The 115,343-nt window shown below is 37.5% G+C and carries 102 protein-coding genes (1 of these 102 running past the window's edge); 55 read left to right on the forward strand and 47 right to left on the reverse strand.

The genetic code is table 11. From position 1 onward, the window contains the following. On the forward strand, positions 1 to 211 hold a 211-nt coding region (locus FY048_RS11375), incomplete at its 5' end, for an NAD(P)(+) transhydrogenase (Re/Si-specific) subunit beta (RefSeq protein WP_446091189.1). Between the two features lie 422 nt (positions 212 to 633). Here FY048_RS11375 and FY048_RS11380 read toward each other — a convergent pair. Beyond that, entirely contained in the window at positions 634 to 1,905 is a 1,272-nt protein-coding gene (locus tag FY048_RS11380) for a tyrosine-type recombinase/integrase (RefSeq protein ID WP_446091190.1), read from the reverse strand. A 952-nt stretch (positions 1,906 to 2,857) separates the two neighbouring features. Here FY048_RS11380 and FY048_RS11385 point away from each other — a divergent pair. After that, entirely contained in the window at positions 2,858 to 4,606 is a 1,749-nt protein-coding gene (locus tag FY048_RS11385; RefSeq protein WP_446091191.1) for an FAD-dependent oxidoreductase, read from the forward strand. A gap of 384 nt (positions 4,607 to 4,990) precedes the next feature. Beyond that, positions 4,991 to 5,308 carry a hypothetical protein gene (locus FY048_RS11390; RefSeq protein ID WP_446091390.1) on the forward strand — a complete coding sequence of 106 codons (318 nt, stop codon included), beginning with the start codon at positions 4,991 to 4,993 and terminating at the stop codon, positions 5,306 to 5,308. A gap of 154 nt (positions 5,309 to 5,462) precedes the next feature. Here FY048_RS11390 and FY048_RS11395 read toward each other — a convergent pair whose 3' ends face one another. The 5 genes from FY048_RS11395 to FY048_RS11415 form a co-directional block, all read right to left on the reverse strand. Continuing rightward, a complete protein-coding gene (locus FY048_RS11395; RefSeq protein WP_446091192.1) occupies positions 5,463 to 6,554 on the reverse strand; it encodes a M48 family metallopeptidase in 1,092 nt (363 codons plus the stop codon). A 20-nt stretch (positions 6,555 to 6,574) separates the two neighbouring features. Beyond that, positions 6,575 to 7,663 carry a YjgN family protein gene (locus tag FY048_RS11400; RefSeq protein WP_446091193.1) on the reverse strand — a complete coding sequence of 363 codons (1,089 nt, stop codon included), beginning with the start codon at positions 7,661 to 7,663 and terminating at the stop codon, positions 6,575 to 6,577. Positions 7,664 to 7,849: 186 nt separating this feature from the next. Further along, entirely contained in the window at positions 7,850 to 8,347 is a 498-nt protein-coding gene (locus FY048_RS11405) for a hypothetical protein (RefSeq protein WP_446091194.1), read from the reverse strand. A gap of 335 nt (positions 8,348 to 8,682) precedes the next feature. Beyond that, on the reverse strand, positions 8,683 to 9,552 hold the full coding sequence (locus tag FY048_RS11410) for an IS3 family transposase (RefSeq protein ID WP_446091391.1): 870 nt from the start codon (positions 9,550 to 9,552) through the stop codon (positions 8,683 to 8,685). Between the two features lie 5 nt (positions 9,553 to 9,557). Next, a complete protein-coding gene (locus FY048_RS11415) occupies positions 9,558 to 10,067 on the reverse strand; it encodes a transposase (protein ID WP_446091195.1) in 510 nt (169 codons plus the stop codon). Between the two features lie 426 nt (positions 10,068 to 10,493). On the opposite strand from FY048_RS11415, the gene FY048_RS11420 reads away from it, so the two are divergent. Then, a complete protein-coding gene (locus FY048_RS11420; protein WP_446091196.1) occupies positions 10,494 to 11,048 on the forward strand; it encodes a TetR/AcrR family transcriptional regulator in 555 nt (184 codons plus the stop codon). Between the two features lie 369 nt (positions 11,049 to 11,417). On the opposite strand, the gene FY048_RS11425 is transcribed toward FY048_RS11420, so the two are convergent. Next, complete coding sequence (locus FY048_RS11425; protein ID WP_446091197.1) at positions 11,418 to 11,708, reverse strand: hypothetical protein; 291 nt, start codon at positions 11,706 to 11,708, stop codon at positions 11,418 to 11,420. Positions 11,709 to 11,806: 98 nt separating this feature from the next. Between FY048_RS11425 and FY048_RS11430 the strand changes: the two genes are divergently transcribed. The 8 genes from FY048_RS11430 to FY048_RS11465 all read left to right on the forward strand — a co-directional run bounded on the left by FY048_RS11430 (position 11,807) and on the right by FY048_RS11465 (position 20,488). After that, positions 11,807 to 16,408, forward strand: coding sequence for an RHS repeat domain-containing protein (locus FY048_RS11430; RefSeq protein WP_446091198.1), 4,602 nt, complete (start codon positions 11,807 to 11,809; stop codon positions 16,406 to 16,408). Then, positions 16,409 to 16,708 carry a hypothetical protein gene (locus FY048_RS11435; RefSeq protein ID WP_446091199.1) on the forward strand — a complete coding sequence of 100 codons (300 nt, stop codon included), beginning with the start codon at positions 16,409 to 16,411 and terminating at the stop codon, positions 16,706 to 16,708. A 381-nt stretch (positions 16,709 to 17,089) separates the two neighbouring features. Beyond that, complete coding sequence (locus FY048_RS11440; protein WP_446091200.1) at positions 17,090 to 17,584, forward strand: hypothetical protein; 495 nt, start codon at positions 17,090 to 17,092, stop codon at positions 17,582 to 17,584. A 703-nt stretch (positions 17,585 to 18,287) separates the two neighbouring features. Then, positions 18,288 to 18,536 carry a hypothetical protein gene (locus FY048_RS11445; RefSeq protein WP_446091201.1) on the forward strand — a complete coding sequence of 83 codons (249 nt, stop codon included), beginning with the start codon at positions 18,288 to 18,290 and terminating at the stop codon, positions 18,534 to 18,536. A 49-nt stretch (positions 18,537 to 18,585) separates the two neighbouring features. After that, the gene (locus tag FY048_RS11450; protein ID WP_446091202.1) at positions 18,586 to 19,029 is read left to right on the forward strand and encodes a hypothetical protein; all 444 of its coding nucleotides are present in this window, start codon (positions 18,586 to 18,588) and stop codon (positions 19,027 to 19,029) included. A 193-nt stretch (positions 19,030 to 19,222) separates the two neighbouring features. After that, complete coding sequence (locus tag FY048_RS11455) at positions 19,223 to 19,510, forward strand: RHS repeat-associated core domain-containing protein (RefSeq protein ID WP_446091203.1); 288 nt, start codon at positions 19,223 to 19,225, stop codon at positions 19,508 to 19,510. Positions 19,511 to 19,571: 61 nt separating this feature from the next. Continuing rightward, on the forward strand, positions 19,572 to 19,955 hold the full coding sequence (locus FY048_RS11460) for a hypothetical protein (protein WP_446091204.1): 384 nt from the start codon (positions 19,572 to 19,574) through the stop codon (positions 19,953 to 19,955). 47 nt (positions 19,956 to 20,002) lie between these two features. After that, positions 20,003 to 20,488 carry a hypothetical protein gene (locus FY048_RS11465; protein ID WP_446091205.1) on the forward strand — a complete coding sequence of 162 codons (486 nt, stop codon included), beginning with the start codon at positions 20,003 to 20,005 and terminating at the stop codon, positions 20,486 to 20,488. A 361-nt stretch (positions 20,489 to 20,849) separates the two neighbouring features. On the opposite strand, the gene FY048_RS11470 is transcribed toward FY048_RS11465, so the two are convergent. The 9 genes from FY048_RS11470 to FY048_RS11510 form a co-directional block, all read right to left on the reverse strand. Then, positions 20,850 to 21,209: a hypothetical protein gene (locus FY048_RS11470; protein ID WP_016141827.1), complete on the reverse strand. Its 360-nt coding sequence runs from the start codon at positions 21,207 to 21,209 to the stop codon at positions 20,850 to 20,852. Between the two features lie 377 nt (positions 21,210 to 21,586). Further along, on the reverse strand, positions 21,587 to 22,945 hold the full coding sequence (locus tag FY048_RS11475) for an amino acid permease (RefSeq protein WP_205469650.1): 1,359 nt from the start codon (positions 22,943 to 22,945) through the stop codon (positions 21,587 to 21,589). Between the two features lie 147 nt (positions 22,946 to 23,092). After that, complete coding sequence (locus FY048_RS11480; RefSeq protein WP_446091206.1) at positions 23,093 to 24,538, reverse strand: NAD(P)/FAD-dependent oxidoreductase; 1,446 nt, start codon at positions 24,536 to 24,538, stop codon at positions 23,093 to 23,095. 18 nt (positions 24,539 to 24,556) lie between these two features. Continuing rightward, positions 24,557 to 25,888, reverse strand: a complete 1,332-nt coding sequence (locus FY048_RS11485) for an APC family permease (RefSeq protein WP_446091207.1) — start codon at positions 25,886 to 25,888, stop codon at positions 24,557 to 24,559. A gap of 197 nt (positions 25,889 to 26,085) precedes the next feature. Then, positions 26,086 to 26,793 (reverse strand): cache domain-containing protein, encoded by a 708-nt coding sequence (locus tag FY048_RS11490; RefSeq protein ID WP_335976674.1) that lies wholly within the window; start codon positions 26,791 to 26,793, stop codon positions 26,086 to 26,088. 65 nt (positions 26,794 to 26,858) lie between these two features. Next, complete coding sequence (locus tag FY048_RS11495; RefSeq protein ID WP_004641942.1) at positions 26,859 to 27,578, reverse strand: FadR/GntR family transcriptional regulator; 720 nt, start codon at positions 27,576 to 27,578, stop codon at positions 26,859 to 26,861. 55 nt (positions 27,579 to 27,633) lie between these two features. Then, on the reverse strand, positions 27,634 to 28,404 hold the full coding sequence (locus FY048_RS11500; RefSeq protein ID WP_446091208.1) for a nuclear transport factor 2 family protein: 771 nt from the start codon (positions 28,402 to 28,404) through the stop codon (positions 27,634 to 27,636). Between the two features lie 28 nt (positions 28,405 to 28,432). Next, the gene (locus FY048_RS11505; RefSeq protein ID WP_446091209.1) at positions 28,433 to 29,863 is read right to left on the reverse strand and encodes a gamma-aminobutyraldehyde dehydrogenase; all 1,431 of its coding nucleotides are present in this window, start codon (positions 29,861 to 29,863) and stop codon (positions 28,433 to 28,435) included. A 329-nt stretch (positions 29,864 to 30,192) separates the two neighbouring features. Further along, a complete protein-coding gene (locus FY048_RS11510; RefSeq protein WP_042897997.1) occupies positions 30,193 to 30,615 on the reverse strand; it encodes an Lrp/AsnC family transcriptional regulator in 423 nt (140 codons plus the stop codon). 135 nt (positions 30,616 to 30,750) lie between these two features. Between FY048_RS11510 and FY048_RS11515 the strand changes: the two genes are divergently transcribed. The 4 genes from FY048_RS11515 (at position 30,751) to FY048_RS11530 (ending at position 35,551) form a co-directional block, all read left to right on the forward strand. Beyond that, a complete protein-coding gene (locus FY048_RS11515) occupies positions 30,751 to 31,986 on the forward strand; it encodes a bifunctional succinylornithine transaminase/acetylornithine transaminase (RefSeq protein WP_446091210.1) in 1,236 nt (411 codons plus the stop codon). Next, the gene (gene astA, locus FY048_RS11520; RefSeq protein WP_446091211.1) at positions 31,983 to 33,077 is read left to right on the forward strand and encodes an arginine N-succinyltransferase; all 1,095 of its coding nucleotides are present in this window, start codon (positions 31,983 to 31,985) and stop codon (positions 33,075 to 33,077) included. The genes FY048_RS11515 and astA overlap by 4 nt, the downstream gene beginning before the upstream one ends. Positions 33,078 to 33,477: 400 nt before the next feature. Next, on the forward strand, positions 33,478 to 34,941 hold the full coding sequence (locus FY048_RS11525) for an amino acid permease (protein ID WP_446091212.1): 1,464 nt from the start codon (positions 33,478 to 33,480) through the stop codon (positions 34,939 to 34,941). Between the two features lie 244 nt (positions 34,942 to 35,185). Next, positions 35,186 to 35,551 (forward strand): hypothetical protein, encoded by a 366-nt coding sequence (locus tag FY048_RS11530; protein ID WP_446091213.1) that lies wholly within the window; start codon positions 35,186 to 35,188, stop codon positions 35,549 to 35,551. A gap of 34 nt (positions 35,552 to 35,585) precedes the next feature. On the opposite strand, the gene FY048_RS11535 is transcribed toward FY048_RS11530, so the two are convergent. Then, positions 35,586 to 37,046 (reverse strand): coniferyl aldehyde dehydrogenase, encoded by a 1,461-nt coding sequence (locus tag FY048_RS11535; RefSeq protein WP_446091214.1) that lies wholly within the window; start codon positions 37,044 to 37,046, stop codon positions 35,586 to 35,588. Positions 37,047 to 37,175: 129 nt separating this feature from the next. Here FY048_RS11535 and FY048_RS11540 point away from each other — a divergent pair, with 129 nt between their 5' ends. The 17 genes from FY048_RS11540 (at position 37,176) to FY048_RS11620 (ending at position 56,738) form a co-directional block, all read left to right on the forward strand. Next, the gene (locus FY048_RS11540; RefSeq protein WP_446091215.1) at positions 37,176 to 38,264 is read left to right on the forward strand and encodes an AraC family transcriptional regulator; all 1,089 of its coding nucleotides are present in this window, start codon (positions 37,176 to 37,178) and stop codon (positions 38,262 to 38,264) included. A 36-nt stretch (positions 38,265 to 38,300) separates the two neighbouring features. Beyond that, positions 38,301 to 38,753, forward strand: coding sequence for a hypothetical protein (locus FY048_RS11545; protein WP_017388810.1), 453 nt, complete (start codon positions 38,301 to 38,303; stop codon positions 38,751 to 38,753). 168 nt (positions 38,754 to 38,921) lie between these two features. Further along, the gene (locus tag FY048_RS11550; RefSeq protein ID WP_446091216.1) at positions 38,922 to 45,719 is read left to right on the forward strand and encodes an RHS repeat-associated core domain-containing protein; all 6,798 of its coding nucleotides are present in this window, start codon (positions 38,922 to 38,924) and stop codon (positions 45,717 to 45,719) included. Beyond that, the gene (locus FY048_RS11555) at positions 45,719 to 46,228 is read left to right on the forward strand and encodes a hypothetical protein (protein ID WP_446091217.1); all 510 of its coding nucleotides are present in this window, start codon (positions 45,719 to 45,721) and stop codon (positions 46,226 to 46,228) included. Before FY048_RS11550 ends, FY048_RS11555 begins: the two co-directional genes overlap by 1 nt. A 245-nt stretch (positions 46,229 to 46,473) precedes the next feature. Continuing rightward, a complete protein-coding gene (gene gspG / locus FY048_RS11560) occupies positions 46,474 to 46,902 on the forward strand; it encodes a type II secretion system major pseudopilin GspG (protein WP_446091218.1) in 429 nt (142 codons plus the stop codon). A 4-nt stretch (positions 46,903 to 46,906) separates the two neighbouring features. After that, a complete protein-coding gene (locus FY048_RS11565) occupies positions 46,907 to 48,100 on the forward strand; it encodes a type II secretion system F family protein (protein WP_446091219.1) in 1,194 nt (397 codons plus the stop codon). Further along, positions 48,097 to 49,608, forward strand: a complete 1,512-nt coding sequence (locus tag FY048_RS11570; protein ID WP_446091220.1) for a GspE/PulE family protein — start codon at positions 48,097 to 48,099, stop codon at positions 49,606 to 49,608. The genes FY048_RS11565 and FY048_RS11570 overlap by 4 nt, the downstream gene beginning before the upstream one ends. Next, positions 49,586 to 50,317, forward strand: coding sequence for a hypothetical protein (locus FY048_RS11575; RefSeq protein ID WP_446091221.1), 732 nt, complete (start codon positions 49,586 to 49,588; stop codon positions 50,315 to 50,317). The genes FY048_RS11570 and FY048_RS11575 overlap by 23 nt, the downstream gene beginning before the upstream one ends. Next, positions 50,310 to 50,765, forward strand: coding sequence for a hypothetical protein (locus FY048_RS11580; RefSeq protein ID WP_446091222.1), 456 nt, complete (start codon positions 50,310 to 50,312; stop codon positions 50,763 to 50,765). Before FY048_RS11575 ends, FY048_RS11580 begins: the two co-directional genes overlap by 8 nt. After that, positions 50,762 to 51,265 (forward strand): hypothetical protein, encoded by a 504-nt coding sequence (locus FY048_RS11585; protein ID WP_446091223.1) that lies wholly within the window; start codon positions 50,762 to 50,764, stop codon positions 51,263 to 51,265. Before FY048_RS11580 ends, FY048_RS11585 begins: the two co-directional genes overlap by 4 nt. Next, the gene (locus FY048_RS11590; RefSeq protein WP_446091224.1) at positions 51,262 to 51,825 is read left to right on the forward strand and encodes a hypothetical protein; all 564 of its coding nucleotides are present in this window, start codon (positions 51,262 to 51,264) and stop codon (positions 51,823 to 51,825) included. Before FY048_RS11585 ends, FY048_RS11590 begins: the two co-directional genes overlap by 4 nt. A 14-nt stretch (positions 51,826 to 51,839) precedes the next feature. Further along, the gene (locus FY048_RS11595; protein ID WP_446091225.1) at positions 51,840 to 54,098 is read left to right on the forward strand and encodes a secretin and TonB N-terminal domain-containing protein; all 2,259 of its coding nucleotides are present in this window, start codon (positions 51,840 to 51,842) and stop codon (positions 54,096 to 54,098) included. Then, positions 54,095 to 54,568, forward strand: coding sequence for a prepilin-type N-terminal cleavage/methylation domain-containing protein (locus FY048_RS11600; protein ID WP_446091226.1), 474 nt, complete (start codon positions 54,095 to 54,097; stop codon positions 54,566 to 54,568). The genes FY048_RS11595 and FY048_RS11600 overlap by 4 nt, the downstream gene beginning before the upstream one ends. After that, positions 54,558 to 54,941: a type II secretion system protein gene (locus tag FY048_RS11605; protein WP_446091227.1), complete on the forward strand. Its 384-nt coding sequence runs from the start codon at positions 54,558 to 54,560 to the stop codon at positions 54,939 to 54,941. Before FY048_RS11600 ends, FY048_RS11605 begins: the two co-directional genes overlap by 11 nt. After that, a complete protein-coding gene (locus FY048_RS11610) occupies positions 54,935 to 55,411 on the forward strand; it encodes a type II secretion system protein (RefSeq protein ID WP_446091228.1) in 477 nt (158 codons plus the stop codon). Before FY048_RS11605 ends, FY048_RS11610 begins: the two co-directional genes overlap by 7 nt. A gap of 169 nt (positions 55,412 to 55,580) precedes the next feature. After that, positions 55,581 to 55,853 carry a hypothetical protein gene (locus FY048_RS11615; RefSeq protein ID WP_446091229.1) on the forward strand — a complete coding sequence of 91 codons (273 nt, stop codon included), beginning with the start codon at positions 55,581 to 55,583 and terminating at the stop codon, positions 55,851 to 55,853. 540 nt (positions 55,854 to 56,393) lie between these two features. Continuing rightward, complete coding sequence (locus FY048_RS11620; RefSeq protein WP_446091230.1) at positions 56,394 to 56,738, forward strand: immunity protein Imm33 domain-containing protein; 345 nt, start codon at positions 56,394 to 56,396, stop codon at positions 56,736 to 56,738. Between the two features lie 273 nt (positions 56,739 to 57,011). Here FY048_RS11620 and FY048_RS11625 read toward each other — a convergent pair whose 3' ends face one another. The 9 genes from FY048_RS11625 to FY048_RS11665 form a co-directional block, all read right to left on the reverse strand. Continuing rightward, entirely contained in the window at positions 57,012 to 57,908 is an 897-nt protein-coding gene (locus FY048_RS11625; protein WP_446091231.1) for a DMT family transporter, read from the reverse strand. A 144-nt stretch (positions 57,909 to 58,052) separates the two neighbouring features. Further along, the gene (locus tag FY048_RS11630) at positions 58,053 to 59,804 is read right to left on the reverse strand and encodes a tannase/feruloyl esterase family alpha/beta hydrolase (protein WP_446091232.1); all 1,752 of its coding nucleotides are present in this window, start codon (positions 59,802 to 59,804) and stop codon (positions 58,053 to 58,055) included. Positions 59,805 to 59,837: 33 nt separating this feature from the next. After that, positions 59,838 to 60,227 (reverse strand): PaaI family thioesterase, encoded by a 390-nt coding sequence (locus FY048_RS11635; RefSeq protein WP_446091233.1) that lies wholly within the window; start codon positions 60,225 to 60,227, stop codon positions 59,838 to 59,840. A gap of 40 nt (positions 60,228 to 60,267) precedes the next feature. Then, positions 60,268 to 60,804 carry a DUF3237 domain-containing protein gene (locus FY048_RS11640; RefSeq protein WP_446091234.1) on the reverse strand — a complete coding sequence of 179 codons (537 nt, stop codon included), beginning with the start codon at positions 60,802 to 60,804 and terminating at the stop codon, positions 60,268 to 60,270. A gap of 57 nt (positions 60,805 to 60,861) precedes the next feature. After that, entirely contained in the window at positions 60,862 to 62,112 is a 1,251-nt protein-coding gene (locus FY048_RS11645; protein ID WP_013198532.1) for an OprD family porin, read from the reverse strand. An 81-nt stretch (positions 62,113 to 62,193) separates the two neighbouring features. Next, positions 62,194 to 63,333 carry an acyl-CoA dehydrogenase family protein gene (locus tag FY048_RS11650; protein WP_446091235.1) on the reverse strand — a complete coding sequence of 380 codons (1,140 nt, stop codon included), beginning with the start codon at positions 63,331 to 63,333 and terminating at the stop codon, positions 62,194 to 62,196. Between the two features lie 75 nt (positions 63,334 to 63,408). Continuing rightward, the gene (locus tag FY048_RS11655) at positions 63,409 to 65,295 is read right to left on the reverse strand and encodes a feruloyl-CoA synthase (RefSeq protein ID WP_446091236.1); all 1,887 of its coding nucleotides are present in this window, start codon (positions 65,293 to 65,295) and stop codon (positions 63,409 to 63,411) included. An 82-nt stretch (positions 65,296 to 65,377) separates the two neighbouring features. Further along, positions 65,378 to 66,829 carry an aldehyde dehydrogenase gene (locus FY048_RS11660; protein WP_446091237.1) on the reverse strand — a complete coding sequence of 484 codons (1,452 nt, stop codon included), beginning with the start codon at positions 66,827 to 66,829 and terminating at the stop codon, positions 65,378 to 65,380. A gap of 37 nt (positions 66,830 to 66,866) precedes the next feature. After that, positions 66,867 to 67,706 carry a p-hydroxycinnamoyl CoA hydratase/lyase gene (locus tag FY048_RS11665; RefSeq protein WP_446091238.1) on the reverse strand — a complete coding sequence of 280 codons (840 nt, stop codon included), beginning with the start codon at positions 67,704 to 67,706 and terminating at the stop codon, positions 66,867 to 66,869. A gap of 248 nt (positions 67,707 to 67,954) precedes the next feature. On the opposite strand from FY048_RS11665, the gene mhpT reads away from it, so the two are divergent. The 3 genes from mhpT (at position 67,955) to FY048_RS11680 (ending at position 70,529) form a co-directional block, all read left to right on the forward strand. After that, positions 67,955 to 69,187 (forward strand): 3-(3-hydroxy-phenyl)propionate transporter MhpT, encoded by a 1,233-nt coding sequence (gene mhpT / locus FY048_RS11670; RefSeq protein WP_016138820.1) that lies wholly within the window; start codon positions 67,955 to 67,957, stop codon positions 69,185 to 69,187. A gap of 70 nt (positions 69,188 to 69,257) precedes the next feature. Next, positions 69,258 to 69,713, forward strand: a complete 456-nt coding sequence (locus tag FY048_RS11675; RefSeq protein ID WP_252609387.1) for a MarR family winged helix-turn-helix transcriptional regulator — start codon at positions 69,258 to 69,260, stop codon at positions 69,711 to 69,713. 123 nt (positions 69,714 to 69,836) lie between these two features. Further along, positions 69,837 to 70,529: a GntR family transcriptional regulator gene (locus FY048_RS11680; protein WP_446091239.1), complete on the forward strand. Its 693-nt coding sequence runs from the start codon at positions 69,837 to 69,839 to the stop codon at positions 70,527 to 70,529. A 44-nt stretch (positions 70,530 to 70,573) separates the two neighbouring features. Here FY048_RS11680 and FY048_RS11685 read toward each other — a convergent pair whose 3' ends face one another. Continuing rightward, on the reverse strand, positions 70,574 to 71,518 hold the full coding sequence (locus FY048_RS11685; RefSeq protein ID WP_446091240.1) for a PDR/VanB family oxidoreductase: 945 nt from the start codon (positions 71,516 to 71,518) through the stop codon (positions 70,574 to 70,576). A 12-nt stretch (positions 71,519 to 71,530) separates the two neighbouring features. Then, positions 71,531 to 72,607, reverse strand: coding sequence for an aromatic ring-hydroxylating dioxygenase subunit alpha (locus tag FY048_RS11690; protein ID WP_446091241.1), 1,077 nt, complete (start codon positions 72,605 to 72,607; stop codon positions 71,531 to 71,533). A 517-nt stretch (positions 72,608 to 73,124) separates the two neighbouring features. Between FY048_RS11690 and FY048_RS11695 the strand changes: the two genes are divergently transcribed. The 3 genes from FY048_RS11695 (at position 73,125) to FY048_RS11705 (ending at position 78,234) form a co-directional block, all read left to right on the forward strand. Beyond that, entirely contained in the window at positions 73,125 to 74,471 is a 1,347-nt protein-coding gene (locus tag FY048_RS11695; protein WP_446091242.1) for an MFS transporter, read from the forward strand. 31 nt (positions 74,472 to 74,502) lie between these two features. Next, positions 74,503 to 75,783 carry an OprD family outer membrane porin gene (locus FY048_RS11700; RefSeq protein ID WP_446091243.1) on the forward strand — a complete coding sequence of 427 codons (1,281 nt, stop codon included), beginning with the start codon at positions 74,503 to 74,505 and terminating at the stop codon, positions 75,781 to 75,783. A gap of 252 nt (positions 75,784 to 76,035) precedes the next feature. Beyond that, positions 76,036 to 78,234: an OsmC domain/YcaO domain-containing protein gene (locus tag FY048_RS11705; protein ID WP_446091244.1), complete on the forward strand. Its 2,199-nt coding sequence runs from the start codon at positions 76,036 to 76,038 to the stop codon at positions 78,232 to 78,234. A 66-nt stretch (positions 78,235 to 78,300) separates the two neighbouring features. On the opposite strand, the gene FY048_RS11710 is transcribed toward FY048_RS11705, so the two are convergent. The 4 genes from FY048_RS11710 to FY048_RS11725 form a co-directional block, all read right to left on the reverse strand. Further along, a complete protein-coding gene (locus tag FY048_RS11710; protein WP_348951630.1) occupies positions 78,301 to 79,971 on the reverse strand; it encodes a GMC family oxidoreductase in 1,671 nt (556 codons plus the stop codon). Between the two features lie 28 nt (positions 79,972 to 79,999). Further along, positions 80,000 to 80,893 carry an alpha/beta hydrolase gene (locus FY048_RS11715; RefSeq protein WP_348951632.1) on the reverse strand — a complete coding sequence of 298 codons (894 nt, stop codon included), beginning with the start codon at positions 80,891 to 80,893 and terminating at the stop codon, positions 80,000 to 80,002. 75 nt (positions 80,894 to 80,968) lie between these two features. Further along, positions 80,969 to 81,823, reverse strand: coding sequence for an SDR family NAD(P)-dependent oxidoreductase (locus FY048_RS11720; RefSeq protein WP_446091245.1), 855 nt, complete (start codon positions 81,821 to 81,823; stop codon positions 80,969 to 80,971). 44 nt (positions 81,824 to 81,867) lie between these two features. Continuing rightward, positions 81,868 to 83,355 (reverse strand): flavin-containing monooxygenase, encoded by a 1,488-nt coding sequence (locus FY048_RS11725; protein WP_446091246.1) that lies wholly within the window; start codon positions 83,353 to 83,355, stop codon positions 81,868 to 81,870. A gap of 135 nt (positions 83,356 to 83,490) precedes the next feature. On the opposite strand from FY048_RS11725, the gene FY048_RS11730 reads away from it, so the two are divergent. Then, positions 83,491 to 84,504, forward strand: coding sequence for an AraC family transcriptional regulator (locus FY048_RS11730; RefSeq protein ID WP_446091247.1), 1,014 nt, complete (start codon positions 83,491 to 83,493; stop codon positions 84,502 to 84,504). 43 nt (positions 84,505 to 84,547) lie between these two features. On the opposite strand, the gene ttdB is transcribed toward FY048_RS11730, so the two are convergent. The 3 genes from ttdB to FY048_RS11745 are packed head-to-tail and all read right to left on the reverse strand — an operon-like array spanning position 84,548 to position 87,400. Further along, entirely contained in the window at positions 84,548 to 85,156 is a 609-nt protein-coding gene (gene ttdB / locus FY048_RS11735; RefSeq protein WP_446091248.1) for a L(+)-tartrate dehydratase subunit beta, read from the reverse strand. Next, positions 85,153 to 86,052 (reverse strand): L(+)-tartrate dehydratase subunit alpha, encoded by a 900-nt coding sequence (ttdA, locus tag FY048_RS11740; protein WP_446091249.1) that lies wholly within the window; start codon positions 86,050 to 86,052, stop codon positions 85,153 to 85,155. Before ttdA ends, ttdB begins: the two co-directional genes overlap by 4 nt. 49 nt (positions 86,053 to 86,101) lie before the next feature. Then, positions 86,102 to 87,400, reverse strand: a complete 1,299-nt coding sequence (locus tag FY048_RS11745; protein ID WP_446091250.1) for an MFS transporter — start codon at positions 87,398 to 87,400, stop codon at positions 86,102 to 86,104. 238 nt (positions 87,401 to 87,638) lie between these two features. Between FY048_RS11745 and FY048_RS11750 the strand changes: the two genes are divergently transcribed. Next, on the forward strand, positions 87,639 to 88,559 hold the full coding sequence (locus FY048_RS11750; RefSeq protein ID WP_000990662.1) for a LysR family transcriptional regulator: 921 nt from the start codon (positions 87,639 to 87,641) through the stop codon (positions 88,557 to 88,559). Between the two features lie 59 nt (positions 88,560 to 88,618). Here FY048_RS11750 and FY048_RS11755 read toward each other — a convergent pair whose 3' ends face one another. The 4 genes from FY048_RS11755 to FY048_RS11770 all read right to left on the reverse strand — a co-directional run bounded on the left by FY048_RS11755 (position 88,619) and on the right by FY048_RS11770 (position 93,015). Next, complete coding sequence (locus tag FY048_RS11755) at positions 88,619 to 89,497, reverse strand: class I SAM-dependent methyltransferase (RefSeq protein ID WP_446091251.1); 879 nt, start codon at positions 89,495 to 89,497, stop codon at positions 88,619 to 88,621. A 113-nt stretch (positions 89,498 to 89,610) separates the two neighbouring features. Beyond that, positions 89,611 to 91,134, reverse strand: a complete 1,524-nt coding sequence (locus FY048_RS11760) for a flavin-containing monooxygenase (protein ID WP_446091252.1) — start codon at positions 91,132 to 91,134, stop codon at positions 89,611 to 89,613. Between the two features lie 22 nt (positions 91,135 to 91,156). Then, positions 91,157 to 91,990 carry an SDR family NAD(P)-dependent oxidoreductase gene (locus FY048_RS11765; protein WP_446091253.1) on the reverse strand — a complete coding sequence of 278 codons (834 nt, stop codon included), beginning with the start codon at positions 91,988 to 91,990 and terminating at the stop codon, positions 91,157 to 91,159. A gap of 65 nt (positions 91,991 to 92,055) precedes the next feature. Continuing rightward, positions 92,056 to 93,015: a metal-dependent hydrolase gene (locus tag FY048_RS11770; RefSeq protein WP_252609357.1), complete on the reverse strand. Its 960-nt coding sequence runs from the start codon at positions 93,013 to 93,015 to the stop codon at positions 92,056 to 92,058. Positions 93,016 to 93,535: 520 nt separating this feature from the next. On the opposite strand from FY048_RS11770, the gene FY048_RS11775 reads away from it, so the two are divergent. After that, positions 93,536 to 94,156, forward strand: a complete 621-nt coding sequence (locus FY048_RS11775) for a TetR/AcrR family transcriptional regulator (protein ID WP_016138803.1) — start codon at positions 93,536 to 93,538, stop codon at positions 94,154 to 94,156. A 77-nt stretch (positions 94,157 to 94,233) separates the two neighbouring features. On the opposite strand, the gene FY048_RS11780 is transcribed toward FY048_RS11775, so the two are convergent. Then, positions 94,234 to 94,956, reverse strand: a complete 723-nt coding sequence (locus tag FY048_RS11780) for a pirin family protein (RefSeq protein ID WP_446091254.1) — start codon at positions 94,954 to 94,956, stop codon at positions 94,234 to 94,236. Positions 94,957 to 95,529: 573 nt separating this feature from the next. Here FY048_RS11780 and FY048_RS11785 point away from each other — a divergent pair. From FY048_RS11785 to FY048_RS11795, 3 genes are all read left to right on the forward strand, one after another. Beyond that, positions 95,530 to 95,757, forward strand: coding sequence for a hypothetical protein (locus FY048_RS11785; protein ID WP_009387797.1), 228 nt, complete (start codon positions 95,530 to 95,532; stop codon positions 95,755 to 95,757). A 320-nt stretch (positions 95,758 to 96,077) separates the two neighbouring features. Beyond that, positions 96,078 to 97,397, forward strand: a complete 1,320-nt coding sequence (locus FY048_RS11790; protein WP_446091255.1) for an NCS2 family permease — start codon at positions 96,078 to 96,080, stop codon at positions 97,395 to 97,397. A gap of 117 nt (positions 97,398 to 97,514) precedes the next feature. Beyond that, positions 97,515 to 98,513, forward strand: a complete 999-nt coding sequence (locus FY048_RS11795; RefSeq protein WP_446091256.1) for an adenosine deaminase — start codon at positions 97,515 to 97,517, stop codon at positions 98,511 to 98,513. Positions 98,514 to 98,556: 43 nt separating this feature from the next. Here FY048_RS11795 and FY048_RS11800 read toward each other — a convergent pair whose 3' ends face one another. Beyond that, positions 98,557 to 99,114 carry a cytochrome b gene (locus FY048_RS11800; protein WP_446091257.1) on the reverse strand — a complete coding sequence of 186 codons (558 nt, stop codon included), beginning with the start codon at positions 99,112 to 99,114 and terminating at the stop codon, positions 98,557 to 98,559. Positions 99,115 to 99,351: 237 nt separating this feature from the next. Between FY048_RS11800 and FY048_RS11805 the strand changes: the two genes are divergently transcribed. Next, positions 99,352 to 99,741, forward strand: coding sequence for a hypothetical protein (locus FY048_RS11805; protein WP_446091258.1), 390 nt, complete (start codon positions 99,352 to 99,354; stop codon positions 99,739 to 99,741). Between the two features lie 70 nt (positions 99,742 to 99,811). After that, complete coding sequence (gene rnhB, locus FY048_RS11810; RefSeq protein ID WP_004793774.1) at positions 99,812 to 100,378, forward strand: ribonuclease HII; 567 nt, start codon at positions 99,812 to 99,814, stop codon at positions 100,376 to 100,378. Positions 100,379 to 100,445: 67 nt separating this feature from the next. On the opposite strand, the gene csrA is transcribed toward rnhB, so the two are convergent. The 3 genes from csrA to alaS form a co-directional block, all read right to left on the reverse strand. Next, positions 100,446 to 100,700: a carbon storage regulator CsrA gene (gene csrA / locus FY048_RS11815; protein WP_016138795.1), complete on the reverse strand. Its 255-nt coding sequence runs from the start codon at positions 100,698 to 100,700 to the stop codon at positions 100,446 to 100,448. 245 nt (positions 100,701 to 100,945) lie between these two features. Next, on the reverse strand, positions 100,946 to 102,226 hold the full coding sequence (locus tag FY048_RS11820; RefSeq protein ID WP_016138794.1) for an aspartate kinase: 1,281 nt from the start codon (positions 102,224 to 102,226) through the stop codon (positions 100,946 to 100,948). A gap of 65 nt (positions 102,227 to 102,291) precedes the next feature. Further along, entirely contained in the window at positions 102,292 to 104,928 is a 2,637-nt protein-coding gene (gene alaS / locus FY048_RS11825) for an alanine--tRNA ligase (protein ID WP_446091392.1), read from the reverse strand. 273 nt (positions 104,929 to 105,201) lie between these two features. Between alaS and gap the strand changes: the two genes are divergently transcribed. The 6 genes from gap to FY048_RS11855 all read left to right on the forward strand — a co-directional run bounded on the left by gap (position 105,202) and on the right by FY048_RS11855 (position 111,554). Beyond that, positions 105,202 to 106,221 carry a type I glyceraldehyde-3-phosphate dehydrogenase gene (gene gap, locus FY048_RS11830; protein WP_446091259.1) on the forward strand — a complete coding sequence of 340 codons (1,020 nt, stop codon included), beginning with the start codon at positions 105,202 to 105,204 and terminating at the stop codon, positions 106,219 to 106,221. A 166-nt stretch (positions 106,222 to 106,387) separates the two neighbouring features. Further along, the gene (locus FY048_RS11835) at positions 106,388 to 107,476 is read left to right on the forward strand and encodes a hypothetical protein (RefSeq protein WP_446091260.1); all 1,089 of its coding nucleotides are present in this window, start codon (positions 106,388 to 106,390) and stop codon (positions 107,474 to 107,476) included. 192 nt (positions 107,477 to 107,668) lie between these two features. Next, a complete protein-coding gene (locus FY048_RS11840) occupies positions 107,669 to 108,835 on the forward strand; it encodes an ATP phosphoribosyltransferase regulatory subunit (protein ID WP_446091261.1) in 1,167 nt (388 codons plus the stop codon). A 62-nt stretch (positions 108,836 to 108,897) separates the two neighbouring features. Further along, positions 108,898 to 110,217 carry an adenylosuccinate synthase gene (locus FY048_RS11845; protein ID WP_016138789.1) on the forward strand — a complete coding sequence of 440 codons (1,320 nt, stop codon included), beginning with the start codon at positions 108,898 to 108,900 and terminating at the stop codon, positions 110,215 to 110,217. Between the two features lie 121 nt (positions 110,218 to 110,338). Continuing rightward, on the forward strand, positions 110,339 to 110,656 hold the full coding sequence (locus FY048_RS11850) for a hypothetical protein (protein ID WP_446091262.1): 318 nt from the start codon (positions 110,339 to 110,341) through the stop codon (positions 110,654 to 110,656). A 115-nt stretch (positions 110,657 to 110,771) separates the two neighbouring features. Then, positions 110,772 to 111,554, forward strand: coding sequence for a M48 family metallopeptidase (locus tag FY048_RS11855; protein ID WP_446091263.1), 783 nt, complete (start codon positions 110,772 to 110,774; stop codon positions 111,552 to 111,554). A 54-nt stretch (positions 111,555 to 111,608) separates the two neighbouring features. On the opposite strand, the gene FY048_RS11860 is transcribed toward FY048_RS11855, so the two are convergent. Together FY048_RS11860 and crp are read right to left on the reverse strand one after the other, a co-directional pair. Further along, the gene (locus tag FY048_RS11860) at positions 111,609 to 112,658 is read right to left on the reverse strand and encodes an NADP(H)-dependent aldo-keto reductase (protein WP_446091264.1); all 1,050 of its coding nucleotides are present in this window, start codon (positions 112,656 to 112,658) and stop codon (positions 111,609 to 111,611) included. A 159-nt stretch (positions 112,659 to 112,817) separates the two neighbouring features. Next, positions 112,818 to 113,525 (reverse strand): cAMP-activated global transcriptional regulator CRP, encoded by a 708-nt coding sequence (gene crp / locus FY048_RS11865; protein ID WP_446091265.1) that lies wholly within the window; start codon positions 113,523 to 113,525, stop codon positions 112,818 to 112,820. Positions 113,526 to 113,967: 442 nt separating this feature from the next. Between crp and FY048_RS11870 the strand changes: the two genes are divergently transcribed. Both FY048_RS11870 and FY048_RS11875 read left to right on the forward strand, forming a co-directional pair. Continuing rightward, positions 113,968 to 114,390 (forward strand): OsmC family protein, encoded by a 423-nt coding sequence (locus FY048_RS11870; protein WP_446091266.1) that lies wholly within the window; start codon positions 113,968 to 113,970, stop codon positions 114,388 to 114,390. Between the two features lie 92 nt (positions 114,391 to 114,482). Further along, entirely contained in the window at positions 114,483 to 114,908 is a 426-nt protein-coding gene (locus FY048_RS11875; RefSeq protein WP_446091267.1) for a GNAT family N-acetyltransferase, read from the forward strand. Here FY048_RS11875 and FY048_RS11880 read toward each other — a convergent pair. Further along, a protein-coding gene (locus FY048_RS11880; RefSeq protein ID WP_446091268.1) for a peptidoglycan DD-metalloendopeptidase family protein crosses the window boundary here: on the reverse strand, positions 114,905 to 115,343 show its 3' portion. The gene runs 371 nt beyond the window's last position; only the last 439 of its 810 coding nucleotides appear in the window; its start codon lies beyond the right edge, outside the window — the gene reads right to left on this strand; the stop codon is at positions 114,905 to 114,907. The genes FY048_RS11875 and FY048_RS11880 overlap by 4 nt on opposite strands.

Consider the following 115,343-nt stretch of genomic DNA (forward strand, 5'->3'; position numbering starts at 1 on the left):
GAAAGATGATCCAACTTCACCAATTTATGGCATGCCGATTCTTGAAGCACATAAAGCGCGTACGATCATGGTGATTAAGCGTTCTATGGCAACAGGTTATGCAGGTCTGGACAACGATTTGTTCTATAACGAAAAAACAATGATGATCTTTGGTGATGCGAAGAAAGTTGTGGAAGATATGACTAAAGCAATCAATGGTGGCGGTCATTAAGGGGCTTAATAAAGTTAGTTTTGTAAATTGTGTCCTAGATAGTTAGGTATTCTAGTTTAGTTTTAGGAATGCTATTTTACTTTAAGTCCTTAATTTAAAAAATTTTATGTTGTTTATATTAAGGCACTAAGGCGCATTTAAGAAAAAGCAAGCTTCTTTAGTAAGTCTTTTCTACGCTAACGATAGTTATTCTGATGTTCACGTTGTATTTTGATGAGTGTTCTGCTGATTTATGAATTAACTAATCAGATAACTGAGAAAGATTTATCTTCTATTTAGGAAGTTAGTCAGGTAGAGAATTGCTCTCTGCCTGGTGACAGATCTATTTAAAGTATCAACTATATTTTAAATTGTTTATCGCATAACATTAATAGGACTCCCACCTAATAAGGCAGGAGTCTGAGATTATGTAGTTTAATCTGCTAAGCATTACAGAAATTAGCCCAATCCTCCATTAATCCTTTACGTTTTTCAAGATAAGTTCCACGTAAATATGCGGCTTCTACTTCGTCAGGTAGCTTATGTGCTAATACATGCTCACAGACCTCACGCGGGTAATCTGTTTTATCTGCTGACCAATCACGGAAAGTTGAACGGAAGCCATGTGTCGTGATCACTCGATTTTGCTTAGGATCAATATAGCCAATACCATCTTCTTTTAATTTCTTGTCATGCATTCGTTTAATTAAGGTTGTTAAAGACATATCGGATAGCATCCCGCCGCGTGGAGCAGGGAAAATAAAGTCATCTGGTTGAGGATGATTTTCTTGATAAAGTAGTTCAAGCAATCTAATTGCTGCTTGTGATAAAGGAACTCGATGTTCTTTATCTGCTTTCATTCGTTCTTTAGGAATAATCCAGATTTTATTTTTAAAGTCGATTTCTTTCCATAATGCACCAAATACCTCACCTGAGCGACAAGCCGTTAATATGGCAAATTCTAATGCTTTGGGAGAAATTCCAATTCGATGTCTCAAGTCATGAATGAAAGCAGCCACTTGCATATACGGTAATGAAGGATGAGGTCTGGACTCTTGTTTTAGATTACCAAGAATGGGTTCTAAATTACCTTTCCATGCTGCAGGATTATCACCAACAAAATACTCCATAGCCTTAGCATAATCGAAAATAGTTTCTATTCGACCACGAACCCGTTTTGCAGTTTCATGTATTTCTATCCAGATAGGCTCAAGTGCTGCAACAATATCCGTTTTAGTAATAGAGCCAATCACCCGATCACCAATAACAGGATAGATATAGGTTTCTAGAGTAGATGACCACTGTGCAATATGTTTTTCATTTTTCAGCTCACGTGTTTTCTTCTCAATTACAATCTTGGCGCATTCACGGAAAGTTTTTTCACGCTGCTCTTTAAGAAGTAAAGCCTCGCGTTGTTCCTGTTTATGCCGAATAGGATCTACTCCATTTCGGATTTGTAATCTTAATTCAGTAGCTTTTGCTCGTGCTTCAGCTAAAGAAACTTCAGGGTAGGGACCAAGACCAATATCATGGCGATGTGGTTTTAGCTTTCCATTTTCACCAAAGTGCTTTCCAAAAGTAGCGCGTAGAATCCATACACGAGAATTACCTTCAACATTCAAACATAAGCCATCAACACCCCCTACAGAATGTCGTCCAGTCTCTTTAATTTTTGATACACTGAGTGCTGAAAGCTCTTTAGATTTTTTTGGCATCTAACCTGTTACCCCACAACCTACCCCTCAAAGAATATTGGAAAGAGCTAGATTTTGCAATACTGTATTGGATTGGTTTTGTTTTAATATATTGAATTATATAATTATTATTTATTTTATTGGACTGTATAAGACTGTTGTTAGACGGACACCGCTTCCGCCAAATTCGAAAAGCCCCTGTTAATAGCAGGGGCTTTTTTTATGTCTATATTTTCAATATTGATTAAATATAAATTGGTCAATATAAAACTTGAATATGACTCTCTTCAGCAAATAGTTCTCTTTAATGAATCTGTAATTGTTAGAAGAAAGATTGAAAGAAAAACTTCGTTCTACTTATGAGTGATTCACTAGATTATTTTGAACAATGAAATTATCTATATGTAGTTAATGTAAGGGAAGAATGGCTAATGATGGATTAATGAATAATCGGATGATTTGTAATCTTTGTATTGTTAAAAAATTAATATTATAAGTAACTGCATTCATCATGTTTTTAGCAGAATTTTTTAGTTTTATTTAATGATTGTGTGATTTTAAGTCTATTAGTATCGAAAGAAATTTTAAAGAATTGATAATATGAATTTTATTTATTAGCAAAGAGTTTATAAAAGTTAGGTAAATTTTATTTTTCCGAATTATAAAATATGCAGAGATTTGCCAATGCAACCAATAAATCTCAAATGTTATATTTGTTTTACACTCTAGATTATTGGTTTATTTAAACTTTGTCATATTTATTAAAAGATAGAACTATGTTGATGTAAAAAGACTTGATTAAAAATCTGCTTTATAACTTTTATAGACTTATTTAATCCTTAATGTTGTGAAGTTTTTACCTCCATGATCTAAAAGAGTTTTTAGAAGCAATATTATATTCAAAATGGTTATTTGCTTTAAATGTATGTAGTAACTATTTAGCTGTCAAAAATATGTAAGTAATAGGATAAAAATGTTAGAAACTGATGTTTTAATTGTTGGAAGTGGTCCAGCTGGTTCTTCTGCTGCACTTATGTTAAGTAGTTATGGAATTAGAAATATCATAATAACTAAATATAGATGGCTGGCAAACAGTCCTCGTGCTCATTATATCAGTCAAAGAACTATGGAAATTGTTCGAGATTTAGGGATCTCTGATGAAGTAATCGCAAAAGCAGCACCAAAAGAAGTTATGGGAGATGTTGTTTATTGCACATCTTTAACGGGTGATGAAATTGGACGCTTTCCTTATGGAATGAATCATCCAGAAAGAATGTCAGAATATGCTAAAGCGAGTCCCTGTGAACAGTGTGATCTTCCTCAACACCTATTTGAACCTATTTTATTTTCAAATGCAGCATCACGAGGGAGTCATCCAAGATTTGATACGGAATACTTATCTCATGTACAAGACGAGGATGGTGTAACAGTCACTGTTTTAGATAGATTAACTAAACAAACATACTTAATTCGTTGTAAGTATTTAATCGGAGCTGATGGGTCGAGCAGCAAAGTTGTAAAAGATTTAGATTTACCTATGGCAGGTAAAATGGGGAAAAATGGCAGTATCAGTATTATTTTTAAAGCCGATTTAACCAAATACGTCTCGCATCGACCTGGATACCTGTGGTGGATTATACAACCTGGAGCAAACATTGGCGGGATTGGGCTAGGGTTGCTGCGTATGGTTAGACCTTGGAATGAGTGGCAGATTGTTTGGGGATACGATATTGAAAAGGAAGAACCCTCTCTTACTGATGATGAAGCGATTGCAATTTGCAAACAGCTTATTGGCGATAACGACATTGAAATAAGCATAAGTAGCAAGTCGTTATGGACAGTAAATGAAATGTATGCAGAGCAATATTCGAAAGGTCGAGTTTTCTGCATTGGTGATGCTGTCCATCGTCATCCACCTTCGAATGGACTAGGTTCAAACTCATCTATACAAGACGCTTATAACTTATGTTGGAAATTAGCATTTGTATTAAATGACAAAGCGGGTAGTGGTTTATTAGACAGTTTTAATGATGAAAGAGCACCTGTTGGTGAGCGAATTGTTAAACGAGCAAATCAAAGTGTTAGAGAGTTCTCTACAATATTTTCTGCTTTAGAATTAGATGGAAAGTACAGTACAGAGACGATGCAAGGAAGCATAAATGCCTTAAGCGAAGGTAATGAAAAAGGTGCTGTTAAACGCCGTGATTTAAGATCTGCAATTGAATATAAAGCTTATGAATTTGCTGCCTTAGGCGTAGAAACTAACGTACGGTATCATTCATCTGCAATTATTGGAGCAGAGTCTGCTATTGAAAATAGAATAGATTCTAGTAGAGATGAAGATCTTCATTATTATCCCTCATTTACCTCTGGTCATAAACTCCCTCATACATGGCTAGTCAAAAATCATAAAAAAATATCAACTTTAGACTTAATCGGAAATGGAAAGTTTACGCTGTTCTGTTGGTTACAAGGCGATAAATGGAAACTTGCTGTAGACAACCTGAATAAACAGCTTAACTTGGATATTAACGTTATACAGGTAGGTCCAAAAAGAGACGTTGAAGACTCTTATGGAGAACTTTCTCGCTCTTGGGGTAATGATGAAAATGCTTGCATAATGATCAGACCAGACGGCTATATTGCTTGGCAAAGCAATAAAGTTGAATCGGCGGACAATGAATTGCACAAAGCCATGTCATCAATACTTAGTTTGAATTAGGATTTCACTGCTTCAGCCAAATTCGAAAAGCCCCTGTTAAAAGCAGGGGCTTTTTTTATGTGAATGTTTTTAGTGCTTAGCAACTCATATGGAAATTTGGATTGAGTTAGGCAGATTTTGATTTCAGTTTAATTCTATATTTTGTAGTTAATTGCATCTTCATAATGGTCAATATCTTGTCATTGTTTGAAGAATTCTTTCGGGTCAACTATTGCTGCTATATGTATAATTATGGGTAAAATGGCTCCTTATAATATAAACCCCTTTGCATCACTAAATTGCAAAGTAAAATCGCCTGTTATGTGCCAAATTTAAATTAAGAGATATGGATAATTCATGAATTTAATAAATCACAGTAGTAAGTTCTTTCTTGCAATTTTTCTTATGATAAATCTTTCAAATACATATGCAGCAAAAATACAGGTTGTAGATGCTGACGTACAGGAGAGTGCTGTAGATGTAATGGAAGCTGCTGGAGCAGAAGCTGTAGGTGGTCAAGAGGATATATGCCGTGTTGACGAGGCATGTGATGTTGCATCTGCTGTTTCTGAGGATGAAATGTACGGTGGCATTCAACAAGAATATGTCGTAAAAGGCTGTAAGGTAACAATCTACAACGACGGGCCTGTGAAAATGGTCAATGTAAAGACGGATCAACCATGTGATGCTCCACTTCCTAAAGACCATAAATTTTCTAGATAGACTCTATGAGCCTATAAATTATTTTGAGCGCTTTTAAAAAAGTTTTAGTACTTAGTAACTCATATGGAAATTTGGATTGAGTTAAGCAGATTGAGATTTCAGCTTAACTTTATATTTCATAGTATCTTGGGACTGACTCCTCGTTTTCTACTATTTAATCTTTAGCATGTTGTTTTTTCTCAAAATCATGAACCATTCGAATACGCTCTTCAGTTGCAGGATGAGAGGATAAAGTATCAAGCACAGCTGTAGATAGTTTATTAGCTGAAGATTCTTCTTGAGAGTTTGGTGAGTTGGACTGATTTTTTTTATCGATACCTTCTTCTGTTGTATCGCTTAAACGTTGTAAGAAATTTGCGAGGTGCGAGACTTCTATATGCTTCCTATCCATCAGCTGTAAAGCATATAGATCGGCTTCTGACTCAAATTTACGTGAGTAATTTGCACCTATCATAGCGGCAGGTAAGGACGTAAATAAGTCTGAATTATCTCCTGTCATTGCAATGTATAATATACTTAGGCCTAAACTAGTTAACCCTTGTTGCAAACTATGGCGATAAACCAAATGGCCTTGTTCATGGGCTAATACGCCTAAGATTTCCTGATTAGTATGTGCCATTTTGATCAGTTCATCTGTGATGATAATCGTATTATTAGGTAGCGCTACAGCATTTGCTCCTAAATGATCGCCTTTACGGAAGACTAATTTGGCTGGTCTGTTTTCGGCAATAATATTCAAATATTGTTTAGTAATTTGGTCTTTTTGAGTTTGTGCTAATTGGCTGGGTGCAGTCCAATTATTTAATACATAATTCTCGGCTTCATCACCTAGTTTCGTTAAAGTATTCTCAGGTAATTGAAAAGCAAGATAATGGGATGTGGCTGGAACACCCCATTTCACTAGACTGATCGCGAAAGTAATCACAAAAATTACACTAAAAAGAATAAGACTCGGAGAGCGTTCAAGTTTCCAGATCGAATGTTGAACCTTTTTAGTTGTGTAATTAAACCATTCAGGTAATGCACTATGAAATTCAATCCGTGCATCATCAGATAATTCAATCACTGGGTGTAATTGTCCCAGCGCACCAATCAATTTCATATCAGTATATTGATAATGACGTTGTTGTTCTAATTGCTCACCATACCGAATTAGAACTTCAGATTTAGATTGAGCTGAAATCTGAGCACGGTGAGGTTTAGACACTATGCCATCATAGAAAATGATATCTACTGCTTGGGACATAAATTATTAAACTCAAATTATTATAAAGAGATGTCAATATCAAAAATATCACTGATTTCTTCAGCTAAAGCACTTTGTTCTTGCTGAGCGAGATTCATCATTTGATCTGGATCATCTAATAAAATTAAACTCATCGATTCAATCTGATATTTGTGAATACGAACTGCAGCCCAAGCAGACATTAAGCCTATGGTTAAGATTTTTACAATCCAGTTTGAAGCTACAATCCATGCAAAACGCCATTGATTACAGTCTGTTTTAAATTGACTATTTCCAACTGTCGTATTGTTCCATGTCGTAATAAAAAGACGTGCAGCAATTAATGGATAAATAAATAATCCAATAAATGCATATACCATAACCATTCCGAAGACTACAGCGTTCGGTGAGAACCCAGAAACTGTTCCTGCAATAGCAAAGTAAATGATTGAAAAAATAGCAATTATACCAATTGCAATAAAAACTGGTATATAAACTGCAGCCATATATGCAGACCATTTCGCGTTTAATTTAAAATTTAATTGTCCAGCATATAAGTTGTTTAGATAATATTTTTTATATAGCCAAATAGCTACAGGTGTAAAGATTCCTAATGTGAAAATATATACCAATATACTCAAAAGAAAGACTTTATAAGATTCTTTTATCGTTCCACCAAAATAAAAACGTGCGTTGCCGAACTTACTATTTCTTGCAGTAAAACGCAAAGTAGCGCGAATTAGCCAAGGTATTGCTGTATATAATGCAACTAACCCAACCACAGTCGCAACTATTGAATACTGTGATGAAATTGCAAATACGGTATAAATTCCTAATGCAATTAAACGTCCAATCAAAATCTTGGTTGGAATCCCTGTAAAATCAAAGCGGCGTTCAAAAAATTCTGTATTGCCATAGAAATAGCGTAAGCGACGAACTTTAGCCCATGGTGCATATAAGCTTAAAGTAATAATAGTCAAAAGAATATTAACGATCCAGATTCCAAAATATTCTGAAGCTTTACCATGAAACTTAAAATGATAAATTCCTGATTGAGAAATTGGTGGGGACGTAATATTTTGATCCTCATTCAAATTTTGAGGAGATGAGGGTAAAGCATGTTCTTGCATTTTATTCTCTTTATTGAAACTAAATGATCTTGATTGAATGTAATAGATAATTAGAAAGCTATTGAGAACATTATATATTTTTTATAAATGGAAGGAAATAGAATGAAAAGCAAACAACAATACCACTTGTGTCCATCTGCAGTGGAAGGGGAGGAAAACACCTTTTATTTTATATAAAGCCTCTTATTATTTTAGTTGAGAATAATATTGTTTTCGCCAATCAAGATAGTTTAAATCTAAATAATCTTCATTCTCCAATTTTATTGAATAGTATGATCGTAAGGCTATTTCAAAAGCTCCTTCATGGTGTAAAAGCTCTGCAACTTGCTGCCTAGTCAATCTACTTAATAAATTATGATAAAATTGATTCACAATTCCATCTGCATTTTCTTTATTTTCTTTAAATATTGAGCTCAATTGAGATGAGATAGTTTCAAGTAAATAAGGAATGTCACATTCAATAATAAAATCACTTTCTAGTCTCTTTTCTAGTGTTTCTTCTGCAATTGAGTGGATTATCAGTTTCGATATTATTTCGGAAGATTGTGAAAGAATCATTATTTCTCCTTTTTCTTCCAAAGCTTCAAGTATTTTACTTACCTTATTTATATAGTCTTGATGAGTGTTCGTTAGCATTAATTTTTTAGCCTTAGAGATTATTATTAATATTATAATTTTCTTCAATTAACCTAGTACCCCTTATACGAAATATGGGCACAAACCCAAATCAAAAAATCTATAAATCGCTAATTTGTTCTCAACTTCTGTCACTTTATAAACTCCAAATTAACAATAAATTTTAATTATTTATCCTTACTTTTTAATGATCTATTTTAAAGCAAATGTCGTTTTGTGTGCTTGACTGCAATAAATGTGAAGCTTATCCTTTGTCTGCTGGCCACATTGCCAGCCGGCTTTGACAGGCTGATTCAAACGAGCACTAAAGGTTTTTACTTTTGGTGTGTGCACCCTCGTGCCCCCTCCCGTTCTGATCTGACCCCATAAAGTTGGACAGTTAATTAAGCAGTTTTTAACAACTGCTTTCTATATTGTACAGGGGATAAACCCTGTAACTTCACTTTGATTCTCTCATGATTATAATAATGAATGTACTCTTGTATCGTTTTCTCTAATTCATCAATTGATTGAAATTTTTCACCATGAAAGCACTCGGATTTTAATATTCCAAAGAAGCTTTCTATTACAGCATTATCTAAACAATTTCCCTTACGAGACATACTTTGAATTAAACCATGTTGCTTTAATTGCTGTTGGTAATGAGCCATTTGATATTGCCAACCTTGATCCGAGTGAAGTATTGGTTTCTCATGTCGCTTAAGTTTAGCCAAAGCATGAATGAGCATCTCTTTGACTAACTCATAATTGAGTTTGCGCTGGATTCTGAATGTAATAATTTCCCCATTAAATAAATCTATAACTGGGGATAGATAAAGTTTTTCATCGTTAACATTAAATTCCGTTACATCCGTTGCCCATTTCTGGTTGGGACGATTTGCTTTAAATTGCCGTTGTAAAATGTTATCAGCTACCATCCCGACACAACCACTTTTATATGAGCGATATTTTAATGCTCTAATACGCGATTTAAGCCCCATCGTTTTCATAAGGCGATATACACACTTATGGTTGATCATTATTCCTATACTTTTCAGAGCAAGAGTAATTCTACGATAGCCATAGCATCCTTTATGCTTGTGATATATAGACTTAATCTTCTGTTTTAACTCAGTATATTTATCATTGGAGCGTAGAGCTTTGATGTGGTAGAAATAAGTACTACGGGCTATCTTGGCAATACTAAGTAATAGCTTTAATGGATAAATTTGCCTTAATTCTGAAATAACTTGAACACTGTCTGCGGTAGAAATTGAACTTAAGTACGCTGCTTCAGTTTTAAGGCTTTTAGCTTTTTTAAAAAAGCGACCTCTGCGCGTAAAGCTGTAAGTTCATCAATGAGTTCTTGTTGAGACTTTTCTTTATCATCTCTGATTGGCTTAACTACTTTGATTTTATCTTGCTTAGTCATATTGGTATAAGTCCGTTTAGTATTAAACCCAGCAATCCCTTCTTTATGATACTGGGCTAGCCATCTTCTTAGAATTGACGTCCCACTCAGATTTAACCGCCTTCTGACTTCTCTTACGGGTACCTTATCAAGAAGCATTTGTATCGCATTGATTTTAAATTCTGGAGAATAATAAGTTTTTTTAATTTTAACATTCAGCGCATCAGTACCATGTGCCTTATAGTTTTCAATCCACAAACGGATGGTTTGGAGATCTACATTAAACTCTTTGGAAAGGATTTTATAGCCTTTACTCCCATCTAAATAGGCTTTAATTACTTTTAGTTTTAACTCTTTTGAATGCTTTGGAACTGGCATTGGATGCACACCTTATAAGTTTAAAAAGTCTAACTTATGGGGTGCAGTTCAGGACGGGAGAGGGACACCCTCGGGTGTGCTTGTGTATTACCAAGTCCGCGAACCCTTTCTCGTTCTGCCACCATAATTTTAATGATTTGGCAGAACTCCCAATAATAAGGAGTTGGCTTTGCACATTCATTATTTCTTGGCAGCCTTTGCCAAAAGCTATAACGACACGACTTAAAATTTTAAAGCAGTTTGAAAGTCATTTGGCTTTTTAGGCTTTAAATCTTTATCACTTAAAACTTCATCAACAATAAAATTTGAGATGTGCCAAGCACAGTCTTTATGGGCTTTGCTATGCCTTTTATTTGCTTAAAAAAGAGTAAAGGCATTTTTATCTCATTTATATACAACAAAAATTTATTTTATAACGGTAAAACTATGCCACATTCAGATCTCCCATTTCGTGCTTTAAGTGTGCTTCACACTTCCCGATATCTATTTAACAACAATGGCTTTCACAATGTCGGGGTTGACCGAATTATTGAGTCGGCGAAAATCCCAAAAGCGACTTTTTATAACTACTTTCATTCAAAAGAAAGGCTAATTCAAATGAGCTTAACCTTTCAAACAGATGGCCTTAAACATGAGGTCATGTCGATTATTAATGTTCAAAAAGACTTAACGATGCTTGAAAAGCTTCGCAAAATTTACTTTTTACATGCCGACTTAGATGGGCTTTACCATTTACCTTTCAAAGCTATTTTTGAGATTTCGAAAACACATCCAAAGGCCTATCAGACCGTAGTTGACTATCGAAACTGGTTCATTAATGAAATCCACAATTTGCTTTTAACAATCAATACAAATGCTTCAAAACAAGATGCGCACATGTTTTTGTTTGTGATTGATGGGGCAATCGTTCAGCTTTTAGATCCAAACAAGCCAGATGAAAGAGAAAAATTATTAGATTATTTTTTCATTACTTTAGGATAAATTAGAGGAAAACATAGGTAATGAAAGATGACCAAATTGTTTACTTTCCTTACTTTAAAAATAAATTAAACCTGAGCTTAACTTAGATAGATATTAACTTTTTCTTAAAACTATATTTAAATTTTATAAAGATAACTTTTAAGAATATATTTAATATCTTAAGTTTTTTGCTTTTTATTATAATATTTTTTTATTAGAATATAACGAAGGTATTGATTTGTTAGTTTAATGAATTAATTGCAATTAATATAGATTTAATAATGTACAAATTAAGCGATTGTTTAAAGAAAAACTTAAAAGACCCACCGTATCTGAATAATTGAATTATCTAGATATAGTGGGCTAATTATAATTAATACATCTAATTAATTATCTTTTTAATGTGATTGTGCCTGACTGATTTGAAAGACCAGAATCAGAGGTGGTTTTAGATGAAAAATCGCTTTCTTTCAGTGGTTTATCTTGTGTTTGTGCATTCATTAAATTAGTTAATGATTTAGAAATCATCATTTCATTATTTTTGACTTGAGTGTCCTGCTGAGTATCAGGTCTAAATTTAACATTTTTTTGATCGTCAGTATTTTTATAAAAATTGTAGTAAATTATACTAACAATTAGCAATAAAAAGACACCGCCAATAATAAAATATTTTTTTTTCATATATACCTTTTCATTTTTGAAACAATTGTTTAAATTATATAATATATTTGGTGAGAAGATGAATAAAATTGAAGATAATTTTTAATAAGATTGTTCTGTTGTTAATTACTTGGCTATCTTTATCTATTTGTTTTGCGGCTGGTACTGATTATTCAGCACTTACAAATAATTTAGCAATTGAACCAGGTATACAGGGAGCTACAAAAGGTTACGACCTACTAAGTGGAAAAGTTACTCAAAATATTCCTCTAGTAAAAGGTAATTTGCCATTTACAATGCAATACCATGCAACCTTACGATTAGAGGGGGAGAATGGCCCAAATTTATACCAGGAATTAGATGAAGGTGGAGTCGCGGACTGGACGAATGAATATTCCGGTTCTGTAATTACTAGTACTATCCCTTCAGTTAATACGAGTGTTTTCATAATTCAATTACCAGGAAGTAGTGAAAAATATTTAGTTGTGAATGAGGGAGGTAAACTGCTAAAACGTATTTATCATAGTGGAGCAGGGCAATTTGAAGCTAAAACCTTTTATTCAGAAAATTTACGAGATATCTCTTTTAAACAAGTAAATAGCTCTATTGTTATTGTTAAAGATGGTGTTAAGTATACTGCTTCAATTTACAAAAATTTGGAATCAGTTTTTGGTAGTACTACTATTCCGAGTTATTTATACAAATTTACTGAAATACAATATCAAGATGGGCGAAAATTAAATTTATCATATGATAATGGTTATAATCTAGTTCAGGTTAAAGATAATCGAAATAATACGCTTAATATTCTTAGAGAATATAAGAAAATTGGATCCTCTAATCAAACTTATCTTGAACGTAAATTAATTACAGGTGTTGAACTCATTAGTGGTTCAAGTGTTCAGAGATCGAACATTACTTATCTTGAAAATCAAGTCAAGAGTATCATTGACCCTTCGAAAACAGAAACCCGTTATACTATTTCTTCTATTAACTCAATTGTTGCAGGAAATTTTACTTTCCAATATGAAGATCAATCTAGAGGTTATTGGATTCAATATGTTTTGGATAATACATCTAGAAAAATTTCGGATTCCAGTGAGGGAAATTATCCAATTTTGAAAAGAGTAATTGATCAAAACAAGAATATTTTAAGAGAATATGAATATGGAAATGTTTGGCAATTTTATAATAATACTACATCAGTATTTTTAGCTTATACCACACAAATTACAGCTTATACGCCACTAAATAATCAAAAAACTCAAAGAAGTATTTCTGCATGGAATGATATTCGAGGAGAATTTGCAAATCGTTTTACAATCAATGGTCAAGATCAGGCTATGGATTATACTATGACAGGAGCTTCACTACCTGGAACTTATAATCAAGCTGAATTGGGACTTATGCTATCAGCAACAGCAACTATGACGGTTCAGGGTAATTATCCAGGGCTGTTGAGTGGTTCCACTCCTATTCGCTCAGTACAGTTTAATCCATTTACGCATCGTTTGAAATCAATCACTGATTTAAATGGGAACGTATCGACATTTAATTATGATCAACTTAACCGTCTTAGCCAAAAAACAATTGCCTCTGGCACAACAGATAGTCAATCGACGATTTATAACTATACAGTACTTACAGATGGTGCTGAAAATAGATATCCAACCCCCAATCTGATTGTGACTGATGGACAAAAGGTCACCAATAGTATTAATACCAATGGATGGATCGTACAGCAGGTAATCTCTTATCCGAAAGGTGGTACTAGTAAAACAATTGCCTATTCTTATTATAGTAATCCTAATAATGCTGATTATGGTCTTATTAGCAGTGTTGATGGACCACGTGCGGATGTGAATGATTCATCTTCATTTACCTATGATTCCTTTGGTAATAGAGCAACGATGACTCAGAACGTAAATAATCGATCTATAGTTACTAAATATCTTAACTATAATACCTTTGCTCAGCCTGAACGGATTATCTACCCATCAGGATTAGTAGATAAATTTATATATAATCAAGACGGAACTTTACAGTCAAAAGCTACAGGAAATGGTGGTGAGACTGGAAATGTTACAGGTGCTATAACAAGTTATACGTATGATTATTTGAAACGTAAAATTTCAGAGACTAATCCTGATAATGAAGTTACTACTTACGCTTATGATTCAATAGGACAATTAGTTCGAACAACTTTACCTGATGGAACTGTTAATGTTCAAACATATTTTGATAATGGAGTAATTAAATCAACGGATGGAGCATTTTTAAGTACTAATGAGATAAATACACAAGGTCTTATATCGCGTACCTCTAATGGTAATGTTTCAGGTTACTATTCTAAATCACTTAGTTATGATCCAAATGGAAATCTTATACAGACCCAATCTTCATTAGGTTTTATAGAAAAATGGACATATGATGCACTTAATCGTAATACTTCACATACCGATGCAGAAGGTAAAGTAAATACAAATAATTATGATAAATCAAGTAATTTAATAGCAGCTAAAGATGCAGTAAATTCTGGTTCAAGTCCATTTAATTATATAAATGATAAGTTTGTTAAGGATGAGATTAATAATGACTATGGAACTAAATCTTATAAATATAATCAAGCAGATCAAATAGTTAGTAAGTCACATGCTAGTCGTATATGTAATTATTCTAATATAGACTCTATAGGGCGGATAGGAAATATTACTTGTAGTAGTGAAAATGATGCTGATCCTGCATATGCTTATAATTATCAATATACCTATGATAGTTCTAGTTTTGGACATTTAGATAAAGTATTTTCAAATAGTAATTTAGGAGTTGATACAACATATACATATGATAATTTAGATCGAGTTATAGGGAAAAATCAAACTAATAAAGCTATTGCAGCTTGGGGAGGAACTAGTTCACCTTTAAACGTAAAATATAGTTATAGTATTGCTGGTAAAATTAAGTCCATTACAATGCCCTCTGGTCGTGTAATTAATTATAATTATGAAGGAACAAAAGGGCGTATTGCTTCAATATCAGTAGCGGGTAATCCTTTTGTGACTAATGTTAGTTATAATAATTTTGGTCAAGTTAATTCGTGGAGTATTGCAAATACTAATGCAAAATATGTAATAGATTATAATGAGGTAAAAGCCCTAACTAGTCCTATAAAAGCAGTTAAATTTTTAAGTCAGAACAATGTTGCATTATATTCAGAAGAATATAGTACTGATCAAGATGGAAGAGTTCTGACAATAAAAAATCTGAATAATAAAACTAAGAATTACTCATATGATAGGAATGATAGATTAACTGGTGAATCAACTTCTATAGGTTCAGCAACTCAGAATAGTTGGACATATGGTTATGATGCTAATGGTAATTTAATAACTAAAACGAGTAAAAATGGATCTGGAAATGCACAAATAGTGACTTACACTATAGGATCAGCTACAAATAGGCTCACAAGTAAAGTGCAGTCAGGATCTCTTTCTGGTAATTATTTGTCTACAGGAGAGCTCCGTTTTGCTCCTTTCTTATCTAGTTATGATGGTAATGGTCAAATGCGTTACTCTGGTGGTGCAAATAATCAATACTACATGGCATACAATTATAAAAATGAGCGTACTTTGCGTGCATATAGTACCGTAGGTATGAAGGGCGGATGGTATGAAGGAGCTGTTCAGTTTGTTTACGATGAAAATAGTAATTTAATTGGTGAATATACAGCAACAGGTGTGCCATTAGTCGAATATGTTTGGATGGGAAATCGCCCTGTAGCTGCAATTTATGGAGCTGGTGCCGGGAAAACCTATGCGGTTGTGACAGATCGTAATGCTACGCCACGTATGTTAGTTGATAATAGTACGAATACTGCAGTTTGGCAGTGGGAAAGTAATGCTTTTGGTGCAGGTTTACCGACAGGTTCTGTAAAATTTAATTTACGTTTCCCTGGTCAGTATTATGATGAATTTACTGGTTTACACTACAACTTAAATCGTTACTATAACCCTGAGCTTGGTCGTTATATGGAGCCTGATCCAATTGGATTGGAAGGTGGAGTAAATCCATATGTGTATGCAGATAATAATCCTATGGGTAATGTCGATCCGAGTGGATTGGAAACCGTATACTTTGGTGGTGCGGGAATAAATGGTGATTATATTAACAACCAAATAGGGGCATTCTTAAAGGCTGGAATTAGTAATGTTTACGCAGCAAAGGCACAAGATTATTCTTTTGGTGGGAACTTACTAGATGCTGCTATGGTTAATAGATTAAGATATGGCTTTAATAATATTCTTAATGATGATCTTTCTTTACCCAGTTATATGAATAAAATAAATCCATCAGAGCAGTTAAACCTTATTGGGTATTCGTATGGGTCTTTAGTGGCGGCAGATGTTGCTTCATACTATGCAAAAAATAATGTTAAAGTTGATAATTTAGTTTTAATTGGTTCACCAATTTCATCGGGTTATTTAAACGATCTACGATCTACTAAGAATATTGGCAAAGTTACAACTATAGACTTAGGGGCACATGGTGATCCATTATATGCAGGAATGAGTCATTGGGAGTTGATAAAAGCCGTCCCTATGCTTGGTTCACAAATGAAAACGTATAATGATGGACATTTTTATTATGCTCCATCAGGAGCAGTTGGTAATGCTAGGCGTCAGGACTTAGCCAATTATCTATATAAAATTGGACTAAGATAAATGTTAAAGCTAGAGTGGTATGAGATTTTATCAATAGCAAAGTCGCTATTAATGGTCGGTGTAATTTCTATACCTTTAATTGATTATGTTCAATTAAAGTATTTTGGAGAAGGATATTTCGATTGGGTTCTAGGTATGATTATGTTGTACTACTTAGGAGCTACACTATTAATTTATATTGGCTGGAAAATATTACAATTTATTGTGTTTAGAGGGAAAGTTTTCAAACGTAATATATTGGTTGATTTAATGAATGCTTATGTGATTTTAGTAGCAATTTCTTTCTTATTTATCAGATAACAAGTTTAGATACAAACGTAGACTGATTTGTAGTTAATTTAGGCAATTTACTTCAGCGCTGAGTCGTGATACTACGCGCTGTAGCATAGGTCATCTGTGGCACAAGGATATTTAAGTGCCGTAGCCTATAAGGTTATGTGATCTCTTTATAAAAACCATTATTAAAGCCCTGCCTTTTACCTTTCAAAATGAAGGGTAAAGGCGACTGTTTGCGATCATACGATCTTAATTATCTATCACACACCAGACAGCCTTTGGAAGCTTGTTAACAGCATTTTGGTACAAGGCTTACAGGTACTACCACTGTAAAATTATATATACAAACTAGTGAAAGGCAGTAAATAACAGCGTGTTAGACATACCAGCACCAAGAGCAAAATAATGAAACGTATTGTATTAGTTATTATTGGATTGTGTGTTATATATTTTCTTTATAAAGTATATAATTCCAATACTTCTTGTTACTTAAATGGCTCTATTTGTATTTCGAATTTCAAATATTCAAATTCTGTTGAACGTTCCCTATTTATTAATAATAAAGAAATCTCTTCTGACCAAAATCAATCATGGATAAATAATCACTATATTTATCCAAAAGGTGAAAATGGATATTGGAATTATTGTAAGGAGTATTCAAAAGACTCTATTGTTTGCTCATTTCAATATCTTGTGAATATTAGTAAATGTAAAGATTTAAGTGTAAATAAATACTCAATTGAAAATTGGAGATTAAGGTTTTATAAAGTATCGATGCTTGATAAGGAAAAGCTTGATTATAAATTGGAGTTGTATGAGGGAGAAAAAGATTCTTGGATGCTAAGCCAATTGATCAATATTGATCAAGAAGTATTATGTGATTCTGAAGATAAACCTTAGTGACTCAAAAACCACTCTCGGGTGGTTTTCATTTGCCACAATTTATGGTGCTTAGAGGGAAGGTTTTCAAGCGTAATACATTGGTTAATTTAATGAATGCTTATGTGATTTTAGTAGCAATTTCTTTCTTATTTATCAGATAGCAAGTGTAGATACAAACGTGGACTGATTTGTAGTTAATTTAGGCAATTTACTTCAGCGCTGAGCCGTGCTTATATCTCTACTATGCTCTGCAGCGTAGGTCACCCTGTGGCACAAGGATATTTAAATGCTGTAGCCCTAAGACTATGAGACCTCTTTATAAAAAACACTGTTAACGCCCTGCCTTTTACCTTTCAAAATGGAGGGTAAAGGCGACTGTTTGCGATCATAAGACCTTATTATCTATCCACACCAGACACCTTTGGAAGCTTGTTAACAGCATTTCGGCGCAAGACTTACAGGTTTAGCACTGTAAAAGCATATATACAAAGTAGTGAAAGGTGATAAATAACAGTATTTTAGGTGTATACGCTAAAAAAATAGAGCTAAATGACTAAATATAATAATAAAGTTAATATATACATATATAGGTAATAAAAAAGCATATCCCCGTTGTTGTCAAATTAGAAAAATATTAGTAATACTAAAAATTTATGAGAAGTAAAATTAATTAAAATAAATTTAAAAAAACCATGCTATTTATCAGTAAATAGCCGCTGATGTGTCAGGTACTATTAATAAGGAGCCAAATGGTAGTTATCTGGCTACAGGAGTGATAACTTTTCTTCCAGACACATATAGTTGGAAACCAGATTATGGCCGTTTTTTTGAAAATACAGGAATTAAAACTTTTGGTTTAGTTTTAGGTAGTAACCCTTCTGTAAGTTATAGAAATAATATTTATAATGGAGAAATGCCTGTATCTTATCCAAGAACCTATTGGTTTGTAACACCTGGAAAATGGAAGTAATAAAACAAATATTGAGTGTAGTGTAACCCACTACACTACGGAGGAAATTGTGAAATATTTTAAATATATTTTGATTTTGGTTGTTTTGATATTTTTTGTTTTTGATTTTAAAACAAAAATTTATACATTTATTAAATATAAGCAAATTTTTAAAGCATTATATTTGGGGGAGGTTATGAAGAAAAAGAATATGATAATGGAATCCTGTTCTTATGGGAAAATTAATAGTATTAATCTAAATGCTATTAATTTAATTGATCCAATTAATAGAGCAAAAAATAAATATCATGCAAACTGTATTAAAGATGCTAATTTGATTTATGTAGGTCTATATCAAAAAGACTATGGAGTGGCTACATATAGATGTTATGATAAGGATCTGATCTTGGAATACAGTTGGACAAATTTTCAAGACTCTTGTTCTATTTTGGAAGTAAAAAGGGAATGGAATATTCCTGAAAAAGAAACTATTCACTCACTAAATACTCCATAACTATGCCTCATGTCAAAATAAAATTAATTGCAGCTTTTTGAATATTATCTGTTTTATTAAATTAATTTATTTCCTTGCACTTGTATGTATTATTGCAGGTGCTTGTAAATATTATTGTTAGAAGTACTATTTACTATTTGAAAAAAATAATGCTTTTTGTGCACATTTGTAGGTAGGCTTATTAAAAATTAATTTGCATTTTGTTCACTATTATGGTGAATTTACTGGTTTACACTACAACTCAAATCGTTACTATAACCCTGAGCTTGGCTATTACATAGGGCCTGATCCAATCGGGTTGGAGGGTAGAGTAAATCCATATGTGTATGCAGATAATAACTCATTAACTCATGTAGATTCGAGTGGTTTAGATAGTTATAACTTTTCATTTTTCGAAGCTTATAAAGGTGATAGTGCATATAAAGCTAGTTTATTCGAAGAGTGGGGATTAAGATCATTTAATTTACCGGACTTATATTAGTTTTAATCAACATTTATTATTTAATGATGGTCCAGGTACCGATGTACAAATTGATGCGGAAATGCTGAGAGTAACACCTAATGGAGAATGGACAAAAATTAAAAAAACAGGGCAATATATTCTTCCTGTTCGGGCAAATGGTTACAGAAATCATTTTGGTCAATGGGTTGATGAAGGTTTCATCAGTAAACCATCCAAAAGTTCGAAAGGATATTGGGTTCATGGGCAATTAATGATAAGGGAAGATGGAACATTCTTACCAAATGATTATAATTTTGAACAACATAAGGCTAGTAGTGCTTTTGATTTTAAAACTGGGATAAGAAATTGGGGTACTGTAATTGGTACACGAGAAGCATCAAATGGTTTAACTAATGTAATTAACCAAGGATTTAAATTCAAATTTACAGGTAAACCTTATTGTCCAGCTTGTAAACCACATTAATATAAATAGGGAAAAGATAATATATCTTTTTCCTTTAGGAGTTGGATATGAAAGCTATACACATCTTATCTTTGGTAGTAATTTTCTTTATGATTTTTATATTATACAATATTAATAAATCATCAAATGTAGATAATAAATATGACTGTTTTCTTTCAAGCAAAGTTTGTGTTGATAGAATAACTTATAATAATAATTACTATTATGATTTGTATTTAAATAATAGTGAAAAAACTGAAATTTTATTTGGAAACGAAAACTTATTTTTTATAGATTTTAAGGAAGATTCAGGTAAATTGTATATCATTGTGCAGGAGTCAATAATAAATAATCGAAAAATTATTGAAGAATGTAAGAGAATAAATCAACCTTTTAATTTCCCAGAAAATGAATATATTTTAAATTTGTATGTGCTGAGTAGTAGTGAAAATAAGATTTCAATAAAACTTATTAATAAAGAAGATAGTCCTCAATTAATTAAAGAGTGGGTTTCACATTATCGCATAAATCCTAAATTGGAATTTATATGCTAAAACTTTTAATTCTGCTAGTAAAGTGATGTGCTATATCCTGAACCATTGAAAATTTTCATAAAATGAATGTTTTACTCTAAGCATAAAAGTTATGCTAGAGGTTTTAATATACTGTTGATTATAATTTTTTATTAATAAGTGAAGGTGTATTTAATACAAAATAAGCTATATTAAATTGAAAATGATTGCTAAATAAAGTGATAAAACTTGACTTTTAACATTGAAATCATTTACTTAGGTCTTATTTTTGGCATAATAATTCATGGTAATTACCTTTTTGGTTAGGTAAGGAAAGATGCCCAAATTACTTACTTTCCTTACTTTAAAAATAAATTAAACCTGAGCTTAACTTAAGTAACTATTACTTCTTTTGCTTAAAGCGATATTTACACTTTAGACAGCGATAATCCTGAAAAATATTTTTATCGATCATCACGCCCGCTTTTTTACCAAAAATATTGCCAACTACACCGCCAGTAATACCTGCGCTAATTGCACCGACAAAAGTTCCTACAGTTCCACCAACAATCACACCTAATGGGCCAGCAACAGTACCAATCGCTGCTCCAACAGTAGCACCAGTGGCTGCACCACCTACAGTGCCTGCCGTTGTGCCAGCAGCTGTTAATAAAACACCGCCAGTTGTTCTAAGTAATTTGTCATGGTCACGTGCTTCAATTTCTGTAGAACCACACTTAGGACATTGCAGAGCTTTTTCCATAAAATTTCCTGTCTTTCATCATTGAGTGACACAGTTGACGGCGCTAAATCAGTAAAGTGGGTAAAGAACGTCTTTCGATGAAGTGTCTTTTGCCTATTGAGTGATTGCAACAATAAACTGGTCTGCTTTGATTTTAGCTGAACATGAGCGCAAATATTTATAGATCATGTAAACACTTGTACTTTAATAATTATCCCATTAAATACCAATGTTTAGAATGACTAAGGGTTACATATCAATGTGTCTAGTAGAGAGTTATTCAACAATGATGAATAGAATGTGAATGGTTTTTTGAGTAGATTTTCTGAAGTTACTTCGGGTGACGAGCTGTTAAATGATAAAAGGCTTATCCTGTTTGAATAAGCCTTCTTTGAATATTAGAGTGCTTTTTTCCAACTTAAAAATTTATATAGTCCAAACATGAAAGTGATCCAGATCGGAAGTAAAATCACCGATTTTTCAAATCCTTGAGTCCACATAATATATAAAATCATGCCAATGAAAATTAAAACAATATAGTTACTCAAAGGTGAAAATAGCGCAGGAAATTTGACAGCTTTACCTTCAAGTTTCATCGCACGTTTAAACTTCAAATGGGTAAAGCTAATAATTGCCCAGTTTAAAACCAGTGCAGCCACTGCCATGTACATGAGGTAGCTTAAAGCTTCTTCTGGTACGAAATAGTTAAGTAATACACAACCAAAAATCAGAATAGAAGAGAAGATAACAGCAGCTTTAGGAACACCTTGTTTGCTCACTTGTGCAAAAACTTTCGGAGCATGGCCCTGTACTGCAAGCCCATATAACATACGGCTGTTGGCATACATGCCGCTGTTGTAAACCGAAAGCGCAGCAGTCAAAATAATAAAGTTAAGTAAATGTGCTGCCCAACCAATACCTAGTTGGCTAAAAATCATGACAAATGGACTTTTATCTAAACCACCAAGGTCAAGCTGATTCCACGGAATAAGTGACATAATGATGGCAAGTGAAGCAACATAAAAAATCAAGATTCGAAAGATGACTTGATTGATCGCTTGTGGAATGCTTTTTTCAGGATTTTCGGCTTCAGCAGCAGTCATCCCAATCAGTTCAATACCACCAAAAGCAAACATTAAGAAGGCGAGCATATAAAACAGGCCCGAAAACCCATGTGGGAAAAATCCACCATGCTGCCATAGGTTTGAGAAGCTAGCGATAGAGTCACTACCCGCAGTAACCAATAAATATAAGCCAAATACAATCATTGCAATGACAGCAGCGACTTTAATAATGGCTAACCAAAATTCAGATTCACCATAAAATTTAACATTGCCCAAGTTCAAACATGTGACTAGAACAAAGAAAAATAAAGCTGATATCCAAGCGGGAATGTGGGGCCACCAGTAATGCACATATTTAGCGACCGCTGTTAGTTCTGTCATTGCAACCAGAATATAGACCACCCAATAGTTCCAGCCTGATAAAAAACCTGGGAATCTTCCCCAATATTTTTGTGCAAAGTAACTAAAAGAGCCGACAACCGGTTCTTCTACGATCATTTCACCCATTTGGCGCATAATTAGAAATGCGACCAAACCAACGATGGCATAACCTAAAATAATAGAAGGACCAGCAGACTGGATGACTTGTGCAGAACCTAAAAATAAACCTGTCCCGACAGCACCACCCATAGCGATTAACTGGATGTGACGATTTTTAAGTCCACGTTTTAATTGGGAAGATGAGTTGCTCAAAATATATGCGCTGAATTAAAAAGCTGGCGCTATTGTAATAGATTGGTTAGGGATAACCTAGTTTGAAAAGGATTTTACTCAGTTAAATAAAAAAGGATCCGTACAAAGCTATACGAATCCTTTTTCTGAAATTAGTGGTTCTATAAATTAGAAAGACACCATTTTGCCTGGGTTAATCATTGCGCCAATGCCATACATGCTTTTTGCGAGTGGAATGACAACGGGTGCAAGTGTGCGGCCAAACATAATATTTTGATGGTCAATTTTAGATAACATTTCAAAGTCATTAGATTGCCCAACAAAGTCATTTGCAATGGCTTTACCAATACGCACCGTCTGTGCAACGCCGTGACCGCTCCAGCCATGAACCGCATAAATCGGGAACGTATTGCCAAACTTACGGCTATCCACTGCACCATTTACCGTTAAATCAGTCGTTCCACTCCAGACAAAATCCATTTCTAGATTTTTAATTTGAGGGAACACCGTATGAATTCGATGTTCTAGATAATTTAAGGTTTTCTCTGGACCCCAACACGTTCCAGTGCCTTGCCCACCAAACAGTAAACGGTTGTTAAACACAGGGCGGTAGTAATCAATCTGGAACTGAGTGTCGTAAACCGGATGCCCAAATGGCAGAAGCTCTTTTGTATCAAGTTCTAGAGGAGCGGTGGTCGCTACATAGGTATAAAATGGAATAGTCGTATTGTTTTGTTCTGATAAAAGTTTAAACGAAGCATGGTGAACTGCTAAAACTACAGATTTTTTAGCTTTCACGACTGCATTGGCTGTTTGAATATAAATACCATCTGGTTTTTCTTCTATCGAAATAACTTCTGTTTGCTCATAAACAGAACCACCGTTTTGGCAAAAACCATAAATTAAGCCACGGTTCAAAGCTAAAGGATGGATTTGTCCACCCAACTCATCAATTAAACCGCCCGTATAATAATCAGACTTAATATAGTCCATGAGTTCGTGTTTACCCACAATGCGAGTATGGTCTTCACCTAAATATTTTCGTGCATCAGCACCTTGGGTTAGACCCACTAAATGTCCTTCATGAACGGCGGCAGTAATATGACCTTGTTTTCGATCAAAGTTGAGTTGATATTTTTCTGAGATGTCATCAATGAGTTGCATAGCTTCCGTAGAGGTAAAATGCCACAGTTTTTTTGCATCTTCATAGCCCAGCCGATCGGCCATTTCTTGAGCTTCCCAGCGTGCCAAACCGGGGGTAAGTTGTCCGCCATTTCTACCAGAAGCTGCACTACCAATACGATTTTTTTCTAATAAAACGGTATCTACGCCTTGTTCAGCTAAATGTAATGCACTTGATGAACCTAATAAACCGCCACCAATAACAACAACATCACACTCAATATCAGCTTTTAAACTGTCAAATGTATGCCAATCAGAAAGTGAGCTTTCATAGTAGTTCGCTGGATTATCTACCGCTGCACCTTCTACATTTGCTGTGTCAAATTTTGCATGTTTTGGATTTAACCAGCTCCACTCTTTGCCCACTTGTAGAGATTGACTTGGTTTATATTTCACATCTTTTAGAAGCTCTGGTTTAGAAATAATATTCATGATGAAGTTCCTTAAAAATTAATAAGCATTACTAATAGCAATACTTTGTTTTTTAATCGTTTTATAGATAAATAAAAGAATGCCTAAAGATAACCAGAAACATCCGAAAGTCAGTGAAGATGAGTCAAGGTTAAGCCAGAGGCAAATAATGCTAATGACTGATATAAGCGGCAAAAATAGGTTTAGAAATTTATTTTTAAACCCTGAGCGCTGTTTATCTTTAATATAAAATTTCATAAAAACCGAGAAGTTTACGGCTGTAAAAGCGACCAGAGCACCAAAGCTGATAAGGCTTACGACCTGTGCTAAATCTAGAAAAACCGCCGACATTGAAATAAGACCAACAAATAAAACCGAAAAAAATGGTGTACCTAAAGAGATATGAATTGTTCCAAAATACTTTTTAGGAAAAATATTGTCGGTGCCCATTATATACAGTAAACGTGACGCGCTGGCATGAGAGGCAAGTCCTGAGGCGACAGTGTTCATAATTTGGCCGCACAAGAATACGGACTGAAAAAATGCACCACCGACATAAAGCACAATTTCAGGAAGTGCTTCAGTAGGGTGCTGGAAGCGAAGATTATTTGGAAAATAAAGCTGAATAAACCAAGCTGCGGTAAAGAAAATGAATCCACCAACCAGTGTTGTTAACATGACTGCACGGGGAATATTTTTGGTGGGTTGTTTGGTTTCATTTGAAAGCGTTGTGACTGCATCAAAACCTAAAAATGAAAAGCACAAAACAGAAGCGCCAGCAACGAGCGGTAAGATGGATTGATGCTCATGCCAGAGTGGGGCTAAAGTAAGTACATGCTCATAACCTTGAGTTGAGCTAATACCATGAATCACTAAATAGACAAAAATGACCATGAGTATGATGGGTGCAAACACAAACAACAGGCTTAAATTGGCCAGTAAGCGAATGCGGAAACAGTTCACTAAGGTGACGAGGCTCGCCGATACAATCACCCAAAACCAGTAAGGCAGACTTGGTATGAGGGCAGTGAGGTAGATTGCGGCAAGCAAAACATTAATGAGTGGTAATAACAGATAGTCGAGTAGGGAGCACCAACCGACAAAAAAGCCACTTTTAGGGCCTAGGCTTTCGGCAGTATAACTATAGGCCGAGCCTGATTTCTCTGAAGTTTTGCTGAATCTTGCATAGCTCCACGCAGTGAGTAACATGGCGCCAAGTGCGAGTAAATATGCCAGTGGTACGTGACCATTGGTAATTCCAGAGACAATGCCGAAAGTATCAAACACTGTCATGGGCGTCATGTAGGCAATACCAATAATTGTGACTTGCCAGAGAGATAATTTTTTTAAGGAAGACGGTTTATTTTCCATGTCATTTCAACCTCAAATTTCGTTGTTTTGCTTTTCATCCTGAAAAGCGATGCTATTTTTAGGCCAAAACTTCCCCTAGACCTGAATGAGCAAGTCTGATTGAAGAAAGTTTGAACAAAAGCCAGAGGCTTCAAGCGATGTTTCGCTTTGGTGATGCCTTAAAGCAAGGTCAAATATTTAGTATTTTTGACTTTGCTCTAGATAACGACCAATTGAAAAGATTGACACGGTCGTGAGAGAACCTGCTCGGGGCTTTGTCCTCTAAATAATGTGCCTGTCCTGATGGTGACGTCATTTGAAGTAATGACTCGAGAAGAATCGTTGATCACGATTGCTTTTTGTTTAATATTCTTAAGCTTCGGCATGAGTAGTTTTTCGAGTGCGGAAACTAAAATGTCGGTGGCGATTACGCCAATAAATTGATCACGAATCATGACTGGGTGGGCAAGGGTGATGGTGTATGCACCATTGCAAATATAATCGACATAAGGCCCATGAATGCACGGACTTTTACTTTGAGCAGGTTTATGGAACCATTCGAATGAGCGAAAATCTAAAAATCGCTGAGCATTTTGATAATTTTCCAGTTTGGCTTGCTGGAGCTGATCTTCTTTTTTATACCACCATTCGAGCGTCCAATAATCTTGTTCTTCTTGCGTTGCAGGACTATAACTTGCAAAGCCGATACCTTGACTGTAATGGCTTTCCTGTAATGCCTTTTTAATTTCCTTTTGCAAAGCTGAACGTTCTGAACCTGAAAGCTTAACGTCTTTTGTTTTTTCAGGTTCATGTTTTGAGAGAATTTTGCTCGCTTTAGTTGCCAGCTTTTCTGTAATGGCTGTCGTTTCCTCAACCACCGTCTTTAACAAATTTTGAAGCTCTTCTATATCTAAATGTTGGGTCATTCCTATAACTCCTAAAATTCCGTATTTCTCACTCGATATTTGATAAGCGCTCTGTTTTATTATTTTTATTCGATAGATAACTTATATCGAAGCATTTGGTCTGTTAGCATCGAAATAATTTTTCGTGCTTGAATAACAGCATCATCTTCATTGCCTTGAACAAAAGATGATAAAAGTTGGTGGTATTGCGCGACGACCAATTGATGAAAATGATCATCTTGATAAAGCACTGCGATGAGCGGAGCCCATTCGGCTTGTATAGTTAACTCTTGATTTGCCAGTCGAGCTGATTGGGCAAAAGAGGTGAGAGTGAGCAAGCAGCGTAAATCAAGCTGGGCACGAGTGTCTGCTTCAACGGCTTGTTCAAATTGCTCAATCAATTCTTTGATTTTGCCCAGTTCATATTCAGTGGTTCTTTGTGCTGCTAAATAGGCACCATGGCTTAAAATTGCACTATGAAACTCACCTAGATCAGCAAGATATTCATTTGAAGCTTGACGCAAAGGATGTTTGTTTAAGAGTAAATCGGAAGGTAACTCACAAACAAAACTTCCGCCGTTTCGCCCGCGTCGTGTATCAATCAGACCTTTTACCCGTAAAGTATTTAACGCTTCACGAACGGTAATGGGTGACACTCCCATTAAGCGAGCTAAATCCGCCTCGTTAGGAAGTTGTTCATTGCTTTTGAGCAATCCAGAGATAATTGCATTTTCCAAGCGTTCAACAACTTGTTCCGAGCGAGTTGCCTGAGCGATAGGTGCAAAAATTATCGTATATGCTGACATGGCGAATTCTCTAAAAGCTAAGTCAGCGACTTAGCTTAATGAAACGGATAAATGATTAAAACACGCCATATTGATGGACTGCCTGTTCATCTTCAGGCACAGCTGGTATTGCATCCCAAAGTTCAACAATTTTGCCATTATCTACACGCCACAATTCAAAATAGGCATGTCGATTTCCAGCAATATTTCCTTCGGAATGTGTCAATACAAATTGACCATCAGCAATGGAGCGATGAGTTTTGGAGTATACCAAACCTTGTCCTTCATTACGGATATTGTTCAAAAAATCAATTACTGCCTTAACGCCATCACCAATATCTGGACTATGCTGAATGAACTGATCGCCATGGGTGTATTCTTTAAACGCTTCGTAATTTCCATCAATTAATGACTTCTTAAAGAAAGAGGTCACAATCTCACGATTTTCCTCTGGGTTATGGTGAGTTACGATTTCGGTTGGACCATCTAATTGTGTTCTACCACTCACATTTGGAGCTGCTTCTGCTACCAGACCATCCCAATGCTCTACAATTTTTCCGTCTTTAACGCGGTAGATATCAAAGCCCACTAATGGGTTTTCATCTAATCCCTGAAAGCGCCCATGAATCGCAACCAAGTCGCCATCTGCCAATACACGCACAGCTTCATGTTGCATGTCGGGGCAGTCTTCTACCAGTTGACGCAATCCTGAAATACCGTTTGCAACAAGTGGAGAGTGCTCTATAAAGTCTTCAGAAAAATAACGGTCTAGAGCAGTGGTGTCGTGCAAATTAAATAACTCGTGGTGAGCCTTACTCACAAAGTCTTTCATTTCTTGTTTATTCATTTTGAACTCCTTTCAAATCTGATTTTTATTATTCATTTGAACTCATTACATGTTTAACGCGGGTATATTCTTCAAAACCGTAGCCTGATAAATCTTTACCATAACCCGATTTTTTGAAGCCGCCGTGTGGCATTTCTGCGGTTAGAGGAATATGGGTGTTAATCCAAACCGTACCGAAATCAAGTTCACGAGACAGGCGAGTTGCACGTGCATGATCTTTAGTCCAGACACTTGAAGCCAAGCCATATTCAATATCGTTGGCTTTTTCAATGGCATCATTTTCATCTGTAAATTTTTGAACAGTAATCACTGGCCCAAAAATTTCATTTTGAATTGCTTCGTCATGTTGTTTTAAACCACTAATCACAGTCGGTTCAAAATAGAAGCCTGGACGATCAGCTTGCTTGCCACCAGTTTCAACTTTGGCGTGAGCAGGTAAGTTGTCAATAAAGGTTTTAACATTCTTTAATTGATTAGCATTGTTGAGTGGACCATAAAGTGCATCTTGATCATCGGGTTCACCAAAACATGTATTTTTTGCGGCTTCAATTAATTTACCTAAAAATTCATCGTGAACTGCTTCAGCAACGATCACGCGCGTTGCAGCAGTACAGTCTTGTCCTGCATTGAAGTAACCCGTTAAAGCAATCATTTCAACAGCTTTATCGATGTCGGCATCTTCAAAAACGACTACAGGTGCTTTACCACCAAGCTCAAGATGAGCTTTAGCTAAATTTGCAGCAGCAGAAGCAGCAACTTGTAAGCCTGCACGAACCGAACCGGTAATAGAAACGAGCGCAGGTGTTTTATGCGATACAACTTTTGAACCCACCTGAGCTTGGCCTAGCACCACGTTAAATGTACCTTTAGGAAAAAATGGTGCAGCAATTTCTGCCAGTAAAAGTGTACTTTCTGGTGTTGTGTCACTTGGTTTAAGTACCACAGTATTACCAGCTGCTAAAGCAGGAGCAATTTTCCAAACAGCCATCATGAGTGGATAGTTCCAAGGTGTAACTTGGCCAACTACACCGACTGGTTCGCGGCGAATAGAAGAGGTTAAACCTTCTAAATATTCACCTGAAGCTGTGCCATTCAGTAAGCGGGCAGCACCTGCAAAGAAACGAACCTGATCTGCCGATGCACCAACTTCTTCAGATGCAATTAAGTGCTTTAACTGGCCTGTATTACGGCTTTGAGCCTCAATTAAACGCTCCGCATTTGCTTCAATGGCATCTGCTAAATTAAGCAATGCTTTTTGACGGGTCGAAGGTGTACTGCGTCCCCAAATTTTAAATGCTTCTTTTGCAGCAGCATAAGCTGCATCAACTTCTGCTTCGGTTGCATTAGGCGATTGACCATAAACTTCGCCAGTCACCGGACTTACCAAGTCGAAATAATCATTTCCTTTGCTAGCAACATATTCGCCGTTAATAAAGTGTTGTAGTTGAGTTTTAGCCATTTTTTATACCTTGTCCTTAGGTTTTAACATATAACATATAATACTATATGTATTATGTTTTAAATTTTCTGTCAAATGCTTTGACGGGGGGAGTGAGTGAAAAAAGTTGGAATTTAAATCAAATTAGATTTTAAGTTTTTGATTTGATTGTTTAAAAAAAGTTAAAAATTTATTGAAGATTTTTAGAATAGGTTCAACGTCGTAATAGTTTTGTTGATTTGACGAAAGACAATAGAAGAATTTTTATAATCGAGAGCAGCTTGATGAGCCAAACCTTATGCTTAGCTCATCAATTTTTCGTTCTTATTATTTGAAATTAAAGTGAGTTATCAGGTCTTATGACTTGCAAGCAGGATGCTGGTTTCACTGTTATAAATACCTGAAATATTTCTAATTCTTTCTAAAACTTTATCGAAGTTTTCTAAAGTGTCAGATCGTAGCTCGACCAAAATATCCCATTTGCCATTGGTTTTATGCAAACATTCGACCGCACTTTCTAAGCGTAGTTCTTTAATCACAGACTGCGCTTTGGTCCCTTCGACCATAATGCTCATCCATGCGCGGATGACATTTCGTTCTGCATTGGGTTTAAACCGTACCGTATATCCAGTAATGATGCCTGAAGACTCTAAATATTCGATTCTCTTTTTTACCGTTGCTCTTGAAACGTGAACTCTTTCGGCTAACTCGGTAACAGACATCCGTGCGTTATCTTTAAGCAAACCTAAAATAATTTGATCAATGTTATCCATATTGTAATTGTCAATTATCAGATTGGTAAAAAATAATTCATTTTTTACTGAATTACAAATTTTGTGAATCAATTTGATTTTGAATAATAGGGTCATCAGTTAAGCCTAATAATTCAATTTAATGGACTAGATAAGATGAATAATTTTGCAGTTTCTCGTAGTGACTTTAACGAGTGGATGGTTCCAGTTTTTGCACCGGCAAATTTCATTCCTGTACGTGGCGAAGGTTCACATATCTGGGATCAAGAAAATAAAGAATATATTGATTTTGCAGGTGGGATTGCAGTAAACGCATTAGGTCATACGCATCCAGTGGCAGTAAATGCTTTAACAGAACAAGCAACAAAACTTTGGCATGTGGGCAATGGTTATACAAATGAACCTGTTCTACGCCTTGCAAAACAACTCACCGAAAATACATTTGCAGACAAAGTTTTCTTCTGTAACTCAGGTGCTGAAGCGAACGAAGCTGCTTTAAAACTAGCTCGTAAAGTTGGTTTAGATAGTGGCATTGCTGGCAAAAGTGGCATTGTGGCATTTAAAAATGCTTTCCATGGTCGTACTTTATTTACCGTTTCAGCAGGTGGTCAACCTAAATATTCACAAGACTTTGCACCACTTCCAAATGGAATTAACCATGTTGCTTTTAATGATTTAGAAGCAGCGAAAGCGGTGATTAATGAGCAAACTTGCGCAGTCATTGTTGAACCAATACAAGGTGAAGGTGGCGTTATTCCTGCTGACATCGAATTTTTAAAAGGTTTACGCGCACTGTGTGATGAGTTTGGTGCCTTACTTATTTTTGATGAAGTGCAAACAGGTGTAGGTCGTACAGGTGCACTTTATGCCTACATGAATTCTGGTGTTATTCCAGATGTGTTAACGACTGCAAAAGCACTAGGTGGTGGTTTCCCAGTCGGTGCAATGTTAACAACAGATAAGTTTGCCCCGCATTTTTCAGTCGGTACACACGGTACGACTTACGGTGGTAATCCGTTAGCAAGTGCGGTTGCAGGTGCAGTATTTGAATTTATTAATACACCTGAAGTGCTTAAAGGCGTTAAAGAGCGTCATGACTACTATAAAAATGCTTTAAATCAATTAAATGAAAAATATGAAATCTTTAAGTCGATTCGTGGTGAAGGGTTACTGATTGGCTGTGCCTTAAAAGACAAATTTGCTGGTAAAGCAAAAGACATCAATAATCTTGCAGGTGAAGAAGGTTTACTGAGTTTGATTGCTGGTCCAAATGTTCTACGTTTTACACCGTCTTTGATTATTCCATTTGCTGATATTGATGAAGGCTTAAAACGCCTTGAACGTGCGCTTGCTCGCTTTGTGGAAATTCAAAAGGATGAACAAGCAGCATGATGATTATTCGCTACATCGAACCTAAAGATGTTAATGACCTTTATCTGTTGGCGCAAAAAGCGGGTTTTGGTTTGACATCTTTGCAGCCCAATATGGAAAAACTTGCTGCTCGCATTGAACGGGCTTGTAAAACTGTCGCAGGCGAATTATCAAAAGCAGATCAGGTCTATTTATTTGTTTTAGAAGATACTGAACTCAACAAAGTTGTAGGTGTTTGCGGTATTGAAGTCGCACTTGGTTTAAAAGAGCCTTGGTACAACTTTCATGTAGGAACCCAAGTTCATGCGTCAGAACCCTTAAGTGTTTATAACGCTTTACCTACTTTGTACTTGAGTAATGACCATACCAACTGTAGTGAGCTTTGTACTTTATTTTTAGACCCTGACTACCGTTTAAATAAAAATGGCAAGTTTTTATCTAAAGTTCGTTTCTTGTTTCTGTCAGCATTTCGTCAATATTTTGAAGAAACCATTGTCGCCGAAATGCGGGGCTATTCCGATGCAAATGGGCAATCACCATTTTGGAATGCGGTAGGCCATAAGTTTTTTAATATTGAATTTACCAAAGCCGATTATTTGAGTGGAGTCGGGCAAAAGGCTTTTATTGCTGAGCTGATGCCAAGACATCCACTCTATGTCGATATGTTACCTGACGATGCTAAAGCCGCGATTGGCATTGTTCATCCAAATACTCGACCAGCCTACAACCTCTTGCTTGAAGAGGGGCTACGCTATAAAGGTTATGTCGATATTTTTGATGGTGGGGCGACATTACAGGCCGATATCGAAAATTTACGGGCGATTAAAGAAAGTCAGTCTGTAGCGATCCAAATTGAACAACCTGAAAATATTGCGGTAGGTGATGAAGCTTACATTGTGGCCAATGATGATTATAAAAATTATCGCTCGATTCTTGTGTATAGCAAACCGCACCAAAACATATTGCAGTTAACACACGAACAAGTAAAACAATTGAATGTTGAAAATGGCTCTTTAGTTCGAGTGTTAAGCGTTCAAGCTAAACAAGTTTCCAATCCAAAAGCGGTAAACAAACTAAAAGAGACTGATCATTTGCGAATGGCTGTTAATTAAGCAGAAGTACTATACATTTCACCAAATTTAAGAAGGAATACTATATTATCGCTAACGCAAGATTTGTACATGGATAAACACATTCTTGCTTGCTGAGCTGGAATTAATTAGCCTGCTTCTATTCTATAAGAGATAGACAATTAAAATATTTAATTCATTTATATATTTTAATTTTCTTTTGAAATTATATTGATAGAGGGTAGGCTAATATAATAATGAAGGAAAGGATTGATGATTAATTTTTATTGTTATAGGTAATAGCTTTTAAAAAGGAATTTATAAGGTTTTAAGTGGTTTAATAATATTTTTAACATGATTTAATGGACTAAATTAATAATCATATAATTTATATATTATTAAAGCATTTACGACGGTTGCTATAAATTGGAGTAAATATTACATGAGTAAGAATAACGGAAAGCAATTCCTGGAAGGAGATCTTCTTGGTAGTCAACATATGACTGAACAAGAAGAGGAGAAATTGCAACGCTCATTAACCAATCGTCATATTCAGATGATTGCGATTGGCGGTGCAATTGGTACTGGATTATTTATGGGTTCCGGTAAAACATTAAGCATTTCAGGAACTTCAATTGTATTAACCTATTTAATTATTGGTTTCTTCTTTTTCTTCGTAATGCGGGCAATGGGTGAGCTGCTGCTGGCGAATACTAATTTTAAAACATTCGCAGATTTTGCTACGGCTTATCTCGGTCCGTGGGCAGGGTTTTTCCTTGGTTGGTCCTACTGGTGTAACTGGATTATTACTGCGATTGCAGATGTGATTGTGATCGGAGGGTACATGCAGTTTTGGTATCCCGATTTACCGGTTTGGATTCCTGCATTTACTTCATTGGCAGTCTTAACCATACTCAATTTTGTAGCCGTTCGGCTATTTGGTGAACTGGAATTTTGGTTCTCACTCATTAAAATTTCAGCAATTATTTTGTTCATTCTTGCAGGAATCTATTTAATTAGTACCGGATTTACTTCTCCGAATGGTGTTAAAGCATCGGTTAGCCATTTGTTTGAAACAGAGTCTATGTTCCCATATGGTGTAACAGGTTTCTTGGCAGGTTTCCAAATTGCCATCTTTGCATTTGTGGGGATTGAGCTGGTTGGTACAACTGCTGCTGAAACCAAAGACCCGCATACCTCACTTCCAAAAGCAATTAACTCTATTCCCTTACGTATTTTATTATTCTACGTGGGAGCATTGGTTTGTATTATTGCGGTCACTTCTTGGGCTAAGGTATCGCCAGATAAAAGTCCGTTTGTGGAAATGTTTACATTGGTTGGGTTACCAATTGCGGCAGGTTTAATCAACTTTGTTGTAGCGACTTCGGCACTATCTTCGGCAAACAGTGGAATATTTGCGACCAGCCGTATGTTATATGGTTTAGCTTTAGATAATGATGCACCTAAAAGCTTTAGTAAGCTCTCTAAAAGAAAAGTTCCAATTAGAGGACTCGTCTTTTCAATGGCTTGTGTGACGCTTGGAACATCAATTTTATTTATTGTTCCCAACGTTATGACGGCATTTACGATTATTTCAGCGCTCACTTCAATTTTATGTATTTTCACATTTATGTTGATTGTGCTTTCATATATTTATTATCGTAAGAAAAGTCCTGAGTTACATATTCAGTCAAAATATAAAATGCCGGGTGGTTTATTTATGGCATGGATGACGATGCTATTTTTAGTCTTCACTATTGTAATTTTAGCTTTAGATCATGATACGCTGATTGCTTTAGAGTTTTCGCCAATATGGTTTATTGGTTTGTTTATTGCCTATAAATATAAAAAGAAAAAAATGTTGCAGCTTGATATTTTAAAAGCTCAAAAGGTTGATTATATTTAAGTCGAGTATAGTTCCTTTTATATTAAAGCTAGGTGAGTGCCTAGCTTTTTTATTTTGAAAATAATAATTTATAATTTTTGATTAAGATAATTTGTTTATGGTTACAACATTTAGTAGAAAACTTACCAGAAAATTTTGGTAAGGTCCGAAATTTTTTCAGGATTTTAAAAATAGTCATAAATATTAAAATGAATTAAATTGATTTTAAAACTAAAGGTTACAAAGAAAAAGGAGTCGTAATCCCATGATACTTAAGTGTAATGATAGTGATTTGTACGATTTTACTATTGGAAAAAGATACATCTGTTTTGGGGTGCAATTTAATGAATATCGAAATGAAACAAAGGTATCTGTTCGCCGTGATTCAGATGGTACCCCTGTTATTGTAGAAATTTCTAAATTTGAAATAATTAATCCTAGTATACCTGAAGGTTGGGAAATTTCATTTTATAAACAGGAAGATACTAGAACTACTACTATTGAACCTAAAGAATTTAGTGGAGCATTTTGGGATGACTATCATGATGGAAATCCTAAAATGGAAAAATTATTTGAAGATACTTATATAAAAATCTGTAAATTTCATAATTTTTCTATTACGTTCGATTAATTAAAAGCCTCATTACGAGGCTTTTTTATCATCCTTATTTAATATTAGGATCGCCTTTTTTCAAGAAAAAGCGAATCGCTAACTTTTGCAGAAATGTTCCATAAGGAGGGTGGAAAAGCTGTGTCGGGAAAAATCGATGACGAATAAATACAGTTTTAGCATGAGAAAGTTCACGGAAGCCTTCTTCACCATGATATGACCCCATGCCTGAGTTTCCGATACCACCGAAAGGAGCATCATGGTTGACTACATGCCAACCCCAATCATTGATGGTCACACCACCCGAATGAGTTTCACGTAAAATACGATCACGTTCTACTGAGCTATGTGTAAAGCAATAAAGCGCTAAAGGTCGTTCGTCTGATTTCACATAGGTAATTGCATCATCTAAAGAATCATAAGCCACTACAGGTAGAACAGGGCCAAAGAGTTCTTCTTTCATAATGCGCATGTCTGGAGTGCAGTTAAGCACAATCTGTACAGGCATTCTGCGGCCTTGTTGGTCAAAGCTGTAAGTGTCGCAAGGAATAATCCGCGCACCTTTTTCTTGTGCATCGGTCAAAATATCTTGAATACGTTTTAAATGACGGTCATTTACAATGGATGTGTAGTTATCATTGTTTGTGATGTTTTGACCAAACATTTTTATAAAGCTTGATTTTGCAGCTTCAACAAATTCATCAATACTTTCTTTGGGAACCAACGCGTAGTCAGGCGCTACACAGATTTGCCCACTGTTTGTTGCTTTACCATGTGTAATACGTTTTGCGGCATCGGCAATTGGGTAGTTACGGCTCACAATTGCTGGTGATTTACCGCCTAACTCAAGTGTAACAGGAGTTAGGTTTTCAGCTGCTGCTTTCATTACGACTTTGCCAATAGCTGGAGAGCCAGTAAAGACAATATGGTTAAACGGCAAAGAGGTAAATCTTGCTGGGTCTGTAATTTCTTCACCAAAGACTGCGACTTCATCTTCATTAAAGACTTCGGCGAGCATACGTCTTAGCATTGCATTGGTATTCGGTGTAATTTCAGACAATTTAATCATGACTCGGTTGCCCGCAGCTAATGCGGCAATGAGCGGACCAAGTGCTAAATAAACGGGGAAGTTCCAAGGAACAATTACACCAACCACGCCTTTAGGTTGGTATTGCACACTTAAACGATTTGATAAAAATAAAAGCTCGGTACGGCGTTTACTTGGGCGCATCCAGCGGCGTAAGTGATGAATTGCATGATCAGCCTCTAACACAGAGCCAAGTAAATCTAATAGTTTAGATTCATCCAGTGATCTTGAACTAAAGTCAGCATTAATCGCAGTAGCTAAAGCATCTTGATAACGAATAATTTGTTTTTTGAGTTGATGCAGTTTTGTTCGACGTGCCTCAAGACTTGGATATGGATCTGCCTCAAAATTAGCACGTTGTTTGGAAAAAATAAGTTCCATATGTTCAGTGGCAGAGCCGCTATATTCTTTTAAAGTGGAGCTTTCCATTTTTATTCCTTCCCATATTTTGCTTATCATACTTTATGCTTGAAGCGTCGTATGGTCGATGTTAAATTGAGACAACAAGAGGTAGTTTAGTGCCATTATGCACGTCACTCTAGGGATGGTGTGAGTTAAATGGCTAATAATATTTATAAAAATACAAATCTTGTTATCGAAGGAAATTATGATAATACATCTTTTGGTTCGAATACATATTTGCTGGGGTTGACCAGTTTATTTAATGAAATGGGCTTGCAAGGCCATTCAATGTCAGATGTTCTATCTGGTACAAATATTTCACCAGATGCGATGAATCAACCCTCTTTATATATTTCTCAACTTCAAAAAATCCAGTTATTTCAAAATATTCAACGTTTATCTCATGATCCGTTAATTGGATTGCGTGCTGGACAAAAGCAGCGGCTGTCAGATTTTGGGGTATATGGTTATGCACTCTATTCTTCGCGTAATTTTAGGCAAGCAGTAGAACTTGGCATTCGACACATTAAGCTCGCTGGGCCTATTTTAAAGAAGTCTTTTTATATTCGAGATGATGCTGCTGTTTTTGAAGGGCAAGATATTATTGCACTAGGTAAGCTTTTGCCTTTGGTGTGCGAATTTTGGTTTAGCTCCATGCAAACCTTAATTGAACGTGTGCTTGAAGGACCATTTCAAGCCAAGAAACTTTTATTGCCTTATCCAGCACCTGATTACGCAGAAGAATATGAAAAAGTGTTTCATTGTCCTGTTCAGTTTGATGCTGGCGTAATGCAATGGCACTTTGATTTAAAGTGGCTTGATGTACCTTGTCCAAATGCCAACCCGATTACCGCGGATATGTGTAAGTCTTTTTGTGAGCGGATGTTAGGTACAGCTGAACTTGAAGAGCCTGAGTTGGTGAAAACGATTCGTTTGATTTTGTTAGATGGAACAGGACTTTTCCCATCGGCTCAAGAAATGGCTGAACGATTGCATATGTCAAAGCGTACCTTACATCGGCGCTTGGCAGGTTTTAATTTAAATTATCAAGAATTGTTAGATGAAACTCGGCGCCGTCTTGCGGATGAATATTTGCGAGAAACGACCTTATCTATAGATGAAATTGCCGAGAGAATTGGTTTTTCAGATACATCTAATTTTAGAAAAGCCTATCGACACTGGACAGGTATTTCACCGAATGAGTATCGTGAGAAATTGGTTTTACAATTTAAATATTTGAAATAATTTAATTGTTTTCTAAGTGTTGATAAGTTGAATTGTATGTATGAAAAAGATAGGGGTTTAAGTTTTGAAAGTTTTAAAAATGTTAATCAACCAGATTTTTTTAGTGAGGTTGAATATATTTATGCAATTTTTAAAATTAAGACATTACCTTTAGACTTGCTTCTTAAAACTGTAAATTTAGTTTGCCCTAATTTTCTCATTATCGAGGGACATATTTTTTTATCAAATGAGTTTGATGAGAATAAATTTAAAGATTTGCGAGAAAAATATGAGATAGGAAAAGTCCAATTTTGGATGAATTTAATCGAAATTACAAACTTTCATGAAGAAATCACTGAAGAGCAGGCTTTATTACTTGCTGGGAAAATAGTTGATTCTTGGAATGCAAAAATAGAATATGAGGATATGAAGACGAGTGGTAAGGCCAGAGTATTCAAAGATCCAGAATATGGAGAAGTATTTGTAACCATTGATTGTAAAGAGAAGTAAGTATATTGGAAATTTTGAGGTGTCATATTTTTTTAGATAAATTTTATAGATTAAAATCTGTTTATTAATTTTTTAATAAAAAAATAAAGTATAAGTTTTGTTATCTATTGTGGTTTTTTTTAAAACTAAGTATCATTTACTTATATAAATGATACTTAGTTTTACATAATGAAATACAAAATACTTTTTATATCAATTTTTCTAGCAATTCATCATTCTCATGCAGCAGAAGTAGACCTAGTAGGGAGCTTGGAAGGCGGCACAAATGTTGATTCAAATGGAGTTGTAGAACATTCAATTCCGATTAATATCCCTCCCTCCCTTAATAGTTTTATACCGCAGTTAGCAATCTCTTATAGTGGGCAATCTGGTGATGGAGTACTAGGGGTAGGATGGACAATTGGTGGTTTATCTAGTATAAGTCGCTGTAATGAATTAAATGGAAATAATATTTCTACCCCTCCTGGGGCTGATTTTTTAGAAAAAGGTTTTAATTTGTTGGGAACTAATATTCCTCCTAACATTAATTATTCATGTTTTGCTTTAGATGGGAAAAAATTAATTCTAATCAATAGTTCAGAGCCTATAGAAAAAGCTGAATTTCGTTTAGAAAATGATAATTTTACTAAAATTACTCTAGAGATAGATAAAGATAGTGCTGGTAACTATAAGGGAGTAAAAAAGTTTTTTGTAAAGCAAAAAGATGGTTTAATAAAAGAGTATGCTGCAGCATTAAAAACAAATAGTAAAGATACAACTAAACCAGGTGAATATACTGTTGGTTATAAAGCTTATACTAATGAATGGGGGTTAAGTTCGGTAAGGGATCTAAATGGTAATTATTGGTCTGTAGAATATCAAGATCTTAATAAAGGCATATTATACCCTAAAACTATTACCTATACTGGAAATGATAGCGGAAATCCTATTTCTCCTCAAAATATAATTTATTTTGAATATATATCAAGAAATCCAGATGAGATAAAGATTGGATATTCTGATACAGCCTCTAATATTGTTTTAGATAAAAAAATTTCAAAAATTATTATTAAAAATAATGGATTGATAAAAAGTGAGTATCGTTTTCAATATGAAGAAATTAATGATAAAATAGCAAATAAAACTCGTCTAAAAAATATTGATTATTGTATTTTTGAAGGTGGAAATCATTCTTGCTCATCACCAACAAAAATTGAGTGGACCTCTTATGGTAAGAGTGTCATGACTACTCCTTATAGAACCAGTTTAGTTAAAATACCAAATATTAATAGTTCGACTAAATTGAACACAATTCAACTAAATGTTAAGAAGGATTCATTAATTAAACAGAATGTCTATGTGGCAAAAATAGACAATAATCTTAAACTTTACTCTTATCCTTCTTCCATTACCGATCCTATTTTAGATGATATATTATCTCATCCATCATTAAGTAATTTTCAAGAATGGTCACCTATTACATTGGATGTAAATAGTGATGGTATTCAAGATTTGGTTATTTATGGTAGAGACGCTAATCAGCAAGTTTCTCTATTACTATTTACAAGTATTTTTGATTCTGAGAAAAAGCGTCAGTTTAGTTTTTATAAAGAACTTAAAAATATTTTTAATAGTCCTGCTCCATTGGTAAATATTTCAACTATTGATGGAGATAGAGATGGCATTGAAGACTTAGTGCTTTTATCAGGAGATAAGAGTGATATACGTTTTAATGGTATTAAGCTAGATAGTCTAGGAAATTTAGTTTCAGTTAAATCTACTATTATCGGGGATAATATTAAATACGCGTTAAATAATACTAGTTCAGGTAGTCGTAATATTTCTTTGGCTGAACATATATTGAGTGGGAATTTTACTCGCGATAGAACAAATGATATTATTTTTTACTATATTAATGCTAGTGGTTTAAATTTTTGTAAAGCTACGGTCTACAAAGATGTTATTCAAAATTCACAAAATATATCTAATTGCGATTTTTCAAATGAAGTTTCTATTAAAGGAGAAGCTGGTCAAATTTATAAAGATTATAATTTTAGTGTAGTTGATTTTAATAGGGATGGTCTTGATGATATTGTAATGTCTAAAGTTATCCGTTTAGACCCGCAGGACGGTTCTAATACAAGATTTCAAGAAAGATTAGTGCCTTTGTTATCTACTGGTTTTAGTTTTGAACCTCAACCTGCTATAGATCTACCTGTTTATACAATTAATACAGAGCGAGCTTGGGAAGTAAATACTAATTGGGAAGATCAGTTTTCAGTTCCTACTTTTTCTGATTTTAATCATGATGGTTTTATTGATTTTTATCGTTATGTAAATACTTTTGATAGAAGTGCTGGAGATGGCAAAGTAAGATATAAAGCTGATATTATTTCATACCTACAACGGCCAAATAGAAAATTTGAGATCTACCAAAGAAATGTAGCCAAATGGTGGGTGCCTTATTCTGAACAAGAAAGCTTCAATTTTACTGTATCGAAACTTCCTTTTGATCTTCCAACTGATAAATATAAAATACAGTCAGCATCAAATTTATCAGATATTAATAATAATGGATTTGAGGAAATTAATTTACAGTTTATTGCTCGTCCATTTTCTGGAAATGAAATATACATATATTCGCTGATTTCTCAGGCATCTGATGAAGATATACAAATAGATTTTTCCTCCTTCTTCTCACCTATATTTCTTTGGCACCAATTACAAAATCCTAAAATGGATTTTCAGGACATGCTTAAGTCTATAGAAAGTGGAGATGGTCATAAGCAATTGTTTAGTTACTTAAACTTTAGACAAGCTCCTGAAAGTCAAGAAGCTAAACCATTTCCAATACGTGCTAGTAGTGCACCAATTTTAGTCACTCAATCTGTAGAGAATTATTTAAATAACATTTTAGGTTCGAAGGCTAATTATACTTATTCTTCTCCGCGAGTAGATGTAAAGGATAATCGATTCTTAGGATTTGAAACGACGACAGAAACATTAGAAAGTTATAATAAAAATGCGAATGGGAGTGATGTAACTGATAGGTTGGTCAAAGAAACTATATTCAATCAGAACTATCCATTTACCGGGATGGCGAAATCTGTAGTGACCAAAGCGAATGATGCCGTGGTGTCTAAGTTAACCATTGCGGATGCAGATTTCGTAAGTGACAGTGCGTATCCAACGACCAAGGTTAAATTCCCACGAATTAAGAAATCTACAGTTGAGAATTATGAACTGGGTACACTGGTTTCCAAAACAGTCACAGCCAATAACTATGAAAATGTATTTGGTAATTTAACCGATTCAACGGTAACTACAAGCAGTGCAGATGGTACAAGTGTATTTACCACGACAGTCAAACCCACTTATGGCACGGCTGACAAGACCAACTGGATTCCAGGCCTGATCAAAGACCGGGTGATGACGGCTTCACGTACGGGTCAAACCGCGATTCAAACAAAAACCAGTTATGAATATGATACGAAACGACAAGTCATTAAGAAGATTGATGAGCCGGATGACGCAGCGTTAAAACTACAGACCGATTATAGCTATGATGCCTATGGCAATGTCACCAAAGTCAGTGTAAGTGGTACGGGTAATGGAACGGATACGGGAGCAACCCGTACGGTCAGCTCTGCCTATGAGGCAGGAACCGGTTATCCGGCTGGTGTATTCAAGACCAAAGAGACCAATGCATTATCACAGCAGTCTACCGCAACCTATGATGCGGTTACAGGACAACTCCTGACTTCCACAGATATCAACGGGGTTGCAAGCACCAAAAAAATTGATGCACTTGGCCGTGTGATTCAGACTAAATCGGCCAGTGGTGTACAGACGGATATAAGCTATCAATTATGTAAGACCTTTGTTGAGGTGGGAAGTAACAGCAGTGAATGTGAAAAGGGTGAAAACTATAAGATCACCTCGACCTCAACATTAAATGCACCAGTCATTACCTATAAAGATGCTAATGGCAACGTTAAGCGGACGCTGACCAAAGCCTATGACAATGTCAATAATACGGTGGTGCGTAATGAATATACTGCATCTGGCCGTCTGTATCGAAGCAGTAGCCCAAGCCTGAGCAATGTAGCCTATGCAAACCTGCAATGGACGACCTATGAATATGATGCGCTTGGCCGCGTGAGTAAATTGACAGAGCCGGGTAGCCGGGTCACCATCTATACGCGCAGTGGCTTACAAACCACAATGACCAATGCCAAGAACTTAAAGCGTACAGAGAAAAGCAATATCGCCAATGAAGTGGTTGAAATTGTTGATCATGATAATAAATCCCTCAAATACAGCCGAGATGTGCTAGGGCGAATTACCCAGACGACAGATGCGTCAGGGAACAGCATTAGCCTGACACTCGATAAGAATGGGAATAAACTGCAACAGGTTGATCCGGAACTGGGAACCTGGAAGTACCGTTATAACGTATTGGGACAACCGGTATGGCAGCAGGACGGTAAAGGACAACAGACGACTTTCCAGTATGACAGTTTAGGCCGCTTGATTAAACGAACCGAGCCGGACCTGACCTCGACATGGACGTGGGATAGTGCAACCAAGGGTAAGGGACAACTGGCTCAGGTCAGTAGTACAAATGGCTTTAGCGAAAGCTATAGCTATGACAGTTATGGACGACAAATCCAAACCACGACCAGTAAAAAGATTGACCCAATTGCCCAAGGTACGACAGATCCGGACTTTATTACCAAGTGGAACTATGACAATGCCGGACGTCCGCTGGCATTTGCTTACCCAACAGGATTTGGCTACCGAAATATTTACGATACCAACGGTTATTTAAAAGAAGTCCGAAACCTTGCGGGCACGCAGCTGTATTGGTCAGCAGATGTACGCGATGCAAGAGGTAATGTTACCGCAGAAACCTTGGGTAATGGTTTGGTGACGAAAAGAGCCTATAAGGCAGATACAGGGTTTATCGAATCGATCAGTACCGGTGATGCGAAGATCCAGCAAAACACCTATAGCTTTGATGCACTAGGCAACCTCACTAACCGAAACCAGAACTTGGCAGGTATCTCTGTTAATGAAACATTTAGCTATGACAACATTAACCGCCTGACCAGTGTTGTAAACCAGGGCGGTGGCAAAGTCACAGCGAGTTATGATGCGATAGGCAACCTGACTGCCAAGAGTGATACGGGAACATATAATTATGCAACAGGCGGGACGAGTTGTGGTGTACACAAGGTGTGTACGATCAGTTCAACGACCGGTGGTCTGAACACGGCTTTTAGTTACGATGCGAATGGAAACCTGTTAAGTGGTAACAACCGCAGTTATAGCTGGACAAGCTTTAATATGCCTTTGCAGATTAAGCAGGGGACGACGACAGAAAGCTTTATGTATGATGCGAACCATGAGCGAGTAAGACGTACCAGTGTAGAGAACGGGAAAACTACAACAACGTTATATATCAACCCAAGGATTGATACGGGTGGGACATTCGAGAAGAGCTATTTACCGGATGGAACAGCTGAATACACCCACTATTTATATGCAGGTGGAGATGTACTGGGTAGCTATGTCAGTAAGGATAAGGGAACGCCACCGACCGGAGATCTGGGCTTAACTGCTCAGGCAGGTGTTGCCCCGAACAGTGCTAAGGCTGCGGTGAGTAAAACAGGACCTTACCGTTATTTCCACAGTGATCATTTGACCTCAATTGAGGTGATTACTGATGCTACGGGGGCGGTAGTTGAACGTTTGAGCTATGACCCGTGGGGCAAGCGCCGCAATGCGGATGGAACAGTGGCGACCACTGTGCTGAAGGGAACCAAGGATAGCCATGGTTTTACCTCGCATGAGATGCTGGACAGTATTGGTCTGGTGCATATGAACGGGCGTGTATATGACCCGCAGGTAGCACGATTTACCAGTGCGGACCCGACTATTGACGGTGCGGATAATTTACAGGGTTATAACCGTTATAGCTATGTACATAACAATCCGGGAACGTTGCTAGACCCGAGTGGTTATAGCTGGCTTTCTAAAAAATGGAAGAGTTTTACAGGCTTTCTTAAAGATGCAGTGATTACAGTAACTGATGATTGGTTAGGGAGTTGCTCAAGCAGTCAGGGGGACTGTGGGGTTACAGTGGGTGTAACTTATGGGCCAAACAATCAGGGAATTGGTAGTCAAAATGATGGTCGCACTACAGTTCAGCCTTTTGTAGGGGTGGGGGGAGCTAATAATAATTATACAATTGGTTTCTCTTATAAGGATAAAAGTTTACTATTCAATAACTTCGGGTATCAATCTGGTTATTTTAGTATTACTAATCCTAGGACTAGGGTTGATGCTGGGTACCTTTTTGGTGAGTTGAGCCTTATTCAAAATAGTTTGACTACTTTAATTAATCCAGAAACTGGAATAGCAATACAATCTATGATTGATTATTCAAGGAAAAATAATTTTAGTCCGGAAGAAACTCAACAATTAATTAAAAGTGTAAGTCAACCAAGTAGTAGACAAGGTCAAGACTACATCATGGGTTGGGCATTCGGAGCCCCTGCGAGTGCTGCTTTTGCAGCGTTTGCTCCAGAATTAGCTGCTTGGAGCGTTGCAGGTAGTGCGTTATATGGTGGAGGGGCTGGTGGTCTTGCGTACTTAAATACAAACTCTAATGTTGATTATTACAAACTGGCTATTTATACCGGAGGGGGAGCTGCAAATGGAGCATTAGTAGCTACTACTAAAAACCCAGGTTTGATGTGGGCATATGCTTCACTTGCAGCCTACCATACACAAAAGACTGCTGAAGGAAAAGCGAATATATCATCTGCTTTTGTATCTGGTGCTTTTGCACCTATTGGTTATGGATTGGGTCAAGCAGGAGCAAGCCCGTGGATTCAGAATTTATTAACTTATCCTGCTTCTACTGGAACAACTACTATAATTGACAAAATTATTGAAAAAAATGAAGGTGGGAAAAAATAGTGAACTCATCAAGTTTAAATAGATATGATTATTTCATTGACTCTGCTTGTGTTAAATTAATATTAGGTGAGTGCTTTGGTATTATATTTATGCTATTCAGTATTATTATATTTATGCCTGATATTTTTGATTCGGATAAATGGCTTGCAGAGTTATTTGGCATAAGTATTTCACTGTATTATTTGTACCCTGTTGTTGTTGGATTGGTTGGATTAATTTATTTGTTGAAAAATTTTTTTAAATATTATCGTTATACTGTTTTTAAATTTCACGTTGAAGATGGTTTTGTGGTTTTTAAAATTTTGGGATTAAAAAATATTAAGTTTGATCACTTTAATATAATTGCTAATCACTATCGGATTGGACACTGGAATGGGTTTAAGAAAGAGTATTTTAATTGTATAGGTGTTACTAATAATAAAAAATTATACTTGATTCCAGTGATTGACAGTAAACAAGATGAACTTATTCAAATCTTAATCACTCATGGAGGAGAAATGATAGAGTGAAGTATTATATAGATAGTAATAGGTATATATTGCATGTTTGATAAACTAAGCCAAATTCAAATCATAGGAATTTTCGTCACGCCTATTGTTCTATTATTAGGAGCGATTGTGGGACCTAAACATTTAAGGCGTTCCTTTTGGGGTGGGCTTATTATTTTGCTCTCATTTTATTTTATTAATCTTTTTAAATAATAGTAGGTTTATTTTATGCAAAAAGAAATGCTGTATTATGTGGTGTTCTGGAAATGAAATTAGGTAATAGGGTTAGCAAAAACCAAGGCTTTACTCTTTTAGAGTTAATGATTGTTTTAGTTATTATTGGTTTATTAGCAGGTATTATCGGTCCGAATCTATTTAAAAATTTAGAAAAGTCTGAAAAGACTACCGCTAAATCTCAAATTGATGCATTGACTAAAGCAATCGATCAATATCGTATTGATAATGGTTCATTTCCTGATAATGGAAATGGACTAAATGCTTTAGTGGTTGCGCCCGCAGGTGCATCTCGCTGGAATGGTCCCTATATTAAAAAAATTCCAATTGATCCTTGGGGGATGGCATATCAATATCAGTCACCAGGGCAAAATAACCCTACTGAATATGATGTGTATTCTTTTGGAAAAGATAAAGCTAAAGGTGGAACTGGTGATAATGTAGATATTGGAAATTGGTAAGACCATGCCAATCTTTAAAGCACGTATTATAAATACAAATGGGCAGCAGTTAGAGAAAAAAATTGAAGGCGAAAGTCTAGATGCTGTTCGCCAGTATTTATTGCATGAAAATTTTTTTATTATTGAACTAAGTGAACAAAGAACCCAATTTAAATTTAGAAAAACTTCTAGTTTTAATGTGGTTATCTTTGTTCATGAGCTAAAAACACTTTTACAATCTGGACTATCTATTATAGAGGGGCTAGATGTTTTACTTAGTCATCACGCTGAGGCCGATAAAAATTCTCCTGTATACCGTATAAAACATGCCTTGCATCAAGGCATGCCCTTATCCCAAGCAATGCAGAATTGTGGTGAAAATGTTTTTCCTCCTTTATTGGTTGCGACTGTTGCAGCAAGTGAGCGAAATGGTACGCTTATTCAAGCTTTGAATAGTTATATACGATATGATGAACAGATTTCATCACTTAAATCAAAAATTTATAATGCATCCATGTATCCACTATTACTTGTTGGTATGGCAGTTACTGTAAGTTTATTTTTACTTATGTATTTAGTTCCACGATTTGGAGCTATTTATGAAGGCGTTGATATGGATTTACCGCTTGCTTCTAAACTTATGCTTGAGTTGGGGGTGTGGTTAGGTGAATATCGAACGATTGTTATTGTTATTATGATTCTTAGCTTGATTTACTTAGTTCGTAAAATTCTTATAAACGGAATTGAAAACACATTAATGCAATTTTTGTCCGCTTTCCGCCCTCTGGGAAGACGGTTAGAAATTGTTTTTTTATCTCGTTTTTTTAGAGGACTTGCTTTATTGCTTGATGCTGGGGCATCAGTAATACAATCATTTGATATGTTAGCTTCAATTTTAACACCAGCTCAACAGCAACAGCTTTATAAAGCAAAAGATTTAATTTTACAGGGTAATAGTTTAAGCGACTCTCTTTATAAAACTGGACTTAGCACATCAGTTTCTGCGCGGCTATTAGCAGCTGGAGATCAAAATGGTGAAATTTCGGCAATGTTAAGGCAATCGGCAGATTTCCATGATTTAGATTTGAGTCAATTTATAGAGCGTTTTTCTCGATTACTTGAACCTATTTTAATGTTGGTGATTGGGTTATTTATTGGGATGATTGTTGTTTTACTTTATATGCCAATTTTTGAAATGGCGAGTGGATTGCAATCATGAGTTTAGTAAAGCAATGGTTCGGTGAAAAAGAATTAAAAAACATAAAAGTTACTCAAAATATTTCACCTGATTTGGCTGCTAAGAGACAGTGCTTAAGTGTTAAATTAGATAATCAATTGTGGGTACTTTTTGCAAAAGAGGTTGAGTTAAAAGATTTAAATTGGTTAGGTTATATTATTAAAGAACCATTTAATATCGCTCAAATTGAAAATGAATTTTTAACAAAATTTTTAGTTATTTTAAATAAATATACTAACGACCTAAGTAGCGAGCAACAAAATATAGAGCAAGACGTAGCTTTGCTACAGACAAACACTATAAATGAAAGTCAAGTCGTTCGGTTAGTGAATACAATCTTATCCGATGCCTATCAATATGGTGCTAGTGATATTCATTTCGAAAATACGGTAGATGGTTTAATTATTAAAAATCGTATTGATGGCGTATTAGTTGAAAATATAAATCTATTGATGAATGTGCCGGCAGAACAAGTAATCTCTAGATTAAAAGTTTTAGCAGAGCTCGATATTGCAGAACGACGAATTCCTCAAGATGGACGTTTGACAGTCCATTTAGATGGATATGAAATTGATTTACGTATTTCAATTATGCCAGGCTTACATGGAGAAGATGCTGTTCTCAGGATTTTAGATAAACAGGCGTTAACCCAAGATGATGTTCCTTTAACTCTGGAGTTATTGGGCTTTGATAGTCAAACTATGATTGACATTCGCCAATTGGCTAAACAACCGTACGGTATGATGTTAGTTACTGGTCCGACAGGGGCGGGTAAAACAACGACATTATATGCGTTGTTACATGAACAACATGATGGACAGCAAAAAATTATTACAATTGAAGACCCTGTTGAGTATCAAATAAAAGGAACTTTACAAATACCTGTAAATGAAAAAAAGGGTCTGACTTTTGCTAGAGGTCTTCGCTCAATTTTACGCCATGATCCAGATAAAATTTTAGTAGGCGAAATTCGTGATCATGAAACAGCAGGTATAGCTGTGCAAGCTGCACTTACAGGGCATTTAGTTTATACCTCAGTACATGCTAATCATGCTTTAGATGTGATTGGTCGTTTTCGACATATGCAAATAGATTTATTTGGATTTGTAAGCAGCCTGAATGGCATTATTGCTCAACGACTCATTCGATTGAATTGTCCGCATTGTAAACAACCCGTGCAAATTAACGAAGATGTAGCTCAATATTCTGGAATTTCTCCAATAGAATTAAAAGAATATAATTTTTATCAAGGTGTTGGTTGCAATCAGTGTCAAGGAACAGGATATAAGGGACGCCAGGCCATTGCTGAAGTACTAATCATGGATGATGAGTTACGTGAGCTTATTATTCAAAGCGCACCGATGAGCCTAATTAGAAAAAAATTGGCAGACCAAGGGATGAAGTTTTTAAGGCAACAAGCCCTTACAGTCGTTGCCCAAGGGCAATCAACTTTACAGGAAATTAATCGTGTTACCTTTGTTGAAAGATAAAAAACTTTATTTAACTGTAAAGGATGAAAATTGTTATTGGTTTTCAGGTACAGTCACAGGATATGAAATGGGGGACTGTTCTTTAAATGATTTAGAGCAACAAGTAACTGAATTAAATAAGGACCCAAAAAAGAAATTTACATCGATTGATGTTGTGGTCGATAGTGTTCATTGCAGGTTTGCAACAATACCTGCATTAAAACATTGGCCCGAACAAGATGTTTTAGATTTTTTGATTCACCAAAAATTTCAACAAGTTGATATAAATTTTGATCCGAATAATTTTATCATATTAAATGATAGTTTAAAATTTAATCAGCCTTGTGTTGTGGTTGCTTTCCAAAAGACAGTTTATGAAAAAATTATAAAAATACAACCACTGTTAAAAATTAAGAGCTTAATGCCATCTATATTGGCTATTTGGAATTATTATGAGTCTCAATTAAATCAGTCATCATTAATGATTGTTGAAGATAGCTTTGTATATTCGGTGATATATGAGTATGGGATCATTCATGAAATTAATGCTTTTCCTAGTCATTTAAAAGATGTGTTGAGCTATGATCATATATTTAATTTTTTAGAAAATGACTATAGTGAGATAAATTCAAATATTTTAAATTTTAAACTACCTCTGTCAATACAACTTTCCAATGAAATAATAAATAATCAGTTTTTAAACTTTATGAGGTTTAAAAATTATGGTTAAGGTTTATATAGTTCCAAAAAAATATAGCTTAGCAAATAGATATATAAAGATTTTACTTGCTATTCTAGTGGGAATTGCTTTTGTAACAGTTATTTTTTTAGGGTATTTAATGGTTGAATATAAGCATCAATTTTCTATATTTAACCAGTTAAAGCAAAAATATGATGATCAGACAGAGATACCGGAAGCTATTGAAAACAAGCCTCAAGTAAATTTAATTGATATTAGCACGTTGGATAAAATTATGCAGTCACGCCCAGATGGAGTGGCTTTTAATCGAATCAAGTTAACTCAAATAATGCCTTTACAAATAGAGGGATTAGCAAATAATCCAATAGAAGTTGAAGAAATCGTAAAAAATGCTTCGAGTCTTGATATGAAATTACAAATTAGTCAAGTGCAGGCTGATAATGATCAAAAAGTTCTTTTTGAGTTGAAGCAAAAGTGAAATTTATAAGTTTCGATACCTTGAAATGGTATGTTAATAAGTACATTTCAAAATTAACATATTATCAATTAATCATTTATGCTGTCTTACTTTGGACTGTGGGATGTTGGTTTTGGATAATTCCGACGTATTCTCATAAAATCAAATATCTTAAACAAGAAAATTATCAAATTGCACAATTGATTGCACCTGAAAATCTTGCTAAAAAATCGCCTATTAAATTAAAAAATATTGAAAAAATAAATTATTCTGGAGTACTGGCTGTTACTCAACAACATAGTTTAAAATTAAATGAATTTTTTCTTTTAAGTGAGAAAAATTCGGGTAAAAATCAATATCAATTCTCAGTTAAGGGGAGTTGGTTACATGTACGAGAATTTATATCAACACTTACTGAAAAATATAGAGATAATTTAATTATTAATTCTCTTGATCTTCAGAGAGATGAAACAACAAATGAAGCTACTCTAACGATTGTTATTGCTGATGGTGATATATGATTGATTTGCATCAGTGTCTTCCAGTTAAATATCGCCGTATTAGTATTTTAGTTAGTTGTGCTGTGGTATTAGGAGTATGGTCACTTACACTACCCCCTACAGATTCATTCGAGTTTGAAAAATCGATTACAAATTATAAAAATGAGGAAAAGTCAGATTCTATGAACTGGTATTCCCTTCAATCAGAAAGTCCAAATTTAGATTATTGGGATTTACCAGTAACTCCTCCTCAAATAGAAAAAACTATTCAAGTTAGTAAAAAGCCTATCCCAGTTGTAAAAAAGAAAATAGTTAATAAACCAGTTTTGCCTCAACAAATTATTCCTTTAGTAAATGAACAACCACCAATGGCTACAGTGAGCTTGCCTCAAGTTAAATATTTAGGGCAAGTAGTAGATAATAGTGGGTTACAGGTTTTTTTATCAATTGATGACTCCAATGTAGTAATGCAACCAAAGCGTATTTATGATCAAATTTGGCAAATTATAGGCGTTGATAAATACGAAATCCGTTTATTACATATACCTACCCATCAAATTTTACATATAAACAAATCATGATGAATTTTTCTTTAATGAACTTACCACAAACTAAACTAACAATGGTTGCTTTGAGCATTTTTATGCTTGGAGGTTGCTCTATAGCACACTTATCTCAACATGAGAAAGAATTAAAAAAGTTAGATAAATTAAAAAAGGAAGCTGATAAAAAGCCTGCCAGTCATCGAATAGATTACGTTTTTGAACAGCAACAGATGGTCAACTATCGGATTTCGCAGGCGGAAAAGGCTAGATCGCAAGGAAACTTGGAAATGGCCCTATTGCAGTACCAACAGATATTAGAGATTGATCCGCATAATATTGTTGCTCAAGAGGGTATCGAAAAACTGAAACAAATCGATCAGGTAAAGCCTTTATTTGACTTGGCAAAATCGAGTTATGAAAAAGGAAATTTCGAGGCTGCATTAACAATTCTAAAGGAAGTTATAAAGACAGCTCCTGATTTACAGCAAGCTGTAAATTTGAAATTCGATATTGAGAGAGAAATAAATCGCAAAATATTGAATCCCCCATTAGCAAGTGAAAGGTTGGAACAGCGAGTTTCATTAGAATTTCGTAATGCACCAGTTCAAGCGGTGATGGAGCTACTTTCTCAACATTCTGGTATTAATTTTATTTTAGATAAAGATACTCGCTTAGAGCAAACTACTACAATCTATGCAAAAGAGACTACCGTACAAGAAGCATTAGACATGATAGTTAGAACTTCTAACTTAGGTTATAAGATGTTAAATGCAAATACTTTTTTAATTTATCAGGATACGCCCGAAAAGAAAAAAATATATGAAGAATTAATTACTAGATCATTTTATTTAGGGAATGCTGATGCTCAGCGAGCCCAAGAGATGGTTAGTAAATTATATGAACCTAAAGCTATGTTTTTCGACAATAGTTTAAAAATGTTAGTTGTACGAGATACAAAGCAAGTTGTTGAAAGTATTGAAAAAGTATTGGAAGCATATGATTTGCCTATGTCTGAGGTTGTGTTGGATATTGAGGTCTTGGAAGTAAACCGAGATACTTTACTTGGTTTAGGCATTACGTTCCCTGATCAAGTAAAAGTGAGTGCATTGAATCCAATAGGAGAGGTTGGAAAATATACGCTTAATCAGTTAAAAAATATGACATCTGACAGTCTCAGTTTAGTGACTGCGGATACTTTGGCGACTCTTAATTTTAAACAGACAAGTACTAAAACTAATTTACTCGCCAACCCTCGTATACGAGTTAAAAGTAAAGAAGAAGCTAGTTTTTTAATTGGAGATAAAGTTCCTGTTGTAACAACAACTGTTGGGCAAAACTCTGGATTTGTTTCGGAATCTGTTAACTATCTAGATGTAGGTTTAAAAGTTGAGGTCAAACCTGAAGTAAATAAAGATAGGCAGGTGCAAATTGCTATTAAATTAGAAGTTAGTAACATTGCAAAAGAAATTGCTACAAAAAATGGTCTTGTATATCAGATTGGTACGAGAAACGCAGCAACTACTTTACAGTTACATGATGGTGAGACTCAAATGCTTGCAGGGTTGATCAGAGATGATATAAAAACTTCTGCTACACATTTGCCAGGATTTGGAAAATTACCACTTTTAGGTAGATTATTTTCCAATACAACTGACAGTAAAAATAAGAGTGAAATAGTTTTACTAATTACTCCAAGAATTGTACGCCCTTATTCATTACCAGCTCCTCATATTCAAGAATTTATTTCTGGTACAGGTAGTCAAGTCACTACTAGGCCTTTAAGACTTACAGATCACTCTATTTATTTGCCTCAGGCACAAGCTATGCCAGAACAAGTAATTGAGTCGCAAAATACGAATAAAGTAATAGAAAACAATTTATCTACTCTTGCCCCTCAAGCGAGTCAGCCAATAACATTTGATAAAAAAGCAGACTTTCAGTTAAGTGGACCTTCAAATGTTATACCAGGGCAAGAATTTACTTTAGCCCTCATACAAAATACCCCTGCTTTTCAATCTTTAAGTCTTGATGTCCGACATCCAGAATCTTGGGAATTGGTAAAAATAGTTAATATTGCGCCGACTACACGTATTGATCAGGAGAAAAATAGTAGTGGAACGAAGTTAACATTTGGAGCCACCCCTCAACATCAGGGTCCTATTGCTCTTTTGACGTTTAAGGTTCCTGCAAAACAAGCGAATCAAAAAGAAAATATAGTAATAGAGAATGGCAAAATAAATTTAAATGATGGTAAAGGTGAGCAAGCTTTGTCGGATAAAGTTGTTAAAGAGTTTGAGCTAAATCAATGAATAAACAACAGAATGGCTTTACCTTTGTTGAGGTATTAGTTTCTTTAGTTTTATTGGCTTTACTAGCCTCTGTTGTTATACCTGTTTCTGACATTGCTTCTAGGCAGTCTAAAGAACGAGAGTTAAAACGAGCATTAGTTGAAATTCGCGATGCTATAGATGCTTATAAAGAAGCAAGTGATAAAAATGAAATACCGAAACAATTCCAAACTGCGAGTGGTTATCCACCAAATTTAAAAATACTTGAAGGAATTCCAGAGGAAAGGGGGAAAATAAAACATCAACGATTTATTAGGAAAATCCCTGCTGATCCATTTTCGACACAAAAAAATATATTACCTGAACAAACATGGGGAAAGCGTTCATTTTTAAGTGAGGATAATGATCCCAAAGAAGGGGAAGATGTTTATGATATTTACTCTACTTCTAAGAAAATAGGCACGAATGGGATAGCGTATCATGAGTGGTAATTATTTAAATAAAACAAAAAGAGGATTTACCATTGTTGAGTTGTTGGTAGTTTTATCTGTCATTGCTCTACTGCTGTCAATTGTTACTCCACGGTATTTAAATAAAATTGAAGAAGGTAAAGAAATAGCTTTAAGACAAAATTTGTCAGTTATTCGAAAAAGTATAGATCAGTATTATTCTGATCAAGGCGAATATCCAGATCAACTTAGTCAACTTGTTGAAAAACACTATTTAAGAGCAATTCCATTAGATCCAATTGCTGAAAAACATGAATGGGATATTGTAAAAGAAAAACAAATAGGAGGTATATATGATATTAAGTCTACGAGCCAACAGATAGGTAGTGATAATCGAGTTTACTCACAATGGTAAAGAATAACCTTTATAATATAAACACTAGATCTTCTCAGCAGGGAGCGATTTATATATGGATGTTACTATCACTTTTATTTCTTTCTTTAGGAATTGGGCAATGGTCAATAAACTATGCAACTTTAAAACAGCGTGAAAAAGAAGAAGAGCTTTTAAAAATTGGAGTAATGTATAGAAAAGCAATTTATCAATATTATCAGAATTCACCAGGGGGGGTAAAAACCTATCCTGAAAAATTAGAAGACCTATTAAGAGATCCTAGATATTTAGAGGTAAAGCGTTATTTAAGAAAATTAGAAAAAGATCCAATGACATCGAAAGATTTTTTACTTATTAAAAATAGTGAAAATCAAATTATTGGTATATATAGTTCTTCTCTACAAAAAACAATTAAAAAAATAGGATTTTTACCTTCTTTGGAAAAATTTGAGAAGGTTGAAAGATATCAGGATTGGAAATTTATGATGTGAGACTATTTTTATATATTGTAATTATTTTAATGAATAAAAATAGGAATTAATTTTTGAATTAAATATTCTTTGATTGTAATTATTTTTTTTTGGTATAGGTATAAATGATTTTTATAAATTTAATGCAAAGTGAGAAAGTTAATAATAAGTCCAACGGAATAATTTAAATATGAATAAACAGTTTCAAAGAGATTTTGGAGTCTACTGCTGCCCCCATATATTTCATAAAGAAAAATCTGTTTTACTGGTAGTTCGTGATGAAGATGGAGATTGGCAGTTCTTATGTGGGAATGATGATGTTGATGATGAATGTCACTATGTTGGAGTCGGCCACCTTTTAGATAGAGATAATTCCTTAGAAGTATTGGTTAATCTTGAAAAGAATACAGGTGCCGAACGTGATGATGCTAATCAGGTTTGGAAATACTTTAATTTGGATTAAGTAAATGAAATTGTGAATACTATTTTCTATAGTATTCACAATTTTAAATGTTTATAAAAATTCTCTAAGTTCTTGGAGAGGAGATGAAGAGAAATGTAGTTAAGGAAAGATACTAAAATTGTTTACTTCCTCACTTTAAAATAAACTAAAAATGAACTCAATTTAGATAAAAATTAGTTCTTTCCCTTAAAATGATCTTTAAATTTTAGACAGCGATAATCCTGAAATTTTTTTATTGGTCATCAAGCCCACTTTTACCAAAAATATTTCCAAGCACTCTATTAATAACTCCTACACTAGTTGCACTTCGCAAGGGTATAAAAACTTAATACGATTTGTAAAGATGAAGGATATCCTTCATGTAGTATTAATGAATTTAAGACGAAAAGTGATCATTTTATTCCTGATCATTAACCACCAAATGGATTAAATTTCTCAGAAAGTGGTTAAATTGCATCCACATTGCAAAGATTGTAGTGGGAAACAAGCGGGACAAGTTACACAGGAACAAAGGCGTATGTTTTTGGAGTTTAAGAATCGATGAAAGATATTTTGAAAGTTCAGAAAGAATGTTGTGATCATTATGAAGAAAAATTTTTTCCTGTAGAGTTAGACCAGTTGGTTGTAGTATCTGATGGTGTTTTAGAAGGAGAAGTACCTATAGAAGGTGTTAGATATAGGTCACCTAAACATATGAGTGGTTGGTGGTTAACGGCTGATAAATATGATGGCGATATAGAAACTCTTAAGAATATTCACTTTTCACATATATTGGAAAAAAGACCTGATTTAGCAATTTATATGGCATTACCTTACGGATATAGATTTATATTGGGGGGAGAGGGTGAGCATGTTTGGTTTGATGAGAGTACTTTAGATGAATAATTTATATTCTTATTGTAAAAGATAAATTGTTTTAGATTTGATTTAATAGTCATTTATTTTAAATGACTATTAAATTTAATTCGATTTTCTTGAAGTGAAGTTAGTAGTCTTTTTAGCTAATCAAAAAATTAATAAATATAATCAGTTTTTTGAATTTGTGGATTTAAATAATATTATATATTGCTTGTTCTATTTTGGAGATTTTGATTTAATATGATTTTTATTAATAAATAATTATAAACTATGTTAGTTGTAAATCATAATAAATTTATTTTACTTAAATCGTGCTAATAACTTTTTTTGCAAAAATGGATTACAGAGCAAAATAGCAAATAAAATAATAAATATGCCGATCAGAGTAAACAGATCCGGTAATTCATGCCAAAAAACAAATCCCCAAATTCCTGCAAAAATAATGGCAATGTAGTTCATTGGGCCAATTTGTCCTGCTGGGGCTAAGCTATAAGCATAAGACATAAAAAGCTGACTAATGTTTGCTAAAAGTCCTGCGGCAATCAGCAATGCGAGTTCATGCCAAGTGAAAATACGCCAATGCCAGAACATTGGAATGGATGAAATTAAGCTACCAAAAATACAGAAATAAAAAACAATACGTTCAGGCGGTTCTGTACTGGTTAAAGCTCTTACAGTTACAAAAGCCATCGCTGATAAAAAACATGCGCCTAAACCAATAAAGGACAATACATTGAGTAGACCTTGATCTGGTTTAGCAACAAATAAAACCCCAATTAACCCAATAACGGCGGCAAAAATCATCGATTTAGTAATTTTTTCTTTTAAGAAAAGCCATGCAATGAGTGGAATAAAGATTGGGGATGAGTAGCTAAAAACCATCGCATTTGATAGTTTTAAGTTCGCAATTGCATAGAAAAAACCATACATTGCAGCAAGACCCACTAAGCTTCGCCAAGTGTGCATCCAGAGTTTATCGGTTTTAATAAAGTCCAGCCCTTGCTTAAAGAGCATAGGAATAAAAATAAATAAACCCACTGCATTTCTAAAAAATACGACGGTGGCATTGTCTACCGTTTCTGAAGCAAAACGAATGCATACCCCCATAATGGAAAATAATAATGCTGATGTCATGAGACAAAGCAGTGCTTTTCCAAGTTGAGTTGAGGGTTTGGTTGAAGCAGTCTGATTTTGCATATCGAAATGAGTTTTTGGTTTTCGGTGTTATCTTAGCAGCGATGCAGGTATTGGATGAAATATCATTTGATAATGATTCAATAGTGATACTTAGCAAAATAAAAAAGAGAGCCTATGTAAGCTCTCTTTTTATCTTATAGGGTGTTATTTACAGCTAAAGTTTTCAGCTTTTTCGCTATCACCCTGACCATTGTAACGAGCAATCAGTGGGTAAGGGCAAAGTGGACGGGTACGGTCTGGTGCCCAGTCTTGCGGAAGTTCAGTATTCACTTGACCACTTGGATTACCTGCGCCGCGTGCAGTCGCAATGATTTTGTCAGGTGCTTGCCCATATTCCACCCAGTTGACTAAGGCAGTCAATGCGTCAAATTGGTCGGTTGCAATACCATCACGGGTATGGTTCATGCCCGGAACTCTAAAGAAGCGTGCAAATTCAGGTGCTGTACCTTTTGCATCATTTTTATAGTGTTGTAGCAGTTGATCGTACCAATTTTGGGTGTCATCTACAGAGAAAACGCCGTCTGCTGTACCTTGTACCACAATCATTTTTCCACCGTGATTACGGAGTTTATCTAAATTAAGTTCATCGGGTGGCATCATGAATGACATCGAACTTTCGGTGTATACATCATTGGTCGCCGATAGTTTTAGATAATCAGTATCAAAATTATAGTTAAAGGCAAACTGTCTAGAGTTTTGAACTACAGTTGGGTCTGGTGGAACCTGAAAAAGAATACCGACTGCAACAGGGTCACGCGCTGTTCCAACCGAAGATTCGAATTTCCAGCTTGCCCAGTTACTGCCGACTAAACCCGGATCGAAAGGTTGGGTTGCATACAGTGCTTGTCCGGCAGAATTTACAGGACCGCGGTAAATGTTGGCTAATACATCAATTTGTTCAGTGCTTAAGCATGTGCTATCTCTTGTGCTTGAGCAAACAGGTACATCTTTGTGAATATCAAATGCAGTACGGCAAGCCTCAACATCTTGAACCAGCCCATCTGCAACACCGTCTAGAGCATCGCATCGATCTAAAATCGCTTTTGCTAATACTTTGCGCTCTGAAAGGGTAAGAGCGGTACTTAAGTCATTTTCATCGGTTGCGACACGACGAAGCTGCTGTGCTGTGTAAAGTTGAGCTGCGGCTGCACGAGGTAAATGAAAACCAGGTGTGCTTGCTAGAATTCCATCATATTGGTCGCCTAAACGGGTTGCCGCAATCATGGCGTGGCGTCCGCCATTTGAAGTGCCGCCTGCATAGGAGCGGTCTGGCAATTTACCATACGCTGTTTTAATTAGATTTTTTGCCATAGGCGTGAGTTTGGTAATTGCACCATAGCCGTAGTTAATTCTGGCTTGAGGGTCTAAACCAAACATTGGATTTTGTGAAGCATTATGTCCTGCATCCGAAGAAATAACAGCAAAACCATCATGTAGGGCATTAGTGAGTGGACCACCGCTACCAACCTGACCCGTTGCAGGTACTAAATTACCATCGGTTCCACCATTGCCTTGATAGAGAAAACGGCCGTTCCAATCAACAGGTAAGCGCATTTCAAAACCAATTTGATAGGTTTGTCCATCTACAGGGCTTACACGTTGATCCATATAGCCTTTGATTAAACAATGAGCGCCAATCGGTTTGTTGGCGACAGTCAAGGTGCCTGCCTCTTGAAGAGTGGCTGAGCTAATGACCGTATTGTTGTATTGAAATCCAAGTAAGTCCGTACAGCTTCCTGTCATTTTTACGCCCACAGCAGGAGATAACTGCGGTGGTTTTGTGGTTGAGGGAACTGTTGTGTCATCATTATCACTTCCACAGCCTGCCAAAGTGCCAAGCATGGCAAGCAATAAAGCGGAGTGGGTCAAAATTCGTTTATTGTTGGTGTAATTCATTTATTCATATCCTTATTGAATGAATGGTCGCAATTAATCTAAAACCAGAAAATTAGCTGTGCTTCGTGCAATCATTTTGTTGTTTTGCCAAGCTTCACTTTCAAGATTCAGTACAGTTTTGCCTTGTTTAATGAATCGGCATTTTGTAATGACTTCGCCTACAGCACAGGGTCTTAAAAAATCCATCGTTAAGTTGATGGTGGTAGCTGGTTTACGGTCATTGGCAAGAAATGCAAAAAGCCCCATCACGTCGTCAAGCATGGCGCAGATCATGCCGCCCTCAACAGTGCCGCGTGGATTGGTAAAGCTTTCTAGGGCTGTGTAGTGGATGGTGAGTTCAGTGTTTTTGTCATTCCAATGGATATTGTGTCCACCCAAATGGTGGTGGATGGGCGGTAAATGTTCTAAAGTTTTTTGATCCATAATGAGGGGTCCATCCTTTTTGTAAGCGTTATAAAAATTATTATTTCAGGGTATAGGCATCATAAATAACCGCTTTTCCCAAACGCATTGCACTACCTACCGCAACGGTCTGGTTAAGCCACGCATATTTAGGTGAACTGGTTTCAAATTGCATGGTGATTTTGAAATAGTAGTTTTTCGGGTCGACATCTTTGCCTTGAGCAAGCTGTTTTAGTGTTTCTGCTGAGCCATGTCGGTAACCTTTGGTTTGAAGATAAATAAGTGCGCCGTCATCGGTTTCTAACAAATATCGTGTATCAATAATTGCCAGTCCTTTACTGTCAACGATTTGCCAATCTGCGCCATTATTTAAAATACGGCCTTTAAGTGATTTCCCTTCAAATGTTCCACCTGTAATGGGAATAATTCGGCGTTTACCAGCCTCACTAGTGGTGCCTAATTCCCAAACAGGCGCATTTAAATCAACACTAAATTTTGCTAAAGCCTCAAGCTGAATGGGTGGTGGGCTATATTGCGTTTCGGCATGAGTCAGGGCAATCAGACTCATTCCGCAGAGTAGCGTTACAACTTTCTTCATGATGAATTTCCCGAAATAAAAAGAGGTTCTATGTGTGACAGAACCTCTAGTTTTGAATTATTTAAATTTCCATGTGTAGTCGATGTTGATACGGGTTTCGTTTACAGGTTTGATGTTGGCTGTAGATAGCATATTGTTGTCATAGATTGCATAGCGTGCGCGTAAACCTAGATTTTTTAACCAGCCACTTTGAACGGTGTAACCTAAATCAAAGTCTGTTTCGCGTTCTTTTAGATTGGTTCCGCCTAAGTTGGGTGCATAAATATTGTGACCTGTGGTGTAACGGGTCATAAAACGTAAACCCGGCACATAATCTTTAAAGTCATATTCATAGCGGAAGCTATAGGCTTTCTCTTTTGGGTTTAAAAACTCACCTGGCCATGTGTCGATGAGAAGCCCAGTTTCACCACCAGTCAAATACGGAAACGCGGTGTCGCCGTGATGTTGGAAGGTTCCAAAAATAAATTTATGGTTTTGATGTTTAAGTTCGAAATGCGCATGATAAAGATCATTATCGACTAAGCCTGCTTTTGCTTGTCCGTCATCTCGGCTACGGTAATAGCGTAATTGCGAGCTAAGATTAGTGGTGTCATTAATTTTATGTTGGTGTAGGGCACCGACCATGGTCTGGTTATAAAGATCATCAACATCCATGTAGAAAGCGGTGAGCTTGATCGTTGGATCAAGCTGATAGTTTCCACCTAAATAATAAAGACCATCAGTCTCAGCACTTTTAAATCGTCCATTCACCCCTGAAATTTTAATTTTTTCATAGTTGGTCGAATCACGATGATTCACTTTGTCGAGGTAGGCCGCTTGTAAGTCGAAATCTTTAATATCTTTACTGGTCAGTGAAATTCCTCGATAGGTTTGAGGAAGCAAACGAGCAGGTGAAGCCACTAAAACAGGATTCATCGGCATTAGCGTACCAATACGCAGCTCGGTTTGGCTCATTTTCGCTTTTGCTGTGACCCCAATTTCGCCATAAGAGTCAGCAGGTTCATTGGTGCGCGTGTCTCTAGGTAAGTTTCCTGTACCGCCATGCTCTGCATCGGCATCAAGTTTAAAACCCGCTGTTGCAAGCACATCCAACCCAAAACCGACAGTCCCTTCGGTATAACCTGAATTGGCTTTAAGAATAAAACCTTGTGTCCAGTCCTTGGCAGCAGGGTAAGCAGATTGCTCTTGGTAATCGCGGTCAAAATAGAAATTTCGTGTGGTGAGTTCTACTGAACTGTTATCAATAAAATTGCCAGCCCACACTGAACCAGAGAGCATGAGGGTAGAGTACATCCATAATTTTGACATAGCATTTCTTCCTGAAATAACATTTTTTTGTTTTAAACAAGGCATAGTTGTTGTGTCTGCCTTGTTTAGTTTTAAATCGAATTATTTTCCGAGCAGTTCTCGGGCGACGATTTCTTTCATAATTTCATTGGTTCCCCCATAAATTTTTTGTACCCGCGCATCCACAAAAAAGCGTGAAATCGGATATTCCTGCATGTAGCCGTAGCCGCCAAAAAGCTGAAGTAACTGATCAATCACTTCACATTGAGCGTCGGTAAGAAAGCACTTCAATGCGGCAACCTGAGTCACGCTTAACTGGTGTTGTTGATATAGCGCTGCACATTGATCTACAAAGGCTTGAGCAGCTTTTGCTTTGATTTGCGCGTTTGCGAGCACAAAGCGCGTGTTTTGCATTTGGCTTAAAGGTTGCCCGAAAGCTTTACGTTCCAATACATAGTCTTTGGTGATTTCGATGGCCCCCAAAATGGACCCCAAAGCCATCATGGAAATGCTCAAACGTTCACGCGGTAACTCTTGCATTAAATAAGCAAAGCCTTGTCCTTCTTCACCCAAACGTTGTGTGATAGGTACACAAACATCATCAAAAAACAGTTCAGCTGTATCTTGAGCATGTAGCCCGATTTTTTGTAAGGAACGGCCTTTTTTAACACCGTCTAAAGCGGCATCGACTAATAAAATCGAAATGCCTTTTGCTTTGGCTTGTGGATTAGTTTTAGCCACCAAAACAATCAAGTCAGCATGTAAACCATTTGATATAAATGTTTTTGAACCATTAATACGGTAGTGGTCATTTTCTAAAATCGCTTGAGTGCGTATTGCCTGTAAGTCTGAACCAGCATTAGCCTCTGTCATGGCGATGGCAGTGACGACTTCACCCGTCACCATTTTCGGTAACCAATAACGTTTTTGCTCTTCAGTTCCAATATTTTGCAGATAAGGAGAGACCAACTCATTTTGCCCGCCAATGGCAACCGCTAAAGATGCAAAACCAGCTTGAGCCGTTTCTTGAACCAACATGAGTGAGTAGTGCACAGGAGCGCCGTAACCGCCATACTCCTCGGGCACATCGACGCACAAAAAGCCATTTTCCCCAAGACGAAGCCATAGATCACGTGGGATGAGACCATCGTGTTCCCACTGTTCATAATACGGGGCAACCTGTTCTTTTAAGAACCTGCGATAGCTGTCCCGAAATAGTTCAAATTCTGTATCGTGTGGCATGTTGAACCTTTTTTTAGGCAAAAGTGGGGCTATTGCCCAAACCGAAGTTTGAGCTTCCTTTTTTATTTCAATAGCTTATTGCTTTAAGGTGGGCACTCGAATAATAAGTGGGTTGTCGCCCTGCTTTTGATAAAGCTCATCAATTAAAGCTGCACGACGTTTCGTAATATTGCTTTGATTGAGATTGCCTTTATCAGTCACTTCTCCAGCATCGAGCTGAGGTGGTTCAGTCATTAAATAAAGCATTGAGACTGTATTTGAACTGCCAGTCGCATCTTTATTAAATGTCGTTAAAAATTGACGGAACCATTGCTGGACTTTAGGGTGCTGTAATATCTCTGCTGGAGAATGTTCGCCAAGCTTAAGGCCTGCGTATTGAGCACAAGCTTCTAATTTTGGAAAAATCAGAAAACCCACGGCATTGAGGTTTGAACCTGTAATACAAACATCTTGAACCAGTAAATTACCTTGAATGAGCACTTTGTTGCGTATGGTGCCGACATTTACAAAAGTACCTGTATTGAGTTTAAAGTCTTCGGCAATTCGTCCGTCATACATCAGGCCTTTAGTCGGATCATTAACATCGACTAAACGCACCGCATCACCCGTATGGAAAAAGCCTTCATCATCAAACACAGTGCTTTGCTGGTCTGCTTTTAACCGCCAATAGCCTTTCATGACGTGTTTGCCACGAACACAAAACTCTAGTTTGTCATCACATGGCACTAGCTTAATTTCACATCCTGGAGCAGGGTAACCAATAAAGCCAGCCATCACGCGTGGGCCAGTGGTAAAAGCACAAGATGGGGCGGTTTCAGTCATGCCCAACCCACTCATAATGCGAATTTTTTCTCCGCAATGCTGCTGAGCAATTTTATCGAGTCTGTTCCAGCCCGCTTCTGAAAGTGCTGCACCTGCAAAGAATAAAATTTTAACTTTGGCAAAAAAGCGGTCTCTTAATTCTTCATCTTTTTCTAAAGCTTCTGTGAGTTCTTCCCAGCCTTTTGGCACATTTAAATAAACTGTTGGAGAAATTTCTTTAAGATTACGAATGGTTTCGTCAAATTTTCCTGCAACGGGTTTGCCGTCATCAATGTAAATTGTACCGCCGTTATAGAGTGCGATGCCGACATTGTGACTGCCTCCAAACGTGTGGTGCCAAGACAGCCAGTCGAGTAGGACAGGTGGCGTTTCTTCAAACTCAGGGAAAGTTTGTAATAACATCTGCTGATTAACACACAACATTAAATGCGTAGTCGGCACAGCTTTAGGTAGTTTGGTTGAACCTGACGTAAATAAGAATTTGGCAATTTGGTTTTCATCAAGGCTTTGATAAAACTCTTGAACATTTGAAACTGGTGTATCTAACAGCGACTGAAAAGATGTGCAGATTTGATTGCCCACAAGACCTTTATTCGTGACCACTTCAATGTCAGCTGTAATACATGTCTGAATCGCTTTGGCAAAGGCCTGACCATCGCTAGCGTAGACTAGGCCAGGTGTAAGCACTTCAAACACATGTTTAAGTTTGCCAAAGTCTTGAGAAATCAAAGAATAGGCTGGTGAAATTGCTGAAAAAGGCACACCCGCCAGCATGGCAGCCATAGATAGTGTTAAATGTTCGAGATCATTACCACTTAAAATGACCAGAGGTCTCTCTTGGCTTAACTTACGTTCATGTAAAGCCTGAGCAATGTGCCATGCACGTTGTAAAACTTCTGCATAACTCAGTTTGACCCATTCACCTTGAGCATTGCGTTTTGCTGCAAAAATATGGTCTGGTTTGGTTTGTGCAAAATGAATTAACCGATCTGTCAGTTTTTGTGGATACGGTTTTAATTGCTCTTTTGGGTTGATATAGAGCGTGTCATCTTTATGGTGATAATGAATATCATGTTGCCCTAATTTTACGAACCGTTCGCGGTCTTGTGATTGAGTGGCATTCATTTGCATTTCTTTCACTCCATGGAAAGCGCATCACTGCGCTTTATTTTTTTGCATCATGCAATTTTTATTTAATATGTTGTTGTCCGCATTACCCTGACTAAATCGGGTAATGACGTGATTGGGTTTGAATGGTAATCCAGCGTAGGTCGGTAAATTCGGCAACAGAGACTTTACTACCAAAACGTCCGTAACCACTCGATTTTGTTCCGCCAAATGGCATTTGAGCTTCATCATGTACGGTTGCGCCGTTAATGTGACAAATACCCGAATCAATTTGTTGAGCCACTTCCAGTGCTTGCGAAATATTTTGACTAAACACTGCCGAAGAAAGGCCGAACTCGCTGTCATTTGCCAGTGCTACGCCTTCTTCAATGCTTGAAAAGCGTTGAACTGTACATACAGGGCCAAATGATTCTTCACGGTAAAGCAGCATGTCAGGTTTAATATTGAGCACCAGCGTCGGTTGCATGGTGGTATCTTCAATATGAATACCTAAAGGTAAGTCAGCACCTTTGTTTTGAGCATCTTCCAGCAAATGCTGAATACGGTTTGCAGCACGTCGACTTTCTAAAACACCCAATGCATTTTCTTTTAAAGTCGGATTGCCCGCCTGAATAGAACGTGTTTTCTCAATCAGCTTTTCAATAAACTGGTCGGCAATATTGTCTTGAACCAAAACACGTTCGGTCGACATACAGATTTGACCCTGATTAAAGAACGCTCCAAAAGCGACTGCATTTACGGCTTCATTAATGTCAGCTTCATTTAAAACCACGACAGGCGCCTTACCACCCAATTCAAGTAAAACAGGTTTTAAATATTTGGCAGCAGTCTCTGCAATAATTTTTCCGACTTTGGTTGAACCCGTAAAATTAATACGTTTGACGGCTGGATGAGAGACTAAACGCTCAACAATTTGTGGTGCATCTTCGGCGGCATGAGTAATGACATTTACCACACCTTCACCAAGACCTGCTTCGTATAACACTTCGCCAATCAGACGATGTGTTGCTGGGCAAGCTTCAGATGCTTTTAATACAACGGTGTTGCCACAAGCCAAAGGCATGGCAAGCGCACGCGTTGCCAAGATGACAGGCGCATTCCAAGGTGCAATTCCTACAATCACACCGCAAGGAACCCGCACACCCATGGCAAGATTGCCCGGCACATCTGACGGAATCAGGCTTCCGTCAATTTGTGTGGTCATTGCTGCTGCTTCACGTAACATGTTGGCAGCAAGGTGAACGTTAAACCCATACCATGTCGCAGTTGAACCCGTTTCTTGCATTCCAATTTCAATGAATTGCTCGGTCTTTTGGTCCATTAAATCGGCTGCTTTTAACAAACGTAAGCGACGTTCGGTAGGCGAGAGTTTCGACCATACTTTAAAAGCTTGTTGTGCCGAGTCGATTGCACGATCAACATCGTCCAATGTTGCAGCAGCAGCTTTAGTTGCCACTGATCCATCAATGGGGCTAATACGCTCAAAAGTTGCCTGATTTGATGCATCAACAGATTGACCGTGAATAAGTAACTGTACATTTTGCATGGGTTGTGTCCTTACATTGCCATTAGAGAATCAAAAGTTAACCAGTACGTTTGTAGCTCTGTAAACCCGGTTTAATTGATTTTTCATCTAAGAATTGTTTCAAACCTTCTTGGCGGCCATTTTCTGTATCACGGTGGATACATTGATCGAGCTTGGCATATAAGTAGTCTTCGTTTTGGTCCCAAGTGAGTTCACGGCAACGCTTAAATCCATTTTTAGCTGTGCGAAGAACCACAGGGTTTTTCTCAAGTAGGCAATTTGCAAGTTCAGTGACTTCTGCTTTTAACTGTTCAAGCGGTACGCTTTTGTTCACAAGGCCCATGTTTTCGGCTTCTTTACCAGTAAAGGTTTTGCCTGTCATGATGTAGTACAAAGCTGCACGGTGACCAACAGTATCCGCCATTGCCTTGCTTACAAGGTTGCCCGGTGGAATACCCCAGTTAATTTCAGATAAGCCAAATGTTGCTTCATCTGCTGCAATTGCGAGGTCACAAGCCACTAAAGGTGAGAAACCGCCTCCAAAGCACCAGCCGTTGACCATAGCAATTGTTGGTTTTGAATACATGCGAAGAAGTTGCCACTGCCAACGGCATGAGTCGCGGCGAATACGTTCTTGATAAATTTCTGGCTGAGTATCGACTTCACGGAAATATTCCTTCAAGTCCATGCCTGCTGTCCAAGAATCACCTGCACCTGTCAACACAAGCACACGTGCATTTTGGTCAAGTTCTATGGCTTCAAGTACATCAATCATTTCACGATTGAGTGTAGGACTCATGGCATTTTTCTTTTCTGGGCGGTTTAGTGTTACCCATGCAATTCCATCTTCAACTTTAACATCTACTGTTTCCCAGCGGTTTTCATAACTCATCTTCATACTCCTTGAATGATTTTTAGCTGTTCTGGGATTTAATTTAATATCAGTTAAACTTACATTCAAGTCTTTTTTATAAAATTTCTTAAATATTTTATAATTCATTGTATTATAAATAATAATTAACTTTAAAAATAATTTAATATAAAAATGTGTTGATTTTTTAGTAAGTTTAACTGATATTTTTGGTGTGTTTAAACAATAATACACAAAGGGCTAAATGGAACGACTAGTCAATAAGGGATAACACAATGGAAAAGATATTAGGACAGTCTGCAAGGGCAAAAATCACGTTGCTATTATGCTTTGCAATAGCAATTTTTGAAGGTTTTGATCTTCAGTCAATGGGGGTAGCCGCCCCCCGAATGCGGGCTGAGTTTATGTTAGACAATGGCCAGATGGCGTGGGCATTTAGTGCTGCAATTTTAGGAACACTACCAGGTGCGATATTAGGCGGTAGATTTGCAGATATTGTAGGGCGTAAGAAAATTCTGATTTTTAGTATTTTACTTTTTGGAATGATGTCTTTGCTAACAGCCTATGCTGCTAACTTCAGTTTGCTGTTACTCATCCGTTTTTGTACCGGTTTAGGAATGGGTGGGGCACTTCCGATGATGATTACACTTGCCTCTGAAGCCGTACCTGATCAGCATAAGGGCAAAGCGGTAAGTATCATGTATAGCGGCATTCCATTTGGTGGATTACTCACTTCTGTCGTTGCTATGTCGTTGGCGGGTGATGCAGAGTGGCGTCATATTTTCTATATTGGTGGTATAGCGCCTATTTTATTAATTCCACTGATTATGCGCTTTTTACCTGAGTCCAATGATTATCTACAGCGGAAAGTTCAGGCACAAAAAACCACTCCCTTCTTTGAAGTTCTGTTTGCCAAAGAACGTCGTATGTCAACGATTCAGCTTTGGGTGAGTTTCTTCTGTACCTTAGTGGTGCTCTACTTCTTGTTGAACTGGTTGCCATTGCTCATGGGCGCGCAAGGCTTATCGAAATTACAGGCAAACTATGTGCAGATGGGCTATAACGTTGGCGGAATTTTAGGTTCAATCCTCATGGGTGTATTGCTTGATAAAATACGCATGAGTTTTGTGATTAAGCTGATTTATCTTGGCATTCTATTCTCGCTTTGCTGCTTGGCAATTTCTCCAACCGTTGCATTACTGGCGCTTTCGGCAGTAGGCTGTGGTTTATTTATTGTGGGTGGACAATCGGCACTGTACGGCTTGGCTGCCATGTATTATCCAACGGAAATGCGTGGAACTGGAGTCGGTGCGGCGGTTGCAATTGGGCGTATCGGTTCTTTTGCAGGACCTTTAATGGCTGGTTTTTTACTCTCGCTTGGACAAAGCTCGACCATTGTGATTGGTTCAAGCATTCCGGTGATTTTAATTGCAGCGATCTCTGCATTACTTCTTGTCAAAAAACCTAAACAGCCTGTACATTTAGTACAAAGCTCAGGTGCTCGCTAAGTTTTAACGAAAGTATGGGGTTAGCGCCTCATACTTTCACTACAGATTTTCTTATGATGATTGAAAGGTTATGGTACGTTCGAATTCAGTTCAAAAAAAAGTAGAAGATGAGCCTAAGTTAAGTTACATGATTGCTCGTGTTGACCGAATTATTAGTAAACATTTAACAGAACATTTAAAAGAGCTTGAGATTACCTTGCCGCAATTTACTGCGCTTTCTGTTTTAGCTTCAAAAAGTAATGTATCCAATGCTAAGCTTGCTGAGCGCTCTTTCATTAAGCCGCAATCTGCCAACAAAATTTTGCAAGATTTACTGGTCAATGGCTGGATTGAGAAAAAACCAGACCCAACCCATGGCCGCCGTATTTTAATTACGCTGACTCAAAGCGGTGTTGATAAGCTAAATAAATGCAATGAAGTTGTTTTAAAAGTTGAAGAAAAAATGCTTGAAGGCATTGATATTAACTTGGCTTATTTAATCCGTAACAACCTAGATATTATGGTCAATAATCTTAAAAATCTTTGATCAAGTGTGGTTGGTAATTTAATTTTTTAAACTCAACAAAAATGCTTAAGCACTGATTCACACAGAAAATTTATTTCATTTTACAAATGAACTTGCTAGCATCGAAGTGACGTTTTTGGTGATGTGTGGCAGCGAATGTCTTCAGGACAACAAGTTTTACTTAAACTAAGAAAAATGATTATTTCAGGGGAATTTGAAGGCGGTGCCAGAATTGCCGAAATTCCGACTGCCGAGTTACTTGGTGTTTCAAGGCAGCCTGTTCGTATTGCCTTTCGCTTGCTTGAGCAAGAAGGCCTCCTCATTAAAAACCCAACTCGTGGTTACACGGTTCGTGAAATTTCAGAACAACTTGTTCATGATGCGCTCGAAGTGCGCGGTGTACTTGAAGGATTGGCTGCGAAAACTTTGGCAGAACAAGGCTTAAGCGAAGAACAGAAAAAGACGCTGCAACATTGCATTCAAGAAACTGAAAAACTATTTAATGATAAAGATGAGTTTGGCGATGCCGAACTCGAACGTTATCATCATTTTAACGTCATTTTTCATGACACTATTATTGAAGGTGCACAAAACGTCGCACTCATACAAGCCTTGGCAAAAAACAACCAATTACCGATGGCTTCTGCTCAAGCTATTACTTATGACCAGAATCAAGCTTTGTCAGAATATCGCCGTTTGCACTATGCACATTTACAGCATTGTTCGATTTTTGATGCGTTGGTACATCGTCAGGCAGGGCGTGCTGAAACTTTAATGCGTGAGCACAGTAGTGTCGTGATTTTGGGTGAAACGCTCAGAAATGTTTTAAGCGCTTAAGATGAAAATAAGTTCCTTTATATTTGAATAAAGGAACTTAAATATTAAAGCTCAATCACAAGGTTTTTAGTTTTTGCACGAGAACAGCAAGGCGTAAATTGGTCATTTAGTGCATGTTCCTCATCGGTCATGAACATATCGCGATGATCTGGCGTGCCTTCTACAACGCGGGTAATACAAGTGCCACAAATGCCTTGTTCACAAGAAACAGGAATATCAAAACCATTTGCAATTAATGCTTCAGTAGCAGTTTGCTCTGGTAATACTTCAATTCGACGGCCCGTACCTTTAACTTCAATAGTGAAAGCTTCATCATTAGACGTATCTACTTTTTGCGCGACAAAATGCTCTTGATGTAACTGTTCTCTGTGCCAACCGGCTTGTTCAGCCGAGCTCATGACAAACTGCATAAACCCTGTCGGACCGCATACATATAAGTGTCTATCTGATGAACTCTGACCTAAAACCTCTGCCATATTACATTCAGTGTCTGGTTGATCTTGAATATGAAAATGGACTTGGTCACCAAAATGCTCGGTTAAATTGCCATAGAAAGCAATCATTTCATGACTACGAACAAAGTAGTGCAATTCGAAAGGAATATTGGCTGACTTAAGCCGATACGCCATCGATAAAATGGGGGTAATGCCAATACCACCAGCAAAGAGAACCGCCTGTTTGGTTTGAGGGTGAATTTCAAATAAATTACGAGGTTCACCAATCTTTAAATGATCACCTTCACGATATTCAGTATGGATACAACGTGAACCACCGCGTGAGTTAGCATCATGTAAAACACCAATTACATAACGATGCTTTTCACTGCAACAATTTGAAAGTGAATATTGACGGGTTAGGCCGTTTTTAAGATGCACATCAATATGAGCACCTGCTTCAAAATTCGGTAGCTCTGTACCATTTGTTGCAACCAATTCAAAGGCACGAATGGTCGGGGTCAGCTGGTGAATTTTTTGAATAATAACGTCCATGTTCATGCTCCTTTAAATAATCCGAATGTTTGGAAACTTTTGTGCGGATGTTTCAGGAGGCGTTTTATTTTCTTCGGCAAGTAGTCGGTCAATCACCTTACGAGACTGTACACCGCCTGCGTCAATATTGAGCATCAGTAACTTGCGATATGGATTGTTCAAAATATTTTGCTGCTGTTGCTCCAGCATTTCTAAATCTTCAGTAAAGATTTTTCCTTGGCCTTCACGAATTTGATCGGTGAGTTCAGCATTGTTTGGCTGGAAGTTGCGTGCCATTCCCCAGAAATACCAATGTGAGGTTTCAGTTTCCGGCGTAATAAAATCGACAACAATTGACGAAACTTTTTTTTCTTTTGGTGCGTTATAACCGCCATGTCCAGCATGTGCTACACCCACTTCAATATGCACATTACTTGGAGCAAAGAAGTGGCAACGTTGCCAACGGTCAACAGGTACATCATCTGCCAAGTGATTGCCGCGAAGGGCCATTTGCCAAAATGGAGGCGCGATCACATTTTCCATGTAGCGTTCAGTAATGACATGATCACCATCAACTTTAGTGATTGGTAATGATTCATCAATCTCTTTTTGACCAATACTGCTTGAGTGAACATAAGTCTCGTGGGTTAAATCCATAAGATTATCGACCATGAGGCGATAGTCACATTGAATATGGAACAGGCCTCCGCCATAGCTCCATTCAGGATGATCTGCCCATTCTAAAGTTGGGAGTTTTGATTCATCTGCTAATGCCTTTTCGCCTGGCCATATCCAAATAAAACCAAACTTTTCAACAACTGCATATGCTTTGTTGCAAGGGAAACCATTTACACGTTGAGCTGGCATTGAAACAGTCTTTCCGTCACAACCCATCACTAAACCATGATAGCCACACACGAGGTTTCCATCTTCGACATAACCTAGTGAAAGTGGGGCACCACGATGGGGACAAAAATTTTCAACGGCTGCAACTTGGTTTTCTTTACCACGGTAAAAAACGATTTTTTCACTACAAATAGTGCGACCTAGTGGTTTGTCTTGGATTTCTTCTGGGCGGCAGGCAACATACCATGCATTTTTAATAAACATTGTGACGACTCCTTATCACTTATTGGATCCAATTTATAATAAATAAAAATAATGGTCAATTGATAAACAGCATATTTCTTAAAAATGTTGCTCGTTATAGTTGGTGGATTTGTATGTTTTTAATTGCTATCAAAGGCTTTTGTATTTCTTTTAAGTTTTAGAGGTGAAATCTTTTATGGTTTTTAATTTGGATCCAAAATATTCCAATCCTAAGCTGAAGTTGGATCGTTTTTCGAATAGCCGATTTGAAAATGGGTAAATAATTTATGGATCCATATTTTTATTTTAAACATTTATTAATAAATTATAGATATATTTTTCAATGTATTGTTGGTTGTTAAATTAAATTTAAAAAAATATTGTTGATTTTTTGGATCCAAATATTCAGTATAGAAAAAGAGCAGGATGCTCAAAAACAAATATTCCTCTAAGTCATTATGGATACGGATGTGCATAACCACCCAATCGCTCATATCAGCAATGTCGTGTGTATATCTTATCCAAGGGAGATACACAAATGGAAAGAGACGTTCTAAGTGAGATCAATCAAAACAACATGAGCCGCTACCAATGGTTCGTCATTTTGATCTGTATTTGTCTTAATATTATTGATGGCTTTGACGTGATGGTGATGGCATTTACCGCACCGTCCGTGTCCGCAGAATGGTCACTTTCAGGGGCGCAAATTGGCTTGTTGCTCAGTTCAGGTCTTTTTGGAATGGCTGCTGGTTCTATTTTTCTTGCACCTTTAGCCGATAAAATTGGTCGTCGTTTACTCATCTTAGTTTGTCTTGTAATTGCTGGTCTTAGCATGTTGGGCTGTGCTTTTGTACAAAGCCATGGCATGTTAGCAGCACTGCGGTTTATTACTGGAATCGGGGTGGGTGGCATCCTTGCGAGTAGTAATGTACTGGCAAGTGAATATGCGAATGCTCGCTGGCGCAGTCTTGCAGTGAGTTTAATGTCTACCGGTTATGGAATTGGCGCGACACTGGGTGGAGTACTATCACTGGCATTGATTGAACATTTAGGTTGGCGTTCAATCTTTTTAGCGGGTGGAATCACCACCATTGCAATGCTACTGATCAGCGCATGGTTATTGCCTGAATCTTTAGATTACTTACTCGCGAAACGACCAAAACAGGCATTGGAACGAATCAATGCAACTGTAAACCGCATGGGGCTTAACGAACTATCAGTTATGCCGCGCTATGAAAAAATGAGTACGCAAAATGGCAGTGAACTTAGCAAATTATTTGCGGGGCAACTGGGATTTCAAACACTTTGTCTGTGGTTTGCATTCTTTTTAGTGATGTTTGGCTTTTACTTTGTCATGAGCTGGACACCAAAAATTCTTATTTCAATGGGAATGTCACCAGAGCAAGGGGTAAGTACAGGTATTTTAATTAGTATTGGTGGTATTTTCGGTGCAGCCATTATTGGTTTACTCGCATCACGCATAAAAATTTTCTATGCCTTAAGCCTATTTTTAGGGCTAACGTCTGCATGTGTTTTTCTATTTGTCGCAGTCTCGTCTCAAGTGAGTGTCGCACTCATGGTGGGGTTATTACTCGGCACACTTATTAATGGCTGTGTGGCAGGTCTATATTCTATTTCTCCAACAATTTATGACGCCGAAATCCGTAGTCGCGGTGTGGGTTATGCCATTGGTTTTGGCCGTATTGGGGCAATTTTATCGCCAACGATTGCAGGTATTTTTCTGGATAAAGGTATAGCACCCGCAACGCTGTATGCCTATTACGGTGTGGTCTTTATTTTGGCTATTTTCCTGATTTTAAGTTTGGGTAGTGCTTTTTATCGAAGTAAGAAAGAGCAAAACTACTCTCTTAAAACAGCACCTTAATCCATTATAAATTAAATAGTTGAGATAAAAAATGAAAAATACACCATTGTGGGTGGGGGTATGCTTGTGCCCATTATTTACTCAAGTTGTGCATGCCGAGTTTATTTCAGACAGTAAAGCTGAGCTGACACTTCGTAATTTTTACTTTGACCGAGACTATAAAAAAGACCCATATCCCTATACAGCAGCCAGAGATTGGGCACAGGGTCTAATTTTTAAAGGACAGTCTGGTTATACTGAAGGGACAGTTGGGTTCGGTGTTGATGTGCTGGCAATGGCGGGTTTTAACCTGATGGGAAGTCGCGCTGATGACTATGCACGTAGTGGCTTATTACCCGTCAATACTGATAACTCGCGTGACGATTATTATGGAAAAATTGGTATTACAGGGAAGGCTAAATTTAGAAAAAATGAGCTTTTTGTGGGTGATCTGGTTCCACAATTACCGACCATATTTTCATCGCCAGCCCGTTTGTTCCCCCAGACTTATCGCGGTATTCGCTTTGTTTCAAATGAAATTCCAAATCTTCAACTCGAAGGGTTTTATGTTGACGAAGTGCGTCAACGCGATTCAATTCGCTTTACCGATGTTGGAACGGACAATATCAACCGTCGTTTTGACAAGGCAGCAACCACTGATTCTTTTTACACGCTGGGAGGAAGTTATCAGTTAAAGGACTACCGTTTACGCGCTTACCATGCCGAACTCAAAGACATTTACCAGCAACAATTTTTGGGTTTTAACGGAAAACAGCCTTTAAATGACCAGCTTAATTTTTTAAGTGACGTGCGTTTTTTTAATAGTGAAGAAACTGGAAGCAAAAAAATAGGAGAGGTCGATAACCGCCATATAAGTGGTTTATTTGGTTTGAACTATCAAAACCATACGGTTTCTTTGGGCTATATGCAGTCGTTTGGCTCGACTGGTTTGCCGTTTTTGTCGGGAACAGAAAGTCCAGTCGTGCTTGATTTTATGAGTTCGGATTACTCAAATAAAGACGAAAAAGTCTATTCGATTCGTTATGAATATGACTTTAAAAATGCACGATTAGGGGATGTTTCATTAAATGGACTGCGCTTTATGACCCGCTATGCAAAAGGCGAAGATATTGATTTGCTGCAATATGGTGATCAGCGTTTCAAAGAAGAGTCGATGGAGTTTGATTTAGGCTATAAAATTCCTGAAGGGAAATTAAAAGGCCTAGGCATGCGAGCTCGTTTTTCTCACTATCGTAACGATATGCCAAGCAATATGACATTTCACTCGGCAAATGAAACACGGTTGAATGTTGATTACACCTTTAAATTTTAATGCTCAATATTTAAGTAAATTAAAGACAAGTTAAAACATTGTAAGCATCAATGTTTTAACTTTAGTTATCAACTTCACAAAATCACTCTATAATACCGCCAATCTTATTAAAGCCAATTGAGTCGTTCATTAAACACATGGCTTTAATCTCTCATTTTTTTAAGTCAATTTCTTCGCTGTGATTCGGCTTATTTTTCAATATTTAGAATTTTATGTGTCTGTGCTGACACATAAAAATATTTAGGTGCCAGCATGGAAATCAAGGTTAATTATCTCGACAATCTTCGACAGGAAGCTAAGTTCGATGACTTTACGGTAATTGCCGATCAACCAATTCGCTACAAGGGTGACGGTTCGGCACCGGGCCCATTTGACTATTTTTTAGCATCGTCAGCATTGTGTGCCGCTTACTTTGTAAAAGTGTATTGTGCAGCCCGAGATATCCCAACCGATAATATTCGTTTATCGCAAAATAATATTGTTGATCCTGAAAACCGCTACAAACAAACATTTAAAATTCAGATTGAATTACCAGCCGATATTTCAGATAAAGATCGTCAAGGGATTTTACGTTCAATCGACCGTTGTACTGTTAAAAAAGTGATTCAAACTGGCCCTGAATTTATTATTGAAGAAGTTGAAAGCATTGATGCAGATGCGCAAGCATTGTTATTGCCAAGCTTAACTTCAGAAAGCCATACCTATATTCAGGGTAAAGACCTGCCATTAGAAGAAACCATTGCCAATATGTCAGCTATTTTGGCAAATTTGGGTATGAAGATTGAAATCGCGTCTTGGCGTAATATTGTTCCGAATGTGTGGTCATTACACATTCGTGATGCACAGTCTCCGATGTGCTTTACCAATGGTAAAGGTGCCACTAAAGAAAGTGCTTTGGCTTCTGCATTAGGCGAGTTTATTGAGCGCCTTAACTGTAACTTCTTCTATAACGACCAGTTCTGGGGTGAAGAGATTGCCAATGCTGAATTTGTGCATTATCCAGATGAAAAGTGGTTTAAACCGGGTCCAAATGGTGAATTACCTAAAGAAATCTTAGATGAATACTGTCTTGAGATTTACAACCCAGATGATGAATTACTCGGTACGCATTTATATGACACCAATTCAGGCAACGTAGAGCGTGGTATTTGTTCGCTACCTTTTGTGCGCCAGTCTGACGATGAAGTTGTCTATTTCCCATCAAATTTAATTGAAAACTTGTACTTAAGTAATGGTATGAGTGCAGGCAACACTTTGGCAGAAGCCCAAGTTCAATGCTTGTCAGAAATTTTTGAACGCGCTGTAAAACGTGAAATTTTAGAAGGTGAAATTGCACTTCCAGATGTACCTGAAGACGTATTAGCAAAATACCCAAGTATCGTTGCTGGTATTAAAGGTTTAGAAGAGCAAGGTTTTCCTGTTCTCGTTAAAGATGCATCGTTAGGTGGTCAGTTCCCTGTAATGTGTGTGACTTTGATGAACCCACGTACGGGTGGTGTGTTTGCGTCTTTCGGTGCGCATCCAAGTTTTGAAGTTGCGTTGGAACGTAGTCTGACTGAATTACTTCAAGGTCGTAGTTTTGAAGGCTTAAATGATTTACCACAACCTACTTTCCAAAGTAATGCAGTGACTGAGCCGAATAACTTTGTTGAGCATTTTATTGACTCAAGCGGTTTGGTATCTTGGCGTTTCTTTAGTTCTAAATCGGACTATGACTTTGTTGAATGGGATTTTTCTGGAGAAGGCGAAGAGTCGAATGCAGACGAAGCTGCAACATTGTTCGGTATTCTCGAAGAGATGGGCAAAGAAGTTTATATGGCAGTATATGAGCACCTAGGTGCGACCGCTTGCCGTATTTTAGTACCGGATTATTCAGAAATTTATCTCGTTGAAGATTTGATTTGGGACAATACCAATAAAGCACTTTCATTCCGTGAAGATATTTTAAATCTGCATCGTTTGGATGATGAACAACTTGAAGCATTGGTTGAACGCTTAGAAGAATGTGAGTTAGACGATTACACTGAAATCACCACGCTCATTGGCATTGAATTTGATGACAATACAGTTTGGGGACAGCTCACGATCTTAGAGTTAAAATTGTTGATTTACGTTGCTTTGCAGCAATTTGAAGAGGCAAAAGAGTTAGTCGAAACTTACCTGCAATATAACACTAACACCGTTGAGCGTGGTTTGTTCTATCAGTGCATGAACGTGGTGCTTGAAGTGATGTTGGATGAAGAACTAGAGCTTGAAGACTACCTGACTAACTTCCGCCGTATGTTTGGTGACACACGAATGGAGGCAGTATTAGGTTCTGTAGAGGGTAGCGTTCGTTTCTACGGTTTAACACCAACAAGCATGAAACTAGAAGGACTTGATCGACATTTACGTCTGATCGAGAGCTATAAAAAATTACATGCAGCTCGCGCTAAAGCAGTAGCTTCGTAATTTAAAAAGCGAAATAAAAAAAGCCTATTTAAAAAATAGGCTTTTTTTATAAAACAAATTTCTAGTTTAAGCAGAAGCTTTGATGATCTCTACGGTTTCTGCATCTGCTCTATGATCTTGTTGCTCATCTAAAGTATGTTTAGCCGGAATATAAGACATGGCACGTTCTGCAAGAGCTGTAATGGTAAGACTTGGGTTAACGCCCAAATTGGCACCTAACATTGAACCATCTACAACATATAAGTTTTTATAGTTAAAAACGTGATTTTGTCCATCCACCACGCCACGCTCTGGACTTGAAGAAATTGCGCAACCACCCATACAGTGTGCGGTAAAAGGCACATTGAATAAAATTTCGGTAATGGTCGTCATTGGGTGCCCATTAAACATTTTGGCTACTTTTTCGGTAAAGGTATTGGCCTGTGGAATATAAACCGGTAGCTTTTTACCCTCACTGGACAATACCTTGCCAAAAGGCCAAAACCAGTTACGTTTCAAGCGCATGTTAATTGAGGCATCAGCAGTTTGCATCACTAAGAAAATCAAGGTTTGACGGGCAAAACCAACCGGATTACTCATGCGTAGAAAAATAAATGGATGGCAGATCAACGCCCATAACCAAAAGAAGATGCGTGTCCAACCAGGTTTACCTTTTGCCATGTAAGTACACATGAGACCCATTGCATCGGAACCGTTTTGGTAGCGAGTTGCTTCAATATGAGTGTCATGGTCTATGTAAATACTTGAACCAATGGCAACACCTTTGCTCATGTCGACATCTTTACCAAAGAAACGAACCCCTAAAATAGATTCGGCATTGGTACGAACTCGGTTACCCAAGTCATCGGAAATATTTGGCAGGGAACCGGACTGCTTTAAGCGGAACAACATCTCTTGGGTGCCCAAAGAAGATGCCGAGAAAATTACGTTGCGTACTCGCCATGTACGACGCTGTTTATTAAACCATGAGGTTGAGCATTCAGTGGTTACTTCATAGCCATCACTGCCATCTGCTTTGCCATTGAGTGGTTTAACATCAACAACTTTGGTTTCTTCATAAACCTTGGCACCATTTTTTTCGGCAAAGTACAAATAGTTTTTATCCAAAGTGTTTTTTGCGTTGTGTTTACAACCTGTCATGCAGCCGCCACATGCGGTACACGTCGCACGGTCTGGACCTTCACCGTTAAAATATGGGTCGGGGTAGGTTTTGCCGCCTTGTTCACCTTCGGGTGGGAAGAAAGTCGCAACACGTGTCGGTTTAAAAGTATGACCTACACCGATAGCTTCACCCATTTGTTTAAGCATATGATCAGCTGGACCAAAAATTTTATTATCCGTCACCCCAAGCATGCGTTCTGCTTCAGCATAGTGCTGCGGCATTTCATTTTTCCAATCCGCAGCATCTGCCCATGTGCCTTCATCCCAAATATGTTCAGGTGGAACGAGCAGGGTATTGGCATAGGTAATTGAGCCACCACCTACGGCATTCCCGCAAATAATAGTGACATGGCGAAAAAAGCGCATATTGAAATAGCCGAAAAGCTTCATGCCCGGACGCCAAATCCAACGGCGGGAATTCCAGTTATTTTTCGCAAAATCCTCGGCTTTCCAACGACGCCCCATTTCCATTACAGCAACTGAGTAACCTTTTTCGGTTAGACGGCAAGCAGAAACACTACCACCAAAGCCTGAACCAATAATGAGATAATCATAGTCATAATTGTTTGTTGTCATGCCGAGGCTCCTCTCTGGCGATTATTTTTTATATTGACTGTGTATGCTTATCAATGAATTGCCCAATGCGCTCAATCGAGTCATTAGATTCTTTTAGTATACCCGTGTGGAACTGAAAAACATGTCCGACTTGGTCATAAATCCTAAAGTTCGTCGGAATGCCATATTTTCCAGCTTCTTCAGCGAGACGTTTTGCATCATCTAATAAAACTTCTTCGGTACCGACATGAATCAAAATAGGCGGTAGTCCAGTTAAGTCTGCATAGAGTGGGGAACAGGTTGGGTCGGTTGCTGATTTTTGCGCGCAATAGTTTTTTGCACACCACACTAACCAGTCTTCAGACAGCATTGCATCTTGAGCTGCGTGGGTTTTCATCGTGCTTCCAGAGAGGCTTAAATCAACCCAAGGTGAAAGTAAAACTAACGCCGCTGGTAGCGGCAATCCTGCATCCCGAATAGCAATTGCAGTGCTTAAACTGAGTCCGCCGCCCGCAGAATCTCCGACAAAAACTAGTTTTTTCGGCTCTTGTCCTTGGGCAAGTAAAGCTTGATAGACTGCAACTACATCTTCAAGAGCAGCTGGGCTTGGGTGTTCTGGGGCTAGACGATATTCAGGTAACCAGACTTGTGCTTGAGCTGCATGTCCGATTTGAGCAGCAAGTTTAGTGTGACTTTTTGAGCTACCAACAACATAGCCACCGCCATGTAAATACAAGATACCCAGCCCGGACTTAGTCGTTTTGGGCTGAATATGAACTGTTGGCACTCGAGCAATTGTTTGCTTTTTTGTTTTATAACCCCGTGGCCCAAGCACAATAGCACTGGCTGCATCGCTACAAAAACGTTGTAGTTTTAGTGGTATTTTGGGGGATAAAGCTGGACGTAACGTGGTACGAATGGTCCATGCAAGAAGCTGCTTCATAATAAGAACTCATACTAGAGCTTGTCATTTATCGATCAGCATCTCTTAAAATTAAGAGTATGCTGACCACTATTTTTATTTTGCTGATTTGTTGAGTAGACGAATTTGCAACGCGGTTGCTGTTGCAAAAATCTTTTGGTAACCCTGTGGAAGAATACGTTGAATTACATCAACGACTTTTGCATCGGCTCCAATCAGTAAGCGGCGACGGTTTTTACGAACAGCCTCTAAAATTTGTTGAGCAGCTTCGTCAGCAGGGGTGCGCAGTAATTTATCGAAAGCATCTTGGCTTTTGAGAGGGTCCATTCCCAAAGATTGGACGCTATTATTCATGCGGGCAGCTTTGGCAATATTGGTACGAATACCACCCGGATGAATACACGTCGCGCTAACCCCAGCATTTTGCATATCAAGTTCTTGGCGTAGCGACTCGGTAAAGCCACGAACAGCAAATTTACTGGCGTTATAAGCACTTTGAGTCGGTTGAGCTGTTAAGCCAAACATACTAGAAATATTAATAATATGCCCATCACCACTTTGCTTTAAGTAAGGCAAAAATTCTTTGGTGCCATAAACCACGCCCCAAAAGTTAATACCAATGAGCCATTCAAGATCTTCATAGCTCACACCTTCAGCTGTGCTGCCTATTGCGACACCAGCATTATTAAAAATCAGGTTAACTTGGCCATGTTCATCTACAACTGCCTTTGCCCAAGTTGCAACTTCATCACGCTTAGCCACATCGACTTTTTGTGTAGTTACTTTGACTGAATAAGGCGTTAACAGCTCGACTGTTTTAGCTAATCCCGCTTCACTAATATCGGAAAGTGCCAGATGGCAACCTTGTTTTGCGAGTGCTATAGCAATTGCTTGTCCAATACCAGAGCCAGCACCTGTCACAGCTGCGACTTTATTTTTAAAAGACTTCATAAAATTCTCCGTTTATTTTTCTCATTTCCTATGGTGAAGCTTGTTTAAGAAATAGCCGAAACCTGAGTGTAGTTTTCAACATCGAAGCGACGAGTACGTTGTCGATATTCAAGGGTAAAACCCGGCCAGTTATTGGTATTTTTGCCATCCGCAGTCTGATACCAACTGGTACAACCTTGTGCCCAGACAGTTTTTTTCATTTTTTCTTGAATGCTTTGATTAAACTCATGTTGAACTTCTGCACGAACATTGGTGAACAAAAGTTTGTTTTGTAAGGTTGTTTGAATGGCATCTAAAATATAATTCACTTGGCTTTCAATCATATAAACAATTGAGTTGTGCCCAAGATTGGTGTTTGGACCATAAAGCATAAAGAAGTTTGGAAAGCCGCTTACAGTTAAACCGAGATAAGCTTCTGCACCATCTTTCCATGTGTCTTTTAAGGTGCGACCATCAAGACCTGTAATCTGCATTGGCGCCATAAACTCTGTTGCGGCAAAGCCCGTACCATAAATAATGGTATCGACTTCACGCAGATTTCCTTCCACATCTAAAATACCGTTTTCGGTAATTTCTTGAATGCCAGTATTAATCACATCGACATGAGGTTGAGTCAGTGTTTCATACCAATGGTTAGAGATTAAAATACGCTTACAACCAATTGGATAATCCGGCATTAAGCGGTGGCGCAACTTCCCATCTTTAACGACTTTACGAATGTGACGCTGGAATAAATATTCAACCAAAGGCATTTCATTGAGCGAAGTAGTAAAGGCCAGCAAACGAATTTCATGATTTCCATATTGCAAAACGCGGTCCAGACTTTGCAAAATTGGCAGTTTACGGAAAGCTTTTTTCTCAAGTGGTTGGTAAATACGGTCTGGTTTAGGAATCACATACGGTGCCGAACGTTGATAAACGTCTAGATGCGCTACTTGTTTTTCAATTTCTGGTACGAACTGAATCGCACTTGCACCTGTACCAATTACGGCAACGCGTTTGCCAGTTAAGTCATAGTCATGATCCCAACGCGCTGAGTGAAATGCCTTACCTTTAAAGTTTTCAATACCTTTAAGTTTTGGATAGGCAGGGCGGTTGAGCTGACCCACCGCACCGACTAAAAATTCAGCTTCAAACTGTTCACCAGTCGTGCTTTGGATGTGCCATACACCTTGCAGCGCGTCAAATTCTGCACTGGCTATTTCAGTATTAAATTGAACATGCGGACGAATGTCATATTTATCGGCACAGTGGCGTAAATATTGATAAATTTCCTGGGAAGTTCCGTAGCGCTTTTTCCAACCAAGTTCTTGTTCAAAAGAAAAAGAATAAAGATGCGAAGGTACATCGCATGCAGCACCTGGATAAGTATTGTCACGCCAAACACCACCAACATCGGCAGCTTTTTCAAATAGGGTAAATTGTTCAAAACCTGCTTGTTTGAGACGAATGGCAAGTCCTAGACCACCAAAGCCAGTGCCAATAATGGCGATGCGTACATTTTTATTTGAATTAGTCGACGAATTAAACATGGGCTGCTCTAAATCCTTAAAAACAGTGGGCGAAAGAATCGCAATTTCCTGTATGCAGAATAGACGTTTATTAACTTGATTTAGAGGATGGATGAGGACAAAATATTGTGATTCGAGGACATTTTGGAAAGTACAGTGACGTACGCTTGGGCATTTGAACGCAGCATACATAGTGTCCGACTCATGGCTGATTTTGCGATGGAATTAGGCATTTCTTATCAGACCATTTTAGACGGAACAGGATTAAGTCAACAGCAGTTGCTTGACCCGAATATGGTGGTGTCAGGGCAACAGGAATTACAGCTCATTTATAATCTGGTTGCACAGTTTCCAGACCGACCAGTGTTGGGCTTAGAAGTAGGTACACGCTATCATTTCACAACATTTGGGCCTTTAGGTATGGCACTGATGAGTAGTGCCAGCATTCGTGAAGCACTAGATTTAGCCCTCACTTATTTCTCACTCACTTTTGCGTTTACCCGTTTTTTAGTTTCAGATACTGAAGCGGGAACACGTGTCGATATTGAAGAGGAAGGAATTCCATCTTTGGTTAGGCAATTTATTATTGAACGCGATGCTGCCGCTCTTATTACGGTGCAACGCGACCTCGTACAAGATAATTTTTGCCAATATTTAGCTTTTTCTTTTGAACCTACAGATCATTTAGAAGCTTATGAAAAATTATTTGGGGTGATGCCTGAATTTGGTTCTAGCAAAAGTTTTGTTCTGCTTGATGCACAGAAAATTAATCAAAAGCTGCAAATGGCAAATGAGCTGGTGCTGCATACGGCAGAAGAACAATGTCGACAAATTTTAGATAAGCGTCAAACCCAAAAGAAATTTATTAATCTAGTACAACAGCAATTGATGACTGTGCGAGGTGAAATGCCTTCTATGGAAATCGTGGCTGATCGTTTGCATTTAAATGTCCGTACTTTACGCCGTCACTTGGCATCTGAAGGAATGACCTTTATTCAGATCCGTGAAGAAGTCAGACAAGTTTTGGCAGAACAATATCTAGCTTTACCAAAAGCTTCAGTTGAGCAGATTGCCGAGTGGTTAGGTTATGCCGAGCCTGCCAGTTTTATACACGCCTATAAAAGATGGCATGGGAAAACACCTCATTCCATGCGTTTAGTACAAAAATAAAAGATGAAGGGCGCTTTTGCTTTCCCTTCATCTAAAGAGTGGTTTATTTAATAAAGCTCAGTTGTTTGCTGATTTTTTCTAAAATCGGGGCTTTCTTGGCTTGAAATTCAACTTTGTTTTGTTGAATCAGGTTGTTGCCTTTAGTATCGATAGAAATAATGAGCGGACCAAATTCTCTCACTCGATTTATCCAAAGAGTTTCTGGCATACCTAAATCCTGCCATTCAGCGCCTTCAATCTCTTCAACTAAGGTTGCTGCGAGTACCGCACAGCCGCCTGGAAAAATTGCATGAACGGCAATATTTTCCTGACATCCAGCAGCTGTTTCTGGTCCCATGCCACCTTTACCTACAATAAGCTTTACGCCAGTTTGTTTGATAAATTCTCGTTCGAATTTCTCCATCCGCATACTGGTTGTTGGGCCAATCGAAACCATCTCGAAGTCATTTTCACCTTTTTTGCGCACAATAGGGCCAGCATGAAAAATCGCTCCGCCTTCAAGGTTAACTGGCAGTTCACGACCTTGTTCGATTAGTCTGCGATGGGCAACGTCACGGCAAGTCACCAAGCGGCCAGTCAAATAAACGACATCACCGATTTTAAGGTCTAAGAGATCTTCATCTTTAATAGGAGTTGTCAGAATTTTTTTCATAGTACAACCCCTTCATGAGACAAGATTTCATACGACATGTCTGGGTGAATTTTAATTTTGCCACGGCGATGTGCCCAGCAACCTGTATTTACAGCAACGCCAATTGTTGATGGATGACGGGCAGAAGATTCAATATTGACTCCCATCACGCTGTTATTACCTGTAAGTCCCTGCGGACCAATACCAATTTCATTAAGACCTTGTTCTAACAGTTGTTCCATTAAGGCAGCGCGTGGGTTATCACTTGTTGAGTCAACCGGACGCATAATGGCGAGCTTAGAAAGTCGAGCTGCGGTTTCAACCGAAGTTGATACGCCCACACCAACCAGTAACGGTGGACAGGCATTTACACCGCGTTCGGTAATAACATCCATCACAAATTCAGCAACACCTTCATAGCCTTGACCTGGCATTAAAACTTTTGCTGCACCCGGTAGGGTACAACCGCCACCAGCCATATAGACATCAATGGTACAAGTGTCGAGTTCAGGCACAATACGCCAGTCTAACCATGGAATTTGAGTACCTGTATTGGTGCCCGTATTTTTTTCATCGAAGGTTTCAACAGCGTTGTGGCGTAATGGACCTATGCGAGTTGCTTCAGCAGTTGCTTCGCTCAAAATATCTTGAAGTTCACCAAGCAAAGGGAAGTTAGCACCTGCTTCAACGAAATATTGAATGACACCCGTGTCTTGGCAGCTTGGGCGGTTGAGTTTATCCGCTGCTTGCTGATTTTCTTCCATCGAGTCATAAACTGATTTAGCCAATGGATTGGTTTCTAAAGTACGCAGTTCAATTAACTTGCTTTTCACATCTTTAGGTAGGCGTTTTCCAATATAAGCCGTAAATTTGGCCATGGTGTCCGTAAGGGACTGGACTGCAATATCTTTGTCCATGTTGTGCTCCTTGAAGAAACTTGTTCAGATCTAATTGATGTAAATAGGGTTAGTGGGTGGCTTTGGCAGTGTTTACTTTCACTTTTTGGGAGAAACTCAGCACTAGTGTCAGTAAGGTCGAGATAATGAGTAGTCCGGCAACAAAATAGAGTCCACCTGTGAAGTCTCCAGTTTGATCTTTAATCCAGCCGATCATGGCAGGGCCTGCAAACCCACCTAAATTTCCGATTGAGTTAATCGTGGCAATGCCTGTTGCTGCGGCTGATCCTGACAAGAACATGGTTGGCATGCTCCATAGCGGTGGCTTGGCACAGCTAATACCGACATTCACAATGGTAAGTGCTGCAATTAATCCAATGACATTGTGTGTTCCAGCTGCAATTGCGAGACCAACTGCTGCGGTTAAACATGCGAGTGCAACATGCCATGTACGTTCATTGGTGCGGTCAGAGTGTCGAGACCATAAAACCATGGCAATGACAGAAACGATTGGTGGAATGGCATTTAAAAGCCCCACAGTCATAGACGTTACGCCAAGCTGTTTAATAATTTGTGGTGCCCAGATACCGAGGGTATAAAGCCCAGCCGATGTTCCGAAGTAAATTAATGCAAGGGCAAGTACTCGTGGGTTGGCAAGACCGCGAAGAATGCTGTGATGCTGAGGTGCATTTTTTCCTACATTTTCTTCCTTCATGGTTTTTACAAGCCATTCGCGTTCATCTTGTTTTAACCAAGTGGCTTGTTCAGGGCGATCAGTCATATATTTAAAAACGACAACGCCTAAGATGAGTGCTGGTATTGCTTCAATAATGAACATCCATTGCCAGCCAGCGAGTCCCCCAATTCCATGCATTTCAAGTAACGCGGCAGAGATGGGTGAACCAACCGCGGTGGCAATGGGGGCTGCTGCCATAAATAAAGCAATCACTCCAGCGCGATGGCGCGCAGGAAACCAATAAGTTAAATACAAAATAATGCCGGGAAAGAATCCTGCTTCGGCAACACCGAGTAAAAATCGCATAACGTAAAAACTGGTTGAGCTGTCTACAAAAGCCATACCAGCTGCAATCAGCCCCCAAGTCACCATGACTCGAGTAATCCAGATACGGGCACCGACTTTATGCAAAATAATGTTGGATGGGACTTCAAATAAGAAATAGCCCAAAAAGAAAATTCCGGCACCAAATCCGAGAACTGAGGCGGTAAAGCCTAGATCTTCTTTCATTGTGAGTGCTGCAAAGCCAATATTGACGCGGTCGATATAGGCTACAAGGTATAACAACATAATAAACGGTACGATTCTCCACGTGATTCGACGTAACGTTCGCTTTTCAATATCCATTTCCATGTCATGACTCCATATTCATGACTACCAATCCTGATTGGTAGTTTTCGCTTTCTTTACCGCTATTCATTCGGCTAGATGGCTTTTTCCCGTTCATCCACAGCATTCCTTCTGCGGACGTTTTTATGCTCTTAAACAAGAGACGGCTTATGTCGGGAAACAATGAAATGGATGTTAAACCCTTTAAAAAACTGATGAATCGATATAAAGTTAAATCACTATTGCAAAAAACTTAATAATCATGAACGCAGATACGGAATTAGCTTTCTTTTGTTTATTGGTTAAACAAGGAAGTCTTGTCGCGACGGCACGAGAGTTAAACTTGACCCCACCTGCGGTTTCTAGACGTTTAACTCAACTTGAAGAGCGTTTAGGTGTAAGGCTTTTAAATAGAACAACACGCCGAATTAGCTTAACTAGTGAAGGTGAGGTCTACTTTGAAAATGCGGTCCGTATTTTAAAAGAGATTGATGAAATGGAGCGTTTGGTTTCAAGTAGTCGGGCAGCGCCCAAAGGGGTATTGCGTGTGAATGCACCTTTAGGCTTTGGTCGTTCTTATATTGCGCCAGCGATTTCTACATTTGCCAAAATCTATCCTGATGTCGATGTCCAACTGCATTTAACTGACCGCCCGATTAATCTGCCTGATGAAGCGATTGATGTGTCAATCCGTTTTGGTGAAATACCTGATTCGCGTTTAATTGCGAAAAAATTGGCAGCCAACCGCCGTTTATTATGTGCATCACCTAGCTATTTAAAAACGGCAGGGCAACCACTTACCCCTCATGATTTAACACAGCATCAGTGTATTGTGATTCGGCAAAATGATTCAGCTTATGGGAATTGGCGGTTAAGTCATGGCAAACAAGTTGAAACCGTGAAAGTTCATGGGCAACTGAGTACGAATGATGGGGCAGTTGCATTAAATTGGGCTTTAGAAGGCTACGGTATTTTGATGCGAGCAGAGTGGGACGTAGCAAAATATTTAAGAAGTGGCAGATTGGTTCAAGTGCTAGCGGATTATGAAACACCACCAGCAGATGTCTATGCGGTGTATTTAGAGAGACTGAATCTCTCACCTAAAGTCGCACACTTTTTAGATCATTTACGCCAATTTTTAAATCAGCATGTCGATGGGCCAGAGCCGCGTTCAAGCTGGTAATGATGGTATTAATCTTGATTATAAAAAAGCCAACTTAATGTCTAAGTTGGCTTTCAACATTATTTTCTATTTAAACGCAAATGCAATAAACGCGTTGCTGAGGTGTGGCGAATTTCATCGATTCGTGCATTAAAGTATCGTTCAGTAATGGCTTCACCTGATAAGTCTTCGACCACTTCAAATCCCATCTGCTCTACGGCATGATGTAAATCTATTGGTTTAAATTGACCTAATAAAGGCTCTTTCAGCAAATGGGTAAACTGTGCAACGCCCATACTTCCAAGTCGCTCAATACCATTTAATTCTTGAAAATCGGTCGAATAGTCGAGTACCACTTCACTACCGTTTGTAGCAAACTCGGCAATACTTTTTAAAGTTTCTAAGGTGGTTTTCGGATTTAAATAATGAGTTGTGCCTAACCACGAAAAAAATGCAGGAGCGGATGAATCATAGACACTTTTGGTCAGGGCTTCCGAAATAGACTCTTTCTCAAAATTAATCGCGACAAATTCAACGGTAGCAGGAATATCTCCTAGCTTTTTTAGCTTGGCTTGTTTAGCAGCTTGAGTATCAGGATGGTCCACTTCAAAAATTTTCAAAGCTGGGTAATGGTGTGATTCACGTAGTGCAAAAGAGTCTAGGCCAGCACCCACTAATACATATTGTTGAGTGTTTTGTTGAACTGCTAGATCAAGTAAATCTTCGGCATAACGAGAGCGTCCGACCACTTGCCCAGTAAGTAAACCTAAAGTGCGGTTTAAAACTGAAGAATTCATGACCTTAACAATAAGTGGGCTAGAGAGAAGTTTTTTCCAGCCTTTACTCGTTAGTTCAAACGCATAAGGATCTGAAAATACAGGGTTCTTTGTATTTTGAAAATGATTGGCCCGTAATGCAGCAGCAGCTTCAGCGGTACGACTTGATTGACCTTCTTTCATCTTTATCCTGTTTTTTTATTTCTTGAAGATATTCAACGAAGAAGGCAGTGTATTTCATGAAAATCTAAAATACACTGCCTATTTCTTACAACGGATTTGATCGAAATTACAAATTAGTGAGTTTTTGTCGTTTGATACGTCACTTCATAATCTTTCAAATCTACTTTTTTCAAACGCTGTTTAAGTTTTTTCAGTGACCACGGCCATGCAGCAAAGTTACGCCCGTTTGCATCAAGATAATAGCTCTTACAGCCGCCGCTATTAAATACAGTCGTTTGTAAGTGCTTTTGCACCAAATCATTGTGCTTTTTAATCACATCAGGTTTAACGTTTAACTTGCTAATACCCTTGTTTTTAATTTTCAACAAGCCATCTACGATATAGTCAAGCTGCGCTTCTGCCAAACCAATGAAAGAGTCATAAACCAGTACGTTAGGCCCCAAAACTAAAAATGCATTTGGTACATTTTCAATGTTGGTCCCTAAGTAAGCCTCTGGTGAACTACTTTTCCATATGTCTTGTAAACATTGACCTTTTTCATTTTGGACACGTTTACCAATTGGTGGGTGAGATACTTCAAAACCTGTACCCCAAATAATCACATCAACTTCGTGGCGTTCACCATTGGCTGCAACCACCGTATTGCCTTCAACTTTCACTAAGCCATGAGGGATTAGGGTCGTGTTTGGTGCTTGTAGTGCTGGATAATAATTATTAGCAAACAAAATACGTTTACAACCAATGTCAAAGTTTGGCGTTACGTTTTTACGTAGCACAGGGTCATTAATTTGCAATTTAAGTAATTGCTTACCCAATACATTGACTGGTTTTAGGGCAAGTGGATTACGTAGCCCGAAGTTAATCGCATTCAGTGTTAATGCTACACTTTTACGCCAGCTCGCCTGAATAGAGGGATATTTAGCAATGACTGATTTACTAAACTCGCCCAAGTCCGTATCTGGTTTTGGTAGTACCCAAGGTGCTGTACGTTGGAATACAAAAAGCTCTTTCGCTTTTGGTTGAATTTGTGGCACAAACTGAATAGCAGATGCTCCAGTACCAATCACGGCAATGCGTTTACCCGTCAAATCATAATCATGGTTCCATTTAGCAGAATGGAACATCTCGCCTTTAAATGTTTCTAAGCCTTCAAGACGTGGAATTTGAGCTTCGGTAATTGGACCTGTGGCAAAAATAACGGTTTTAGATAAATATTGACCAGTACTGGTATCAAGCACCCACACATGACGTGAGTCATCCCATGCGGCATTCAGCAGTTCGCTATTAAACTCGATTTTAGATGCGACATTAAACTCGTTACTTACATCTTCCAGATAACTTAAGATTTCTGGTTGGCGCGCAAATAAATGACTCCATTTTGCACTTGGTGCAAATGAATAAGAGTAAAGAGCAGAAGGTACATCACAACCACAACCCGGGTAGGTATTTTCACGCCATGTTCCACCAACACGGCCAGCTTTTTCAATAATCTTATAATTGGTATAACCCACTTGATCTAGGCGAATGGCAGCGGCAATACCTGAAATACCAGCACCCACAATAAAAGTATCGAAAATATCGTTTGGTGATTTGACAGCTTTTTTTGCTGAAGCATTTGTTTTCATTTGAGCAGTCATATGTGTACTACCTATAAATTTCTTATTTAAATAATTTGTACGATGTGCCAAGGAACTTGTTATACAAGCTTGGAGATGCACGTTTCATAAGCCAGAATAACTTCGCGTCAATTTGAGGAATGGTATACAACTCATCCTGATCAAGGCGGTTAAGCGTTAATCTTGCGACATCGTCACTTGTCGTTAAGGCATAGTTCATGAGTGCATGGTCTGCAAGCTTGGAATAACGTCCCGGAATCCGACCATTTTTAATGATATTGGTTGGAACCAGCGTTGGGCAGAGTACATTAACTTTAATATCAAATTTACGCAGTTCGGCAGAAAGCGTTTCGGAAAGTGCGCGTACACCTGCTTTAGTCACGTTATAAGCGGTCATTTCTGGTGCCGCCGTATACGATGCCGCAGAAGCCACATTAATAATTGCGCCGTAACCTAACTTTTTAAACTTTGGAACAAATGCATGGCATCCATGAATAACACCCCAAAGGTTAATATTCATGACCCAGTTCCAGTCTTCTAGGCTCAGTTCATCAAACTTACCGCCTAAACCTACACCTGCATTATTAATGAGCAGAGTTACTGGGTGTTGCATTAAAATTTCAGCAGTTTCAGCGAGATTTGCTACATGTTCTGGATTGCTCACATCACAGCGTATAGCAAAAGCTTTTGCACCTTCTTGTTCAAGAAGTTTTACGGTTTCTTCAGCAGCTTCCAGATTAATATCTGCACACACTATGCTGCCACCACGTTTCGCAAGTTCAATTGCAAAACTTCGGCCAATCCCACTGCCTGCACCCGTCACTACGGCATAAGCTTTTTGGCTCGGTTTAACTTTCTTTTTGCCAAATAAAATCATGATTCATCCATAAATAGCTTGAAGAGGAACCAGCTATTAACTCAATAGCTGGTTATAAAGGACGATTAAGACACGCGTACAGGTGGGGTAAATTCTTTAACAAAGAAAGGAGCAATCGCACCGCCTTCGTTCAGTAATTTCTTTTTGTAATACTCAAGATATTCAGTCGTATCATGATCATTTGGATGAAAGTCTGGACGTAAATAGTCAAGAATTTGACCAATCGTACTACCGAAAACGCCATCTTTCGGGCCAAAGATTAAACCAACGCCACGGCGAGCATCTTTCCAGAATTTTAAGGTCAGCATCTCTTGCGGTTTTCTTAAAACAGGAACAACCAAAGTAGTTGCAGGGATAAGGCCTAAAATCGTAAATAAAGCGAGGAAAAAACCAGAAGCGCGAAGTGGATAGCTGCCATTTAAGATTTGATAAACATCATAAGCAATGTCTTTATGCTCAGACTCTTCAAGCATATGCCACATCCACAATGCACGGCTCTTTACATCATCTGAATAATAGAAATTCTTTTCATGCTTCATCATGTATTCAGCAAGTACCGCAGTAAAATGCTCAATACCCGCCATCATTGACAATTTTAGGGGTTGTGGAAATTTCAAAAATACATATTTAAAGAAGTTCGAACCAAGAAAGCGATATAGCGCAACAGGATATTCAGCCTCTTGTAGCGCATCGTTATATTCGTTGTGCAATTTTGAGTGGATTGCTTCTTGACCAATTAGCGAAGTTACTCGCTGTTTTAAGATTGGATCTTTAATAAATTCGCGGTGGTGACGAGCGGTTTCAATAACCAGATCTTCACCATAGGTTAAAAACACCGAAAGTGTGGCAAAAAATAAAGTAGCAAACTGATTGTCCATATAGAATCTGACATCAATTTCCTTACCATCAAAACCAATATTTAAATGTCGGATTGGAATTGAGCTTTTGCTAGCAAAGTCCGGTAACTCGATTTCACGGTGAAATTTAAGTTTGTTTAATGATTTTTTTACTGTGGTCGAGATCATGGCGATACCCTGAGACAAAGTAGTGGTGCATTTTGATGAAAATCAATAAAATTAATGATCAACAAAGCACTGTAAATTCCATTTTCAAAAGCAGAATATTCTCTGCATTGACTACGGTGTTGTTGCTCCGTTATTTGTTTGATTATTTGGCTGAATAACGGAAAGAAGAGTAAAGATAGACAAAGCTATTAGTGACTCTTCTTTAATTTTTTCATATTAATCTGACTTTATGTTCGGATTCAATTCGGGTAAATTCTTAAAAATATAAAAGTATGTTATAGACCCATTCTGCAATAAAAATTTTAGCTTTAATGATTTTATACAATTGAAAAATAATAAATTAATTTTAGTTTTAACTAATGGGTAGTCACTTAAAACACATATTTACTCATAGCTGGGGGAATGTTTTTCTCATTTCTTTTCACTAAGTTTGACAACTATTCGGATTTTGTTTTTATATTTCTTCTTAGTCAGATTACATGCTAGTCTGACTTTATGTTCGGATTATTGATTAGATCGTATGACTACGCGAAAACCTCGTCAAACTCGAGCCAAGGTCACTGTTGATACTATTATTGAAGCTGGTTTTATTGGGGTGGCGCTGCATGGGCCCAGTGGAACTACGACACGCCATATTGCAGAAATTGCAGGAGTGAGTGTTGGGTCTTTATATGAATATTTTAAAAATAAAGAAGAAATTTATGATGCGATGAATCACTACTTTGTTCGGGAAATTCTGGACATGATTACAGAGCTTACGCCAACTATTTTGCAGTTGGAGTTAGAGCCTGTCATCGAAATGATTTTTTATACTTTTAGTGATTTATTAAAGAAAAATAACGACCGCTATTTGACTGTTCTACGTTATGCAGGCGAGTTGCAGTACGACAAATACATTCCAAAAATTGAACAGGCTTTAATGGAAGTGATCATGAAATATATGATGCATAATCCTAAATACCTAAAAATTAATAATCTGGCTGTAATTACCTATATTTGTATTAATAGTGGAATTTTTAATGTCGCGCGTCACCTGATCTTGCCAAATCCTTACATTAGTTTTGATGAGATGGTGCAGGGGTTAACTACCATGATTATGAGCTATATCAATACAGAGATAGCACGCTCAGAAGAACATTGAGCTGAGATAGAATTTTCCTATCCAAATAAACCATATAAAAAGCCCTCACATAAATTTTATGTGAGGGCTTAGCTGCATTATGGCATAGTTGGAACTTCTTCAGGACGCATATCGAAAATCAAAATTTCGGCATTATCACCATTGGTAAACGATAAGCTTCCACCATCACGAATACGTGCAGCATCACCAGTGTTAAAGGTTTTACCATTTACATCAACACGACCTTTAGCAACGTGTAGGTACACATATCGACCATCAGGAATCGCAAATTCAGCAGTTTCTTCACCATCAAACAGACCTGAGTAAATATTAATGTCTTGTTTGATAGATAAAGTTTTCTCACTACCTTTTGGTGAGATGATCAAATGCAATTTACCGCGTTTGTCTGCTTCATCAATATGAACTTGTTGATAGCCTGGATCTGTATTCACTTCATTTGGAACAACCCAAATTTGCAAGAAATGCACGCCTTCTTGAGCTGAATGGTTAAATTCACTATGAGCAACGCCACGACCTGCACTCATGAGCTGAATATCACCCGGCACAATCACAGAACCTGTACCCATTGAGTCTTTATGCTCTAATGCACCTTCAAGCACATAGGAAATAATTTCCATATTGTTGTGAGGGTGAGTACCAAAGCCTTTAGATGGGGCAACGTTATCATCATTAATTACAAGTAGATCAGAAAAACCGACTTGTTTAGGATCCCAATAATTAGCAAATGAAAAGCTATGTTTTGATTGTAACCAACCATGATGTGCTGCACCACGCTCGTGAGATAAACGCATATCAAACATGATGTATTCTCCTGATTTAATTTTTTCTCTGAGTGCAGTTTATCGTAGCGTTTGTCGCAATAAAGCACCGAAAATAGAAGGCTTGGTACGATTTATAGAACGATGAAGTGAATACTATTTATTAACTAAGGAAAAAGACTTTTTTAGTTAAAACTGAAATTTTACTTTTTAAGGCTAAAGAAGAAAGATAAGAAATGGCTAGATAGTCAAACACGGTTAAATAAAACAGTTGAAAGAAAAATGGATCTTTTTAGCCTATTTAATAGGTAAAAAATTGAGAGATATTTCAAGCAATATACACATTAGTCTACACCCTGTCTTTAAATGAACTTAATAATGAAAATGAATAAAAAGCTAATATTAAAAATAACTAAACATGAACTGTTTTGAAATAAAGTTACTTTTCAATGGAAATGTTTTGTATTTATCAATGATTTTAATGATAAATTTAAAATCACCTTTTTTATCAATAATTTGAGTAAGAGTGTATTATTGTAAATAAATGTGAAAATATTCACAAAGCTATAATTTTTTGTTAAGATCTTTAACATTAAAAACATAGAGATAATAATAATGATCAATAAAGTATTAATAGTGTTGTGTGTGGGTATCGTCTTTGTATTAGGGTATTGGGCTTATTTAGATACTCAAAATAAAAGACATCAAGAGCTAATGCAGATCATTCAAGAAGCAGAAAGAAACCTACAAAGTATCGAACGCAATCCAAATCATGCTCATCACAGCAATTTAGCTTCCTATAATATGCAAGAATATATCGGTGAGAAAAAAATTATTTTCTAAAAATATTGAATGATAAATTTCTAAATTTTCCTTTGTCATTGGTCATATCTTTTCATAAATTTTGATCACGTTTCTGTTGAATCTGTTAAACTTATTGAACGTATAGTAAAAAAGCTGCATAGGGGTTATGCAGCTTTTTTGTGTTTCAAGAGGGGCTGTGGCTATTTCCTATGTACGAACCAGAAACCAAATGAGTGGCATATTTGTTGCTTCTTTTATTTGAGATTCTTGTTTATAGGTCTGAACAGAAAAACAATATTGTTCAGTTATCTACATAGACGTAAATATTCCACAGTTCAGATTTTGCATAGAGGCTACTTATGGCGGCGCCCAATTCTTCGGTAGGCTGGTTAGAGCGTTTATTTAAGTTAAGCGACAATAAAACCACTTTCCGAACTGAAGTTCTTGCTGGTGTAACTACATTCCTAACGATGTGTTACATCATTATTGTCAATCCACTCATTTTATCTGAAACCGGCATGGATCATGGTGCCGTATTCGTTGCGACCTGTTTGGCAGCCGCAATCGGATGTTTAGTGATGGGGATCATTGCTAATTATCCAATCGCACTGGCCCCTGGTATGGGTTTAAACGCTTACTTTACCTACTCGGTTTGTATGGGGATGGGCGTGCCATGGCAAACAGCTTTAGCGGCTGTTTTTGTTTCAGGCCTTGTTTTTCTTGCAATTAGCTTCTTTAAAATTCGTGAAGCGATTGTCAATGCGATTCCGATGTCGCTTAAGTTTGCGATTGGTGGGGGGATTGGTTTATTCCTCGCGCTTATTGCTTTAAAAAACTCAGGTATTATTGTTGCCAATCAAGCGACATTAGTCGGTTTGGGTGATATCAAACAACCTACAGTACTATTAGCGCTATTCGGATTTTTAATGATTGTAGTTCTACATCAATTAAAGGTTCGCGGTGCAATCATTATTAGTATTTTAGTCGTTACAGGCATTGCTACTGCTTTAGGTCTAAACGAATTTAAAGGTGTAGTGGGTCAAATCCCTTCAATTGCACCAACCTTCATGCAAATGGACTTTAAAGGTCTATTTACAGCGGGTATGGTCGGCGTCATCTTCGTATTCTTTATTGTCGACTTGTTTGACAGTACAGGTACTTTGGTTGGTGTTTCACACCGTGCCGGTCTTTTAAAAGACGGTAAATTACCTCGTTTGAAGAAAGCATTATTCGCAGACTCTACTGCAATTGTTGCTGGTGCTGCATTAGGTACATCTTCAACTACGCCATATATTGAATCAGCTTCAGGTGTAGCAGCGGGTGGACGTACTGGTTTAACTGCTGTTGTGGTTGCCGTTTTATTTATCTGCTGTTTATTTTTAGCACCTCTTGCTCAATCTGTACCAGGTTTTGCAACAGCGCCAGCTTTATTGTTCATTGGTGTGTTGATGATTCAAGGTATCACTCATATCGATTGGGATGATATTACAGAAGCTGTTCCAGCATTTTTAACTATTGTATTTATGCCATTTACCTATTCAATTGCTGATGGTATTGCAATGGGTTTTATTAGCTATGCATTAGTTAAATTATTCACAGGTAAGGCAAAAACTGTACCGTATATGGTATGGATTATTGCTGCACTTTGGGTATTTAAATTTATCGCGTTTGGCGGTTAATATGATTTTTTATAGTTTTCTTCTTAAGCTATCTTAGTCATAGTTTCTAATAAGAAGAAAATTAATAGAAGGGTGTGATTTTGACCACACCCTTTTTTCTTTAGATGTGGAGTTAATATGAATCAAGTCGAGCTGATTCGCGCCTTACCAAAAGCCGAATTGCATGTGCATATTGAAGGGACTTTTGAACCTGAATTAATGTTTGCAATTGCCCAGCGCAATCAGATTCAGATTCCTTACAAATCTGTTGAAGAAGTAAAGCAAGCTTATAACTTTCATAATCTTCAATCATTTTTAGATATTTACTATGCTGGTGCAAATGTTCTTGTACATGAACAAGACTTTTATGATTTAGCGTGGGCTTATTTTGAGAAATGTGCCGAAGATCATGTCGTTCACACAGAAATGTTCTTCGACCCGCAAACCCACACTGACCGTGGTGTTGCATTCTCAACAGTGATTAGCGGTTTAAAGCGTGCGTGTGCAGATGCTAAAGCTAAGTTTGGTATCAGCTCTCAACTGATTATGTGTTTCTTACGTCATTTAAGTGAAGAAGCTGCATTTGAAACACTTGAGCAGGCTTTGCCGTTTAAGCAAGATATTATTGCTGTAGGGCTCGATTCAAGTGAAGTAGGTCATCCGCCAGCTAAATTTGAACGTGTTTTTGCTAAGGCACGTGAAGAGGGCTTCTTGATCGTTGCTCACGCTGGTGAAGAAGGTCCACCTGAATATGTATGGGAAGCTTTAGATCTACTCAAAGTGAACCGTATTGATCATGGTGTACGTTCTGAAGAAGACGAACAATTAATGGCGCGTTTAATTAACGAAAAAATGCCTTTAACCGTTTGTCCTTTAAGTAACTTAAAGCTATGTGTTGTTCAGGATATGAAAGATCATAATATCCGTCGTCTATTGCAAAAGGGCGTAAATGTGACTGTTAACTCAGATGACCCTTCATATTTCGGTGGATATATGAATGATAACTTCTTTGCAATTCAGCAAGCACTAGATCTAAGCAATGATGAATTGAAACAGCTAGCAGTGAACTCTTTTGAAGCTTCCTTCATTTCAGATGAAGAGAAACAAAAGTGGATTGCAGAAATCCAGAAAATCTAAATAAAAAAACCGCCTATCTCAGGCGGTTTTTTTATATGTACATTTACTTAGGTTGTTTGGTCATACTATTTAAAATATTGTCTTTATCAACAAAGTGGTGTTTTAAAGCTGCAAGCACATGCCCAACAATCAGCAAGCCAGCAAACCAAGAAATATAAACATGCAAAGGTTTAACAACAGCTAAAAGCTCTGGGTTATCTTGTACTAAACGCGGAATTTCAAATAAATATAAAACAGGGGCAGGGTGACCAGCGCTCCAGCTAAATAAACAACCAGTGACAGGTAGAGCCACCAAAATCACATAAAGTAATAGATGGCCAACATGTGCCAGAGTTTTCATCATTGGAGACATCGTATCTGGTAATTTTGGAGCTGGATGTGTATAGCGCCATAAAATCCGGATAATCACCAAAAAGATAATGGTGGTTGCAATATTTTTGTGCAACGTAATCACATCGCCTTTAAAGCTACCATCAACGTCATAACTTAAAAAATTTCCACTATAGAAGCCAATAGCCCATGCTGCGATGAAAATGATTGCCATCACCCAATGCAGGATTTGTGCGGTACGGGTGTAATACTGAGATGAAACAGCAGGCATAAAAAACCTATTTTTTTGTCGTTTTGATTTTCAATTTTATGGGAAAGCACTGATTTTGAGAAATGTTTTAAATGTAACAGAGCGTGCTAAAAACAGAACGGTTAAGGAAAAATGCATTTGATGAGTTGAGTTTTGCAAGGAAAAATAGATTGCATAAATGCATCAAATTATTTGTTTCTTCTAAAGTCGAGTTTAGGCACAATACGCGCTGCCAACGTTCAATCAAAGGAAAAAATGATGAAAAAATTGATGCTCGCTCTAGCGCCAGTTGTTTTAGCTTTAACAGCGTGTGCAACGACTACAGGTACGGGTACAGGCGCTACTTCTGCACAAACCACAACTCAACAGTTGGGTGTTGCTGCATTAAAAGTTGCTGTAAATGCGAAATGTATTACAGAGATTAATAATATTTCGGCTTGGAAGACAGCAACAAAGCTTATGACTGCTGAGCAACGTGACAGCATTCAAACTAATGTTTGTGGTTGTGTGAGCGAAAAGGCACCAAATAGCGTAACGGCAGTAGAATTGGCTGCGGCTGCATTTGATGTAAATGCACGTGCTACAATTGTAAACCAAGTAGTTTCAAAAACTGTAAATGAGTGTGTGGCAGAAGCTTTACAAAAGTAAGTAATGATTTTTGTATTAAAGAAGGCTGATTACTATTGATCAGCCTCTTTTGTTTAAAGGTGAAGAGTAAATGTTTATTGCTGGTGTAGATGAGGCGGGACGTGGCCCATTAGTAGGTTCCGTTGTGGCAGCGGCTGTTATTTTAGATCCGAATAATCCAATTGAGGGATTAAATGATTCTAAAAAATTAACTGAAAAGAAACGTGAAAAGTTGTTTATTGAAATACAAGAAAAAGCCTTAGCTTGGTCAATTGCAGAAGCAACGCACGCTGAAATTGATGAATTAAATATTTTACAAGCGACTTTTTTGGCCATGCAACGTGCAGTTGATGGTTTAAAAGCTCAACCACAAAAAGTAATTGTAGATGGTAATCAAATTCCAAAAGGAATCATTATTCCTTGTGAAGCGATTGTTGGGGGAGATGCAAGTCATCCAGAGATTAGTGCAGCGAGTATTTTGGCAAAGGTTACACGTGACCGACAAATGGCGGAATTAGATCAGCAATATCCATTATTTGGTTTTGCCAAACATAAAGGATATCCAACTAAAGCGCATTTTGAAGCCATTGCAGCGCATGGGGTAATCGATCAGCACCGCCGCAGCTATGCTCCTGTTAAACGTGCTCTAGGCCTATAAATACAAAACCCTAAAAAATTTAAAGCGACTAGAAAGTCGCTTTAATTAGGGAGAGAATAACTTCATATCAACGATTGAAGTTTTTCTGTGCATAATTTTCATCTTCAAAAGAAACTTGATAATCTTGATCAAGATTTTGAAGGTGTTCGTGCATTGCACGTTCATGTTGAATACGTTGATAAATTTCTTCGCGATGAACAGAAACCTCTTTTGGTGCATTCACACCAATACGAACTTGGTTTCCCTTGACGCCAAGCACAGTAACACTGACTTGATCCCCAATCATTAATGTTTCCCCGACACGGCGGGTCAGAATCAGCATGTTTATCTCCTTGCTAAACGCTTAAAACTGCAATATTGGTACCCAAATAAAAGCTCAACCTCAGTTTTCAGTCAGATTCTAACAGAAATATGAGAACAAAGTCATATTTTGATAATCACTGCCAAAAAACTTTCCGTTTAATATAACAGAGCCGCTATAAAAAAAACTATAGCGGCTCTGTGTTTTATTTGATTATTGTCGGACAAGTAAACATTTTTTAATGAATTATTGACCGTTTGGTAAAATTAAGCGCGGGCGCTGCTTTCACCATGTTCACGATCTAAACCAAAAGCGGTATGTAGACAACGAACAGCAAGTTCAAGATATTTCTCATCAATAATGACAGAAACTTTAATTTCAGAAGTTGAAATCATAAGAATGTTGATGCCTTCGTCAGCTAGGGCAGTGAACATTTTGCTCGCGACCCCTGCATGTGAACGCATACCTACACCTACGATAGACACTTTAACGATGTCATCGCGTGTTGAAACTTCACGTGCGCCAATATTTTTGGCAGTTTCATTTAAGATTTTTTCAGCTTTCGCTAAATCAACACGGTTTACAGTGAAAGTGAAATCTGTTGTGCCATCTTCTTCAACATTTTGCACTATCATGTCGACTTCGATATTGGCATCACTTACTGGTGATAAAATTTTAGAAGCAATACCTGGTTCATCAGGTACACCTAAAATCGTTAATTTTGCTTCGTCACGGTTAAAAGCAATACCTGCAATAATTGGCTGTTCCATAGTATCTTCCGCCTCAGTCGTAATGAGTGTACCTACATTTTCTTTAAATTCTTCGTCAAACACGCCGTCGTTATCATTATCAAAACTTGATAATACACGTAAAGGAACTTGATATTTTCCGGCAAATTCTACTGAGCGAATTTGTAAAACTTTTGAACCTAATGAAGCCATTTCTAGCATTTCTTCAAAAGAAATACGGTCGATTTTTTTGGCTTTAGGAGCAACACGCGGGTCAGTGGTGTAAACGCCATCTACATCAGTGTAAATTTGGCATTCATCTGCTTTTAGAGCAGCAGCAAGAGCAACACCAGAAGTATCTGAACCACCGCGGCCTAGCGTTGTGATATTTCCATTAGCGTCAAAGCCTTGGAAACCTGCAACAACAATAACACGGCCTGCATCTAGGTCATTGGTCATGACATCTGTATCAATAGACTCAATACGCGCCTTGGTAAATGCACTGTCAGTTTTAATACCGACTTGACGTCCGGTATAGGATTTAGCTTCCACACCAATCGAATTAAGTGCCATAGCTAACATGGAAATCGTCACCTGTTCACCGGTTGAAACCATTTGGTCTAACTCGCGTGGGTCAGGTGTTTCGGTAATGGCTTTAGCGAGAGCAAGTAAGCGGTTTGTTTCACCACTCATTGCAGATACGACCACAACAACCTTGTGACCGTGATCATGCCAACGCTTAACACGACGAGCAACATTTAAAATGCGCTCGGGAGTACCCATAGAAGTACCGCCATATTTTTGAACGATTAATGCCATAGTTTTTCCATATAAGCCATGACCCTGAGAGGCTTTTCAGGGTCAGTTACACAAAAAGTGAAGTCTTATTTTTGTTCAAGCCATGCAGGTAAAGCAGCAATAACTTGTCCAAACTTCTCGTTAAGTGGCGCGCCACCTTGTGCTAAGTCAGGTTTACCACCACCTTTACCACCTAGCTCAGTTGCTAGATGCTTGATGATGTCACCTGCTTTTAGATTTGCAGTGTATTGTGATGCAACTGAAGCAAGTAGGCTAACTTTGTCACCCTCTACACCAGCTAACACAATAACTGCATTCTCTAATTTTGATTTAACACTGTCGTGCAAGTTGCGAAGTGATTTCGCGTCTACACCTTGAACAGTGGTAATAAGCGTTTGACGACCAGAAATCGTTTGTACCTGATCAATCAATTCTGACGCTTGGAAGTTTGCCAATTTCTGATTGAGCTGTTCAATCTGCTTTTGTAATGCAGAAACAAGTTCTACATTAGCCTGTACACGCTCAACAGTTTGGTCTTTCTGTGCTTTTAATAAGCCATTAATGTGCTGGATATCTGAATCGGTTTTTTGTACTACATCTAAAGCTTTAGTACCTGTAACGGCTTCAATACGACGTACACCAGCAGCTACACCGCCTTCAGAAGTGATTTTAAATAAACCAATATCACCTGTACGCTTAACGTGAATACCACCACAAAGTTCAATCGAGAAGTTTTTCTCATCAATCACTGAACCCATAGCGAGAACACGAACTTCGTTACCGTATTTTTCACCGAACAACATCATGGCACCTTTGGCTTTTGCTGCTTCGATGTCAAGGAGTTCTGTTGTTACTGCGGTGTTTGCAATAATTTCTGCATTCACTAAACGCTCAACCTGTTGTAACTGTTCAAAAGTTACAGGTTGGTCGTTAGCAAAGTCAAAACGTAAGATATCACTTGCAACTAAAGAGCCTTTTTGTTGTACGTGTGAACCTAAGATTTGACGTAGAGCAGCATGTAATAGGTGAGTTGCTGAGTGGTTACGAGCTGTTGCATCACGGATATCCGCTTTAACAATCGCTTCAACGTTTTGATCGGCTTTAAGATTACCAACGGTCACAATACCTTGATGAACAAAGGCACCGCCTGACTTTTTAGTATCTTGAACTTCAAAAATACCAGTTTCGTTTTTGAAGATACCTGTGTCACCAATCTGACCACCACTTTCTGCATAGAAAGGCGTCTGGTTTAAAACGATAAGTGCTTCATCGCCTTCAGAAACTTCATCAACTTGTACGCCATCTTTGTAGATCGCTACAATTTGGCCTTGACCACTGGTGTTGATATAACCGTCAAACTGTGTTTCGCCTTCAACTTGTACAATGCTGTTATAGTCAATAGCAAATTTACCAGCATCGCGAGCACGTTGACGCTGAGCAGCCATTTCCACTTCAAAACCAGCTTCGTCAATAATAAAGTCACGTTCACGTGCAATATCAGCAGTTAAGTCTGTTGGGAAGCCATAAGTGTCGTAAAGCTTAAATACAGTCGTACCAGGAATAGTTTTATCTTTTAATTGAGCAAGTTCGCCTTCGAGTAGTTTTAAGCCTTGCTCAAGTGTTTTAGCAAACTGTTCTTCTTCACGAACTAAAGTTGCTTCAATCACATCTTTACGAGCTGCGAGCTCAGGATAAGCCTCACCCATAACTTCGATTAAAGGTTGCAACATTTTGTAGAAGAACGTACCAGTTGCACCAAGCTTATTACCGTGACGCACAGCGCGGCGGATAATACGGCGTAATACATAGCCACGGCCTTCATTGCTTGGATTTACACCATCAGCAATTAAGAAACAGCATGAACGCGCATGGTCTGCAACTACACGTAAAGAAGGCTGACCTTCGTCTTCGATACCAATAATGTTTGCAGCAGCTTTTAATAAGTGTTGGAACAAGTCAATGTCATAGTTTGAATTAACATGTTGCAATACAGCAGAAATACGCTCTAAGCCCATACCTGTATCAACAGATGGAGCAGGGAGTGGGTGAAGCACGCCATCAGCAGTACGGTTAAACTGCATGAAAACGTTATTCCAGATTTCAATGAAACGGTCGCCATCTTCTTCAGGAGAGCCTGGTAAACCACCCCAAATGTGATCGCCATGGTCAAAGAAAATTTCAGAACATGGACCACATGGACCTGTGTCACCCATTGCCCAGAAGTTATCAGATGCGTATTTTTCGCCTTTATTGTCACCAATACGGATAATACGTTCAGGCGCTAAACCAATTTCTTTATTCCAGATGTCATAAGCTTCATCATCGGTGTGATAAACGGTCGCATATAAACGGTCTTTAGGGAGAGCTAGCCATTCATCGCTAGTCAAAAATTCCCAAGCGAATTTAAGTGCATCACGTTTGAAATAATCACCAAATGAGAAATTACCTAACATTTCAAAGAATGTATGGTGACGAGCAGTATAACCAACATTGTCTAAATCATTGTGTTTACCACCAGCACGTACACATTTTTGTGATGAAGTTGCACGTACATAGTCACGTTTTTCAAGACCTAAAAAGCAGTCTTTAAACTGGTTCATCCCAGCATTTGTGAATAATAAAGTTGGGTCGTTGGCAGGAACAAGAGAACTCGACGCGACACGTGTATGCCCTTGCGTCTCAAAGTAGCGCAAAAATGCTTCACGAATTTCAGCAGATGTCATTAAACGAGTACTCACAACCAAGTCACTCCATATTTTCGAATTTGGCTAAATGTATCATCAATGCTCGTTTGTTTTATGCCAAACCTTAGCATGTGATACGGGGCTTATTTTTTAAAAACGCTAAATTGTAGCGGAAAAACCCCACCGAACCAACGATTTTAAAAGGAATATCTTACAAAACTGTGATTTGGCTAAAAATCTATATTCAACTGGGCGTGACGTGCTTTACTATATGCCTTCTTTAGCCTGTAGTTTTGTAGATAAGGATAGGTCATGCAACGTATCGCCATTAATGGGTTTGGTCGAATTGGACGTAATGTTTTACGTGCCTGGTTTGAGAGCCCAAAACAATTTCAATTTGAAATCGTGGCGATTAACGATATAGCAGATGTACAAACATTAGTGCATTTATTTAAATATGACTCAACACATGGCCGTTTCAACGGAAATGTGGAAATATTTATTGAAAATGAAAAAGTTTTTTTGAATATTCAGTCAAATCAACGAACGCTAAAAGTTGAGGTTTTAAAGCAGAAACAACCCGAACTTTTACCATGGACTAGTTTAGATATTGATGTGGTGCTTGAGTGTACAGGACTGTTTCGTTCTCATGCTGATGCAACGCGTCATCTACAAGCAGGGGCGAAGCGGGTTATTATTGGGGCAGCGCCTTTTGACCATGTTGATGCAGCCATTGTTTATGGTGTGAACCATCATGAAGTCAAAGTAACAGATCAGATCATATCAAGCGTTTCATGTACTACACAGGCTTTGGTTCCATTGGTAAAAATCATTGATGATGCTTTTGGTATTGAAACTGCGCTTATGACCGAAATTCATGCAGTAACAGCAGATCAATCTGTACTGGATCACGCACATCGTGATTTGCGCCGTGCTAGAGCATCTGGACAAAATATTATCCCGACCACTTCTAGTGCACTCGGTGCATTAAAACGTGTTATGCCTAAAATGGAAGACCGTATAGACGGTTATTCAATTCGAGTACCTACTATTAATGTAGCTGCAATTGATTTAACTTTTATCGCGCAATCTCCAATTACTGTGCATCATATTAATGAATTGCTAATTAAAGCATCTCAAACAGACTATGCAGAAATTATGGCAGTAACAGATGAGCCATTAGTTTCCAGTGATTTTAACCATTCTCCGTATTCTCTTATTGTTGATTTAACTCAGACTATGGTCGTTGGGCATCAAGCTAAAGTATTTGCTTGGTATGATAATGAATGGGGCTATGCAAATCGATTATTAGATTTGTGCGATTCTTTCTGAAAGTGAATTTAAATTATTTAAGGATGTTGAATAAACATCCTTTTTATAATTATTAATTTGAAGTATAAAAATTTAAAAATAATGAAAATTATAAATATTAGTGTTGTGTAAAATTATATCTATCTGTATGATTCACAAACATTAAAATTTTAATTATAGAGTTCATATGAAATTTAACTCAAAAAAAATAAGTGGTTTTTTAGTTTTTACATCTACTATTATTTTAACTGCTTGTGGTGGTGAAAGTTCAGATCAAAATACCAATGGTCAAGCTGATAGTAATTTAGAAAAAGAAGATAAAATTTACCAAGTTTATTATCAGCCTGCGAATTTTTCTTCAGAGGTCTATAGTGATTTTTTTGAAATTACTCAATATTCAATTAAGAATAATGAAATATTTTTTTCAAAATCTCACAACCAACCTTTAGAAAAAGAAATTTTTACCGAAGAAAAGATTCTAAATAAAGGCACACTACAAACAAATATTGTAAAAAGGTTAACTCCTAGTAGTTGGACTTATGAGCTAACTCCTGATCTAAAACAAAATTTAAACTTTGAAATTGTGAAGCTGGATGGTGAAAATATCTTTGATCGTGTATTACCAGGCTATCGAGAGAATATAAATTTTAATGTCGATCAGAATGGTTACCCTAATCAAAATTTAATTAAATTCTATCAAAATTATAATAGTGCGACATTTCCTAAAAATAGTTATTGTTATCGTTTAAAAGAGACTCAATGGAACCAGCCATATATTAATTACATCTCTACTTTTGCTAACCGTAGTTTTATCCAAGAACGCGAAAAAATAATTAAAGACTATGAGGGCGTAAATTTCTTTGACAATAAAGCTGATTATCACTTAGAAAGTGGCAAATGGCATGGGTTTGACTGGATATTCTTGCTAAGTAATAAAAATATTATTAATACTTTTGGCTTAGTAGGGAATAGCCAGAATCAGACAGCTAATGCTGTGTTGGTGCAATCTGCATTATGGAATGTAGATCAAAGCTTAGAATATGAACGTAACTGGCTGAAAAAGTTTGAAGAAAGCTCTTCAGATAATCCTATCAAAGAAAAGCTAATTTTTAATCAGAAATTAGATATTGCAAATCTTGAAAAAGGTTGCTTTGCTTTTAATACTCAAGCAGTTCAAGCTATTCAAAAGCTAAATTTGGTTAACTGGAAACAAGGTGATAGTTCAGTTATTGGCCCTTTCTTTGGTCGAAGAACTTTTATCTATGATATAAACTAAGCAGAGTAAGATATTGAATATTATTATTAATTGTTTAAATCTTCTTTTTGACTTTAGAGTTTATTAAGAAAGATTTATGCAAATTGTCAGGTGCATGGCAGAAAGTATCATGCTACACTAAGAGAAATCGGGTGTGTTCCCGATTTTTTTATGTGGGGTCGTTCCACGTTGATCAGATTTTAGGCTTGAAATATGACCATTTCAGAGACATGGTTGCTGCCTGACGGGGTAGCAGATGTATTGCCGGAACAGGCACAAGTCATTGAAAAACTTCGCCGTGAAGCTTTAGATTTCCTCGCGGTGCGAGGTTATCAATTGGTATATACACCATTTATCGAATACATCGAATCGTTGTCTTCATTATCAGAATCAAATCAAGACTTAGATTTAGTAACTTTTAAGGTTATTGATCAGCTCTCAGGCCGTTTACTCGGTGTTCGTGCTGATATGACGCCACAAGTTGCTCGTATCGATGCACATGTAAGACCAGTTGAAGGCATTGCACGTTACTGTTATTCAGGGACTGTATTACATACTAAACCACAAAATTTCAATGCCACACGTGCACCTTTGCAATTAGGTGCAGAGTTATATGGCCACGATAGCATCGAAGCTGATGTTGAAATGGTCGATGTCATGCTGGGATTGATTGAGAACATCTATACTTTACAAGGCGCTCATTTAGATTTGGGCCATGTAGGGTTGTTTCGTAGTCTAGTAAAGTATGCTGGACTGTCAAAAAATGAAGAACATGAACTGTCTGATCTTTATCAAAGAAAAGCGTTACCAGAGTTAGCAGAATTCACTCAAAACCTAAATATGGGTTCTGATTTCTATGCGCTTGGCCGTTATTCTAGCGATCTAGAAGCATTACAGACAAATTTAAGTGCCAATATCTTGCAAGATGCGGAGTTCAAGTTAGCATTAGATGCACTTAAAACAACGCTTGCGCAAATTAAAGGTCGTTGGCCAAATCTCAATATCGGTATTGATGTTGTAGAGCTACGTAGTTATCACTATCACACTGGCTTAATGTATGCGGTCTATGCACCAAACCGTGCTGCGCCGTTAGCACAGGGTGGCCGTTACGATGGTATTGGTGAGCACTTTGGTCGCGCACGTCCTGCTACTGGCTTCAGTTGTGATTTATATGCCTTGGGTGCAAATCAGTTCGCAGAGATCGAAACTGTTGTTGCTCCAAAAGGCTCAGAACAGGATTTACTCAAAGCAATTTCGAATGCACGTGCTCAAGGTTTACGAGTCGTTCAATTGTTAGGTAATGATGATTTAAGTTCTATTCCATACGCGACCCATCAACTCGTGTCGCAAAATGGTCAATGGAATATTGAAAAGATTTAAATGCCAACGGTAATTTTTACTGGTGGTTTCCAATTTTAACAGCATGATGTAATGAGGCTATTATGGGCAAAAATGTTGTGGTACTTGGTACCCAATGGGGCGACGAAGGTAAAGGTAAGATCGTCGACCTGCTCACAGATCAGGCGGCTGCGGTAGTACGTTATCAAGGCGGACATAACGCAGGTCATACTCTTGTCGTAGGTGGTAAAAAAACTGTATTGCACCTCATTCCATCAGGTATTTTACGTGAAAACGTATTGTGCTTAATTGGTAATGGTGTAGTACTTTCACCAGCCGCGTTAATTGAAGAAATGGGAATTTTGGAAGCGGAAGGTGTTCCTGTTAAAGAACGTCTACGTATTTCTCCAAACTGTCCACTCATTTTGCCTAACCACATTGCACTTGATCAGGCACGTGAAAAGAAACGTGGTAATGCTAAAATCGGTACTACAGGTCGTGGTATTGGTCCTGCTTACGAAGATAAAGTAGCTCGCCGTGCAGTGCGTGTTGCTGACCTTGTTCGTGGTGGTGCAGCATTAGAAGAAAAACTTCAAGAAATGCTTGAGTTACATAACTTCCAATTAACTCAGTTCTACGGTGTAGAAGCTGTTAAATTTGAAGATGTATTGGCTCTTTGCAACCAATGGCGTGAAGTTCTTGCTCCATTAGTAGTTGATGTTACTAAAGTGTTGCATGACTATCGCAAAGAAGGTAAGGCTGTAATGTTTGAAGGAGCTCAAGGCTCACTTCTAGATATTGACCACGGTACTTATCCATATGTTACAAGTTCAAATACAACTGCTGGTGGCGTAAGCTCTGGTTCAGGTATGGGACCTTTACATCTTGATTACGTATTAGGTATTACCAAAGCTTATACAACACGTGTAGGTGCTGGTCCATTCCCAACTGAATTAGTTTACGATGCAGCAGCTGATGCTGGTGATCCAGTGGGTAAACACCTTGGTACAGTTGGTCATGAATTTGGTGCTTCTACTGGTCGTCAACGTCGTTGTGGTTGGTTTGATGCTGAAATCCTTCGCCGTTCTGTAGATGTAAACTCACTTTCTGGTATTTGCTTAACTAAACTAGACGTTTTAGATGGTTTAGAAGAAGTGAAAATCTGTGTGGGCTATGAAAATACAGATTCGGGCTGTGTAGGTTCTTCTGATGCGGTTTCTTTTGAATGCTTGAAACCAATTTATGAAACTATGCCAGGTTGGAGCGAGTCGACTGTGGGTTTAACTAGCATCGAACAATTACCAGCAAATGCTTTGGCTTATGTGAAGCGTATTGAACAATTAATCGAATGTCCGATTGACATCGTTTCAACTGGTCCAGACCGCGCAGAAACAATTGTTTTACGTCATCCATTCTCTGCTTAATTAGCAAAGATTAAAAAGGCCTCCTGAAAGGGGGCTTTTTTATACCCGACTAAAGTGCAGTTTTTGTTTTATTCGATTCAGATTAAAACGTTAGATATAGATAAGGAATGATGGGCTCAGGATGAAGCTGCAACCAACTATTTCAAAAACAATTTTTTATTCTTTTTTATTTGCTATTGGTGGTTCTCCAACATTAGCGATGTTGGTCATTTATGGTCAGACATACCATGAAGATTTCTTTATGACTGCTTTTATGAGCTTGTCAGTATTATTCGCTTGTGTGTTAATTCCTGTGGTGTTCATACAAAATAGTTATTTACTCTGGAAAAGAGAAAGTCCTAATCTTGAAGAGAAAGTTAAGGTATTAAGTCATCTCTATCTTGGCTTAAATATAATATGTTTGATTTTCTGGATTTATTTGATGACTTTATCGACTTGATCGTTACATAAATACTATGATCATGGAGAAATGAGACATTCAAAGAGTAAGCTGGATTTCTTATAATAAGTGCAAAAGAATAAACAGCTTTTTATCGATTTAGGTGATCCATGTTATGAATAAAAAACTCTTTTTAAGCTTGTGTGCAGCAAGTGTGATGACCATTTCTGGCTGTGCAACAGTAGCAGACATGGCGGGTGCAGATACTGCAACCTTAAATGCTCAATCTGCTCAAGGTTTTAGTAAAATGGTGCAGGAAGCGCGTGGTAAAGGAACTTTGGATACAAGTTCAAGTACCTATAACCGTATTAATGCTGTTTTTAACCGTTTAAAACCGTATGCAAACCAGATGAACCAGACTGGTCAGCCTTTTAGTTGGCAGTTGGCAGTACTGAAATCAGACACCATTAATGCTTATGTAGCACCAGGTGGTAAAGTAGTGTTCTACACAGGCATTGTAAATAAATTGAACCTGACAGATGCTGAAATTGCAGCTGTTATGGGGCATGAAATGACTCACGCCTTGGAAGAGCACGCAAAAAGTAAAATCGGTGCTCAGGCTCTAACTGATTTAGCATTAAATATTGGCTTAAGTCAGATTAATGGTGGTAATGTGGGTCAACTAGGGTCGGCTGCGGCTCAGTTAGGTTCACAAGTGGGTGTAGGCTTACCATATTCGCGTAGCTTGGAAAGTCGTGCGGACCAAGGCGGCTTAATGCTAATGGCACGTGCAGGTTATAATCCAAATGCAGCGATTACATTGTGGGAAAAAATGAATAAGCTTGAAGGTGGCGGTGGTTCATCATTCTTGTCTACTCACCCATCTAACTCTCAGCGTATTGGTGATATGCGTAAAAACTTGCCTGCGGCAATGGCTGTTTATAATGGCCGTAAATAAGATATAAATTTTTTATAGATAAAGAAAACGGATGCCTAAGCATCCGTTTTTTATTTAAGGGGCAGGGTTGGGCTGTTGGATTTGAATGGCTTCAATGCCTTGTAAGACTTCAGCAGGCAGTTCAATTTCAAATGCCTGAATATTTTCTTTAAGTTGGTCTAGATTAGTCGCACCAATAATTGTGCTGGTCACAAAAAATTGTTGTTTGATAAATGCTAAAGCCATTTGAGTTAAGCTTAGCCCATGTTTCTCAGCTAGCTGTGCATATTGTTCAGTTGCCCACTCGCTTTGAGGGTTACTGTAGCGGCTAAAACGTGGAAATAATGTGACACGAGCATTAGCGGGACGAGCACCATTTCTAAACTTGCCAGATAGATAGCCAAACGCAAGAGGAGAGTAGGCAAGTAAGCCAACATCTTCATATTTAGCAATTTCAGACATACCTATTTCATAAGTACGGTTGAGTAGACTGTATGGGTTTTGAACACTTACAAATTTACTGACACCTAACTTTTCAGCCAAATGTAAAAACTTCATAGTGCCCCACGGCGTTTCATTTGATAAACCAATATAACGAATGCGTCCTCGGTTAATCTCTTCTTGTAGAGCAAGTAATGTTTCTTCTAGAGGGGTTGTATCATAATCATTTTGAGCTTGCTGGTTACCATAAGCTAGCGTACCAAAGAAGTTGGTATGACGTTCAGGCCAATGCAGTTGATAAAGGTCGATATAGTCAGTTTGAAGGCGTTTTAGGGAGCCATCTAGGGCTTTAGCAATATGATCGCTGTTAAAGCGCGTATGGCCTTCTCTGATGTGTGTTCCCCCAAAGCCGGGTCCGGCAATTTTAGAGGCAAGGAAGACTTTGTCACGTTGACCATTTTGGGCAAACCAATTGCCAATAATGGTTTCAGTTGCACCATAAGTTTCAGGTTTTGGCGGAACTGAATACATCTCTGCCGTATCCCAAAAATATAAACCGTGTGCCAAAGCATAATTGAGTTGTTCAAATGCTTCTTGTTGGGAGTTTTGCTCACCAAATGTCATGGTGCCTAAACAAATTTCTGGAAGCTTGAGGCCTGTGCGACTAAGTGGGTTAAATTGCATACAGCGGAATCCTTGGAAATTTTGAGTTAGCCTAACGGAGAATATGTATTCAACTTAAATCATAAAATTAGAATAGTTTGTAAGTTTTGTGTATTAACTCATTGTTGCATATAAAAAAAGCAAACCGAAGTTTGCTTTTTATTAAAAATTTAAAAAATATTATTCTTCATCATCATAGTCTTCATCAGGAGCAGGCGCTTCATCTAATGAAACATCAAAAATAAGAATAGCTTTACCATCTGTCTGGATCATGCCTTGATCTTCTAAGGTTTTGAGTACACGGCCAACCATCTCACGTGAACATCCCACAATCCGGCCAATTTCTTGACGAGTAATGCGAATTTGACGACCATTTGGCAAAATCATTGCTTCTGGTTGTGAAGATAAGTCGATTAAACAACGTGCAATACGCCCAGACACATCAATAAATGCAAGATCTGTCATTTTACGAGTCGTATTTTTTAGACGACGAACAAGTTGTGCAAAAACAGCATAGCTTAAGTCTGGATATTGTTTGCTAAGTTCGTGGAAGTTTTCATAAGAAATTTCTGCAATTTCACAGACATCACGAGTACGAACTTCAGCTGTACGTTGAGGGTTCGGTTCGAAAAGCCCCATTTCCCCAAAGAAATCGCCCGGATTCAAATATGCAACAACAATTTCACGTTCATCATCTTCACGTAAAATAATTGAAACTGAGCCTTTTAAAATTAAATATAAAGATTTCGACTCTGTTCCGGCATCAACAATTGTGGTTCGTTTTGGATATCTGTTGATGTGAGCACGTTTTAACAATGCTTTAACGGATTCAGGTAGTTGCCCCGGAGATAAAGCATCTGTGCTGAGTTGTGAAAAATTTGAAGTCATGCTTAATATGTTCCGAATAGGGTAAACAATTCACACAAGCCCGAGATGAGCTATTATTACACAGAAGAGATGAAATTCCTTATCAACTCATTTTATGTTAGTGTACAAAACAAGGGTCTGTTGACATTTCACAGATGGTTGCGACATAAGACAATTCTTTTAGACGTTACCAAGCAAGAGCTATGAAATTTAACCATTCTAAATAAATAGATCTTAACAACGGAACGTACAAAATAACATGGTCTTGCGCTGTGCCTGCGCTGCTTAAATGGCAACTCAGATTATGGCTGAAATTTCACAAACTATGTAACAAAACTGGACAAAGGATCGCCATTGTCAGGGTTTTGCGTGTTATTTGGATTAATTTTTAGCTCTAACGCAATCCATAGATGAAATGTCAACAGACCCTGCTTAAATTTATAATTTTTTTTAGGTAGTTGCAATGCAAACAAGTGTACATTGGCTAGAGAATGTTGCTTTTGAAGCGAAATCAGATAGTGGGCATAGTGTCATCATGGACGGCTCACCTGAGTATGGTGGTGAAAACCGTGGTCCACGTCCTATGGAGTTGCTATTAATGGGACTTGGTGGGTGTGCTTCGTTTGATATTGTGACCATTTTAAAGAAATCACGCCAAGATGTGACGAATGTTGTATGTAATTTAAAAGCTGAGCGTGCTGACACAATTCCAGCTGTTTTTACTAAAATCCACTTACACTTTGTGGTAACAGGTAAAGCTGTGAAAGAAAAACAGGTTGCAAAAGCAGTTGAATTATCTGCCGAAAAATATTGTTCAGCGAGTAAAATGCTTTCCGATGGTGGTGTAGAAATTACCCATGACTTCAAAATTATTGAAGCGGAATAAGCCACTTTTTTGTTAGATAGAAAGAAGAAGCTGACATTAGAGTTGGCTTTTTTATTGTCAAAAATAATTAAAAAATAAGAGAGGGAATAAAAGTGAATATTCGTGCTGCTAAATTGGAAGATAGTCAGGCCATATGCGATTTACTTAAACAGATGGGCTATCCACAGCCACTCACTCTTATCCAAGAAAAATTTGAAATACTAAATAATGACTCTAACTCACAAGTTTTGGTTGCTGAAGAAGGGCATCAAATTTGTGGCTTTTTATCTCTCTATTTTATTCCGCAAATTGCTTTGCAAGGCGACTTTGCCAAAGTTTGTTATTTGTGTATTGATGAGAATATACGAAGTAGAGGTGTTGGTCGCCTGCTTTTAAAAAATGCTGAGCAATTGGCAAGGCAACGGGGATGTGATCGAATGGAACTACATTCAGGTGAGCAGCGAACATTGGCGCACCAGTTTTACTTACGAGAAGGTTATGTGGATGCGCCAAAATATTTTCGTAAAGCTTTAAATTAACGAGCTGTATTTAGAAAAAGCTGAGGATCTACCCGAGCATTATTAAGGCTCATACCCCAATGCAGGTGAGGGCCTGTCACACGTCCAGTTTTGCCTACCAAACCTAAAGTTTCTCCTTGGTGGATATGTTGGCCTTTCTCTACTTTAATTGCGCTTAAATGGCAGAACATGCTGACTAGGCCTTGGCCATGATCAATCAACACGGTTTGACCATTAAAAAAATAAGATCCGGTTTGGATAACAACACCATCTGCGGGTGCAACGACTTTTTGTCCTACTGGTGCAGGAATATCTAAACCTGAGTGGGGCGCGCGTTCTTCACCATTAAAGAAACGTTTTCTCCCAAAAGAGTTAGTAAACTTCCCTGAAGTTGGGCGTATAAATGCTGGTAGGGTTTGCCATGAACTCTTTGTAAATGAGCTATACACATCATTT

The organism is Acinetobacter sp. 1124_18A (assembly GCF_052824995.1).

Coding starts and splice junctions, on each gene's coding strand:
- FY048_RS11425 (WP_446091197.1), bottom strand. CDS start 11,708: ATGAAAAAAAAATATTTTATTATTGGCGGTGTCTTTTTATTGCTAATT.
- FY048_RS11745 (WP_446091250.1), bottom strand. CDS start 87,400: ATGGAAATGGATATTGAAAAGCGAACGTTACGTCGAATCACGTGGAGA.
- FY048_RS11530 (WP_446091213.1), top strand. CDS start 35,186: ATGATACTTAAGTGTAATGATAGTGATTTGTACGATTTTACTATTGGA.
- FY048_RS11690 (WP_446091241.1), bottom strand. CDS start 72,607: ATGTTTATTAAAAATGCATGGTATGTTGCCTGCCGCCCAGAAGAAATC.
- FY048_RS11635 (WP_446091233.1), bottom strand. CDS start 60,227: ATGGATCAAAAAACTTTAGAACATTTACCGCCCATCCACCACCATTTG.
- FY048_RS11440 (WP_446091200.1), top strand. CDS start 17,090: ATGAAACGTATTGTATTAGTTATTATTGGATTGTGTGTTATATATTTT.
- FY048_RS11685 (WP_446091240.1), bottom strand. CDS start 71,518: ATGGACGTTATTATTCAAAAAATTCACCAGCTGACCCCGACCATTCGT.
- FY048_RS11470 (WP_016141827.1), bottom strand. CDS start 21,209: ATGGAAAAAGCTCTGCAATGTCCTAAGTGTGGTTCTACAGAAATTGAA.
- FY048_RS11805 (WP_446091258.1), top strand. CDS start 99,352: ATGAAAAAATTGATGCTCGCTCTAGCGCCAGTTGTTTTAGCTTTAACA.
- alaS (WP_446091392.1), bottom strand. CDS start 104,928: ATGACATCTGCTGAAATTCGTGAAGCATTTTTGCGCTACTTTGAGACG.
- FY048_RS11715 (WP_348951632.1), bottom strand. CDS start 80,893: ATGAAGCAGCTTCTTGCATGGACCATTCGTACCACGTTACGTCCAGCT.
- FY048_RS11600 (WP_446091226.1), top strand. CDS start 54,095: ATGAATAAACAACAGAATGGCTTTACCTTTGTTGAGGTATTAGTTTCT.
- FY048_RS11500 (WP_446091208.1), bottom strand. CDS start 28,404: ATGAATAAACAAGAAATGAAAGACTTTGTGAGTAAGGCTCACCACGAG.
- FY048_RS11510 (WP_042897997.1), bottom strand. CDS start 30,615: ATGGATAACATTGATCAAATTATTTTAGGTTTGCTTAAAGATAACGCA.
- FY048_RS11570 (WP_446091220.1), top strand. CDS start 48,097: ATGAGTTTAGTAAAGCAATGGTTCGGTGAAAAAGAATTAAAAAACATA.
- FY048_RS11380 (WP_446091190.1), bottom strand. CDS start 1,905: ATGCCAAAAAAATCTAAAGAGCTTTCAGCACTCAGTGTATCAAAAATT.
- FY048_RS11705 (WP_446091244.1), top strand. CDS start 76,036: ATGGAAATCAAGGTTAATTATCTCGACAATCTTCGACAGGAAGCTAAG.
- csrA (WP_016138795.1), bottom strand. CDS start 100,700: ATGCTGATTCTGACCCGCCGTGTCGGGGAAACATTAATGATTGGGGAT.
- mhpT (WP_016138820.1), top strand. CDS start 67,955: ATGGAAAAGATATTAGGACAGTCTGCAAGGGCAAAAATCACGTTGCTA.
- FY048_RS11515 (WP_446091210.1), top strand. CDS start 30,751: ATGAATAATTTTGCAGTTTCTCGTAGTGACTTTAACGAGTGGATGGTT.
- FY048_RS11675 (WP_252609387.1), top strand. CDS start 69,258: ATGGTACGTTCGAATTCAGTTCAAAAAAAAGTAGAAGATGAGCCTAAG.
- FY048_RS11620 (WP_446091230.1), top strand. CDS start 56,394: ATGAAAGATATTTTGAAAGTTCAGAAAGAATGTTGTGATCATTATGAA.
- FY048_RS11460 (WP_446091204.1), top strand. CDS start 19,572: ATGCTGAGAGTAACACCTAATGGAGAATGGACAAAAATTAAAAAAACA.
- FY048_RS11535 (WP_446091214.1), bottom strand. CDS start 37,046: ATGGAAAGCTCCACTTTAAAAGAATATAGCGGCTCTGCCACTGAACAT.
- FY048_RS11845 (WP_016138789.1), top strand. CDS start 108,898: ATGGGCAAAAATGTTGTGGTACTTGGTACCCAATGGGGCGACGAAGGT.
- FY048_RS11435 (WP_446091199.1), top strand. CDS start 16,409: ATGTTAAAGCTAGAGTGGTATGAGATTTTATCAATAGCAAAGTCGCTA.
- FY048_RS11400 (WP_446091193.1), bottom strand. CDS start 7,663: ATGCAAGAACATGCTTTACCCTCATCTCCTCAAAATTTGAATGAGGAT.
- FY048_RS11720 (WP_446091245.1), bottom strand. CDS start 81,823: ATGAAGTCTTTTAAAAATAAAGTCGCAGCTGTGACAGGTGCTGGCTCT.
- FY048_RS11625 (WP_446091231.1), bottom strand. CDS start 57,908: ATGCAAAATCAGACTGCTTCAACCAAACCCTCAACTCAACTTGGAAAA.
- FY048_RS11785 (WP_009387797.1), top strand. CDS start 95,530: ATGATCAATAAAGTATTAATAGTGTTGTGTGTGGGTATCGTCTTTGTA.
- FY048_RS11645 (WP_013198532.1), bottom strand. CDS start 62,112: ATGTCAAAATTATGGATGTACTCTACCCTCATGCTCTCTGGTTCAGTG.
- FY048_RS11695 (WP_446091242.1), top strand. CDS start 73,125: ATGGAAAGAGACGTTCTAAGTGAGATCAATCAAAACAACATGAGCCGC.
- rnhB (WP_004793774.1), top strand. CDS start 99,812: ATGTTTATTGCTGGTGTAGATGAGGCGGGACGTGGCCCATTAGTAGGT.
- FY048_RS11495 (WP_004641942.1), bottom strand. CDS start 27,578: ATGTCAGCATATACGATAATTTTTGCACCTATCGCTCAGGCAACTCGC.
- FY048_RS11755 (WP_446091251.1), bottom strand. CDS start 89,497: ATGAAAGAAGGTCAATCAAGTCGTACCGCTGAAGCTGCTGCTGCATTA.
- FY048_RS11485 (WP_446091207.1), bottom strand. CDS start 25,888: ATGGAAAATAAACCGTCTTCCTTAAAAAAATTATCTCTCTGGCAAGTC.
- FY048_RS11395 (WP_446091192.1), bottom strand. CDS start 6,554: ATGTCCCAAGCAGTAGATATCATTTTCTATGATGGCATAGTGTCTAAA.
- FY048_RS11465 (WP_446091205.1), top strand. CDS start 20,003: ATGAAAGCTATACACATCTTATCTTTGGTAGTAATTTTCTTTATGATT.
- FY048_RS11580 (WP_446091222.1), top strand. CDS start 50,310: ATGGTTAAGGTTTATATAGTTCCAAAAAAATATAGCTTAGCAAATAGA.
- FY048_RS11860 (WP_446091264.1), bottom strand. CDS start 112,658: ATGCAATTTAACCCACTTAGTCGCACAGGCCTCAAGCTTCCAGAAATT.
- FY048_RS11760 (WP_446091252.1), bottom strand. CDS start 91,134: ATGACTGCTCAAATGAAAACAAATGCTTCAGCAAAAAAAGCTGTCAAA.
- FY048_RS11790 (WP_446091255.1), top strand. CDS start 96,078: ATGGCGGCGCCCAATTCTTCGGTAGGCTGGTTAGAGCGTTTATTTAAG.
- FY048_RS11610 (WP_446091228.1), top strand. CDS start 54,935: ATGGTAAAGAATAACCTTTATAATATAAACACTAGATCTTCTCAGCAG.
- FY048_RS11795 (WP_446091256.1), top strand. CDS start 97,515: ATGAATCAAGTCGAGCTGATTCGCGCCTTACCAAAAGCCGAATTGCAT.
- FY048_RS11660 (WP_446091237.1), bottom strand. CDS start 66,829: ATGCAAAATGTACAGTTACTTATTCACGGTCAATCTGTTGATGCATCA.
- ttdA (WP_446091249.1), bottom strand. CDS start 86,052: ATGGACAAAGATATTGCAGTCCAGTCCCTTACGGACACCATGGCCAAA.
- FY048_RS11540 (WP_446091215.1), top strand. CDS start 37,176: ATGGCTAATAATATTTATAAAAATACAAATCTTGTTATCGAAGGAAAT.
- FY048_RS11605 (WP_446091227.1), top strand. CDS start 54,558: ATGAGTGGTAATTATTTAAATAAAACAAAAAGAGGATTTACCATTGTT.
- FY048_RS11525 (WP_446091212.1), top strand. CDS start 33,478: ATGAGTAAGAATAACGGAAAGCAATTCCTGGAAGGAGATCTTCTTGGT.
- FY048_RS11800 (WP_446091257.1), bottom strand. CDS start 99,114: ATGCCTGCTGTTTCATCTCAGTATTACACCCGTACCGCACAAATCCTG.
- FY048_RS11855 (WP_446091263.1), top strand. CDS start 110,772: ATGAATAAAAAACTCTTTTTAAGCTTGTGTGCAGCAAGTGTGATGACC.
- FY048_RS11750 (WP_000990662.1), top strand. CDS start 87,639: ATGAACGCAGATACGGAATTAGCTTTCTTTTGTTTATTGGTTAAACAA.
- FY048_RS11630 (WP_446091232.1), bottom strand. CDS start 59,804: ATGAATTACACCAACAATAAACGAATTTTGACCCACTCCGCTTTATTG.
- FY048_RS11385 (WP_446091191.1), top strand. CDS start 2,858: ATGTTAGAAACTGATGTTTTAATTGTTGGAAGTGGTCCAGCTGGTTCT.
- FY048_RS11595 (WP_446091225.1), top strand. CDS start 51,840: ATGAACTTACCACAAACTAAACTAACAATGGTTGCTTTGAGCATTTTT.
- ttdB (WP_446091248.1), bottom strand. CDS start 85,156: ATGAAAAAAATTCTGACAACTCCTATTAAAGATGAAGATCTCTTAGAC.
- FY048_RS11700 (WP_446091243.1), top strand. CDS start 74,503: ATGAAAAATACACCATTGTGGGTGGGGGTATGCTTGTGCCCATTATTT.
- FY048_RS11775 (WP_016138803.1), top strand. CDS start 93,536: ATGACTACGCGAAAACCTCGTCAAACTCGAGCCAAGGTCACTGTTGAT.
- FY048_RS11850 (WP_446091262.1), top strand. CDS start 110,339: ATGAAGCTGCAACCAACTATTTCAAAAACAATTTTTTATTCTTTTTTA.
- gspG (WP_446091218.1), top strand. CDS start 46,474: ATGAAATTAGGTAATAGGGTTAGCAAAAACCAAGGCTTTACTCTTTTA.
- FY048_RS11765 (WP_446091253.1), bottom strand. CDS start 91,990: ATGATTTTATTTGGCAAAAAGAAAGTTAAACCGAGCCAAAAAGCTTAT.
- FY048_RS11820 (WP_016138794.1), bottom strand. CDS start 102,226: ATGGCATTAATCGTTCAAAAATATGGCGGTACTTCTATGGGTACTCCC.
- astA (WP_446091211.1), top strand. CDS start 31,983: ATGATGATTATTCGCTACATCGAACCTAAAGATGTTAATGACCTTTAT.
- FY048_RS11840 (WP_446091261.1), top strand. CDS start 107,669: ATGACCATTTCAGAGACATGGTTGCTGCCTGACGGGGTAGCAGATGTA.
- FY048_RS11640 (WP_446091234.1), bottom strand. CDS start 60,804: ATGAAGAAAGTTGTAACGCTACTCTGCGGAATGAGTCTGATTGCCCTG.
- FY048_RS11390 (WP_446091390.1), top strand. CDS start 4,991: ATGATAAATCTTTCAAATACATATGCAGCAAAAATACAGGTTGTAGAT.
- FY048_RS11770 (WP_252609357.1), bottom strand. CDS start 93,015: ATGATCTCGACCACAGTAAAAAAATCATTAAACAAACTTAAATTTCAC.
- FY048_RS11480 (WP_446091206.1), bottom strand. CDS start 24,538: ATGAATATTATTTCTAAACCAGAGCTTCTAAAAGATGTGAAATATAAA.
- gap (WP_446091259.1), top strand. CDS start 105,202: ATGCAACGTATCGCCATTAATGGGTTTGGTCGAATTGGACGTAATGTT.
- FY048_RS11590 (WP_446091224.1), top strand. CDS start 51,262: ATGATTGATTTGCATCAGTGTCTTCCAGTTAAATATCGCCGTATTAGT.
- FY048_RS11780 (WP_446091254.1), bottom strand. CDS start 94,956: ATGTTTGATATGCGTTTATCTCACGAGCGTGGTGCAGCACATCATGGT.
- FY048_RS11505 (WP_446091209.1), bottom strand. CDS start 29,863: ATGGCTAAAACTCAACTACAACACTTTATTAACGGCGAATATGTTGCT.
- FY048_RS11565 (WP_446091219.1), top strand. CDS start 46,907: ATGCCAATCTTTAAAGCACGTATTATAAATACAAATGGGCAGCAGTTA.
- FY048_RS11650 (WP_446091235.1), bottom strand. CDS start 63,333: ATGCCACACGATACAGAATTTGAACTATTTCGGGACAGCTATCGCAGG.
- FY048_RS11545 (WP_017388810.1), top strand. CDS start 38,301: ATGTATGAAAAAGATAGGGGTTTAAGTTTTGAAAGTTTTAAAAATGTT.
- FY048_RS11550 (WP_446091216.1), top strand. CDS start 38,922: ATGAAATACAAAATACTTTTTATATCAATTTTTCTAGCAATTCATCAT.
- FY048_RS11415 (WP_446091195.1), bottom strand. CDS start 10,067: ATGCCAGTTCCAAAGCATTCAAAAGAGTTAAAACTAAAAGTAATTAAA.
- FY048_RS11490 (WP_335976674.1), bottom strand. CDS start 26,793: ATGACCCAACATTTAGATATAGAAGAGCTTCAAAATTTGTTAAAGACG.
- FY048_RS11420 (WP_446091196.1), top strand. CDS start 10,494: ATGCCACATTCAGATCTCCCATTTCGTGCTTTAAGTGTGCTTCACACT.
- FY048_RS11615 (WP_446091229.1), top strand. CDS start 55,581: ATGAATAAACAGTTTCAAAGAGATTTTGGAGTCTACTGCTGCCCCCAT.
- FY048_RS11725 (WP_446091246.1), bottom strand. CDS start 83,355: ATGTTTAATTCGTCGACTAATTCAAATAAAAATGTACGCATCGCCATT.
- FY048_RS11870 (WP_446091266.1), top strand. CDS start 113,968: ATGCAAACAAGTGTACATTGGCTAGAGAATGTTGCTTTTGAAGCGAAA.
- FY048_RS11710 (WP_348951630.1), bottom strand. CDS start 79,971: ATGACAACAAACAATTATGACTATGATTATCTCATTATTGGTTCAGGC.
- FY048_RS11835 (WP_446091260.1), top strand. CDS start 106,388: ATGAAATTTAACTCAAAAAAAATAAGTGGTTTTTTAGTTTTTACATCT.
- crp (WP_446091265.1), bottom strand. CDS start 113,525: ATGACTTCAAATTTTTCACAACTCAGCACAGATGCTTTATCTCCGGGG.
- FY048_RS11665 (WP_446091238.1), bottom strand. CDS start 67,706: ATGAAGATGAGTTATGAAAACCGCTGGGAAACAGTAGATGTTAAAGTT.